Consider the following 115,343-nt stretch of genomic DNA (forward strand, 5'->3'; position numbering starts at 1 on the left):
TACAAACCTGAGAAGCCACTCTTTACGATAATAGTATTGTAATAATGGTCACGGTCTAACTGACAAAAAAGGGAATGTATTGGTGTTCTTTGGCAGGTGCAAACTACTCGGGAAGTCTAAAGGAGTTCAATCGGATGTACTGGAGAGTAACCTTGGTCAACTTGTTGATGAGTACTGGGAAGCCCCGGTAAGCGGGGAAGGAACACGTCAAAGTCGCAGAGAAACTCGAAATCCAGATGCTCGAACGATGCGAGCGTCTCGGAACCACCAGATCGAAGAATTCGTCGGTAGAAGCCTCTTGTTGCCGGGCGCTGGCGCCCGTAGATACAGCTCAATATCCGCGTTTTCGTGTGTGACGATTTTTATAAAATACCAGTTTACTTGAATAATTTTCTATTTATTTTATATCTATAAAACATTTATAATAAACACAATCAAAATTTCATTTTCACTGCGGTCATAAATTCACTAGAATCATCAGAACACTCGTTGAGCCACGGTTTGATCGACTTGTGCAGAACAGTGGTTTAATTACGGAACCAGTGAATAAGCACCTATGGAGTTAAATTTGGATGAGGTTCCATTTAGTAGATACGGAAGCTACATGGCAATGTCAACGCGAAACAAGTCTGACGATTACGCGTTATATCTGAAATCAGTTAGAGGGAACGGTCGAAGTAACGACGAGATGAATTCACAGAACGTAATCGGGATTACAACAGATCCTAACGGCAGCGGATCCGAGTTAGTAGATATTCGAGGGACGCCATCTAGAGTAACAGCAAAAGGCAATAACGGCAGAATAGAATTCGACTTTCCGGGCACAGAGAGTGCTCGTCTACAAGGTAATCAGCCAGTCACCCTCGTCTGTAATCCTGGTCAAGAGACAGCGTATGATTCAATCTTTCGACAGGGAGAGAATCGTTGGCAGTTCAACTCGTTTGCTCACGACCGACAGTATATGATCACTATCGAGCGAGGACAGTGTGAACTGCAGCAAGACTGGGACGGGGTGCGGACGGTAGAAGCAGCAATAAACATTACCCCACAATCAAACAGTGAATTTGAGTGTTACATTCAGGAATTCCGTGGTGAATGGATCCCACATAACAATAATTCAGAATATGCAGAATCTCCAAGCTTCGACTCATGGTGCCGTAACTATGGGCTCAACGATCTCAAAGAAGCAGACAGACTTGCGCTCTACGTCACTTGGAGTGCTGTCGTCAATCCGGATGGAAATCTAATGCGACCTGCGATGTTGATGTCGAAAAACTGGATGAACAGCTTTTGGAGTTGGGACAACTGTTTTAACGCGTTGGCTATCTCCGGTATCCATCCACAACTGGCCTGGGACCAATTGATGCTTCCCTTTGAGTACCAGACACCCCACGGATCTGTTCCAGACACGATAAATGACTCTGAAATAACGTGGAACTTCGTAAAACCGCCTGTAGAGGGGTGGACACTCTCATGGATCATGGAGCGAATGGATTGGATCGGTTGTGAGGAACTTGGAGAAATTTACGAACCGCTTCAGCGGTGGACGAACTGGTGGTTCAACTACCGCGATGACGATGATGACGGAATTCCGCAGTACAACCACGGAAACGAGTGTGCGGATAACGCATCATGCTTTGGTCACGGTCTTCCGATTGAGGCACCAGGCCTTCCAGCTCTTCTTGTAATCCAAATGGAGGTGCTCGCTGACATCGCCGGCAAACTCGGTCGAAACGACAGTGCTACACGGTGGATTGACCGTGCCGACGACTTGCTAGACCGATTACTTGACCACTCTTGGACGGGAGATCGATTCATCGCCCCTCAGTCGGGTACCCACGAAATCAAAGAGGGAACACAGAGTCTTGTGAACGTTCGGCCGCTCATCCTCGGAGATCGGTTACCAAACGATATATGGGATTGTCTTGTCAACCGTCTTCGAGACAAGCATCTGACCCAGTACGGCTTGGCAAGTGAATCACCAGAAAGCCAATATTACAAGTCCGATGGCTATTGGTTGGGACCCATCTGGGCACCGGTGACGATGTTGATTACGGACGGTCTTCTACGTGGGGGCGAGACGGAACTAGCTACTGAGATCGCACATCGATTCTGCAGGACGGCGGCCGAGCATGGGATGGCTGAAAATTTCGATGCGCTGTCGGGGAACGGCCTGCGGGATCCAGCCCATACTTGGACAGCGAGCGTCTATCTCGTTCTTCGTCAGGAATTCAACCATGACTGATCAATCCTACAATAGTATCTATACTGATAGATATGGATTAACATACTCAAGGACGATCTTCAAGCCACGATAAATTCTAAAGAGAGATGGCAATGGGGCACAGCGTAGATAGTAATTTCTCTGACATAATTTTTAGTTCACTACAGTTTATATTCCACTGATGAATCGGATCGAAGCTGTCGTTGAGTGGTGTTCGGCGATCGGCGTGGATACGGCCGTCTTGCCGTACCTGAACGCAGCGTACTTCGACGGCGCCAAGGCGATCACAGAGATGGCTGCGCTTGATCTCTTGGTGGCGGAACTGGAGACTGTCGACCTGAAACTCGATGTCGGGTGAGTACGAGCCGTGGGCCGCGATCCCGTAGCATTCATCGAGTGGCACGCGGACCGAATCGGTCTTATCAATGTAAGAGACATTATCACCGCGACTCGAGCGCCGGTCGAAGTCGGGATAGGGGACGTAGACCTCAAGGCAATAGAGTCAGCGGTAAGTGACGCCGAATGTCCGTGGGTAATCTACGAGTACGATTCAACGGACGACCCGCTTGAGTAGTTGTCGTACGGCGCTGAATTTCTGTCGACGTGGAAGAAGGATTGACGGCGTGCCGAGCGACCGAGGGACAATATTTATAGGGCAACTTGGAGAACGAATGAAGCATGTGTGCCAAGCACACGGATACTGCCGAGACCGAAGAGGTCGTCGCTCGACACCGCAACGCAGCCAGCGAAGTCCTTCCCAACCACACCGGCCTGTACATCGGCGGTGAGTGGGTCACTGGAAATGCATCACCCCTTGAAGCGGTCGATCCGACGACCGGGGAGTGTCTGACAGAGGTATCGGCTGCCGCCGCCGCCGACGTCGACAGAGCTGTAAAAGTGGCCTCGAAAGCGTACGACGGGGAGTGGGGATCGACAACGGCTGAGGACAGACAGAGCGTCCTGCTCGAGATCGCAGACTGCGTAGAGGCCAATCTGGAGGACCTCGCGACACTCGAGACGCTGGACAACGGGAAACCCCTCGTGGAGTCTAGAGCGGACATGCGGACGGTAATCGATCAGTTCCGCTATTTCGCGGGCATCGTACAGTCTGACTCCGGTGCCGTATTGTCGGATGATCTGCGGATGGGCCACACGGTCCGAGAGCCGTACGGTATCGTCGGCCAGATCATCCCGTGGAACTTCCCGCTGTCTATGGCGTCATGGAAACTGGCGCCTGCGCTTGCAGCAGGAAACTGTAGCGTCCTAAAGCCCGCAGAGCAGACGCCGCTTTCGATTCTGAGGCTTATGGAACTCGTCGACGCCGTCGTACCCGACGGCGTGATCAACGTCGTTCCAGGCGACGGCAGGGAGGCCGGGGCGGCGCTGACCCAACACTCCGACGTTCGCAAACTCGCCTTTACCGGTTCGACGGCGGTCGGCAAAGAGATCATGCGGAACGCAGCCGACAACGTCGTCGACATAACCCTCGAACTCGGAGGGAAGAGCCCAGTCGTCGTTTTCCCAGACGCGGACTTGGACAAGGCCATCGAGGTGTTGAAATTCGCGATTTTCGCGAACGCGGGCGAATGCTGTACCGCCGGCTCTCGGCTGTTCGTACACGAGGAAATGGCAGAAAAGTTCCTCAATAGATTTGTCGAAACCGTCGAAGACCTCACGGTCGGAGATCCCCTGTTGGAGGGAACGGATATCGGGCCACAAATCAGCGACAGCGAGGTCAAAAAGACACTCGAATTCGTCGAGACCGCGGTCAAAGGAGGAGGGAACCTTATGACGGGCGGATCGTGTCCCTCCGGCCAGGTAGTGTCTGCGGGGAGCTACGTCGAACCGACCGTGATCGGGGACGTGCCGCACGACAACCCGGCCGTACAGGAGGAGATCTTCGGTCCGGTGCTCGCAACGTTCACGTGGACCAAATACGATGAGATGATGACTCTGGTGAACGATGTCGACTACGGACTCTCCGCGAGTGTCGTCACTCAGGATATCGACGAAGCGTACCAGGCAGCGCGCGATATCGAGGCCGGGTACGTGTGGATCAATCAACACCACGACGTCCCGTCCGGGCTTCCCTTCGGGGGTCACAAGCAGTCGGGAATCGGGCGTGAGTTGGCCGAGACAACGCTGGAACATTACCAGCAGACGAAAACAATCAACGTGGGCCTTTAAGCGTGATACGGAGTTGAAGCATCGACTGCACGACGATTCGTTTGTTGCGATCGAGGATAGATCATTGTTACAGCAACCGAGGGGAGTAGGATTTTGCCATTCGAATCAGGCTCAAGAAGCCATTAAATCGAGATGCTAATGAGCACGGAAAAGCCAGACAATGTTGATTTGATAATGGAAAATATCAAACCCATTCCGTTACGATAGTACTGATGTAACGACATCCGCTGAAATGGGTCGATTTCCCCGATAGCACGGCTATAATTTGGTGACTGCAAATCACTTTGGCGGGCTGTCCGCGGCATTCGATCAGACCCACCGGATCGAACAAACGACTGGCGGCGTAGGCCGTCCACAACAGGCGTCTTGCGAGGGTGGGTGTCGTGGACGACGGCGCGCTAAGCGGATTCTCGGAGAATTCGATCCGGTCCACCGACTCCCGATGATGGAACGAAACACCCTCTGGAAACGACGTATCGAACGTCAAACGAATGCTGACCGTACCGTCTCGGACACGGATTCGTCATCGGTCACCCCGACGGCATCCGAACTCTCTGGTGCGGAAGGCCCGTGCGGTCCCTCGGGAACGAACATCGAAGTGGCCCTCCCACAGAAGTGTACCGGAACAAACCCGGTACGTGTTCCCACTCACGCCCGCAACGTGAGCTGTTTGAGACTCGTAAGAGAAAGTACCGCTATCAAAATCACTGTGACGAAGACCAAGAAGAACACGCTGATGACGTTCACCATCGGGCTAAAGCCATACCGGATGAGACCCCACAGGTAGACAGGAAGCGTCTGCATCGCCGTATCGCGGACGAAGTACGTGTAGACGAACTCGTTGAACGAGATGGTAAACGCCAGCAGTCCACCGGCGATGATCCCAGGGAGAACGTTCGGCAGGGTGACCCGACGGAACGTCCGAAGCTCGCTCGCACCGAGGTCCATGGACGCTTCTTCGAGCGTCTGATCAAAATTGACGACCGTCGGAATGATAATCAGCGCGGCGAAGGGCACGGTTCGGATGACGTGAGCGATTACCACCGTCCCGTATCCGGCATCAATGTTTACGTTCCCAAAAAACAGCGTCATGGCGATCCCTGTTACGACGAGTGGGACTACGATCGGGAACGTGAGGAACATCTGGAAGAGACCCTTCCCCGGGAAGTCATACCTCGAAATCCCATAGGCAGAGAGAACCGAGACGAAGACGGTGATCGGTGTCGCGACGAGGCTTACCTTCAGTGATGTTAAGATGGCGCTTATCGCTTTGGTGTTGCTGAAGAACTCGATGTACCACTTTACCGTGTATGATTCGGGTGGGAACGAGAGTACGCCACTGCCCGCAAAGGACATCAGTACGACGACTCCGATCGGGAGCCAAATGAGTGCCAAGATGAGAACCATCAATGAGCGTCCTATCGTCTCGCCGTGTCTGTGTGCAATCCGCTCGACGAAGCTCAGAATTGTCACTCCAGGTCACCTCCACTCCTCGTGATCTGCCCGCCAGCACCGTACCACGCTCCGAGCGCGATGAGCGTGACGACGACAACCGTGACGACCATGCCGAGGGCCGATCCGAACGGCCAGTTGAACGCCGAGGTGAACTGCTGTTCGATAACCATCCCAATCATAAGGACGTTCGTTCCGCCAAGCAGTGCCGGGGTGATGAACGAACCGAACGACGGGATGGCAACGAGCACGATACCCGCGATGACGCCGTTTTTCGTGATCGGAAGTGTTACTCTGAAGAATGTTTTGATAGGGCCAGCGCCGAGATCCTTCGAGGCGTTGATGAGGCTATCGTCCATGTTCGTCAACGATGCATAAAATGGGAGGGTAGCCAGTGGAAGCCATACGTATGCGAGCCCCGCAAGCACCGCCGGGTGCGTGTACATGATCCCGCTCGTTTTGCCGGTCAGACCTAGTGTGAGCATCATGGTATCGAGGACACCGCCCTTCTGGAAGATGTTGATCAGTGCGTACATCCGGACGACGTAGTTGGTCCAAAACGGCAGGATGATCAACATGAGGATGAGCGTTGTTCGCTTCGAGAACCGCGCGATGCTGTACGCGAGGATATATCCTAGAACCACCACGATAGCGGTTGATTCCGCGGTCAATACCGCCGTCCGCCAGAGAATACTTATGTACAGATCCCCGGTAAAGATACGGATGTAATGGTCCAGAGAGAAGGCTGACGGCGGCATTTCTTCTAAGAGCGACATCCACAGCATCGACAGGAGGGGAAGAGCGAAAAACGTCACCAACACACCCACCGGCACCCCGATGAATAGACTCAATCGGAGCCACCGGTTCTCCCGGAAACACTTGACTACCGACACGATGTCCTCGCGACCGGAGACGGCGTTTCTCATATGCGGGTGACCTCGTGCTGTTCCTCGTCATACTCAAAGAGGTAGACATCCTCGGGGGGCCACGCGACCGACACTGCGTCGCCTAGTTCGTAGCTGCTGTCTGCGATGTTGGCGGTGAACGAACCATACTCAGTTTCGATTGTGTAGATGGTCTCCTCACCAGAGTACCCGCGGTTACGGACCGTTCCTTCCACGATGAACTGATCTTCGTCGGCGGATTCGACCACCGAGAGTCGCTTCGGGCGGACGCCCAGATAGATATCTGTACCGGGATTCAGCGAGACGGATTCTATTCGCTGCTTGGACGCGTGTGGAACTTCGAGCGACACCTGATCGGTTTCGATGGTCGCGGCGGTTCCGTTGCTGTCGACGACGGTCCCCGGCTGGAGGTTGATGTCACCGATGAAACCCGCCACAAACTTTGAGGCGGGGACGTCGTAGATCTCTTCGACTGTTCCAAGTTGCTCCATCTCACCGTCGTTGAGCACGAGCATACGGTCCGAGACTGCCATTGCGACCTCCTGGTCGTGCGTCACGTAGAGGAACGTAATCCCGGTTTCCTCTTGGATTCGCTGTAGCTCAAACTGCATGTGCTGGCGCAGTTTGCGATCCAACGACGCGAGCGGTTCGTCGAAGAGCACTATCTGGGGCTCGTTGACGATCGCGCGAGCGAGTGCGACCCGCTGTTGCTCACCACCGCTGAGCTGATCGGTGCTTCGGTCCTCGTATCCGCTCAGTTCGACTACGTCGAGCATCTCCGAGATCCGTTCTTTCCGCTCAGACTTTGGAACACCGTCTTCCTTTAGGCCGTACCCGATGTTTTCTGCGACGGTAAGGTGCGGAAACAGCGCGAGGCTCTGAAACACCATATTCACGTCCCGGTTGAACGGTGGAACGTCGTTCACCGGGGTGTCCTGGATGGCGATTTCACCAGAGGTTGGGGTTTCGAACCCGGCGACCATCCGGAGGATCGTCGATTTCCCCGAGCCGGATGGACCGAGAATGGAGACAAACTCACCGTCTTCGACCTGGAAAGAAACATTGTTTACAGCGACGAGACTATCGAACTCTTTGCGTAGGTTAGAGACTGTCAATATCGACATCGTTGTGTAGTGTGTGTTTTTCAAGCTGCTTTGACCTTTGTCCAGATCTCGTCGAATTTCTTCCGGAAGTCGTCCGGAAGGGGCTGGATGAACGTCGCCGAGTCTGACATCTTTTGCGGCCAACTGAGGAAATCGATCTTTTCGTTGGAAAGGTCGAGATGGTCGCCGATATTCTTGATCGGTGGGAGATACCCCATCGTAGTCACCTTTTTCGTGGCGTTCTGTGGTTTGCTACCCATGTCGGTCCACGCGACGGCCGCATTGGGGTTCGGAGCCCCCTTCGGGATGACGAACGTATCGTACGTGTACATGAATCCCTCCTTCGTGTTGGACATGTCCATGGAAATCCCCTTCTGGAAGCGTCCGTTGTAGGTTCGACCGTCCGTGTACACGGTCGCGACGATCTGTTCGTTCTCGAACATCTGTTGAACGGTCGAATGGTCCTTCCAGTACGTGACGTTCAGGTCCTTCTGTTGGATCAGCGCCTCCTCGATTTCCTTGAAGTCGTCCGGGTCGTTCGGATCTTGGCCCGTGTAGAGTGCCGCGATGCGGCAGGCGACTTCGCCCCAGTCCTGCATGCTCACCTTCCCTTTGAGATCCGATTGCCAGAGGACGTCCCACGAGCCGGGGTCGTCGTCGAAGTAGTCGGTGCTGTAGGTGAGCGGATGTGCCACTTGAGCCTCCGGAATGGCGTAGACCGCCCCATTGCGTTGGTAGTATTCTTCGGCGTCCGACTTCGCTAACTCGTTCAGCGCCGACCATCCGTCCATTCGGTCGATTGGAAGCGCATGGAGGAAATCGTTGTCCATTGACCGAACGACCCACGCGCTCGTGGCCGAGATACTGTCGATCTCGTCGTTTTCGGCTTCGAGTTTCGTGTACCACTTGCTGGGGTTCGAGTAGGCGGCAGTCGTCACCGACGTGTCGTACTGTCCCTCGAACTCCTCGACTGCCCAGTTCACCCATCCATCGTACCAGTTCCACACGTTGAGGTTTTGTTCCAGATTCTCCGGCGGAACGGACCCCGCGTCCACCGGTTTCGCCGGCAAATTCCTGCCACCATCACCCCCGCCGAGACAGCCAGCGAGGGAAATAGCGCCACCGGCGAGACCGTACTTGACAAGATTCCGTCTACTTAGCTCCATGGTATCGAATCCCACGTCTTACGGAATTCTGTCAAGTATTAATAAAACTTTTGTTAACAATGCTGAGGGATCAGGCGACGTGACGGGCTCTCTCACGTCGAGTTAACGCCGAGGAGCCGACGACATCATGCAGCCGTCCGCTTCGAACAGTCTGAAAGGAAGTCTGCGGTTGCTCGTCAGTCGACCACACGAACGTCGAGCACGGAGGGTCCGTCAGCGTCGACCGCCTCGTCCAACGCCGTTTCGAGCTTATCGCAGTCGGTGATTCGGCTCCCGGTGACTCCGTAGCTGACCGCGTTGGTGGCGAAATCGACGCCCGGGTGAAGATCCATACCGATAAACTCGTGATCATCATCGTCTCCGCCGAGAATCTTCAGCGCGTTGTCTTTTAGAATGCGATAGTTTTGGTTGTTCGAGATGACGACAGTCAGGTCGAGGTCGTATCGCGCCGCAGTGTACATTGAGTGAGGATAGTACAGATACGAGCCGTCGCCGAGGAGTCCGATTACGGGACGGTCGTCTTCCGCGAGGGCGGCACCGACAGCCGCGGGAAGGCCGTACCCTAGGCCGCCGGATTTGTTCCCGAACAATTGGCCGGGCTGGAGGTTCCACTCCGACAATAGAGCGTAACGCGTGGTGACGCTCTCGTCGACGATGTACGCATCTGGCACCGCTTTCTCCATCGTTTCGATCAATTCTGTCTTCGAGATATCATTTGCTCCAGCCGAGGGCGGTAGCTGCATATTCTTATCGACCCAATCGCAGACTTCCTCAGCCCGCTCGCGACGTGCCACTAACTGCTTATTGCTTACACGTCCGGAGACCCGACGCGTGAGGTCTTCGATGATCGGGCGCAGTGCGCCCGAGATGGCGACGTCGGCGGGTTCGTTCTTCGCGAGTTCCCAACTGTCATGGCCGATGTGGACGGCCGTCGCGCTAGACGGTACAAGCGGTTCGTCGTGGGCCAGTGTCGGTGTGTGCGTCGAACAACCGATGAGAACGACTGCGTCCGTCTCGTGGAGTGCCCTCGCTTCCGCGAACGACTCAGGCATATGCGAGACCCACAGCTCATGGTCCATCGGGAAGTTCACTTCCGTGGATAGAATCTCGCTGTGGACGCGTGCGCCGGTCTCCTCAGCCAGTTCGGTCACCGCTTTGACCGTGCGCTGACCATCACGGGCGATCTGATCGCCGACAACGAGCATCGGTTCGTCAGCCTCGGTCAGAATGTCGGCCGCCTGCGCGATCGCATGAGAGTCGCCGCGGCCGCCGTTCGGAACTCCGCCGAGCGGTTCGATAGGTGCGTCTGTCTCCTCAATCATCACGTCCATGGGAAGCGCGAGGAAGACCGGTCCCATCGGGGGCGCCAGTGCCACCTTGCATGCGCGACGAAGCATCGTGGGTAGTGATTCGACCGCCTTGACTTCGGCGCTCCACTTGGTGAATTGTTGGGTCATCTCCACGAGATTGCCGTACAGTATCGGCTCCTCGTGCTGATGGCACATACTGTGGGTGCCAGCGGTGACCACGACCGGTGCGCCGGAAACACTCGCGGCGTATAGATTCCCTAGACCGTGTGCCATTCCCGGGGCAACGTGGAGATTGACGACTCCGAGCGGATGCTCGGCGCCTCGTTGCCGTCGGGTACATGCGTATCCGGCAGCCATTCCCACGGCGATATCCTCCTGTAGCCCGAGGATGTAGTCGACCGAACTTCCTTCGAGGGCACTCATCACGGGCACTTCGGTTGTTCCGGGGTTCCCGAAGAGATATGGGATCTCATACGTCTCCAACACTTTGACAAATAGGTCCGCTCCAGTTCGTATCATGCTCTGACGTATCGGGATCAGTGTGAGCCTTCATTTATGTTCCGCTTGGGCAATCTTCGAATTTCGCGTATCGTCTTTTGGTTATCACAAATATTTATCCAGTGGTACGGGTATGTGGCATACATGGCCAAAGGCGGCAATCGGCGGCGGGTCAAGTCGGTCGATACAGCCTGCAAACTGATCCGTGCGATGCAAGAGCGGGGTTCAACGACTATCTCGGAGTTGAGTGAGGCGATTGACCTATCGGAGGGTTCCGTACACACACACTTGGCGACGCTGAAATCCCACGGACTCGTCGTGAAAAACGGGACCATCTACGAACTGGGGCCCCAGTTCGTCCCGCTTGGAGAGCGAGTAAAACACAACTCGAAGCTCTATCAGGCGGCGAAAAAGGAGGTCGATGGTATCGCGGACGAAACCGGCGAGTGCGTGCACCTTTTAATCGAGAACAACGGACAAGGAATTATTCTCTACGAATCATTCGGAAAGAGGGCAGTTGGAACAAAGTTCCACTCTCGATCCCGAGAGATGCCAGCGGAGTATCTCCACTGCCGCGCGTCGGGAAAGGCCATCCTCGCGTACCTTTCAGCCAGCCGCGTACACGACATCATCGATAAATATGGGCTCAAGGAGATGACAGAGGAGACGATCACGGACTGCGAGGAACTCTTCGACGAACTGGCCGCCACACGCTCGTGCGGGTACGCGTTGAACGATGAGGAGGAACTGCGCGGTGTACGCGCGGTGGGAGTTCCAATACTGGACGACGAGGAGAAACCGCTTGGCGCAATCAGCCTCTCAGCACCTCGAAGCCGGCTGGACGGAGAGGCCTTCACCGACGAGATTCCCAAGCTTTTGATAAGCACGGCCAATGTTATCGAAATAAACTATCAGACGGACGATCTGGACATCAACTAATTCATGGCAAATGCTTAAGTGGGGTCCTTTTGAGTGTCTTTTCATGGCAAGTGAGCTGAGCGCACAGCTATACGTCGACGGTAATTGGTGCAGTTCGAGCGGCGACTCCGAGATCATCAGCCGGAATCCGGCGGCACCGAACGAAGAGGTAGCCACGTTTCCGGCCGCAACGGTCACTGACACCGAAGATGCGATCTCGGCGTCAGTCGCTGCGCAGGACGAGTGGGCCGCGGTGTCCAGTCACGAACGGGGATCGTATCTGCGGGACGCGGTTCGGATTATCGAGGACGAAAGGGAGTTTCTCAGCCGATTAATCGTCGATGAGGCAGGCAAGACGATTGGTGGAAGTCAGGGTGAGATCCAGCGAACGATCGATCTCCTGGAGTACTATGCACAGGTCGCACGCGACTACGGCGGTACCGCACCCCCGAGCGCGACCGACGGGACAGTCCTGTTCACGAAGCGTGAGCCGTTAGGGACCGCGGGAATCATCACGCCGTGGAATTTTCCGATTGCGATCCCGACATGGAAGATCGTTCCCGCTCTCGTGAGTGGGAACACGGTCGTCTTTAAGCCCGCCTCGCTCTCACCGACAATCGCGTCTCGGCTCGTCGACGTGTTTGACCGGGTCGGGCTCCCGGATGGTGTCTTGAACTTCGTTCCCGGATCCGGAAGCACAGTCGGCGACGCAATAGCGACGAGTCAGAATATCGATGTGCTTTCGTTCACCGGCAGCACCGCGGTGGGCGAGGCTGTGAAGAGGGCTGCAGGCGAGACAGGCGCACGGGTACAGTGTGAGATGGGCGGGAAAAACCCGATCATCGTCGACGAAAGCTGTGACCTCGATCTGGCTGTCGATTTGACGATAAGCGGCGCCTACAGTCTGGCGGGACAGGCCTGCACGGCCGCGAGTCGAGCGATCGTGTTGGAGGGAGCCTACGACGAGTACGTCGCCGCCCTCAAACAGCGCGTTGAGCATCTCATCGTCGGAGAACCGGGGGACGAAACAACGGATATGGGTCCGAAAGCATCCGCAGGCGGATTGCAGGAGGATCTCGACTACATCGAAGCGGGCGAAGGTGAGGGTGCGACGCTCCTGGCGGGAGGGTCGGCACTCGACCGCGAGGGGCACTTCATCGAGCCGACGGTCTTCGTCGACGTCGACTCGGAAATGAAGATCGCGCAAGAGGAGATCTTCGGTCCGATCCTATCGGTTCTCTCGGTCTCGAGCTTCGACGAGGCGGTTCGAGTCGCAAACGACGTGCAGTACGGACTGACTGCCGCCATCTGTACTGACCGACTTCACCACGCGATGTCTTTTATCGATGACATCGAGACAGGTGTCGTGAAGGTCAACCAGAAACCCGGCGGAGTCGAATACCAGATGCCGTTCGGTGGACGGAAGCGTTCGAGCACGGAGACGTTCAAAGAGCAGGGACGCGAGGCTCTGGAGTTTTTCACACATCAAAAGGCAATCTATCTCACCGATGGGCACGTCTGAGACGCCGCGAGGGGTCTTCAGGCGTCTCTCGTGAGTGGACGGACGAAACACCCGACCAGACGCAACGTTTTTGCACCTTGTCGACACACCACAATAGCATGGGTACAAACTCGCTTACGGCGGCGTACGATGAAGAGCTAAAGCGTTTCGTCGAGAGATTCCTCCGGTTTGAATCGAGCAGCGGTCGCGAAAAGCAGGCACAGGAATGGTTCGAAGAGCAACTCGAAGCGCTTGGGTTCAAGACGTACCGGTGGGAGGTCGGTGCGGAGCAGCTCGCTTCGCTTCCGTCGTTCCCATCGGCTGACGAAATAGATGCCACGGACCGACCCAGCGTGGCGGGCGTGCTTGAATTTGGTGACCCGGAAGCTGGTCCCACAATGGTTCTCAACGGACACGTCGACGTAGTGCCTGCCACCGACGCCTCTTGGGAGACGGATCCATTCGAACCGCACTGGGACGGCGAGAAACTGCACGCGCGGGGAGCGGCAGACATGAAGACGAACCTTGCGTTACTCGTTTTCGTCGCGAAGTATCTCCATGATGAGTACGCCGATGAAATCGACGGGCGAGTGGTCGTCGAAAGCGTCACGGGCGAGGAGGAAGGTGGGATCGGAGCACCCGCGGCGGCGCTGTCTAACCCCTACCCGTTCGACCGAGACGCGGCAATCATCACGGAGCCCACCGACCGACGAGTCGTGACGGCGACGGCGGGCGTGTTAATGAAAGAGCTGACCGTTTCTGGACGCTCGGCGCACGCTGCGACCCGGTGGCGCGGTGAGTCCGTGCTTCCACATTTCAATCGCATCCATCGAGCGTTCGAAGAACTCGAACGGGAGCGCCACGAGCGGATCGCGCACTCGCTGTACGACTACCCAGTGAACTGGCCGATGAACGTCGGTGTCGTCGACGCGGGCGACTGGGCCTCGAACGTACCGGCGCGTCTGACGGCGCAGATTCGGATTGGGTTCGCCCCGTCGGAGACGCTCGAAACCGTGGAGGCGAAGTACGAGGAGCGCCTTCAGAGTGTCGTCGCGGACAGTGAGTGGCTAACGGACCATCCGCCGACATTTGAACGGCGGGCCATTCACTTTGAACCCTCCGAACTCGAAGCGGACAGTCCGATCGTCCAGCGACTCCAGTCGGCCATGCTCGACCACGGCATCGAAGAGACGGAACCGATCGGGAAAACCTACAGCTCCGATTCTCGTTTCTACATCGCAGAGGGGATTCCAACGGTCATTTTCGGTCCGGGGACGATCGATCAAGCGCACTTCCCCAACGAGTTCATTCGCTGGTCGGATGTCCAGCAGGCGGGCGACGTGCTTGTCGACACCTGTAAGGCGTATCTACAGGACCCCGGCTCGACCCCCGAACGCTCGGAGTGAGCCCACGTCGGCCGCTCGGCTGCCAGTCCGTCCGCCCGGTTTCCCCCGCCCACGATCGAGTACGCTGACCGACGGATTTATTGTGACACTCGTAATCACACCAGTATATGGGCTCGCAACCAGCTCAGTTTATGCCAGCGGTATCGAGATTCATCGGAGAGGACACACCGTGTCTCATCGAGGGAGACGGTGCGATCCTCAAAGACGACGAAGGAAACGAGTACATCGACTTCTTCGCACAGCACGCCGCGATGTCTCACGGCTACTCGCATCCGAAGGTGGTCGACGCCGTGACAGAGCAGGTCGAGAAGCTGAACTTCAGTGCGTACGACTTCCCGACTGAGCCGAGCCGCCGACTCACGAACCGGTTTGCTGACGTCGCCCCTGGCGACCTCGAACGGTCGTACTTCGTCAACTCCGGATCGGAGGCCGTAGAGGTCGCGCTGACGCTCGCCCGGCGGGCGACGGGCAACCACGAGTTCGTCGCCCTGGGTGAGGCGTTTCACGGGCGCACCTATGGTGCTCGCTCGCTCGTTGGGTGGTCCGGCTATCGAGACGGCTTCGGGCCGTTTCTGCCGTCTGTAACTCACATCCCATCGTACAACTGCGATTCGTTCCCCGGCAGCGCGGAGCCGGAAACCGGAGCCGAGTACGCAGAACTGCTCGAATATGCGCTCGAATACGAGACGGGCGACGTCGCCGCATTCATCGCTGAACCGATGTTGGGAACAGCGGGAAACATCCCTGCTCCAGCAGGATATTTCCAGCGAATCCGAGAGATTTGCGACGAATACGATATCCTATTCATCGCCGACGAGGTCATCACCGGGTTCGGCCGCACCGGAAAGCCGTTCGGTATCCAACACTACGATGTCACACCGGACATTATGACGACAGCGAAGGCGATCGGCGGCGGAATGCCAATCGGGGCGACGATCGCAACCTCCGAGGTGGCCGACGCCTTCGAGAGCATGGATTACTTCTCGACATTCGGCGGAAACCCGGTCTCGACTACGGCAGCGGCCGCGAGCATCGACGTAATGGTGGAGGAGAAACTCGCGGAGCAGGCCGCCAAACTGGGCGACAGCTTCGTGGACCGCCTCCGAACGCTACAGAGCGACTATCCGTTCGTTGGCGAAATCAGAGGCAAGGGGCTGATGATCGGGGTCGAACTCGTCGATGAGGACGGAGCGCCGCTCAAAAAAGAGCACAGTCTCACCCTGCGGCGTGACGCCATCGAGCGAGGTCTCATCCTGCCCGCTGGACAGGGCTGGGAAGGCAACGTCATTCGTATCAACCCGCCGCTCGTCATCTCCGAAGACGAACTTGACCGAGGTATCGACATCATGGATGAGTGCTTTGAGGAACTCACTACCCGCCTCGACTGATCGAAAGACGGTGACCGACCCAGAGCCCGCCTCAGCCGATCGGAAATTCCCGGTAGCCGCATGTCGTGCTGCTAAGGGGGAAATGGACGCCGCCAGAGGATACTGGCGCTGTCAGTCATGGCGATACATCCCGAACCACGCGTCGGACTGAAGTGGGCCTCGTCGTGTCCAGAAGCGCCGCGTTCGCATTATTCGCCGAGCAGTTCAAGGACCGATTCGACGGCCGACGAATCCGATCCAGTGGCACGGAACTCACAGCCGATATAGCCGTCGTAGCCAGCGTCCGCGAGACTCCCGATGATTCGTTCGTAGTTCAGTTCGCCCGTCCCGGGCTCGTTGCGTCCGGGGACGTCTGCAACGTGGACATGTCCGATCCGGTCGAGATTTGTCCGCATCGTGTCGATGATGTTGCCCTCCGTGATTTGCTGGTGGTAGACATCATAAAGCAGTCTCACCCGCGGGCTATCTAACTCGTCGACCACGTCAAACCCCGTCTTCGACCGACTGAGAAACGCTTCTGGGTGATCGATGGCGGTGTTGAGTGGTTCGAGAAGGAGCGTAACGCCCGCTTCCTCGGCGGCGGGTGCGACCGTGTTGAGGGTGTCGACGACGTTGTCGTACTGCGTCTGCCACCCTCGGGACTCACACTCCGGCCCGGACGTTACGATGAGGTTCTCACAGCCAACTGCCGTTGCAGTCTCGATCGTCGACCGCAATTCATCGACCGTGTGGTCCCGAGCGTCGGGGTCCGTGAGACCGGTCGTACAGCCAACCATGCCAACGAACGCGAGATCGTTCGTCGCGGTTCGCTCGCGGACCTCCCGAAGGGGTCGGTCCGACGGTTCCCAGAACTCGACGCCGCCGACGCCGAGCTCGGCGCAGCGGTCGATCCGATCGACGAACGGGTCGTCGGTAAAGAGCGTGTCCAAACACACTGAAAGGGTAGGAAAGTTTGTCATAGCAGGTCGTCAGGGTTCTCTGCGGCGGCGAGGTATATAGAACTCACGTCTGAGAGAAGTACCCAAAACGTTATACCGAGATGAATAGTCGATTAGCCCGTATGTCAGTCCGGACTGCCTTTATCGGAGCAGGCGGTATAGCGTCGGTACACCTGTCAAACATCGAAGCGTCTGACCTCGGCGACGTCGTGGCGATCTGTGACATCGATCCGTCCGTGGCCGAAAGCACAGCAGAGACGCACGCTGCCGCCGCGTTTACCGACGCGAAAGCGCTGTTCGAGGAGGCGGAGTTTGACGCGGTGATCGTCTCGATTCCGCCGTTCGCCCACGGCGAGGCCGAGCGGCTTGCAGCGAAGCACGAAACCCACCTATTCGTCGAGAAGCCGCTTGGTCTCGACCGGACGCCCGCGGAGACCATCGACGCCGCGGTCACCGAGGCGGGCGTCATTACGCAGGTCGGTCACATGAATCGATACGCCGACATCGTCGAGAGAGCGGTCGAGCTAATTGACGGTCGACAGGTTTCCCTCGTCAACGGACACTGGTACGACGGCGTGGCAGACGCCGCATGGTGGCGGAAGAAAGCGCAGTCGGGCGGACAGGTGGTCGAGCAGTCGACGCATGTCTTTGACCTCGTGCGATATTTCGCGGGGGACGTAGACGAACTTCACGCGTACGGTGAAAAGCAAGTAGTCGGGGACCGAATCGACTTTGAGGACTCGGTCGTCGCGACGATGCATCATGAAACGGGCGCGGTGAGCCACGTCGCAACGAGCTGTGCGTCGCCTCGATACCGCACCGCGGTGGACGTCATCGGCGACGGCTTCGACTTGCAGCTAAACTTCAACGAGAACCGCTTGACGGGCGTCGTCAACCAGCAGGACGTAGCATACGAGGGGAACGGCGAGAAGTACCGAAACGAACTGGAAGCGTTTCTGACCGCCGTCTCGAACGACGAGCGGTCGCTAGTTCGATCGCCCTATTCGGACGCCATAAAGACGTTCGAGGCGACGCTCGACGTCTATGAGGCGATCGCCGATAAGACACCTGTCGAAGCCAAGCGCTGAACTGGACGCTGTCCGGAAGCGAAACGGACGCCAAAAATTTTAGATATCGTTGTCGTGTTAAAATAATGAATGACAAATTCAAACTGTCTTTCTTGTCCGAGTCCAGAGCGCCCGCGTGTGCGATGATAGAAGACCTGAGTACGCCCGCCTGGTTAGAACGACTTCGCGACGTTTCGGGAAACGGGAGTTTCCGATCACCACTTGGGCGACGGCGCGGTCCGTATCGAGGGACGAATGCTTCGTATCGATTCGATCCGTTTTTTCGCGAGTTCCGTAGCAACGTGTTGTGGCGGACGTCCCTGACGTTCCGCACATCTACCGACTTCGCACATCTGATTTTTGATACGCCGTAGGTATTCGAGCACGCGCTGATGGCTGTACCCCCCCTGGCGGAGGAGGTCTGTGTGCTCGATGATGGTCCCCGAACTCGCGAGGAAGTCGGGGGCATGGAGGACGCCCGCGTCGGCGAGCCGAACGGCATCCAGAGGGGAGTCGAACTGGTTGTTCGCCGGGCCACAGACGATCTCACAATCAAGTCGCGGGATGGTATCGGCGTTCAAGACGCCCCCAAGTGCCGCGGGGACGAACACGTCGCAGTCGACGGCGTGTACCGACTTTGGATCCACCGCACCGACGTGCAACTCGTCGGTGAGACGGTCAACCCGTTCTCGGTCAATATCGGCGATCGTCACCTGTGCACCCTGTCGAGAGAGATACCGGACGACGTGTTCCCCCATCTCACCGATGCCCTGAACCGCGACGTGGCGGTCGCCGAGGTCGTCGGAGCCGAAGACCAACTCACAACAACCTGCCATCGCATTGATTACACCAAGGCCGCCTGCGTGAAAGAAGTCGTCGGTCGGTCGGGGAAACTGTTCCGGCAACCCGGTCACGTACTCCGTCTCCTGACTCATCCACCGGAGACACTCTTTGTCGGTTCCGATGTCGCTGCCGGTGATGAACCGTCCGTCGAAGCTATCGACCACGCGCGCGTACGACCGATACAGCGCTTCGCTTCGCTGCTTTCCGGAATCTACCCAGATGACTCCCTTGGCCCCGCCCATGTCGATTCCGGCTAGAGCGTACTTGTAGGTCATTGCCTTGGCGAGACGTAGTACGTCCTCAAGTGCGTCCTCCTCGGACGCGTACGCGTACCGCCTCGTACCGCCGCCCGCGGGGCCGAGCCGAGTGTCGTGTAGCGCAATGATTCCATTCAGTCCGACCTTCTCGTCGCGGAAGAACCGGACTTCGCTGGCGTCATACTCCGAGAGTAAATCTGTCGTCGAAGTCATGTAGACATTAGCTCACAAGGGAGGAGGTTATATATTCTTATTCAACCGTTCAGAGGCCACAGCGAGACTTGATCGGGCGAGCTCGCATCGTAATGTATTAGTTTCAGTTTTGTGTTTCTATCATGTGATTCGAGCTTACACGCCCGAAACGGACAGCAATGCACTATGGGAATTGAAACGGCAGTTCGAGTTGGAACTCGGCGGCAACACGGGGGGAGAGGAAAAATCGACCAAGTACCGGGATAAGGTTGATGAGGTGTATCGAGACCGCTATCTGGACTGGGCGGAGAGGTGTGTCGAGTCTGATCCCGGATGTATCAGTATCGCCGAGGAAGGCGACAGCGTCGTTGGATACGCGTTCGTGCTCCCGGAGAATCTTGCGATGATCTGGGACGCTGCGGTCCTCAACGAAATTTTCATAGCAAAATCACACCGTGGGACCGGGATCGCCGATGATCTGATGCAGCGCGTCCTCGGAACGGCCAAAGAACAGGACCTCCCCTTGGATCGGTTGCTGTTGGACGTGGATAGTGATAACGGGCGTGCTCAGGCGTTTTACAACCGATACGGGTTCGAAAAGTGGGGTGACCTGGTCGCTCAGTCACTTTAGTCGTGGCCGGTTTCTTGCCCGATACGGTTCGGCGGCCGACTTTGGAGTCAGCGCGACGCATAGTTTTGCGAGGGCAAAATATTCACCGGGAATATCTCTTGTTTCGTGGTACCTAACACTCCAAATTACAGTACTGTGTATGTAATATCCTGTCTCGAATTTTTGCCATTAGCAAAAGTGTTGGTCGGTCCGGTGGTTCCTCGACCGAGTCCCAACACGACTTGGCTAGCAACTACCCACCGGTCCACTGTCAGATTCCGAAGTCGCTTTCGGACAGAACTGATTCGACGTGCCCGAACAGTCGCTCGTAACGCTAGATATGGCGCTCAACGCTGGTACAACGAGGAAATCTAGCACCGTCGATCACTCGTCGAGTGATTTCTCTTCGTGTTGAAGCATCGGTTTGGAGATACGTTACGGGCGAGGACGTGGTTTGGGCAGTTCAGAATCCTCGTCCTATAGTTCGACATCAGAAACATCGAGCAAGCCGTCAAGACCCAATATTAGTGTTCTCCTGCGTCTAAACAAGGCACCCCTCTCTACCTTGTTCTGTCGTCTGAATTCATTCGGATTGTCCTCTCAATGGCGCGTTCGATGTTTTGTACTGCCGATTCCATAACAAGTTCTCGGAATTATCCGAACCAAGTTCTTGACCACAACGCCTCGCTGTATTGACGGTGCAATCCGAAACTCACTGAATCAGCGTTCGAGTGCTGGTTATTTGCCTGATCAATGATGAGTAAATTTCCCGCTCAGTGCTGTAAACCTGGGTCGCGCTGTAAAATCGTCGGCGTGATACCTTCTGCACACAACTTCGTGCGAAGACTCTCCCGGTCGTATCCTTTCTTGGCCGCCACGGTTGTCGAATTGTCGACATTCCGCACCAACACATGTTTGTCGGCCTGTGTCGTGTTGTTCTATCATTATCTATAATATATATAATCAAATCGATTCGCAGTCGATGAGCAGTGTGGTTTTCACCGTCTCGAACGTGTAGCTTGTCCGTTTCGCGTAGTGCTGGCTAGCTTGGCTACGATCCACGCCCGTTTCGTTGATTGCCTGCACATCTCCGAGTTCGTACAGTTCGACTGATGTGTCGAGCATCGCTCGCTACCGCTTCATTGGAACTTTTGGCATTCTGGCACACACTGTCGGGAATCACCCAATCAGCACAACCGACTTTTCTGGACCAATTTACCGAAAATGGATCGCCAGAGACGGCTTTTTTAGGAGCAATACAAGCGTCTCTGTGAAACTGGAGGTCTTGGTTTGTACACCTCAATCCTCTCCTGTCCAGCTCTTATCAGATTTGATATGTATATGAAGATACTAGTATGGCCATACTAGTGACACGCTCCTCAGACTGAGCGAGTCTCTTCCTCTAATCAATGCCCAGAGGGAGTATCCGGCACAGTGATTGTGACTGTTAGAAGATTGACTTCGCGACCGCCCGTTGAGCGAACACGCGCGGATGTAACAGATAGCATATTAATTCCAATGTAGAACTATAGTATAAAATTGTATCGAATGGATTTTTGACTATGTCAAATTTAGGTAGAGCGGGTAGATACACTGGTTAGATCCTTTGTCTATTTCTACGCACTGACCTACTAGATGGAGTCACGACTGACTAAAGCACATATTCTGCTAGTTCAGCATGGTGGCTGTATCCGGGGTTAACAGCGTGTCATTATTGAATCGACGCGCACCTCCGGGGTTGGTGATAGAGGATAGTCTACAACTTTTTCATATCCATCATCAGTGATGACGACGAGATCTTCAAGTCGGACCCCACCGCGCGATGGATCGTATAAGCCTGGTTCAATTGTGACAATGTTACCCTTATTAAGATATCGATCGCCAGAAAAGAAAGGAGGTTCGTGGAGTCGTGTTCCGATACCGTGACCAGTTCCGTGGTAGAGCCCAACGTCGACATCGCCTGTTTCGTAGCCGTGCGATTCTATACTATCACAAATGCGTCGGTGGACGCTATTTGCCTTGATACCGGGGCCCTCAGCGATGCGTTCAAGACCTGCCTTGAGTGCCTCGGAGACTATTGCGTACACCTCACGTTCCCACTCCTGAAGGATTCCTGGAACAAAGGTCCGAGTCATGTCACCATAATATCCGCCTGAATCTTGGGGAGCAATATCGATGAGAACCGTCCTATCAGGCCGGATTAGATCGTCACCATTGTAATGTAGTTCAGCGCAGGATGGTCCCGATCCAACAACAGTGTTATTGGCATCGGTCACACCGAGCCTTGCGAGGTGAGCGTTTATTTCTCTCCGTAGCCGGTCGGTAGTTAATGGCTTGCACTTCCATATGAGTTCATTTTCTGAAATTGTCGCGGAGGCGAGGATGCTTTCCGCTCGTGCCATCGCAGACTCGGTGATGCGCTCAATAGCAGCGATCCGCTTGCGCTCGTTCGGGGTCTTGATTGACCGAGTGGGCCAGAGATTTGATCCAGTCTTAATTTTATATTGAGAGTCGGCGAGTTCGTGATAGACGGCGTAGGTCGTGCTGTCCGGAATCAGTATTTGTCGGACATTCCCAACCATGTCGAGAACTTCAAACGCTCTGTTTACGGCAGATGTTCTTTCTGATCTTTGGAGTTCAATGATCTTGTCTCCGACAAACTCTCGCTGTGCCTGCGCTTCAAAAGAGTCCGGGACACAGAGAATCGCTTCATTGTCGGCAAACACGAACGCATAGTCGCGGTCTGGTCCGTTGAACGCGGAGAGATACCTGAGCGTGTCGTCCCTATTGTCGCCGATATGGACATACGCTTCTGCCTTGTGTGTCATTAGTTCGTTCGCAAGGTGCTGATAGACATGGGACATTGACTCCGTCTCCACCATATTATGAGTATCGTTAATCTGCTTGAACAAGAACCTATTGATGAAATCTTGTGCTTTTGTACTATTTATAGCATATTATGTGGTATTTGGTGTTCTTTAGCTATCTCTAAGCTCTATTGGGAATAATAGACTTCTCACTACCGCAGTAAGAAGTCGATATTTAGCGTACGAGTATTTCCAATACTATAGATCAGTTGAAACTGTTCCTCAAAACGGAACACTCTCCTGATGAAATATTACGTGTGAGGTTGGATACTACATATGGAATTTTTATCACACCCACTCAATAGAATACATATAGATTTACTGTCCTACAAAGTGATTCTGCTGACTAATTAACCTGTGTGGGGGAATAACCGGTAGTGCGAGCTCGTTATTACAAGCGTACGTTTGTAAGGGCATACTATGATGTTCTCTAACAACATCCGACAGAGAGTTCTTTGTACATTTCCCGTTCCTGAGAACGGAACAAGTGAGCGTTCTTTTTAGACTCTTGACGCATCAGCTGATGATCCGAGACGATAAACCGGCACTCCATATTGTGAGTGTATACGCTGCCTTATTCTGGTATTGTTGTTCCGCTCTCAAGAACAGGTTAATGGATAGAGGCTAATAGCAACATTCCATACTTTCGTACCATCTATATTCCATTTCACGGACCTAACTCTCTAGTGAGTGAGATATTCAGATAACAACTGACTTAGCGTCCGAGGACCGCACGTGCGGCGAATAGTAAATTCTCTTTGCGTTCCGTCAAGCGACGATAGAAGTACGAGGGCCACTTCGAGCCGTAGGGGACATATTGCCATGTGTCGTAGGTCTTTGCGAGATTTCGCTGAGCATCTTCACGAACGCCCATGAGCATCTGGTACTCGAAGTCAGTATTATACTCCATATGAAGATCAGTTGCAAGTGAGATCATTTGAGGATCGTGACTACCAACAGCGATGCCGTTGTCGAACTCGCAGAACATCAATTCAAGGAGTTCTCGGTACTGCTCGTTCACGTATGCTTTGTCTGTGTATGCTATCGACGCTGGCTCGTTGTAGGCACCCTTAACGAGTCGAACTTTCACCGGGACATCAGCCAGACGCTGCAGATCATCCCTGGTTCGTTTCAGATTCGCCTGTACACAGACTCCAATACAGTTGTCCTGCATACCTGCAACCGACTCAACGGCATCAAGCGTTATATCCGTCGTTGTATGGTCTTCCATATCAACCCACAAAAATACATCTTGGGTAGTAGCCTTGTTCGTGATTCGATGAAGATTGTCGACAAAGACTGATGGTTCTACGTCGATACCGATCTGTGACGGTTTAACTGAGACACACGCATCAAGGTCAGTGTCGGCAATATCATGAATAAGTTCAACGTAAGCATCGACATCCTCATCGGCAGATGGACGTTCATCGTAGTGTTCTCCAAGAAGATTTAGAATAGCACCGAGTCCATCTCTATTTATATTACGGGTATATTCGAATGCGTCTGTTGTGGACGTTCCTGCAATAAATCTACTGGCTATTGGTGGTATCATCGCGTGTGTGTTGCTATTCAGGTTCGTTAAGATAAATATTCACAATCTAATCCATAGTTAGTCGTGAAGGTGACAGGCACACCTGTGATTCGGTTTGATCTTGTCAGATTCTGGAGTTTTCGTCTCACAGATGTCGCCGATATACTTCGGACAACGAGTGTGGAAGCGACATCCTGATGGTGGCGATTCGGGACTGGGAACATCTCCTTTTAGTATGATCCGATCCTCGCTCGACTGGGTAGCTGCTCGTGGGACAGCCGAAAGCAATGATTGTGTATAGGGATGTTGTGGATCGGAGAACAGACTTTCAGTCGGTGCTACCTCGACCAGCTCGCCAAGATACATCACTGCTACACGGTCGCAAATATGTTTGACGACGCTCAAGTCATGGCTCACGAATAGATAGGTCAAGTCGTAGGTTTCCTGCAAATCATCCATGAGGTTTAGAATCTTCGCCTGCACGCTCACATCGAGTGCACTCGTTGGTTCGTCTGCAACCACGAGCTTCGGGTTCACACTCAGTGCGCGGGCGATAGCAATACGCTGCTGTTGTCCACCGGAGAACTCGTGTGGTGTTCGACGAAGGTGACTTTTGTTCAGGCCAACCTCTTCTATGAGATCTAACGTTCTCGACTTACGTTTCTCTCGCGACCAGTCTGTCAGCGATTTCATTGGCTCCTGAATGAGTTCCGCGACGGTCATTCTCGGATTGAGACAGGAAGCAGGATCTTGAAATACGATCTGAATATTCTGTCGGACACTCCGAAGTTCGGACCGTGATACCGCTGTAATATCATCGCCGAGAAAGTTAATTCGACCGTCCGTTGGGTCATGTAATCGAAGGATAGTCTTTCCGAGCGTCGATTTTCCACAACCAGACTCACCGACAAGGCCGAGCGTCTCGCCGGATTTGAGGCTGAAATTCACTCCATCAACCGCTTTTACGTCTGATATTCTCCGCTTCAGGAGACCACCTGTGACGGGAAAATACTTCTTTAGATTCTCTACCTTGAGTATGATCTCATCCTCACGTTCGGTATTTTGACAGTCTTGTACGCTCATGCGTCATCTGGTGATTTGTCGATGTCATCGCTGACGGTCGGTGCGGGAGTTTGCCATGGAGGCGTCGCCTTACTCGTTTCGGTGTAAAGGTGACAGGCCACGTCGTGATCGACACCACAGGAGGTTAATTTGGGATCGTATTTGTTACACACATCGCCGATATACTGGGGACAGCGAGAAGCGAACCGACACCCCGTTGGTGGATCATGGAGATCTGGAACGATTCCATCTATGGTTGGCAGTCGATCTGCGTCCTTCTCTAATGTTGGAATACTCTCAGCGAGTGCCCGACTGTATGGATGAAGTGGGTTCTCGAACAATTGATTAATAGAGCAACTCTCGGCGACGGTTCCAGCATACATCACAGCAACTCGGTCCGCAATATCGCTGACGACGCCGAGGTCGTGACTGATAAACAGAACACTCATGTCGAACCTATCCTGAAGGTCTTGGAGCAGTTCCATTATCTGCGCCTGTATCGTTACATCAAGTGCAGTTGTCGGCTCGTCGGCAATCAGGAGCTTCGGTTCAGTGACGAGCGCCATCGCGATAACAACACGCTGGCGCATTCCTCCAGATAGTTCGTTCGGATACTGGTTCATTAACCGATCTGGATCGGCGAGTCCGCACGCGTCAAGCATCTCAACTGCGCGGCTTCGACCTTCGACCTTCGAGCAATCTGTATGTGCTAACAGCGGTTCCATCAGCTGATGACCAATGGTCAGGACCGGATTTAACGAGGTCATCGGGTCTTGGTATATCATAGAAAGATCGTTACCACGAATGTGGTCCATCTCTTTCCGCGGGAGGTTGAGCAAGTTCTGTCCATCGTATTCGATTTTTCCAGCAACTATTTCCGCGGGGGGCGACTGCAGAAGTCCCATTATCGAGAGTGCGGTTACACTTTTACCGCAACCGCTCTCGCCGATGACTCCGAGTACCTCGTTGTGCCCGATATCCATTGAAATGCCATCCAACGCCTCGACAGTTCCAATCTCTGTGTGAAAGTGCACCTGTAAATCTTGAATATCGAGTAGTGTGTCAGTCATATCAATTTCTCGCTTGCTTTGGATCGAGCGCGTCACGCAGCCCGTCTCCGAAGGCATTGAAGCCGATGACCGTAAACATAATTGCTAATCCTGGGAACGTGGCGATCCACCACGCACTGTCGATGTCTCCGCGTCCCGCGGAAATGAGTGCTCCCCACTCGGGTTTCGGGGGTTGGACACCCATCCCAAGAAATGAGAGCGCAGCACTCCAGAGAACGACTGTCGGGATCGTAAGCGTCGCGTAAACGATGATGCTCGACGCAGCGTTCGGTAAGAGATACCGAAGTATTACTCTGATATCACTCACGCCCGCAGCATGTGCCGCATCGATATATTCCTCTTCCATGATGCTCTTTACGTCTCCACGAACCAACCGCGCGAACCCGCGCCAGCCGACGAGGCTGACAGCAATAACAAGTGGGAGAAGCCCCCCACCGAGCGTTCCTGCGATGGCGAGCGCGAGAACTATCGCTGGTATTGAGAGACTGATATCAACAAGTCGCATAATGAACGACTCGACATATCCCCCGTAGTATCCTGCGATGAGTCCGAGTGAAATACCAATGAGCATCTGTATTCCGACGATGACAACGCCGAGGAAGACGGTGTACTGGGAACCGTAGACGACGCGTGAGAAGACATCTCGTCCATATGCGTCAGTCCCAAAGGGATGTTCAAGACTCGGTGGCTGTTTTAGCGCGTCGTAGTGCTGTGCACTCGGGGAATTTGGTGCGATAAAGGGAGCGAACAGAGCAACGATGATAAGAAGTACTACAATGCACATGCCGAAAATGGCGAATCGATTCTGTCCGAGACGTCGGAGAATGACTCTCCAACGGGCGTCAACGCCTAATTCCGTGGAACCTGACCCCGTACTGTCAGAGGAGTGGCTACGTCCAGTGGCCATCACGTCCTACATAGCAAGTATCTATTGTTAAGGTTTCGCACTCGAACGTGTATATTATACAACTTATTTCGTAGATGCTACCGGAGCCAAATAGGTTAAGAGTGAATGAAACTGATGGGTCATATGGACATAGGTGTAGAAACTCGTCTGAACCGTCTTGCGACAAATGGCCGAATGGTTAATATCCCAATGGATCACGGTATCACCCTCGGAGCCACAGCAGGACTCCGTGACATTGAATCTACGATAGACGCCGTGACACGCGGAGGGGCTGACAGCATCCTAACACAGAAAGGACTCGCAAGTCGAGTCCACCCAAATAAGAACGGAGCAGGGTACGTGATTCACCTGAACGCTTCTACTCTTCTCGGTCCCGACGCGAACGATAAGCGTCGGACAGGGATGGTCAAGGAAGCGATCCGCGCGGGTGCCGACGCGGTCTCCTACCACATGAATGTCGGGAGCAATCATGAACCGGAGCAACTCGCAGACTTGGCAGAAGTGACCCGTGTGGCTTCCGAGTTCGGTATTCCCGTGCTCGCGATGACGTATGCGCGAGGTCCTAATATCGACGAACATGATTCAGATAATCTCGCACACGCAGTCCGTTTAGCAGAGGAAATCGGCGCAGATATCGCAAAAACTGCCTACAGCGGTGACAGTGAGAGCTACCAGCGAGTCACCGAGGCTGTCCGTATTCCGGTCATTATGGCTGGCGGAAGCCCACAGACGGACCGGCAGATGCTCGAAAACGTCAGCGGAGCGATGGAGGCGGGCGCTGCTGGCGTTTCTATGGGTCGGTCTGTCTTCCAACATGACGATCCAAGACGGATGACTCGGGCTGTCTCTAGCATCGTCCACGATGCTCTCAGTGTCGAGGAAGCTCTCGAAATTTCCAAGCTGTAGATCGAGCAGTTTGGAACCGACGCTGTTCGATCGCTCAGTAAAATGGCTGTTGTTGTTTTTCAGTCGTAGGAAATTCGCGGATCAAAGTAACTATAAGTGATATCAACCATAAGATTTGAAACGATAACGATGATCGAATAGATAAGGACGGCGCCTTGAATTACGGGATAGTTCCGTGCCATAACTGCGTTAACGAGCAATCGACCCATTCCTGGCCACGAGAAGACCGTCTCAATAATAACGGTTCCCGAGAAGATGAGCGGGATCTGAAGGCCGATAAGTGTGATAATTGGTATCATTGCGTTTTTCATCGCATGCGTGTAGATCACTGCCGCCTCACCGATACCCTTTCCCCGAGCAGTGCGGATATAGTCTTCGTTGAGTATTTCAAGCATCGACGATCTCGTCATTCGGGTCAAAAGACCGGCTCGACGAGTACCCGTCGCAATCGCTGGAAGTGCAATATACGACAACCATGTTGCTGAAAATATTGCGCCATTTAGACCAGATGTCGGGAATACATTGAATCTCACTGAGAAAACGAGGATTAATACCAGACCAAGCCAGAACGATGGCATTGAGATCCAAAAAATTGCGAACAGCATTGAGAGGTTGTCTGCCCACGTATACTGTTTCACAGCGCTTATGACTCCGAGTGGGAGAGCAATAACGAGCGTAATGATCATTGCTACTACCGCCAACTCAATCGTTGGGACAATTCGTTCTGCAATTATCGCAGAGACTTCACGTCCGCCACGGATAGATTCTCCAAAATCTCCATGTAAAATATTACCCACCCACTCGATGTATCTGACGTGTGGTGGTTTATGCAGTCCCATCTGCTGTTCGAGGGCTTGTACTGCTTCAGGATTAGCATTCGCTCCAAGTGCGATCCGGGCCGGATTACCTGGAGCAATGTAGATGATAGACGAGATGACGATAGTCACCCCAATAAGAACAGGCACCATTACCAGCAACCGACGGATAACGTATTTATACATTATATTTTAATATATTGAATTTGTGTTCAAAGACTCAATTCAAGATGACGAAGATACTCCTTCACTGGCCACCACGGATGATCACTCACCATCGTTTTCGTACCTTTCACTGACTTCTTGTGTCCGAGAACTTTGTTGTAGGCCAAGATCGGCACTACAGGTGCCTGTTTCTGTACGATTAGTTGCGCATCAATGAGCGCTTGATGACGTTTGCTATCACTCGGAATGGTTCTGGCCTTGCTAATGAGGCTGTCGAATTCATCGTTGCGCCAGAGCGAGTAGTTCGACCCTCCTTTCTTCGCACTCCGTTCACTGGTGAGCGTTGCTGAAAGAGTTTGAAGTGAGTACTGTCCTCCATACCCCATGACAACGAGATCGTGGGAACCTGCCGAGAGTTGGTTGTACAGGGTACCAGCCTCTAAAACCCGAAGATTCACATCGAATCCAACGTCTTTGAGCATTGGCTGAATTGTTGTCCCAACTCGTTTTTCCCGCGGAATCGTGAATGTCAGAAAATCAATCGAGAGTTTCGTTCCACCTTTTGTCCGTACCTGTCCTTGTTTGGAATTCGTCCATCCTGCATTCTCAAGCAACTGTCGAGCTTTGTCTGGGTTGTATGTTTGGCCAGTTTTCTTCGCTTGCTTCGCACTGAGTGTATTCTTCGCCATGGGTGGCATGAGTGCCCAAATCTTGTATCCCTCGCCACCAATTGCTACTTGAATTACCGCCTTCTTGTTGATTGCGTGAACGACGGCCTTTCGAACTCGTACGTCGTCCATCGGTGGCTTCTGTGTATTTGGACAAAGGTACGCTTGCCGGGTGAATTTCTCACGTTTAAGTTCGGTATTTGGATTACCATCAACTTTATCAGTGTCAGCAAGTAGAATCGATTTCGATAAATGAACGCCACCATCCGTAAGTTCGTTCAGAAGTGTCGTTGGCTCAGGGTGGGATTCAAATCGAAATTCCTTGATTTTACCCGGGCCACGGTTCGTAACCCATCCTGGACCCCAGTCGTATGCATCGAACCGCTCAGTGGCGATGTAAGACCCATGAGACCACTCTTTGAATTTGTACGGACCGGTACCAACCACGACCTGTTGTCCATACTGATTCCCGGCGTTCTCAACGGCCTTTCGTGACACAAGTGAGGCGTTCCACGCAGTCAATCCGCGTGGAAGAAGTGGAAACGGTTTTTTGTATGTTACTTTGATTTCGTAGTCCCCTGTCACTGTTATCTCTTTGAGGAACTCATCACCGACAAGATATGATTCAGGTGAGTCAGACACGAAACGTTCGAGATTCCATCGTGCGATCTCTCCTGTGAGCTTTTCACCATTATGGAACGTAATCCCTTTCTGTATCTTAATCGTGTGTTCGGTGGCGTTTTCATTCACTGTATAATCCTTCGCGAGATGGGGGGCGGGTTGTAAATCTGGATCTACTCGGAAGAGAGGTTCATTGATAGCAAACAGAACTTCTTGCGTTCCGATTCGTACTGCTTTGTGGGGGTCAAGCGGCTCGTCCCCTGATAAATTCGTATTCTGTCCGACGACGAGTGTCGTCTCACTACTCCCTCCTGTCCGGTCAGTGTTCTCACTTCCTTGATCACCACCAGTGCAACCGGCGAGTGTCGTAAATGCACCCATTATCCCGAGGTATCTGAGGTAGTCCCGTCGATCCATAGTTGTATACCCACGTCTGTCGTCTCGTGGCATGGAACCAAATGACTCACTATCATTAATAAATGTGTCGGTAATACTATCGGATTGTTCGGATATGAGAATTCGAATCGTGTAGTAGCGTGGATCAATGGTAAATTAACAAATGATAATGCCATGAGACATTTTTTCAAGATACTATTATTTTATGATATGTGTTTGTTGATTGCCGGTCGCTGAACCTTTATTAGGTATCCCGAATATGAGTAAACCAATGGCATTAACCAGCGTGCCGACCGAAGAGTTTGAACGACGGATCGACATCGTCCGAGAAAACCTCTTGGAGACAAACAAAGACGCGCTTTGTTTGTTTACGCCGATGGACATCGAGTGGCTGAGTGGATTCCACCATCTCCAGACCGAGCGCCCGGTCTGTCTTGCAGTCACTCAGTCGGAGATCCATATCACCGTGCCTCGTCTCGAACTCGACCGCGCAACGAGCGACGAATTCCCGCTGCTGGATGAGGTTTATCATTACTACGATTACCCTGGTGGCGAACGCGAGGGATCAACCTACCATTATCACACCTCAGCAACACCCGAGGAGACAATTGCGGAGATGTTGACCGAACTTAACATCAAGACCATTGTGGCAGATATGGACGGTGCTCCGGGATACTGGGGTTATGCGGGACCGCAGCTCAGCGACATTGCCAATATGTCGGTCGAGACGGTTGACTGGATAAAAGAACTCCGGAAAACAAAATCCGAAGTCGAGTACGAACTGATGTGTGAGTCCGCTAAGTGGGGTAATCTCGCGCACAGGAAATTAGATGAATATGCCGAGCCAGGCAAACACGAGCTATGGGTCGCAAAGCGTGCAAGTCTCGATGCGTCGATGGCGATGCTCGATACGCTTGGCGAGCGGTATGATTCCCATCTTCGTGGGGGTTTCCCGGCGTCCTGTGGATTTCTCTCGGGACCGAACACGGCGCTCGCACATGGACTAACTGAGAATCGTCGACTTAAACACGGAGATATTCTCATTACGGGAGCAAGCGCTAATGCCGGTGGCTACATCACTGAACTCGAACGGACGATGTTTGTCGGTGAGGCAAACGACGATCACCGCTACTACTTCGAACAGATGCTACAGATGCAGAAGATTGCGATAGATACTATGGGGCCGGATGTTCCTGTCGCGGAGGTTGATCAGGCTGTCCACGACTACTGCGACGAGCAGGGACTCCTCGAATATACACAGCACCACACAGGCCACAACATCGGGATGGGTGTTCACGAGCGGGCATTCCTCGACCGTGGGAGCAATGAAGTCATGCAACCAGGCCGTGTCTACACGGTCGAACCAGCCCTTTTCATTCCCGACGTAGCTGGGTACCGTCACTCGGACACAGTATTTGTCACCGAAGACGGCGTTGAGGAAATAACCTATTACCCGAAGGATATCGAGAGCAACATCATCACGTACTGATTGATCTCAGATCAGAATGCAGCCGAGAGCGCTATCCACCAAAGATGCGGATTAATTGGTTGTGACGGTGAGTGACTCGATGTCACGTGGATACGATGTCAACGACGTACACCCATCTGAGGTAACGGCGATAGTGTCCGAATGTCTAAACCCTCCGAGTTCAGGGACGTACAGTCCCGGTTCGATGGTAAACAGCTCACCTTCTCGAATCCTCCCCTCGTAGCCGCGATCGAGATATGGTCGCTCGTGACTCTCTAACCCGATGTTGTGTCCGACGTGACACTGGGTGTATTTTCTGACACCATTCTCGTCATAGTAGTCCATTACCGCCTCTTCGACGGTGGCATACTCAACACCCGGTGCGACGGTATCAAACGCAATCTGCTGAGACTCTCTCATTATTTCGAAGTAGTGACGCTGATTGGCATCCGGTTCACCGACGAATAGCGTCCGTTCAAGTTCCGCGGTGTAGCCGCTAACAGTTGGGGTAATGATAGTGACAATAGTGTCTCCATCCTCGATCGGTGGTGCTCCGTTCACACTATGTGGCTCAGCGGTTGTCGGACCAGCGGTGAACATGCACCTAACAGGATGGGTGTTCTTCATTTCGTATTTCGTTCCGAGTGTATCGAGCATCGCTGCCGTTGTCTCGCCTTCTACCTCGTATGCGATCGTAATTGGTCGTCGTCCCTGTGTCAATTTCTCTTGTAGTCGTCGTTGCGCGAAGTCGCCCCAACGACTCGCTTCGGCCACCAACTCAATCTCTGTTCCAGATTTCACCTCACGCATACTCGTCACAATATCCTCGGTGTGAACGCATCCGGATATGATCTCCGAAAGTGGTGGTCCTTCGTATCCGTAGCGGGCCGGACTGCCGTCTGTGTCGGCAAGAACACTCGAAGACGCAATTTCGAGATCCTTGCACAGTTCTCGGACAGCCATCATTGGCTCACTCTGCGGATAATCGAAGTACGTCCGAACGGTGTCGTACTCAAATCTGTCAGCATCTGCGTGGTCACGTTCGAGTCGAGGGACAACGATCTGACGAGCCTCATCTGTTAATCCCAACGCACACGGACGCTCGGTCTGCTGATGGGACATGCCTGTGAGATACTGGATATTAAGCGCGCGAAAGAGGACAATTCCCGCGAATCCGCGGTCGTGGGCCTTATCGAGTAGTCGCTGCTGTCGATCCCGAAGCTCCTCGTTTGGGATAGTGTGCGAACGCATAACGAGACTGAGTAGGGCACGATCATAAGTGTACCCACGTCGTCTACTTTCTGCGTCCGCTGCTGAGGGTAGGTTTTCGAAAACGAGTGGTCGTGTGATGCGTGGTTGTCGGGAGCTTACTCACCAACTATCTGATTCAACGCTCCTCACGGTCCGTCCAGAAGTCGAATTCGCGGCCAGGTGCAAATACGTCGATAGCGATGGCGGTTTCATCGCCCGTATTCTCGACGCGGTGTTTTTCCCACGCCTCAAGCCAGACAGAATCGAATCGTTCGAGCGTCACAGATTCACTCTCAGTATGGATCGTAATCTCTCCCTGTAGCACGATACACACCTGTTCGTTTTCGTGGTCGTGCATGGGAGATGAGTGTCCAGGCGGTTTCTCGAACCACTCGAATGTGAACTGGTCGCTGCCAGCGAGGGAAACTCGTCGCCATCCCTCGTCGGGTTCGTATGTCTCCGCCTCGGAAAAGTTGATATGCTTCATCTGTTCCACTTGTGTAGTGGAGGACCTCTCTCATTAAGATTATGGACGCAACGAAAATCGTACGAATTGCTATACCGGTCTATTCGGGAGTGATCCCTGGTTCACACTACAAAACCAACCATGCCAATCAAAGATTTGCGGCACCTGCACCCCCATCGATTGGAATGGCGACCCCGTTCAGGTAGCTCGATCGAGGAGAAGAGAGAAAGGCGACTACTTCGCCTAATTCTTGCGGTTCGCCAATTCGTTCAAGCGGAATTCCGTTGCTCCGTGCGCTTAACCCTTCTTCGTACGAGTTATACTCACCACGGTTGACCGCCTGATCAATGAGATCTTGGATCCGACTTGTTTCGTGTGGACCGGGAAGCACGGCGTTCGCGCGGACCTTCGGTGCCAATTCTTTCGACAGGGTCTTTTCGAGCCCAACAACACTCATTCGCACCGAGTTTGAGAGCACTAGTGAGTCAATTGCCTCCTTAACGCTCCGAGAAGTAATTGTGACGATTGTCCCCCCGTCGCCGTCTTGGAGAGCAGGAGCAGATTCACGGACGAGACGAACAACACTCATCACGAGTAGGTCGAATGCACGATACCAGTCCTCATCGGATGTTTCGAGGAACGGTCCGCTCGGAGGACCGCCGGCACTCGTAACAAGGTGGTCGAGCTGTCCGAATTCGTCGAGCGTTGTCGCGACGAGATTTTTGATGTCTTCCTCCTTTGTCAGATCTCCAGTGATACCAAGCACATCACCGTCACCAAGATCATCAAGTGCAGTGACTGTCTCATCGAGTTTGGATTCGTCCCGCCCATTGAGTACGAGGTTTGCGCCTTCTCGTGCCAGTATTTCAGCGGACGCACGGCCTAGCCCGCGACTTGACGCTGTAACCAGTGCTACATTGTCTTCAATTTCAAAGCTCATAGCAATTCGATTGGCGAGTGGGTTTCACTTAGTCGTTCTGTTGTTGGGGAGATAGAATGAAGAAGATGATCTAGCATGAATTGATCCGATAGCTACTAATCTCTACATTGTATCGAGCCATACGAATTATTGAGAGATCGTAGATTCATTGACTTCAAATGGTGAGGCACAAGGATTCGCCAACAGCTTGTGTATCATAAATGCTCGCTTTCGAATGGTTGGGCTTTGTTCTGGAGACTCGTCCTCATTGATGAAGCGACTGCAGATGACTTCGTTATGTACTGGACTATAATAGGTTGTCTGATATTTTGACGCTATTGGTTATAGAATGTATTCTCATTATCGCTAATGCAATTGACCAGCGTTACGTCAATGAGACAAAGTTGATCTGCTAGTCAATAAAAAGATCCTAGCTGTGGGAGGGGGCTACTCCCGAACAGAAGCTAGGCAATCTGATTTGAGCCAGGCGTTAGGATCGTCCAAATCGTAGATGATGACACTATCCACACCGGTTTCGATGCTGGCGTACCGTCCAGAGTGGTTTCCGTCCCTGTCGGGTGTAACGTCGGTCATTGGGTGGTGTTTACTGATATGCGTCGAAGCGAGTGTTCCTACCTGGTAGCAAATCGTTCGGGATTCCATTGACGAGATCGCAACGAATGTCACCTACGGTTTCGTTTGCTTCGACAGATTCGCTTTTAGCACGGAAGCATATATATGTTTCGCTCGGGGAGACATCTTGATATATCTATGTTTTACGTTAGTGATCATCAATTTGTATCAAACCAAGCCCATTTTCAATAATAATTAGGTAAAAATATTCCTGTGGATTATGTTTGGTCCATCCAATGGCTACCGACAGCGGCAATGGTTTGCTAGAAAAGGATATAGTAAGTCCAGTGAAAGACGACTCAGAGTACCTTACACTGCTAATCCTGTGCTGTCGAGACATCGGTCGACCGGTCGGCCACTTTATCGTGCGGCCAGATGAGTGATGCAACGATTGCGGCCGCAAAACCGATCGGTGGGGCAATGAGTCGGACGGTTACAACTGATGTCATTCCAAATGCAATCCAAAGAATGGTGATGGCTGGTCCAACGAAAAACGCAGCGATGACTCCGGCTTTCGAGAGGTTGTCTTTCCAGAAAAATAAGAGCGTAAACGCCGGCCCAAACGCCGAAAACAAACCAGTCGCCGAATAGCTCACTAGGGTGTAAACGAGGTCCTCTCCGAAGAGTGCGATGGTCAGACCAACGAGACCAATGAGCAGTGTCGCTGCACGGGAAACTCGCATTCTTGCCTTTTCACTGAACGCTCTTCCCTTCATGAGGACATTGTTGTAGACGTCTTGTGAGGCAGCAGAACTGGCCACAATAAGTTGGGAATCCACGGTCGACATCATCGCAGCAAGAACACCAGCGAGCATTACCCCGCCGAGAATCCCCGGTGTGTGTTCAAGAACCATGTATGGAAGTACCATCTCTCGATCCGCTTGCATCGCTTGGGGTGCACCATGGAGAACGCGTGCCATTAGACCGAGGAGAACTGCACCGACTGCGGTTAGCACTCCCCAAACCGTTGCAACAATCACAGCTGTCTGTTGGTCATTCTCATTGCGTAATGCCATCATTCTAACAGACAGGTGAGGATATCCACCGAAGTACGCAAATAGCCAACTCAAGTTTGCTCCGAGAAGGACAAGTACCGCGGTCCCAGTCTTTCCACCGAACCATGAGGCTCTCCCACTACCAGTGGCTTCCAATCCACCTATGACGGAGAATGAGGGATCGGCGACAGCACCCACAAAAAGGATACCAGGCAGAACGATAAGGGTGAAGATCATGAGGAATGCTTGAAGGACATCAGTCCATACACTCGCAATAAATCCTCCTGCAAAGGAATACGCGATAATCAATACAGCAACGATGATTATTCCCATAACTGGATCAATCCCGAAGACTTCGAATATTTTACCGCCAGCCAGAAACTGCGAGCCAATATATCCCATATAAAACACGAACGTCACTAGCGCAGGGAGGAGACGCAAGGCTGGAGCGTCGCTCGGAAGTTTCTCAACGAGCAATCCAATCGGTGTTACTGCGCCTGTCTCCTTGCGTCCCTCTCTGAACGGTCTGGCGTATATGATCCACTGGACGATCGCGCCACCGGCTGTACCGACGAGGATCCAGACTGTAGAGAGGCCTGCGGACCACGCTAATCCCGGTATGCCCAACAGTAGCCAACCAGACATTCCCGAACTTCGTTCAGAAAGCGCCAGAGCCCAGCCCGGAAGTTGATCACCACCGAGGAAGAAATCATCTTCCGATTCGACCTTTTTTGTACCCCACAATCCAACAAGTGCAACCAATACCAAGTATCCAACTGAACCGATCGCTGTATTCATGCCTGCTTGTACCATACTTTCACACCTTCAAACAGCAGTATAGCAGGTACTACATATATAATTAATGAATGTTATATTATGGTTGTCGATACTTGCTACGGCACGGCTCGCGTATCAGAACCGCGGGTATTACTGATGAAAGTCGTTGTTGCCCATATTATAGCCAGTCTTCGAGTCGATCAAACGCCTCATCAATTCGGTTGAGACCGTTTGAGTAAGCGATCCGAATTCGACCCTGACCTGATGGACCAAAGACCGTTCCCGGAACGAACGCGACCCCTGCTTCCCGAAGAAGAGCCCAAACGAATTCCTCCTCGCTGGGCTGTCCATCTGGGATCGTTGGAAATGCGTAGAAAGCACCGACTGGTGACGGACACGACATCCCTGGGATTTTTTCGATACGCTCTAACACACGATTTCGTCGGCGTTCAAACGCCGTGACCATCGGTTCATGGAGGCCACTACTCAGAGCACGCACAGCGGCGTACTGTGAGAGCGAGGGTGCGCACGTTGTCGTGTACTGCCGAACACGGATGATTGAATCGATCAGCTCGGCTGGCGCGCCAAGATATCCGAGGCGCCACCCAGTCATCGAATAGGCTTTCGAGACGCCGTTGATCGTAATGGTCCGATCGTAAAGGTCGCCGTGCGCTGCGAGACTGCGGTGTGTCGCATCATCGTACAGTATTTTCTCGTAGATCTCATCCGAGATGACGATAAGTTCGTGTTCGACGACGAAATCTGCAAGTCTCTCGATGTGCTCTTCGTCAAGCACACCACCTGTAGGATTTCCTGGACTATTGACAATCAGCAGTTTCGTTCGGTCAGAGACGCACTGTTCGAGGTCGCCGAGGTCGGGTTGGAAACCAGAACTAGCATCGAGTGAGTAGCGGACAGGCGTTCCTCCTGCCATCCGGACGCTCGGCTCGTACGTCCAACTAGGATCTGGAACGAGAACTTCCTCACCATAATCGACGAACGCGAGAACGCTCACGAATACAGCCTCCGTTGCGCCGGTGGTTACAACAATCTCACTGGACTCGTATTGGAGGCTGTTCTCCTGCTCGAACTTCGTTGCAATTGCTGTTCGGAGTGGTGAGATTCCGTAGTTCGAGGTGTAGTGGACTCGACCGGCATCGAGCGCTTGGACAGCAGCGTCCTTAATTGGCTCTGGTGTGTCGAAATCTGGACGTCCAATTTCGAGGTGGATAACGTCTTTCCCGGCTGTTTCGAGCCGGTCGCACTCCTCAAGGATCTCCCTAATTCCCGAGAACGGTATGTACTCCATTCTATTAGCGGCTGGCTGGCGATCAAGCACGGTTTGTCACATCACACGAAAGATAATAAATCCACCACTCTCGGCAGAGTTGTCGTCGAACCATACTCATCAATTAATGACAGTCCCTTCTTCGAGATGAGCGTCACGGTCGAAGCGATCAGCTGTGAGGTCGGACACGTCTACGAGTGAGGGTGCTCCGTTGGCGATGATCTCGGCGACAATCTGTCCTGTTGCTGGGGCTTGCATGAATCCGTGTCCAGAGAATCCGACAGCATTGACGAATCCCGGTACTGTTTCTTCGATAATCGGGTGGTGATCGGGCGTAACGGCGTACAGCCCTGCCCAGCCACGCTTAATGCGTGATTCGGGACCGAAGTAGTTTGCACACTTTGATGCCTCTTCAATAGTTTTTGCTGCCCAATCAAGGTCCATCTTAGTTTTTGAATGATCTGGGTCTTTGTCGGGATCCTCGTTAGAGAAATGGCCGCCGACCACTGCGCTACCTTCGCGCTCGGGTCGGAAGTGGACACTCCGGTCGATGTCAATCGTGAACGGGATGTCCTCCTCGACGGGGATCTCTGGATCAACGACCATCAACTGTCGTCGCTTCGGTGAGACCGGTAATTCAAGTCCTGCCATCTCGCCGACGTGGGCTGCCCATGCACCCGCAGCGTTAACGACGTAATCGGCCTCGATAGTCCCGGCATCCGTCTCGACACCAACGACGCTTTCAGCGTTGCACAACACGTCTGTTACTGCAACTTTCGTCTGGATGTCTACACCGGCTTCGTTCGCAGCGATTGAAAAACCCTGAAGTCCGAGGTGGGGATCTGCGAAGCCATCAGTCGGACAGTACGTCGCACCAACGAATTGTTCGTCGTGTAGTTCTGGACAGTGTTCTTTCGCCTGTTGAGGTGTGAGAAATTCGCTGTCTACACCGAGTTCGTTCTGCTTTCGGACGTTCTCGTGAAACTGCTCGGCCGTAGATTCAGCTCGAGCAAGAAAGAGATACCCTGGACGACGGTACTCGATGTCCGTATCGAACTCAACCGCAAAGCGCTCCCACACCTTGATACTCTCCATCGAAAGCGCCGCACTAACCGGTGACGAGAACTGGGCCCGAATTCCGCCGTTCGCCCGGTCAGTACTTCCAGCCCCGATCGTTGATTTCTCCAAAACGGTCACGTCTACGTCGTATTGACTGAGGTAGTACGCGCTGGCGAGACCTATGATTCCACCGCCGATAATAACAGCTCGCATGAAACCGCGTACCATGTCGTAGATGAAATACGTTGTGGTGAGCGCTTCAATCCTAGTGTGGGGTTTTATGTGGGTCGGCCGAATGACTGACGTATGATTGAGGATTCGTTCAACGCCTTCGAACCAGCCAGCGACTGGCATCGGATTCAAACGCTCGATACACACACTGGCGGCGAACCGCTCCGAATTGTGACTGACGGCCTTCCTAAGCTAACGGGCGAGACGATACTGGAGAAAAGGCGCTACATGCGCAAGGAACTCGACGACTATCGGAAAATGCTCATGTGGGAACCCCGCGGCCATGCTGATATGTACGGTGCTGTTATCACCGAACCGACGGCTGATGAGGCTGATTTCGGCGTTTTATTCCTCCACAACGAAGGATACAGCACGATGTGCGGTCATGCAATTATCGCGCTCGGCACTATAGCTGTCGAGACGAATGCAATCTCTAAATCCCCTGGTGATGAGGTTGTCATCGAGACACCTGCAGGCCTTGTCCGTACATGGACACATATGACCGATAGTCGTGTTGAGTCCGTGTCGTTCTCGAATGTTCCATGTTTTGTCTACGAGCGCAACGTCACTGTTGACGTTCCCAAATACGGAACCGTCGAATGTGATATCGCGTTCGGTGGCGCATTCTACGCTTATTGTGAAGCATCGCAGTTCGGTGTCCGTCTTGAGCCAGACAACGTGCAGACACTCATCGATATCGGACAGAAAGTGAAGGCGGCGGTATCGAATACGGTTGATATCGAGCACCCAACCGAAGATGATCTTGGATTCCTCTACGGAACGATACTGACAGACACACCGGACGCGGATGAAGTTGATAGTAGAAATGTCTGTATCTTTGCCGACGGTGAAGTGGACCGCTGTCCGACCGGTACCGGTGTGAGTGGGCGTGTTGCTCTCAGAGCGGACGACGGTCGGTTGGCCCCCCAAGAAGAGTTCACCGTCGAGAGTATTATCGGATCGGTCTTTACCGGTCACTATGAAAACGAGACGACCTTCCGTGGTTACAGTGCTGTCTGTCCTATTATCCAAGGTACTGCCCACGTTACTGGCCGCCACGAGTTCCTTGTCGATCCTACTGATCCGTTCGGCGATGGGTTCATCCTTCGTTGAGGGACCGTATTGTTCGTCAGAACGGAACAATTTTTATAGTAACATCACAAATGGGAAGCCGTCATGTCTCATCCACCGAAGACCACTCTACAAACGACAGAAAACACAATCACCATCGTGAAGATGTTGAAACAGCTCGACACTGCAGGCGTAACAGAACTTGCCAGTCGTCTCGATATGTCTAAGAGCACAGTTCATGACCATCTCTCTACACTCAAAAAGTACGACTTTGTGACGAAACACGATGACGGTACGTACAGCCTTGGCTTAGGATTTTTTGAAATAGGTGAGTATGCTCGAAAACGCCGAAAAATATACGAGATTGCACGACCGGAAGTGAAGTCTCTCGCCGATGAAACGGGGGAGCTCGCCAACCTACTTGTTGAGGAACACGGCCGTGGTGTCTATCTATATCGTGCCCGTGGCAAGAAGGCGGTAACACTTGACACCCATACTGGCAAGCGCCGGTACTTGCACAATACAGCGCTCGGAAAATCTATTCTTGCACATCTCCCCGAAGAGCGTGTTAATGAGATACTCGACATGCATGGCCTCCCAGCGTCAACGAAAAGCACAATCACCGATCGCGACATGCTGTTTGAAGAACTCGAGGAGATCTACGAACGTGGTGTTGCATACTGCGGACAAGAGCGAGTTGAGGGCTTGCAATGCGTTGCTGCACCCATCCTCAGTAACGATAGCCGTGTTCTTGGTGCAATCAGTATAGCTGCTCCGACGACTCGGATGAAAGGCCACCGATTTGAAGAGGAGATTCCTGAACTCATTTTACAGGCAGCTAACGTCATCGAAATAAATGTGACATATTCTTAATGGCCATCGTTACATCGTATTTTGAGTGCTGGGATCGAGCCGTTGCTACCCACTATTAATGATGCTTAATAGAGGACAACTGCAGTAGTTGCGTTCCGGTTTCAGGAACGCACGTGCTGAGGTGACAGAGGGCCATCTCAGGGTAGCTCGTTACAGAAGTACGTTTGTAATTCCAATCGATAAAATTCGATCGGTGGACAATCTTGTCGATAATATTTGTTCGGTCCTCCGGAACAGCTGTTAGTCTCTATCAACACTCAGATTCACACATGATAAACAATTCGCTGGAACAACTACGTCTCATTATTCCAGATTCGCAGAATCTTTTTAACGATAAATATATATGCTTAGAATATAACAGCTGAATTGTGTCATCAAATAGCAAGTGTACTGGTCCCGAGGGACCAACAGTAATTCCATCTCCGAAGCGGCGTCGTATACTCAAGCTCATTGGCCTCGGGGGTGTGGCTAGCCTCGCTGGTTGTATGGGTGATAATGGTAGTGTAGACCAGACTGATGATTCTAAATATGGAGATAATCAACAGAGGGATGCAGGAACCCCATCCCGTGGTGGGGATTTCATCGTGGGACAACAGGCGGATGCGGCCGATTTGAATCCACTCCAGATAGACGAAGAAATAACGTCTGATGCCGTATCTCAGATGTTTGATGCTGGTTGGCTACGAACCGGGTCAAAGCCTGAAGATATCGCACCGCGCTGGTTCGAATCGTGGAACATTTCGGATTCGTATGACGTGGTCGAAGTAGAGCTCCGCGACAACCTCAGATATGGTGATGAGTGGGGACAGTTGACCGCAGAAGATTATATTTACAACATCGAAAATGTCTGGACAAGCGATTGGTACCCTTATTCATTCGGACCGCAATTCAACGTTGGTACTAACGACCAGCCAGTCAAATACGAGAAGACCGGTAAATACACAATCCGAGAAGAGCTCCCGACCCCCCGACCCTTCTGGCCATACAACGATCCGATTAGCTTCAGCATTCCGGTACCGCGAAAGATCCTCGAACCCTACGTGGAAAAGAAGGACGCAAAGGGACTGGATAAGGATCCTGCAGTGTTGAAATCGCAGTTCAGCGGTAACCTCGGCCCGTGGAGTCTTAGAGAGTGGAAGCGTCAATCAGTCATCGTCTATGAACGAAACGACGAGTACTATCTCCGGAAGTGGGCGAAAAAGGACGACCGTATCGAAAGCGTCTGGGCCGAAGCTCCGTATCTGGACACGCTCTCGATACAGCTGTTTGGCGAACCGTCTACGATGCGTTCGGCACTCAAGTCAGGGGAGATCCAGATGGCGGGGATCCCGCCGACGAAGCTTGACAATTTCAAAGGGCGTAACGATATTACGCTGTTCAAAGATCCGTTCGTGGCGTTTTCCTCGTACGCCCAGATGAACCTCCGAGCGAACGGGTGGCAGGGGCTCCGTAACAAGAAGGTTCGATGGGCGATGGCAAACCTCTACGACCGGAACTTCGTGGTTGAGAAGATCCTCAGCGGGAAAGGCGAAACACAGGGAACATTGTACCCGAGTTGGGGGCCGTATTACCCTAAAAACAAGGTCAAAACGTTCGAGTGGACAGTCGATAAGGCCAAACAGCTCCTGAAAGAGGGGACATCGAGCGATTACGGCTACAGCGGCGACAAGTTCGTGGGTCCGAACGGAAACCAGCTTGACCTGAAGTGTATTTACACATCAGATACAATCACCGACCTTCAGGCCCAGTATTTGAAAAAGCGTCTCGGCGAAGCGGGCATCAAAGTCACACTCGAAACCACGAATTGGTCAAATCTGCTGAGTAATTATTACGAGGCAAAATACCCAGCTAAAGGTGAAAGCAAACCGATCGGATACGGCCCTGACGGCAAACAACACCCTTCGTCGTACAACTACGGTCCGTGGGACAAGGCCGTGACCAAACAGTCGTGGGATCTCATGCTTGGACTTGGAACTACTAACGGACCTGTGGATCCGGCGGGCACAGTAGCGTCGGTCTACGCCGAACGGGGACAGTTCAACTCCAATGGGTTCGTGCCCGAAAAAGACTTCAAGAAACTGCGTAAGAAAGCTATGACCACCTCCTCTCGCGAAAAAGCCAAGGGGACGATTGAGGAGATGCTCGTATCGCTGTCGCGGGCACAACCTACAATTTTCCAGAGCAACTCCCACTCCTTCACTGGCTACCGAAAGAAAATCAAGGGCCTGCCGGCGAACCCGGCGGAGAGCTATTGGGTAAACCAGAACTGGGACCATTACTACTACGGATAGATCTTGATATGAACAAAGTTCGATTTATTCATCAGATACGATCAATGGATAAATAATAAATTGAAAATGGGAATGAAATGGTATGTAGCACGTCGAGTGGCGTGGGCGGTCGTCGTCACTTGGATCACATTGACACTCGTGTTCGGTGGGCTAATGTTCTCACCGAATCCCAATATCCAGCGTGCGACAATGAGCTGTGGCGTACAAACTGGCGACATAGAGGAATGTCGGGAAAATATCAGAGCACAGCACGGACTCGATAAACCGCTCACTGAGCGGTACGTCGATTACGTCCTCGGGATGTACACCGGCAACTGGGGCTTTTCGCGGACCCGGAACCAGCCGGTAACGACCGCGATCGCAAATGCGTGGCCGTACTCCGCGCAGTTCTTGATCCCGACGGTCGTTATCTCAGTACTGATCGGGTACGCGCTTGGACTGTACTCGGCGTTTAACCAGTATACGAAGACTGATTATGCCGGGTCATTCGTCGCGTACTTCGGGATTAGTATTCCGGAATTCTGGTTCGCCATCGTGTTGATTCTGGTATTCTCAGTTATCCTCGGCTGGCTACCAGTATACTACGAGACCACAGTACCCCAACAGTACGGTTGGCTCTCATGGCAAAATATCAAACAGCTTATACTGCCGGCCGCCACGGTGCTGACGACGTCGCTCGCTGGTCAGATGCGGTTCGCGCGGAATCAGACTCTCGAGTACATTAACGCCGAGTTCATGAAAGTTGCGAAGGCGAAGGGAGCAAGCGAATATCGACTGATGATACACCACGCGCTCCGAGTAGCGTTGGTGCCGCTCTCGACCTTCCTCGTCGGACAGTTCCTTGCGATCTTGTGGACTGGTGCGCTCGTTACCGAGGTGATCTTTCAGATCCCCGGCATCGGGCTGTTGGGATACAAAGCGTTGATCAACCAAGACACTTCACTCGTGATGGCGACGTTTCTGATACCGACGTTCCTCGCCATCGTCGGATACCTGCTTCAGGATCTCGCGTACGTGGTACTCGATCCACGCATCGACTACGGGGATAGATAACTATGCCAGCAGAAGATACGGAACAACCCTCGTTCACCGATATCGACTGGGAGGAACAGGCAGTTTCCACCGCTCGCCTCTCGCGGACAGCGATCGTCGAGATCATCGCATTCACCGTTCTGATCGGCGGGTTCGTGTACGACTACGCGTTCCTGAACAAGAGTGCAACAATCACGTGGCCGTTTGTGTGGGACATCAACAGCGCCGAGTGGATGTTTCTCGGGACACTCTTGATACTCGTGTTCCACGCTGTCGTTCCGCTGTATCAAAACCCGCGGATGACAGCGTATTATTGGAAAGAGTTCAAGAAGAATAAGGCCGCGGTAGCCTCACTTATACTCTTAATTGTGATCTTTGTGATTGGTATTGTTGGCCCGATAGTGCTCTCGCCGCCGGAGGTTCAGTTCACCGACCGGATCTCGCCACCGGTGTTCAACCCGCTTGGTTCGGATGGAACGTGGGAACACCCGTTCGGGACGACGGATCAGGGCATGGACGTCGCGAAGCTCGTGATTTTCGGGATGCGCGTGAGTATGGAGGTCGGGCTGACCGCTATGGTGATGGCGGTCGGCATTGGATCGATCGTCGGAACAGTAGCGGCGTACGCCACCTCGATTGAACGTGACTGGATAGATGAGTTGCTGATGCGGTACGTCGACATCCAAAGCGTGTTCCCCGTGTTCTTGATGTTGCTAATCATTATCTACCTGTTCAGCGCACAGCTCTGGTTCATCATCGCGCTGTACGGCATCTTCAGCTGGGAGGGGATCGCACGTGCCACACGGAGCGAGGGCCTCCAGCGGGCCGAGGAGGAGTACGTTCAAGCGGCGCGAGCCGCCGGGGCAAACACGGGATCGATCGTCCGTCGTCATATGATCCCGAACGTTTCGAATAGCATCATCACGCTTGCGACACTACTTATACCGGGATTCATCCTCGGAGAGGCGACGCTGGCGTTCCTCGGTTTCAGTGATCCAGGCGTCTTCTCGTGGGGGCGAACCATCTCACTGGGACGGGACAACCTCACAAGTGCATGGTGGATCTCGACGATCCCGGGTATCTTCCTCGCGTTCACCGCGCTGGCGTTCAGCTTCATCGGTGACGCGATGCGGGATGCGCTTGATCCACGGCAGCAGGCGGATTCAAACGCAAAGGAGGGAGACCGATAATGAATTCAGAACCACTTCTCTCGGTCGAGAACCTGACGACTCACTTCCTCACTAATGAGGGCTCGGTACGGGCCGTCGATAGTGTGAGCTTCGATGTCGCTCATGGCGAGACCGTCTGCGTTGTCGGCGAATCGGGTAGTGGGAAGACTGTGACCGGCGAATCGATTACCAAGATTCTCCAGATGCCACCTGGTGACATTGTTGCGGGGACCGTGACATTTGACGGGATGAACCTCACCGAGATGTCAGATACGGACCTCGAACGAATTCGTGGCAACCGCATCAGTCATATCTTTCAGAATCCCCAAGCAGGGCTGAATCCGGTCTATACGGTTGGTACTCAGATCGGCGAGGCTATCCGTCTCCACGAAGATGTCTCGGGGGACGAATGCCGCCGTCGCGTCATCAAGTTGCTCGATCAGGTCGGTATTCCGGACGCCGCAATGCGCGTTGACGACTACCCTCACGAGTTCTCTGGTGGGATGAAACAGCGTGTCCTGATCGCGATGGCGCTATCATGCAACCCAGATCTCCTGATTGCCGACGAGCCCACGACCGCGCTTGACGTGAGCGTTGAAGCCCAGATTCTTGAACTCCTCTCGAAGCTTCAGGACGAGTTCGATATGAGCGTCATTTTCATTACTCACGACCTCGGCGTGGTTGCGGAGATTGCGGACCGAGTCGTAGTGATGTATGCAGGCAAGGTAATGGAGACTGCCGATGTTTTTGAGCTGTTTGAGGATCCCGCCCACCCCTACACCCACGCACTTCTTTCGTGTCTGCCCGGACGGGGTGGCGAGATGCGGACCATCGGCGGATCACTGCCTGACCCGGTCGATCCACCGAATGGCTGTCGATTCCATCCGCGGTGTCCGCACGCAATTGAGGACTGCACAGTTGGCGACCAGCCAGATTTGCACGTCGTCACGGACAGTGACATCCATCTAACGTCGTGTGTTTATTACGGCCCGGAGCATGACGCCGATGAACTCGACCGTGCCCGCGAGAGTGTGGCCGTTCAAGGAACACGTGATGAGGGAGGCACGCAAGCCTCGCCGGACGATTCACTCGATGGAGGTGAGGCACAATGACCGGGCACGACACGCGTCGGTCCGGAAGCGACCCACTGCTCGAGGTGCATGGGCTAACTAAGCACTATCCAATAACCGAGGGAATACTGAATGAGGAAGTTGGCCGCGTGCGTGCGGTCGACGGCATTTCGTTCGACATCGCTCCCGGTGAAACCGTCGGACTGGTCGGCGAGTCAGGGTGCGGGAAATCAACGGCGGCCACATCACTACTGCGCATCGAGGAACCCACCGGCGGTGACGTACTGTTCAACGGCGAGGATATCACCGACTACGACAAGCAATCGCTGAAGGAATTCCGGCGGCAGGCACAGATGATCTTCCAGAACCCGGATTCGAGCTTTGATCCTCGCATGAGCATCGGTGAGTCGGTCGCCGAACCGTTGTGGATCCACGGTGTGGGTCCACGGGAGTACCGTCGGGAGATCGTTCAGGATCTCCTTGAACGAGTTGGCCTCGGGGCGAACGACGTGGATCGGTATCCACACGAATTCTCTGGCGGGCAGAAACAGCGTATCGCGCTTGCGCGCGCGATGGTAGTTAATCCTGAACTCATCGTCGCCGACGAGCCGGTGAGCGCGCTCGATGTGAGTATCCAAGCGGAAGTACTCACGCTGATCGACGAAATCCAAGCAGAGTTCGGGGTATCGATCCTCCTGATCAGCCATGACCTGAGCGTCGTCCGAGAAGTGTGTGATCGAGTGGCGGTGATGTACCTCGGTGAAATTGTCGAGCTCGCCGACACCGAGACCCTGTTCGCCGATCCTAAACACCCTTACACGCGCTCGCTACTCGCTTCGATCCCATCGCCAGATCCCAGCAACCGAGGGAATCGAATCCCACTCTCCGGTAATGTGCCTGACCCAGCGAATCCACCGAGCGGCTGTCGATTCCACACGCGGTGTCCGGCAGTGATTCAGCCCAAGGGGTACGACTTCGAGCAGGATCACTGGCGGTCGGTGATGGATCTACGGCTCGCTCTCACCGATCAGAGTATCGAACTCAACGCGCTCAAGAACATCGTGAGCGTTGACCGCGGCAAGGACATCTCGTCGGTGTCGGATGACGAGCTCGCGGCTGCACTCCGGACGGAGTACGGGATCCCCGACTCACTATCGGATCCGAGCGCGGAAGACGTGCTCAATGAGGCACTCGAAGCGATCGTGAACGAAAGCCTCGATGCGGCTGACGAGTTGCTCGCGACCGAGTTCGCGACTGTCTGCGAGAAAGATCACCCCAGACTTCACGAGACTGTCACAGGGCATTCATCCGCGTGTCATCTTTACAACCATCCTAGGTCGAAGAAAACGACCGAATCAGCGGCGTCGACTGAAAACTAAGAAACAGGGACGGAAATTCATCAGTGGAAGCTTGTGCAGTGGTTTTTGCATTCCCCTTCGTCTAATTCTCACGGGTAGCCTTCGGTCTTTATGTGAAACAATCACCTCTGCACCAGCTACCAAGAGTGGGTTCAGAGCCTTCCGGAGATTCCTGCGAATAGCTACGGCAAAGCAGAACAGGGACTACGACGCCGAGTAAATTCTAGCGAAGAAATCGGTTACGAGACAGTGGTATCGATGGTTGACGAGCAAGTGTGACGCGGTACGACGGGAAAGAAACGGTGCACGGTGGAATGATGAATGTTCCAAACGGAGTACTATCCCGACCGAAACTAACTCGATCCAATGCCAGAGTGTTTCAACAGCGTAAATTGATCAATTTCAACACCACCAGCGTGATCCACAGATGTCATCGATAACTATCGATATCGTACTCCTCAGGGGACGTTCCGTCCTGTAGATGATCGACGAAGTAGTCCCACCGCGTGCGGACGAAGTACGGGTCTCCGCTAAGATCGTGGTGTCGGTTCGGGATAGTGAGCATGTCGAAATCCTTATTCGCTGCAATGAGAGCATCGACAAGCCGACGAGTGGAGGCTGGATGGACGTTCTGATCCAGCTCGCCGTGAACTAACAACAGCTCTCCTTCCAGACGATCGGCAATCGTACAGTTCGACTGCTCAGAGTAGTGATCGTCGACAGGATACCCCATCCAAAGTTCGTTCCACGAGGCCTTGTCCAGTCGATGGTCGTGGTTTCCTCCCGACGAAACTGCAACGTGATAGAATTCTGGATGCTCAAAGAGCGCGTGCGTCGAATCGTATCCGCCAGCGGAGTGCCCATAGATTCCCACGCGGGAAAGATCTAAGTAGGAGTATTTCTCGGCTATCTGCTGAATAGCTGCCTTGTGATCCTCGATACCCTTCCGGCTCAGGTTCTCATAGGAGTAATCTCGGAAAGCCTTCGAACGGCGCCCAGTCCCTCGGCCGTCGACCATGACGACCACAAACCCGAGCTCGGCGATTGACTGTGCGGTAGAGCGGTACGCGGCGAAGGTCTTGGGCACGTGGAAATCGTGAGGCCCGGTGTAGATCTGCTCGATCACCGGATAATTCTCATCGGATTCGAAATCCGACGGTCGCCAAAGCAGTCCGTAAACATCGGTTTCTCCGTCCGCTGCGACCGCTTCGAACGGTTCCGGGTATTTCCATCCGGTGTCGAGCAGTTGCTTGACGTCGGCTTCCTCCAGTTCGATGCGCACGCAACCGTCGATTGCGCTTCGCAACACCGTGACCGGTGGTTTGTCCGGCCGGGAGTAGGTATCGACAACGAACTCGCCTGACGGCGACATCTCGACCTCATGGTCTGCTGGCTCGGGCGTGAGAAGTACGAGATCAGAACCGTCGAAATTCACGCGATAGAGGTGACGGAAGTAAGGATCACGGCCCGCTTCCCGACCGCTGGCTGTGAAGTAGATTTCCCGAGCGTTGGCGTCGATACGGACGACATTGCGGACGACCCACTCGCCATCTGTAATCTGGTTTGTAATCTCACCGGATGCTCCATCGACGAGATAGAGATGGTGATACCCGCTTCGCTCCGAAGTCCAGACAACTTCCGCACCACCGTCAACAACGTGTGCTCCAGACACGTGTGGATCAACCACGGTATCCGACTGCTCATCAATTACGGTTCGTGACTCTCCTGTCGTCGGGTTGATTTCGAGGAACGTCACAGAATCGTACCCACGCGGCCAGTGTAGGTAGTGCAGTCGATCTCCGTCGTCGTTCCACTCGAACAACGGCTCTCCACCGTAGTAGCGGACCGGTATCGGGTCGATGTCGAGATCAGTTCGGGTGCGTTGTTCGAGATCGAAGACGATAGGTTCCACCATGGGCAGCCCAACTTCCCCTGGTAGCGGATACGCGTAGGTGAAGTGTCGTGGACGGAGTCGATCCTCGGGCGTGGACTGGACGAGTGCGAATCGGTTGGCAGAACGCTGATCCAGTCGATAGGTCATAAGCCGCTTCGAATCGGACGACCATGTCACCTCTACCGGCTGATCGATGTCTTCAGTACCTTCCTCAACCATCTCAACCGGTGAAAGGAGCGGCGTAGCGTAGCTGTAGTGTTCCTTGCCGTCTGCCGTCAGTTGGATCACTTCCCTATTGGCCGTATCACGCACGTAGAGATCGTGATCGTCGGTATATGCGACCCATCGTCCGTCTGGCGACGTGCCTGGATCTGATTCCTCATCTGCCGTGATCTCCTCGCAGTCGTACGTGGAGAGATCGCACTTGTATCTAGCACCCACCGCCTCGAACTGTACGGCGGATTCGTCTTCGATGTACTCGAATGAATCGAATGGCAACGCTTCCGGATCGTAGGACTCTCCGGTTTCGGCAGCGAGCGCATCCGCCAGCTGTTTGTGGTCGAACGCAGGAGCTTGTTCATCCTGTTCGGGATCGACGCGGACGAATTCCGTCCCCGTTGGCTGTTCGCGCCGGTACCAGAATCGATCGTTCTCCCCAATCCAATGTACATCAAACTCTTCGTTCAAGACCAACGATTCGGCGTTCTCCGGGAGGAACACCTCGGCTCGCTCGTACCGTTCACGATTAACCATTTTACACTACCCCTGCCGTTGAATCGCAGACACTCAAATCGGCATGGACATCAAATGAAGGCGGGTTTAATCTGGTCATGTGACTGATCACACTGCTTGTGCGCTGTCGACTGTGCTTAATGAAAGACGACTCTTTGCCGCTGATATAGATGTGATCTACTCGCATGGCATACAATTTCTCGTTGTAATATATAATTCGTATGGTCGCAAAGCTTGTCGGAGAAATATCCGCCTGAGTCTGAGAGTCGCAAGCCAGGAAAATAGAGAATTAAGAATGATTCTCAAGATGATGCTCTCCTAATATGTGTATTTCGCCATATCCTCTCGTTCTTCCCACCAACTTAGATAGCTCTGTACGAAACCGAAGAGAAATTATAAGTGGGTTCAAGCAATTCCTCTATCTGTGCAACCTGTAGAATTCGATAATGAATTGACGTTGCTCACGCACCAACAAAACGGAATTGAAGACGAATTTCATCAGGCCTACGAAGAGGCTGTTGAGTCTGTCAAAGCTAAACTCGGAGAATACCATTCTTTGCGGATTAACGGTGATCAAGTTAACACCAACAATCGATTCAGTGTTACAAATCCTGGTGATTTCGAGCTTGAAATTGGCGAATTCGCTGCAGCTAACGAAACAGATGTCGAATCTGCAGTTAGTGCTGCAAAAGACGCACACCGAGAGTGGGAAGATTATGATGTAAGTGTACGCGTCGATATTTTCCGTAACGCCGCTGAGATCATGCAAGATCGCAAGTTTGAGCTTGCGGCGACACTGTCACTCGAAAATGGCAAAAATCGAACTGAGGCGATGGCTGATATCGATGAATCCATTGATTTTCTTCGGTTCTACAGCCGTGAACTGGAGCGATCGGACGGTTACCAATTCGACACTGGTGAGCCAACACCCGGACAGCACACAACGAATCTGCTGCGACCGTATGGCGTTTTCGCGGTTATTTCGCCGTTCAATTTCCCGATGGCTCTCCTCGTGGGGATGACCACTGGTGCGCTGATCACTGGCAATACTGTCGTCGCCAAGCCAGCAAGTACAACGCCGCTGACTGCCCAGAAGTACTTCGATATCCTCACTGAAGCTGGAATTCCAGATGGTGTAATTAACTTAGTCATGGGAAGTGGCCGGTCGGTTGGTAAACCTCTCATCGAGCATGATGACGTTGCAGGTGTCGTCTTTACAGGCTCCCGGGAAGTCGGTCTCGGCATCGAAAAAACGTTTCGAGAACAGGGAAAACGCGGTCCGGTCATAGCAGAACTCGGAGGAAAAAATCCAGTTATTGTCAGTAACGAGGCCGAACTCAACGATGCAGTCGAAGGCGTCATGAAAGGGGCATTTTCGTTTAGTGGACAAAAATGCTCAGCGACCTCTCGCGTCTACGTCTCTGAGGACGTTATCGACGATTTTGTCGATCAATTGGTAGAGGAGACCAAACAGCTAAATATTGGTCGTGCGGAAAATCGTGATACTGTTGTGTCTCCACTCATAAATGACAGTGCACTCGAACGTTATAAAACAATAACCAAGCAGGCACGAACTGATGGGACAGTTCGTACTGGAGGCGCTATCGTTAACGATGATACCCTTCCTGACGGTAGGTATGTTGAGCCAACCGTAGTTACGGGTATTCCTCACGAACACGAGCTTGCTCAAGATGAACATTTCCTTCCATTTGTGACCATTCATCCTATATCAGATCTTCAAGAAGGTATCAAAAAATCCAATGACAGCGAATATGGTCTCTGTGCAGGACTCTTCTCACAAAATGACGATGAAATCGACCGCTGGTTCACGGACATTGAATCTGGAATGTGCTACGTAAACCGGTATCAGAGTGCAACAACGGGTGCACTGGTACAAGCTCAACCCTTTGGTGGATGGAAGTTCTCCGGTACGTCTGGCAAATTCGCCGGTGGTTACTGGTACCTCCAGCAATTCATGCGCGAGCAAAGCCGAACCCTTGTTGAATAATTAGTAGGAATTCTACTTGCATGTCTGGATGAAACATTCATATTATATACAACCTAATGAAAGGACCCGTTAACTAGATTCGCCGCTGCTTTTCTCGATTACTCACTGACAGCAATATCGGTGGCCAAATTGTCGCAAAGACTCGGCCACATTGAATTCACACCAAGTGTGTTATCGTACCATCAATATTTCCGTTAAAAACGATCGAGGAGTGTTTTAGAACTTGAATTGGCACTAAAATGTTGAGGATCGCCACTACGAAGACGCAATTATTTATCCAATCCTAAATAACTTATTCCACTATATAATATCAAAAATAAATGATTAATAAATAACGGTAAGAAAGAATTTAATAGTATATGAGTCATGTCTATACAAGGTATGGGATTTCAACTCATACGTAGTGGAAGCAGACCGTCGAATAGTAGCACTGAAAATTTCCAAGTCTTCGTGTACCCGAACACACAAAACGAAGACTATACGGCAGAAAACTATGTCGCGGACGCGCTAGATTACACTGGGCAACAGTTACTGGATATTGACGCGTGCAAGGAGTATAATATCTACATCAGTTACGAACATCCGAACCTGAACGACGGAGCAAATTACGACTTCTACAGTTCGTGGCAATCATACAGTAAGACGAGCGATCAGGGATGTCACCTCTGTGTGGGTGGCGAAAATATCGGTGGGCGGGCCGAAAGTCCAAACGATCCCGGTGCGTGGAATAGAGCCCAAGACGCAGTTGTGGGCTGGGGAGGTGTCGAGTACTACAAAAGTCTGGCCATTCAAGAAGTATTCCATACATACATCAACGATTCGAACCCTACTGTTCAAAGTATGATCCCAGGAACCAACGAGCATGATCTGGGATCGACCTACTCAAACAACAACGCGACACCAATGGCAGCAGGATACCCTGAATCTCAGCAAAGCGGTAGTTGCTGGTCAAACAATACTGCCAACAACTGGACTCGACTCCTCAATCAGTGTGAGCGAGATGGCGTCAAAGCAACGTCCGATTCCGCATAACGAAGGTAATACGCATGAGCGACAAACAGCACGATAATACCATCAGCCGACGTAGCATTCTCAAAGCAACAGGAGCCGCCGCTAGTGTTGGCCTGCTAAGCACCGGCAACGTACTTGCGGAGCAGTCCGTAAACCGCACGAAGCTGGTCGAAATTGGTATTGAATATGACGTTGATAAGTTGTTGAGAGACAATGTCAAAACCATCGCGACGCATCGCCCACTTCAGTACCGGGTGAACACCGAAAAAGGTGCTATCATGTTAACTCCGGTCGCTTCGGACGCCACCCGCTCGGCGTTGACATCTAACAACGAAGTCGTCAGTAGTACGTCCTCTATCAGCACCCCAGGAACCATCGCGACCCATCGCTCAATTCCAGAGGCACCCATCGCATTGGCGAACGACTACCGTCCAGTCAAATCTATCTCGTTACAAAATGCCCCCCCGATTCCCAAAGCGAATGTCAGATTCAAATCCGATGTCGCAGAGGTGTCGGTCAATGGGTCGAATTTTCAGCTCGCGCCGGGAGAGGAACGATCAAGTTCCCTTGGAACACAGCAGATCCCCGCACATGTCGTCAAGCGGAGTGGCAGCACTCGCTCAACTCGTTCCGAGATGGTCTCCCTCAAAGTAACCATTCACGCGAGAAATCACGGTGATCTCGATGTCACAACGGGCAAATAGCGACTCACAAGGTGCGTCTCACGGATAGGAAAAGCAAATAGCTATTCTATTTGATGATATGGGTATACCTATGTCGAAGTATACATATCGGTCTGCGAATTTTTATTAAAAACAAATTGTAAACACAATGGAAGCGTAAAGATTGTAATTTAATCTATTGGTTGAATATAATATAACCAGATATAGTTTTAGTTACTGATCAAGGTATCCAACAAGATTGATCTCAGCAGGGCCGTGTTGGTCGAGAAGTTGGAAACCAATACAACGCTAACAAGGCCAAGTGTGAGTCCAACTATAACCGAGAAAGTTATTAAAATCGTCCAGCAGAGCCGTTGCAAATACCGTTGTCAGTATTGGACCGAGGCAAATGCCAACTGCTGCAATAACCCCAGAAAAGAATCGTTGCCCAATATACAGGAAGGCAAGATTGTCCCCAATGAGGAACGCACCAGCGATACCGATGACGATCCAATCACGAGATGAACGTGGCCAACAGTAGTCGACTGTCAAGAAAACGTACACAAGAATTGCTATTCCTGCAACGTAGTACCGTAAGGCAGCAAACAGTAGTGGAGGGAAATACGGCAATCCTGCTTCGGTTGCCACAAAAGAACTTCTCCATAAAATTCCAAGAAGTATGAATATACCTATCGAACAGATCTTGTTCACATACGATTATGACTGGGGAAGCAGATATTCATTCCTGTATAAGTTAGGATGGCTGTGACTCGACGAACATTGTGAGATCATCGTATTCTCGATTCCGACAGTTACACAATACTTTCTTTGACCACACCCTCTCTGTGCAGATTTAAGCCACTTATATAAATTATCTATATTGTTTGTCCATCTGGTTCCGTTAAGAGGAACAATGGACGCCAAACATGTTGATACCAGCACCCCTTATCAACGTGGGTATTGTAATAAACTAAGTTATTACATCAAAGCTTCTACTATTCTCAATCTCCCTATCCCTATGAACTGCCCACAAAAGTCATCTACAATTAATCAATGTTCACAGCTCTTTTTTGTTCCTGTTCCCGGAACGGCTACTCAGAGCAAGAAGATCTCGGCTCATGCTTGTACGTACTAAGATAACTATTCCGTCTCCTTTGGGCGGCACTGAGATCTATAAACAGTTAGCATCGTAGTTTTGTAACGATCATAGTTGTGTTACAAAAGGTAAGAGATGGGATCTGACTAACCTTTCCCATAGTAACAGACACAATCTACCATCTTATGGATCCACTCTATCATCTGATGTAGACTTCATAAATTACAATCTGTTCTATATTTGATTAAGCACCACACCTTTTGTGATGATTTAATGACCAGTTCCGATACGCTACTGTAAAGCTTCGTAATAGTCGGATAAATATTGCTATTCTTCGTCGCATCGACATCCATCGCTAATCATAGATTTGAAACTCTTTGTAGTTCTACAAGACATACACGTCACCGAGAGATTCACGATAACATCGTAGTCATCACCTGCTAAGTGATCCTGTTGACGAAGGTTAGATAGCGTTGCTTCAGCCACCGCTACAGTCCTTGATTGTAATTTCAGAACGTGTTCTCCCGGTTCTTTCTGAACATTTTTTGAGTTCTGCCCTGGCTCAATATCGTGCTTTTTCAGATATCGTCGGATTGTTTGATATGAGACGAAGTCAGCTTCCACCTGTTCGACATTGACCCCCAATTGAGTCAGCTTACTTTTCGCTTGCACCCGTGTTCCTTTAGTGATGCTTTCCTCAGTTAGGAGCTTATAATAATTGGCAACTTCCCCATCCAGCGGTGTTTCCCCTGCTTGCTTGATAGCAGCCTCGACAACACGATGGTTGAAGAAGTTTGCTAACTCGCGTAAGCTGTGGCTTTGCCCATCTTCACCTTGTCGCATCTGAGCTAATTCGCTCTTGATATCTGTGAGATGATATCTCTCAATTACCTTCCGAAGTTTCGGTGGTCTACCGCCATTACTATCCGCGTTCTTTGTCATACTGTTAGATTAAGATTGGAGGTCTCTAAATGTTCTGAGTTCCCGTTCCGCACTGCAGAACGAATTAGTCACATTTCTGTCTCTCGGAGCAACTCAAATCGTAGTATCAATACATCTCTCTGGCTAAGGGATCTGTAGTTTAGTGATACCCACAATTCGATGTTCCTTAGAGCAGAATTTAGAAATAAGCCACGCTGATCTCATCGTACGAACGGACATGAGTGGCCAAAGAATTCTTGTCTAAATCCTATCGTTGAATACAAACATGAGCTTTACCAATGATGAGACTCAATCAGAGCCATGGTTTGGGACACACCCACACGAATTACAAACCCATAATTTAGATTTCTGTTTAATTATGCATCTTCACATACCGAATATTGGTACCGCATCGGCGCATAATACAAGGTTCAGGTGATAATCCTATCTCAGAACTCCTCGATCTGTTTCTGTGTTATTGAGCACGAGAACAATTTGTGGCTATCGAAGCAGTGCAATCATCTAGATAAGATCTCATATCACGAATGAAGGTAGTTTGTACATGGTCAGATCTGATAGTTTTCACCGCTACCAACATATGATGGTTATATAACATTAATCGTCAAGAGGTTTCGCGGTGAGAATTCTCTTTCTCGCGTCTGAGAGACATACTCGTTCTTCAATCAGATTATTGTCTCGAAGACGTTGGACGGCGAATCGAGTCGTCTGATGTGGGAGAAGCGATTCGTTGGATATCTCTTTTAATGTACGCGCTTCCTTGTCCTCTAGCACTTTGTAAACTAGTTTTGTGCTCGGGGGTAATTTCTTGAGTCGGGCTTTCCTTGATATCTGTGCACTCTCCTCTGACTGTTCTTCTGATTCAGTCCCAGCCATCTATGTTAAAGATGGGAAATATTGTACTTAATATTTTCCTTGTCAAATAGAGATGCTCCATTCACGAGGTTAAACTAATTTTTAAACATCTATAATATATTTATCTACTCATAAGAAAAGTTATAGATAACAAACAGTATTCTGAGTGACTTATAGCTGACAAGGAAATCGTTTCGACCTCTGACATCGAACGTATTTGGAATCACTGCGACGACAGAACTGTTGTTAGAAATGGGTGTGTCGATTTCATCACGTAATGTCTATAGTAAGAGCACATACGGTGAATTGGGAAGACTGTTGAGACCTCCACATTGATTTCTCGCCTCAACTATTGTTGATGCAGTAGATCCCAGTCGTCATCAACTTTATCTGGAAATCTTTTTAATGGATGGTTGAAAAATATTGCCTGTGTCATCATTGAAGACACCTCTTTACGACAATCACCGAGAGGCAGGTGCAGGCTTCACGATGTTCAATGGATGGGAGATGCCCGTCAAGTTCGATTCCATCACAACTGAACACACCGCTGTCCGAGACTCTGTTGGACGGTTCGATGTGAGTCACATGGGTGAAATACTCGTTCGCGGACCAGACGCTGCCGCTTTCCTACATTGTCTGACGCCAAACGATGTAACCAGTCTCGCTCCTGGGGAAGGCCAGTACTCGTGTTTCCTTCGGAATGACGGTGTGATAATCGATGATACGGTTCTGTATCATCTGCCGACAGGAGCGTTTCTGTTTGTTCCAAATGCAGGAAACGATCGTCAAATAGAACAACACTGCCGCGACTATGCACGCGAATGGGGATACGATATCCAGATAGACAATCTTACTGAGTCGCGGGCAATGATCGCGGTGCAGGGACCTGACGCTATTCCAAGCGTGGAGGAGCTTGCAGATTGCAGTTTCGAGAATCTTTCTCGTTTCGGAATTGAGGCCATTACTCTTTCCGGTAATGATTGTCTCGTTGCAAAGTCGGGTTATACTGGAGAGGATGGGGTTGAAATCATCCTCCCTACTGACGCAGCTGATGCAGTGTGGTCGTCGCTGGCTCCGGTGCAATCATGCGGGTTAGGAGCACGTGATACCCTCCGATTGGAAGCAGGGTTATTACTCTCCGGCCAAGACTTCCATCCAGTAGAGAATCCACGAACTCCTCTCGAAGCAAATATTTCCTTCGTGATCGACTGGTCGAAGGAATACTTCATCGGAAAAGATGCGCTCAAGAAGCAGGCTGAAATTTCCGGTGGACAAACCCTTGTTGGACTTGCCGTTGAAGGCCGTGGTATTGCACGGAATGGATACAAGGTTCTTTCTGACGATGGCATAGTCGGTGAGGTAACAAGCGGTACACAGAGCCTCACGTTCGAAGATGCAATTGCCCTTGCGTACATCGATGTCGACTACTCAGCGGAAGGTACGGAACTTCAAGTCCGTATCCGTAATCGAGAAATCGACGTTCGCGTTGTCAATCACCGATTTTTAGCGACTAGGGAGTAACACAGAACGATGAAATTCGATATCAAAACGGATCGGTTATACACAGAATCGCACGAATGGATACATCAGGAAGACTCAAATGTCACAGTTGGTATCACAGATTTCGCACAAGATGAACTTGGTGACATCGTCTTTCTAGAACTACCAGAGCTGGGTGTTACGGTTGACGATGGGGAAGCGTTCGCCGTAATTGAAAGTATTAAAGCCGTATCCGATATCTACGCACCTGTAACTGGAACCGTCACTGCAGTGAACGACATGATCCAAGACACACCAGAGATAGTCAATTCAGATCCTTACGAACAAGGGTGGCTTATCTCACTCGACATCGATGGTGATGTTGATCAGGACGAATTCCTCTCTCCTGATGATCACAGAGAGAAGATCAAATGATATGAAAGATGAAAATCATATGACAAACGGTTGTTCTGGAACACCGTATGCCCCACACGACGAGTCAGATGTTAAGGCAATGCTCGATGCCATTGGAGCGAGATCTGTTGAAGAACTGTTTGACATCCCGGGATCGGTCACATTCGACGGTGAGTTCGGAATCGAATCTCATTCTGAGCAGGAAGTTCGAAAGGACGTACGACAACGATTGTCGAACAACGACAATCTCATCGAATTCCTCGGCCGGAATCATTACAACCACTACGTTCCCGCAATCGTTGATGATGTTTCCAGTCGATCCGAGTTCTTGACATCATATACTCAGTATCAGCCTGAAGTCACACAGGGTTTCCTTCAGGCACTTTTCGAGTACCAATCGATAATTGTGGAGCTAACGGGACTTGATGTGGCCAACTGCTCGATGTATGACGCTGCGACAGCGCTCGGCGAAGCTGCAACACTGGCCGCTCGTACCCGTCAGGTAGATGGGAACCGTGTCCTCGTTCCGGAGTCGCTTACGGAAAAGCGACATCGCGTACTTACGAGCTATATTCAGGGAACAGACCTGGTCGTCGAAACGTATCCATCTACCGATGGAAACGCTGACCTTGACGCACTCACAGACGCTCTCTCTGCTGATGTTACGATGGTGTATGCTGAAAGTCCAACAAGCCGTGGCACCATCGAAGAGCACCTCTCTACTATCGGTACTCATACACATGACGTTGACGCGCTGTTTGTATTCGGGTCTGACCTCATTGCACTTGCACTACTCGAAGAACCCGCAAATTTCGGTGCCGACGTCGTCGTCGGTGATGCAGGTGTACTCGGCCTTCCGGCCAGCTTTGGGACTGGTCTCGGGTTGTTTGCCGCTGATGAATTGCTTTTGCGTCAGATTCCGGGGAGGCTGGTCGGTGCTGCAACGGACTCTGATGGAGTTCGTTCGTATACTCTCACACTACAAACCCGAGAACAGCATATCCGTCGAGAGCGTGCAACATCGAATATCTGTACGAATCAGGCGTGGCTTGCACTGAGGACTGCAGTACATGTCGCAGCTCTTGGAACTCACGGAATGGCCGAGCTCGCACAATCATGTGTGACTGCTCCAAGGGCTGTGGCCGCTCGTCTCGATGCTATCGATGGTATTCGTGCACCAGTCCATGCCCGCCATCATTTCAGAGAGTTCGTAGCAGAAGTTGATCGTCCTGCTGATACCGTCGTTGCGGAGCTCATTGATCATGGCATTGTGGTTGAAGCAGTCGGTGAAAATGAAATTCAGATTGCCATCACGGAAACGAACATGGACAAGACAGACGAGTTAGTCGCGGCTGTCACAGAGGTGATGACGTGAGATACACTCAGGCTCGCTGGGAGGACAATGATGGGGACGTCCGGGAGCCACTCTTGATCGAAAAAGACCGTACTCAAGTAACGTACGACGCTTCCCCATTACCAGATGATTTGACGAGGGAGTCGTTAGTATTGCCAGATCTGTCAGAACCGGAGTTAGCACGACACTATACTCGTCTCTCACAGATGACGTACGGTATCGACACTGGACCATACCCGCTCGGTTCGTGTACGATGAAATATAACCCCAAGTTCACGGAATTACTTGTTCAAGTCGATGACTGTCTCGTCCATCCTAATCGTCCTGATCAAACTGTACAGGGCACCCTCGAGATAATGCACCAACTGCAAGATTATCTAGGTCGAATCGGGGGAATGGACTCTGTCACCTTACAGCCACCGGCAGGGGCATCTGGAGAGTTTGCGGGAATTCTGATTGCAAAAGCATACCATGAGCACCGGGGAGAGACACGCTCGGAGATAGTGGTACCAGACACAGCACATGGGACGAACTTCGCTTCAGCAGCTCTGGCAGGATATGACGTGGTTGAACTGCCTTCTGGTGAGGATGGGAGAGTCAACCTTGACGCACTAGAAACAGCTGTTAGCGATGAGACAGCGGCATTGATGTTGACGAATCCGAATACACTCGGACTCTTCGAACAGGATATCGAAAAGATTGCAGATATTGTCCACAACGTTGACGGACTATTATACTACGATGGAGCGAATCTGAACGCGCTTCTCGGACGTGCACGGCCGGGTGATATGGGCTTTGATATCATGCATTATAATGTTCATAAGACGTTCGCCACCCCTCATGGAGGTGGTGGGCCCGGCGCTGGTCCGGTTGGAGTAAAAGATAACCTCTCAAACTTCCTTCCGACACCGCACATCAGAATGGAAAACGGCCAATACGAACGGTACGAACCAACACACTCAGTTGGAAAAATTCACGAGTTCGCTGGGAATTGGTTAGTGTTGCTGAAAGCGTATTCTTATATTGTTCGACTCGGCGACAATGGTTTGACTGACGCTAGTACCAAGGCAGTACTCAATGCCAATTACCTGGCAAGCCAGCTTAACATTGATATTCCGTACAGCCCGTTCTATCACGAATTCGTGGCCAGTGCTGGGACTAAAGATGCTGCGGACGTTGCAAAACGGATGCTTGATTACGGTGTTCACCCACCAACAACGAAGTGGCCCGAAATCGTCCCTGAGGCTTTGATGACCGAACCAACCGAAATTGAGACAAAAGCGTCTCTTGATCAGCTTGCACTTGCGTTCAATACCGTCTGTGCCGAGAGTGCTGAGACCATTAAAGATGCTCCATCTGTCACGGCAGTCAGGAAAATAGATCAGGCCTCTGCCGCCCGTTCTCCCCGTCTGACGTGGCAGATGTTAGAGTGATAGATGCTCTAGATACTTTGATATCAATATATCTGGAATCACCGGTCGCCATTGCTTCTTCGATATTTAGTCATGAGCTCACTCACCGTCACGATCTCAACAGTCGTTGCTGATGTAGGTCTATTAAACAGGCAGTAATGCAATGAGTGGTTGCCGATTTTCGAACGACAGATACAAGCATTATCTTTCTCTTATGTTATCGTGTCGACCGATGCTTAATAATTCGATTTTCTGGACTGCGAATGCTGTCGGATTGGTTGCCTTTGCACTTGTTGGGGCTAGTAAGGCGATCCGAGAAGGTTTCGATCCGTTCGGCGTCTCTGTTGTTGGCCTTGTGACGGCATTTGGTGGTGGGACGACGCGAGATATTCTACTAGTACAGATACCGCTATCACTCCAAACACTCTCGAATATTGGATTCGGTATGACTGGAATTCTTATGGCTGTGTTACTGTCATTAACTCTCGAAATTCCAGACCAGCATCCGTCTTCAATAGTTGCTGATGCGATTGGGCTTGGTGCATTTGCGACGGCAGGGGCGATCGTTGCCACCGACGTTGGTGTCTCACCCTTTGGAGTGGTTGCTATTGCAACAATAAATGCAGCTGGTGGGGGTGCATTTGCTGATATTCTCCTTGATCGATCTCCCTTCATCCTCTTGCAAGATTTTTATGCGAGCTGCGCAGTTCTTGGGGGGTTTAGCTATTGGTTGGTTTCAATGACTATTGGTGACGGGAACTTCGCAGCCAGTAGCTGCGCTGTGGTCACATTTGGAACGAGACTTGCAGCGATACGGTATGAATGGGAGCTTCCAAACCTCCGAGAACACTCATATAGTAAATACAATTAGAATCCGGCGGGAAATTACTGCTAATAGCCAGATGTTGATCACGTCACTCAGAGGTTTCAGCTACTCGAGTATCGGTTTAGATAGTGTCCATCAACGTCGATCCACACGATAGATGGAAAACATGCGTGATCACATATCTATATTACTACCAAGATCCTGATCGAGGGCTGAGGTGTAAATGTGAGCAGCGGTAGCTGCATCGAACACTGCGCTTCCGACACTTTCGACAACTATTATGTCACTATCTGATGTTCTGCTTATTTCGCCTTCGAAAGCTCTACTCAGTGGGATGAGTAGATCCTTCGATAGTGAAGTTGCGGTGAGGTCGCCGATCTTTATCACCTCTCTAGGAACATCGGCAAAAACTAGATCGGCTTGGTTGAATAAATCCGATTCAAGTTCCTGCATATCCGATCGAAACGCACCGATTCCAATAATCAATGTACCGGCTTGGATTGCATCAGTAGAGAATACTGGATCCGTGCTCGTTGTCGTCGTTATAACCACATTCGATTTTTGGACAGCCAACTCAGCCGATTCCGCTGCACTGGCTGGTATTCCAATAGATGAAAGTTTATCTACAATATCATATTTTGAATCGCTCGGAGAATAGATGGAAACACTCTGTAGCTCACAGAGAGCATTCACTGCACGGGTTTGCCATCTAGCTTGAACCCCCGCTCCAATAACAGCTAGGTTCACAGGTTTGGTAGCCAGTTCACGAGCAGCCAGCCCACCTATACATCCCGTTCGTGCGTTTGTAATATTGTTTGCGTCCATAACCGAAACTGGCTTTCCTGTGTGCGCGTTGGCTAAGATAAGTTGTGCGTGAAGAGTTGGCAACTTCTTTTCAGAATTTTCCTCGTGGATACTTACTAGCTTAGTTGCAAAGTAGTCTGATCCATGAATATAGGCAGGCATCACTAATCCTGTTCCAAGCGGATCATCATCTTGAAGTCCAACTCCAACAGGATAGTGGGGACGGGCCGGACGCTCTACAGCACCTGCATCTTGTTTGATTTGTGCATCTTCAACCTTATCTGCGATATTAGAAAGGTCGATGAGAGATTCAACGTCCTTGCCAGATAGCACAAGAACCATGACTACCATGTTGTCTCTACTTCTCTTATGCTTTACTCCACCTATAGTAACAAAAGTTATATAGTTATAACAAATTACATTTCCAAAGTCATATAATCTTGGAAGATGGGATTGACGTGCGCCTTCTATCCCCTATATTTATCTGTGAAAAACTATGCCTAGTGGTTTTGTTTTCTTGTCGCTCAGAAACCTTTGCTACGTCCCACTTCTTATTCTGAGTCTTAAACTACGAGACGTGAGCCTAACCAGGACCCGCTAGTGTAAAAATAAGACACCAACAGAAGCCGAACTCCGAAATCATGAACTTCCCACAGGCAGATTTGATATAGTGATATATGATTTATAGTCTTGATTCCAGTCGCCACAGCACCCAGTCTCTTCAAAATCGGTCGAATTTGCGGAATCTCCATTCACTTCGTTTTAGCGCAGTAAACAACAGTGGATTTACGGGCTCCCCCGCTGTTGGTGAATCATAGAGCATGGTTCCAGACGAGACCGACGCTACCGGACGGACAAACGGCTACGATCCGTTCCCCGAACCCACGAGCGCAGAGACTGAGTCTGAGCACTGCATCTTTCCTGATACAACCGATCTAGTGGCGTGGTTCAGCGAAACAATAGAGACAGAGTAATGTCCGCGTTGACACCGCAGTCTCTCGACGACGCGATTAAACGGTATTTACGCTCGAAAAGCAAGGGCGGGCCGGACTCTGGAACCTACCAGCAAGCTGCACGAACGGCCCTTACGCGCTGGCGTGAGTGGCTGTCTGCCGAGGCTGTCGACCGACTTGAGGATCCCGACGACGGCGCACGAGTCATGCGCCGCTACGCTCAGCACCTCACCGAACGAGTTGGTGAGGATGAATTGGCCGCCTCAAGCGCACAGACCTACTACAACATTGTCTCTGGCTTTTGCTCGTATTGCGTGCGTGATGGCGTACTCCCGTCGAATCCTGCTTTGCGCGATCGTGCGCGCGAAGAGCTCCCGACCGACGATAGCGATGGCCGTCAGCAGTTCTGGGATCCCGAAACCCGTGACCGGTTCCTCCGCTGGATCGATGATCGCGCGTACGAAGCGATCGACGCCGATGGTCGGGCAGCCCGACTCGAAGCCCGTGATCGGGCGTTCGTTTATTTGCTCGCCTATTCCGGCGTGCGCGGGGCGGAGATCCTCCGGACGAGTGCAGATGAACGCGAGGGCCGTCAAGGCCTCCGCTGGCGAAATGTCACGCTCCCCGACCCCGACGCTGATGCAGACAGCGGAACGCTGCGCGTCTTCGGCAAAGCCCAAGAGTGGGAGACCACCCCGCTGCCCCGCCAAGCCGTGTTCGCCGTCCGTCAGTATTACGCGCTCCTCGATGAACCGTCGGGAGAGTGGCCCGTCTTTCCAACTGAGCACGCGCCCTCGAAATATCGAGTGGCACGCAATGCACTCAAAACCACGCATGAATTGGCTGAGGACACTATCGAGACACTCCTTGAGGGAACCCCAATCGATCGCGTGCTTCGGGAGTACGAGATCACGCCACCAGCGGTCACCGTCAACGGAATGCGCAGCCACATGCAGACGCTCTGTGAGCAGGCCGACATCGATATCGATGGCGAATATCTGAAACTGCACGGCGCACGACGTGGACTAGGTGATACGGTGTTTCGCGTCGATCGGGGCGAGGCCCAAGATCTGCTGCGCCATCGCTCACTCCAGACGACCAAAGACGCCTACTCGCACATTGCTGCCGAAGAACGGGCCGAACGCGTTTCAGACATTCTTGACAATAGTGAGTGAGACCCTCTCGAGTCGACAATGACAAATTGTTTCACCACTCCTCAGAGTGAGATTGTTCATGGGGTTCTGTACTAATGATGTGACGACATCAACGCGGTCGTCGAGATGGGTGTCGTCCCCAGCGCTGTAGTGGTTGATAAACACGCTGTCACGGCTACCGAGCAGTTCACCCGGGTGCACGATGAATACCGTACGCTTTTCGGTGGACGGTTGTCGAGATACGCATACAATGGTTAGCTATGGAGGACGAATCTGATGAACGGAGACCGGGAATTGCTCCCGTTTTCCCGGTGGTGGTTGGTCGGCGGCGGCGCCATCGCAATGGGAATGGCCGGTACCTACCAGTTCGTCTGGTCTTCGATTCGTAGCCCTCTTGGGGTGCAGATCGGTGCTTCGGAAGCGACACTCGGAACGCTATTCACTCTACTTATCATATCACAAACACTCTCACAGTTCCCTACTGGTTGGTTTCGTGACCGGTACGGGCCTCGTCTTCCGTTGTTTGCTGGAGCGATTCTGCTTGCAAGTGGATACGCGGGATTAGCCGTTGCTCCTACTCCGATGATTGCAGCTATTGCCGTGATAGTTGGCGGGACTGGCGCAGGGGCAACGTATACCGTCGCGGTGAACACGCCGGTGAAATGGTTTGAGACGCACCGCGGGCTCGCTACCGGTGTTGTGACGATGATGTACAGTGGTCTTAGCGTCGTCCTGATTCCAGTAATTCGAGGCGATGTCGTACTGGTGTTTGAGACGACCATGCTCGTCTTTGCGGTGCTCGGAGCAGCAGCCTGTCTCGTCGGAGCGTTCGTTCTCCGAGATCCACCTGGTACTGCATTTGATCCCGAGAGTGGGGACTCAACGAGTGACGACGGTGCTGATATCGTGGATTCGCCAACCTACACGTGGCGCGAATCGATACGAACATGGCAGTTTTGGGTACTGTACGTGGTGTTCGCTGTTGTCAATGGTGTTGGACTGATGCTCATTGGGAAGGTCATCGCCTTCGCCGACAGCCTTGGTCTATCTGCAGCAGCAGCGACGGGGGCAGCATCCATCATCGCCTTCGCCGACGGCGCCGGTGTTCTCATCGGAGGAGGTATTTCTGATCGTCTCGGGCCGATTCGGACCGTTGGTTGGGCGCTAATCGTCAGTGCAGCCGGTATCGCTAGTGCGGTGGAGGGGGTCACGGCTTTGCAGGTGTATTCGTTGTTCTCGTCGGCGTTGCTGCCTTCTTTCGGAGTCCAGTCTTCGCCGTCTTTCCCAGCCTTATTGGAGAATACTACGGAACAGCCCACTCCTCGGAAAATTACGCTCTGCTCTATACGGGCAAAGTGTGGGGGAGTATCTTCGCTGGTACGGTGACGAGTATTCTTATCGCATCACTTGGCTGGACGCAGTCGTTCTTCCTCGGTGCTGGACTGCTGGCTTTGGCTGGCATCGCGACGCTTTCCGTGCGGCCGGTCGATCACAGCCAAACTGATCGGTGATAATGGTACTGTAAAACCTGCCCATGAGAAATCAGTGATATGTGGAATCCTTAATCAACTCGGACTGATCTGTGATAATTCGGCTATCTATTGCTGTAGATAGTGAATAATGATATTACTACTAGCTCATGTATCGTTACCAGTCGTTGGCCTATAAACTGAATGTGGCTATAGAGAATTAGTTGGATCAGTAGTTGGGAGGTGCTCTCTCAATGCATGCGGGCCTCGAACCCATTGTTGCTCAGTGTTCTCTCACTCATCACTGACATCGTCATTATCGTCGCTTGCACTCCGAAAACTCGTCACGGTGAGCGACGAGCCTCCCTTCAAGGATGTCCATCAGTCGAGATCCCCTTGAGAACGCCAGCGAGGATAATTCCGAGACCGTAGCGGGTACTGTTGCTCTCACAATGCAAATAACGCTGTTTGCAGCGGGGTTTCGACGCGAAACATGGAATAGCCCAGAATTAGACGAATCTAATTCCCAAATTTGATATAAACTATTATATCGTTTGACTAATCAATAACTAGCCGACGATGGACGATACGAAGCAGTCGCAATCGCAGTACAGTATCTCGCGCAGAAGAGTCATTACTGCCGGTGCAGGACTTCTCGCAACTGGCCTCGCCGGATGCACGAGCAATGGCGGTAACAATGATACCGCACCTACGAGCGGCTCTGGCAACGAGGGCGCATCTGGAGACGGTCCTGCTGTTACAGTCGCGTCGTTCTTCAGTTTCTATGACTTTGCACGGAAGGTCGTCGACGGGACGCCCATCCAAGTGAACAATCTCGTTCCAACTGGATTGCACGGTCACGGGTGGGAGCCGAATGCGAGCGTCACGAAGGACATCATCGAAGCAGACGCATTTCTCCACGTCGGTCCAGGATTTCAACCGTGGGCTGATCGTGCGATTCAGACGCTCAAAGACGACAACGTCGATACGCAGTTGATCGACGTCCGCAAGGGCGTCGAACTGGTCGATCTCGCAGCAACCCTCGATCCCGAAGAGGAAGGCGTCGGAAAGCAGCAAGGCAAGGATCCACACTTCTGGCTCGATCCCGATCGGGCGAAGATATCGGTCGACAACATCGCCGACGGGTTCGCCAAGCTCGTTCCTGATCAGGAAAGTGCGCTCCGAGACAACGCAGAGACGTACAAGGCCGATGTCCTCGAGCGGATCGATCAGGACTACCAGGCGATCTTCGATGCGGCCGACCGAAACGTGGTGCAACTGGCGGCGCACAACGCCTTCCAGTACATCGGAGTCAAATACGACGCGAAGATGGTTCCGCTCGTTACGAACCTCGCAGCCAGTGGTGACGTCAAGCCCTCTGATATTGCCGATGCGAAAGAAGTCATCAGGAAAAACAACATCAAGTACATCGCCAACGGTGTCTTCGAGTCGCGCAAGCCCGCAAAGCAACTGCTCAATGAAACACAAGTCGAGGGGTACCTCCCTGTAACCCCGTATGCAGGCGTCCGAAAAGATTGGGTTCAGAACAACTGGGGATACGAAGAGATCGCCTACAATATCAACATGCCCACGTTCGAGGTCGTGCTCGGCAACAAACAGCCCGAAGCGGCCGGACCCGGCAGCTGGGCCAACGAGTGGATGAACTTCCAATGAGAACACAAAACACTGCAAATCCGACGAGTGCGGGGACGGCAAGCAGCGACGAGCCGATCATCGGATTATCCGGTGTTGATTTCGGGTATACGTCGACTCCGGTCGTCGAGGACGTCTCGCTTCGGATCAACCATGGCGAGTACGCTGCGGTCGTAGGTCCGAATGGATCGGGAAAATCGACGTTGATGAAGTTGATGTTGGGGTTACTCCGACCGGACGATGGGATCGCCAGACTGTTCGGCGAACCTTCGCATCAATTCGACGACGGCTCCCGCATCGGCTACGTCGCCCAGCATGCCAGCGCTTCGAAAGAGATGCCGATCACTGTCCGGGAAGTCGTGAAGATGGGCCGATTCCCACACGTCGGTTTCGGACGCCTCTCTAGCGAGGACTGGAGCATCGTCGATCAGGCGCTCAACACGGTCGGCATGACGGCGTTCGCCGATCGCCGTGTCACACAGTTGTCTGGTGGTCAGCGCCAGCGAGCGTTCATCGCACGAGCACTCGCCAGCGAGGCCGACCTGCTCGTGCTCGATGAACCGACCGTTGGCGTCGACATGGAATCGGTCGGAGCGTTCTACGATCTCTTGGATTCGCTGAACAGCAACGGTATCACGGTCCTGCTCATCGAACACGATCTAGGTGCGGTCACCGAACACGCCGAACGCGTCATCTGTCTTAACCGCGAGATATACTTCGACGGACCTGCCAGTGAGTTCATCGAGAGTGACGCCTTGGCCCGTGCCTTTGGCACCACCGCGAACTTGTTGGGTGGCTCCCAATGATTCATCTACCCATTACTCGGCTTCAAGCAGGACCGCTGGACCCCGTGTTTGGGCCGCTGTACTGGTTCTTGGAGCTCTGGTCGGGATTCATGTCGTGGGTCGCTGGCGTGACCGGGTTGGAGCTACTTCAGTACGGCTTCATGCACCGGGCGATCCTGGTGGGTATCTGTATCGGGGTGATGGCTCCCTTGATCGGAACGTTCCTCGTTCACCGCCAGCTGGCACTGATCGGTGACGCACTCGCACACACTGGCTTCGCTGGCGTCGCTGTGGGACTGTTCCTCAACGCCGTTATCGACCTCGGGGTCTCGCCGTATCTGACGGCAGTCGTCGTTGCAATGATCGCGGCACTGTTCATCGAACTCATTTCGGAGGCGACCGACGCCTACAACGATGTCTCGATGGCCATCGTGCTCTCGACGGGCTTCGCGCTAGGAACAACGCTGATTAGTATCAACGCAGGTGGACTTGCTGTCGGCGTGAATCAGTTCCTCTTCGGTAACCTATCGACAGTCTCGAACGAGAGTGCGGCAATACTGCTAGCGTTGTTCGTGATCATCATCGGCGTCGTTGGGCTCACACGCAACCAGTTACTGTACGTTACCTTCGACGAAACTGCTGCGGCAGTTTCGGGCCTCTCAGTGAGCTGGTACAATCGCATCATGGTGATGTTGACAGCGATGGTCGTAGTCGGCGCGATGCAGATTATGGGTGTCATCCTCGTCGCCGCCATGCTTGTTGTTCCCGTGGCGGGCGCGAGTCAGGTCGCCCGGAGTTTCAACGAGTCTCTACTCGTGTCGGTCCTGCTTGCCGAACTCGCCGTCATTCTTGGAATTGGCGTGTCGTACTACGGCGAGGCGACTGCTGGGGGCGTTATCGTCCTCGTCGCAGTTGCGATCTACGCTATTGCTGTCGTATGTGGAAAACTCCAGACCGCCTTCGGCGAGGACGCAATCCCTGAGATGGGGAGCATCGATATTAGCGAAACCGAATCGAGTGGGGACTGACGACTGCTCTCTGACCAGAAAGTGAGACAGTGCGAAAACTAACTATCTGACGATAACGAGACTAAATGAAATCCTCTGATTCTGACTCTCCAGACGCGCCCGAGTCGTCGCCAGCAGCCACGCCAAAGATGGAGGATTATCTCCGTCGTATCTATCGGCTTGAAAAGGAAGCTGACGGCCCAGTCTCCAACTCAGAGATTGCCGAGCAGCTTGACGTCACTCAACCATCAGTGACGAGTATGCTGAGTACGCTTTCGAATCGAGGACTGATCGATCGAGAACGGTACCGCCCGATTCGTCTCACGAACAAGGGCGAAGAACTCGCACTCCGAGTAGTTCGTAAACACCGGCTCGCCGAGACGATGCTCTCGGAGGTGTTCGAGTACGCAATCAGCGAAGTCGATTCCGAGGCCGAGATCTTGGAGCATCATCTTAGTGATCGGCTCTGTCGAGCAATCGAACGGAAACTCGGCATGCCAGAAACCGACCCGCACGGCGATCCGATCCCCGACAGCAACCTTGATCTTCCCCGATCAAAGGATGTTACCTCGCTGATCGAGATCGAAGAGTCGGCGAGCGTAGCGGTCACGCGTATCTTGACACAGGACAACGAGGTGCTGGAGTATCTCGTCTCGATCGGGGTGGAACCAGCTAAACGCCTTTACCTCAACGAAATCACGCCAATTGGAATGGTGGTTGTTACTATCGAAGACACCAGTGAACAGACGAGTCTCCCACAACGACTGGCCTCCCAGATACTGGTTACACCGCTGGATGATTCATAATTCACGGGGAAGCTTGCGGATTGGGTATCCTATGTTTCGAGCTGGGACCAAGGCCTCGGAGCTACAGTAATCGTCCAGATACCACGGGCATTTCTCCTGAACCTCCGGTTCGGTGCCTGCTATCAGTTTCTGTAATGCCTGAATTGACTTCGATGTGGAACGTGGTCAAAATGGATTAGACTAGTCTAAATAATAGTATAGAAGCGTAAAAATTATACAACCTCGGCGACTACTATCAATTGCGTTCCGACGACCCCGGAGCGTACCGCTGTACCGTTCGCCAAACAAGTTCCTGCAACACAGGGTGTTCAGTTTTGGTGTGGGTGCCTCCCCACACATTTTATACCACAGCTAAGCCTACCAGTGCTCTTGTCGTGTCCAACAAGTGATTTAGTTGACCATTCTCGGAGAGCTGTTGATCGTCGATGAATTTGGCCACCTGTCTCCACGAATCATAGAAAATCGTCGCCATCATTCGGTGTTCAGCAGTGAATTGTATCTCTTTGTTTAACATTGCTGGCGGGGATCGGTTACACAAGAGTCCTGTCGTTCCTCACTCCCGGCAAATGCGGATGCAGACCCCAACCCAGCGATACCAGAGTGTTTCTTCAGTGAAGTCAGCGTCGTATATCGTCACTCACGACTCATCCGTAAACGACTCAGTGAAAGATAGTTGCACGAGATGAGTGATCCGTCGCCATAACGAGTCGCGCAGATAGGCAAACTCAAATAGAATAACCGCAGCACATGACGGTGGAGGTAATTTTCGCAGACGGCGATGATCGGGTCGACGACCAAACAATTCTCCCTGAGATCTGCCGCCTTCTTGCGGTTCTGGACGAAATTATAGCTCACACGCGTGAATTTGGGGTTACATGTGAACCTCGACTTATTCCCTGCTTTACGGCTGATGTAGTAACGGGATGTCACAGTCAACAGACAGCCACTCGGGACAGTTGGAAGCACCCGAACTGACAGCAGCGGACGTACTACAGGTACCGGACCCGCATTTCACCGAGGAGAACGTCGCAATCGTCACCGGTGCGGCGTCGGGTATTGGCCGGGCGACGTCACTCGTCCTGGCCGCAAACGGCCTGACGGTGATCGCTACTGACGTAGACGAAGCGGGCCTGAACGATACGGTCGAGAAGAGCGAGAATCTCGGTGTCGACGGGTCGGTCGTGCAGGTGACGGCTGACCTGACCGACGACGCCTCACTCAAAGCAGTCGTCGACGTAGCGGCCGATCAGGGACAGCTCCGATTTCTCGCCAACATCGCCGGACTCCAGCATATCTCCGCCATCGAGGAGTTCCCAATGGACATGTGGGATACGATGTACGAGGTGATGCTCCGTGCGCCGATGTATCTGAGCAAGCTGACGCTCCCGCACATCAAGGACACCGACGACGGTAGAGGTGTCATCGGCAACATGGCCTCGGTCCACGGCCACTATGTCACGCAGGACAAAGCCGCCTACAATACGATGAAATTCGGCCTCCGTGGCCTGACGCGGTCCACCGCCGCCGAGAGTGACGGGAACCTACGCGCGTTCTCGGTGAGCACAGGCTACGTCAAAACACGGCTTGTGCTCGATCAGATCGCCGACACCGCCGAATCGCGCGGCATTTCGGAACAGGAGGTCGTCGAGGACGTCATGCTCGGGCAGGCACGACTGAAGGAGATGATGGAACCGGTCGAAGTGGGCAATCTCTTCGCGCTCGGATTCTCGAATCACGCTCGCCACCTCAACGGAGGTGACCTACTGTGGGACGGTGGCTATGTGCACACGTACGAATGATGCAGCAGTCGTCCATCGACAGCCAGTCGAACTACGGGTCGGAGGTGCCCAGCTAATGTTGGACCGAACGATCGATATCTCGGATAAGACGACGCCGCTGATGGTCGCCAGTGGTATCCTCTGGCTGGCCGTTCTCATCCTCGGACTGGCCGGCTACTGGTTCGCTGGCCTGATCGTCTCGGTATTCCTCTTTCACCCATGGTTCATCATCGGTGCGAGTTCCCGCCAGAAGATCCCTGTGAAACTGCTCGTCTATCCTCTGGGGATCTGGACGGTCCTCCAGCTCGCTGCGTTTGGCCTCGCAGAGTATTTCTCTGGACCGTACGCTGAGGGATCGGCTGGCCTCATCACGGGCATGCACCCCTCGTTTGCGGCGGTGTACTGGCTCTACTGGATCGGTGGGTTCATGACAGTTGCGTTGACGTTTGGCCTGTACTACCGTCGGTACTACCTCCCAGAAGGTCGTTGGGACGAGTTTCTTGAGGAAGTCGAGGAAGCGAAAGCCGCTCAGGAAAGTGAAGGGATGGTTGAGGACACGCCAACACCCGAGACACCAGACAGTGAGGTGACGAGCTAATGGTCGACGTGCTCGTCGTTGGCTTCGTCGTAGCGTTCATTATCTCGGTGATGGGCGTCGGTCTCTACAGCCAGCGCCTGATCGAATCCTCGGACCAGTACTACGGAGCGACCAAGCTCTTCGGAGCTGCGGTCATCACGCTTGCGAGTATGTCGGGCATCATGAGTGCGTTCGGGTTCGTCGGTGGCCCCGGCCTCGTCTACAGCATGGGAACGTCGTCGCTCTGGATGACGTTCGCGGCTGGTATCGGATTCGCGATGGCCTACTGGGTCATCGGAAAACGCGTTCGCGGTATGGCTGACGTAGCCGATATCGGTACACTCGGTGACGTCGTCGACGTACGATTCAACAGCGGAGCAATCCGCGGGCTGCTCGCGCTGACGATCTTCATGGCCTGCTGGGCGTATCTCGCCTCGCAGGTCGCAGGCGGTGGCTACGTCCTCGCCGAACTGCTCGGCGTGAGCGTGGAGGTCGCCGTTTGGCTCGTCTTCGGCTTGATGATTCTCTACATCACGGTCGGCGGAATGGCGTCTGCGCAACTCGCTGGCGCGTACACCGGTGCGGTGATGATGATCGGTGTGGCCGGCGTCGTCTTCGGATTCTTCCAGGTCGCTACCGGCATGGAGAACCTAACGGTTACCGTCGCCTCCGCTGGTGAGGTCACTGCTGGAGACGTGACCAAGGCATTCACCCCCCAGCTGCTCGACGGCTGGGGACTCGCCAAGGATTCCTCACCCGGCCTGTTGCTCATCTGGCCCATTGCGTTCTCGATCGGAGTCATGGGTCAGCCTCAGGTCCTCCAACGGATGTTCTCGATCGACGACCCCGAAGGTCTGCGGACGGTCGGCCTTATCAGCGGCGCGACCTACGCTGTCGGGAGTCTGCTGTGGATGCTCATCGGCTTCGTCGCGCTGTTCATGGTCGCCAACGGCGACGTCGCGGCGTTTGCGAACCCCGACCTCGCAGTCTTCCAGTTTGTCAACCGACTCCATATCGTACTGCAGATGATCATCTACGCGGGACTGGTCGCGGCTATCATGTCTACGGCCGGATTCTTCATGTCGCTAGCATCGGGCGCCATCGCTCGAGATCTGACCCGTGCACTCGGCATTGACCTCTCGGACAGCTCCGAGACTTGGGTCGGCCGGGCGACAGTCATCGTCATCGGCGTCGGGTCCGTGCTCTTTGGCCTCTACGGCGGAGAACTCGTGGCCATCCTCGGAAGCTTCGGCTGGGGGACGTTCATGAGCGGGACGCTCCCGGCAGTTATCATCGGCCTGCTCTGGCAAGGTGCCAGCCGCGAGGGCGTCACTGCCGGCCTCGTGGTCTCGATCGTCTTGAACGTCGCTCTGCTGGCGTACACCCAGATCGGCAACACACTCCCGCTTGGTATGGACTTTTACTTCGTGACCACGTCTTCGGCCATCGTGACCACCATCTTTGTCTCACTGGTGACAAACGGCGCGAGCGGCGAGAACGTCCCCGAACACGTCAAACCGGTGTTCGACCTATGATGGAGGTAGTGAGATGATCTGGCTCATCGGCTTCGTCGCCATGATCGTGGTGACGCTGATCGTCCTGTTCAGCAAAATCTGAGTCATCCTCGCCGTCTGCGATCTCGTTTTTACGATATGAGTTCTCGTAGCTACGGCCATTGATTAGCGTCATTTCTTGATGATTGTTCATATATCAACATCGCGTTTCTGGATGGTTCAGTCCCTTCTAGAACGTGTATGAACAGAGTGATGGTTGCCGGTAGTGGTGCCACCGAATTCGGTAAGCACCCGGAACGAACCGGCCGAGAGCTGTTCGCTGAGGCTGCCACGTCGGCCCTCCGTGATGCCAGCGTCGACCCAGACGCCGTCGACGTGTGTTACTACGGCAATTTCATGGGCGAGGTCACCGATGAGCAGGGCCATCAGGGGCCCCTGATGGCAGAACAATTGGGGATCAAGAACGCACGAACGACCCGCGTCGAGAACGCCTGCGCGTCCGGTGGCTACGCGGTCGCCGAGGGCGTCAGCGCAATCCGCGGGGGTCAAGCAGACGTCGCACTCGTCGGTGGGATGGAACGAATGACGCACATGGGAACGACCGAGGCGACCGACGGGCTGGCGATGGCTGCCGATGCGCTCCACGAAGGCCCGGTCGGCATGACGTTCCCAGCGGCCTACGCGCTGCTGGCGAACGCGTATATGGATCAGTACGGCGGTTCACGAGAGGACCTTGCCGCGATCGCGGTCAAGAATCACGACCACGCGACCGCCAATTCCAGAGCGCAGTACCAGACTGCGATTTCCCGGTCGGACGTGTTAGGGGCACCGATGGTGGCCTCGCCGCTCGGGCTGCTCGACGCCTGTCCGGTGACCGACGGTGCGGCTGCTACCGTGCTCGTCTCTGCCGAGTTCGCTGGCGACCATGACATCCACACGCCAGTCGAGATCACAGGGTCGGCCTGTGCTGGTGATTCGATCGCGTTGCAGGACCGACCGACACTCAACCGGACGCTCGCGGCCGAACGTGCTGCTTTAGACGCCTACGACGCGGCGGCAATCGGCCCAGACGACATCGACGTGGCGGAAGTACACGACTGTTTCACCATCGCCGAGGTGCTCGCGCTCGAAGCCCTGCAACTCTACGATCCCGGCACCGCCATCGGGGCCGCACGTCGTGAGGAAACCACGAAGGAAGGCGATCTTCCCGTCAACCTCTCGGGTGGGCTGAAGGCAAAGGGCCATCCCGTCGGGGCGACCGGGGTGAGCCAGTTAGTGGAACTGACCGGACTCCTCACTGGCTATCACCCTAACAGCGAGCACGTTTCCGACGCGACCGTCGGCGTCACACACAACGCGGGCGGGACGGTGGCGAGCGTCGCTGTCCACGTTCTAGAGGTGACAGAATGAGCGACCGTGAGGGCCACACCAGAAGCCGTCACGAACGATTCCTCGACGCCATCGCTGACGGGGAGGGGTACTATCTGGCCGACGACGACGGAAACGGCTACGTGCCGCCCAGAGCCGTCGATCCGATCGGTGGAACTCGGAACCTGACGCAGGAGCCGCTCCCGGAAACCGGGGAGATCGAATCCTACACCGTCGTTCACGTCCCGCCGTCGGAGTTCGAGGCCGACGCTCCCCACGCGCTGGCGATCGTCGACATGGGTCGGGTTCGGCTCACGGGCCAGGTTTGTGACTGCGATCTCGATGATGTGGATATTGGGTTGACTGTCAGCCCAGCGGTCGTGACGACAAACAACGAGGAGCGAGTGCTCACATTCACATCTCAGGAGAACGCATGATCGTAATAGACGAAGGCGACGGTGAACTAGTCGGGTGGGAACACCCGGATGAGGTACGTGCCTGGAAACGTGAACACAAGTCGCGTGCGCTTGAAGACAAGCGAACGTCGGCCGCCGAGGCGGTCTCGAAGTTCGTCGACGACGGTGACCTTTTCGCTAGCGGCGGGTTTGGGCACGTCCGCATTTCGACGCCTATTCTCCACGAGATTATTCGCCAGGACGTCAACGACCTCACGCTGTCAGGGAAGACAGCTGTGTTCGACGCCGACCTGCTGATTGGCGCCGGTGTTGTTACAGAAGTCGAGACAGCGTACACCTTTGCTCACGAGACGCGCGGACTCGCGCCCGCCGGCCGCCGTAAGGTCGAATCCGGCGAATGCGAGGTCGTCGCAGAGGCAAGTAACGCCGCGCTCCAGTGGCGGTTCCTCGCCGCGAAGATGGGTGTCCCGTTCGTTCCAGCGCGCGTTCTTGCTGGCACCGACACTTTTGAGTACAGTTCCGCGAAGCAGGTTGAAGACCCGTGGTCGGGTGATCCAGTTACGCTCCTTCCGGCATGCTACCCCGATGTAGTCGCCATCCACGTCTCGAAAGCTGACAAATACGGGAACGCGGTTATCGACGGTATCGGCGTCGAAGACCCACAACTCGCCAGCGCGGCCAAACGGCTCATCGTCACCGCCGAAGAGATCGTCGACACTGATGAGATCCGTGACGATCCATCGGCCACCGATATCCCGTACTTCCTGACCGACGCTGTCGTCGAGGCGCCCTACGGGAGTTATCCTGGCGAGATGCCCGGTCAGTACTACTTCGATGAAGACCATCTCGTGGAATGGCTCGACCGATCGGCGTCCGAGGAAGGCGTCGAGGCGTATCTCAATGAGTACGTCCACGGGACTGACGACTTCGAGGAGTATCTGACGAGTGTCGGTGGCCTTGATCTGTTCGCCGAACTAGAAGCAATCGAACGGTACGAACGAGACGCAGAGTATCCGTGGCTCTGACTCATGACTGACGAGTACAGCTCGACGGAACTCCTGACAACAGTCGCCTCGAAACTGATCGACGACGGCTCCAGCGTGATGGTGGGCACCGGTATGCCCATGCTGACCGCACTGCTCGCCCAGCAGACCCATGCGCCGGACGCTACCCTCATCTACGAGGCTGGTGGCATCGGCGCTCAGGCACCCGCCCTCCCTGTCTCGGTGGGCGATGAACGAACCTTCCACCGTGGGATCGCCGCCACAGGCATGCACGATGTCATGTCCTACGGTCAGGCAGGCCACATCGACTGTGGGTTCCTCGGCGGCGCCCAGATCGACAGGTACGGAAACCTGAACTCGACCGTCATCGGGCCCCAGGAGTCGCCGGCCGTCCGGTTCCCTGGTAGCGGCGGTGCCAACGATATCGGGTCGTGGGCCGCCGATACGATCATCGTGATCCGCCAAAGGGAGGAATCGTTCGTCGAGGAATTGGACTTCCGGACGACGCCTGGCTATCTCGATGGTCCCGGCGCACGCGAGGAGGCAGGTCTCCCACGCGATACCGGACCGAGTCGGGTCATTACCCAGTACGGGGTGTACCGATTCGACGAGGAGACGAAAGAGATGACCCTCCAGAGTCTACACCCAGGAGTCGACGTCGAAGTTATCAACGAGCAAAGTGGCTTCGAGATACAGATTCCAGACGAGTATGGCCACAACCCCCAGCCGACCGACGAGGAACTCCGCATCCTCCGTGAAGAGATCGACCCGCGCGGTATTATTCGCTGATTTCCTGTTTCTTTCCTGCTGGTGTCATCGATTCAGATCAGAAACCAGATCGTCGAACGGTGAGATCCCTTTCGAGTCTGGGCCGTCGTCTGTTTCGTTCATGAGTGCGATCAGCTGTTCGAGGACCTTCCGTTGACTACGGCGGAGATTCTTCGAGGTGGCGCTCTTTGAGATATCGAACTCTTCGGCAAGTTCACCGAGGTTCGTCGCCCGCGGCGTCTCGAAGTAACCGGCTTCGACGGCCGCCAGCAGCGTCTCTTGCTCCCTGTCGGTGAGATTCCACAGGTCTGTAAGTAGATCGCGGACCGACTCCAGATTCTGCATGATCTCGTGGTAATCCACGATGTCGATGCTCGTTCGCCCGTCTATTTTGAATTCGTTGTCTCGGTCCAGCCCGGAGAGTGCATCATCGGCGTCTTCCGGCCAGTCGAAACCGATGTTCCACAACTCGCTCCCGTCCTCAATGACGAAAGGCCCGGTGACGTAGCCGTTGTTATCGAGAATCGTGCTCATCGCGTCCGTCTCGTCGATCCGCGAGTAGATTTGGGCTGCTCCAGCTTTCTTTCCTAGGACGGTCAGATCTTTCAGCTTCTTTTCGTCTTCGAGTCGTTTGAGGGCCTGTGTCAAGTCTTCGTTCGATTTCCCGGTGACCAACATCCGTGACTCCAGCGCCCGACGGTCGTGCCTGAACTCCCAGTGTTGGGTGTAGAAAGTAACGTCGTGATCGTACGTGGTCCGTATGTACGGACAATCGTACTGGATCATGTCGAGCTGGAGAGATTGCATACTAATCGATTACCGATTTATATATAAAAAATACACTCTCTTCCATGAGGGATTGTTGATGTCGCTGCGTGGTCGTCGTGGCGTCAAAGAAGAGAGGGGCACGCGTCAGCAGTACCCACCACGAATAATTCCGCTCGATGTGTTTGGTTCGGATCAGTCGCAGCGGACCTGTTGCAGTTTCACGTGGAATGGTCTCTCCGAATTTCTCGCCGGATTTCGTTCGAAATGATCAACAATTTACTATTGGTGGCTCACGGTGTGCGACTGCTTACTTCTCAATGAGAAACGTGAGTCGAATCTTGTCGCCGAATGAATTCCAGCACGTGAGAAGCGGACCTGTGACGACTTGTACGAACAATTATTGTACCAACGATAATTTCACGTTTATATGTTAACCATATATTATATTGTTCTATGTCTTCTATATCATATGTGTATCAATGGTTGGCATACAACATGGTGGTAATCCACAGGTACACAGACGGACGATGCTACGATTGATCGGCGCTGGAGTTGGTGGCGTCGTCGGACTCTCGGGAGCAGAATCGGTGCGCGGTGCAGAGGGATCATACACCAGTCACTCACACGGTGGCCTTACATACACAAAGTTCGTTCCGGACAGCGTCGGTGACACTGAATCTGTTCCGCTGCTGGTGATGTTACACGGATGTACCCAGACTGCCGATGATTTCAAAAATGGTACTCAAATGAATGAGGTGGCCGCCGAACACGAGTTTATCGTCATCTATCCCGAACAGTCGACGAGCCGCAATTACAACCGCTGCTGGCAGTGGTTCAACGATGCAAACACCCTCCGTGGTCAGGGTGAAGTGGCGATCATCGCTGGAATGGTTGATGCGGTCAAATCTGACCACACAATCGACGAGAGCCAGATATTCGTAGCAGGCCTGTCGGCTGGTGGAGCAATGGCACCGAATCTGGCGGTCGAATACGGAGATGTATTCTCGGGAGTCGGTATCCACTCAGGCTTAGAGTACGACGTGGTTGAAAATTCGACAGATGGAACGATTGCTATGACGCAGTGCAACGGCAAAGATCCACAACTGGCCGGGACGGAAGCCTACGAACATCTTGAAGGGATCGGCAGTACCGAACCCTTACCTACGATTGTGTTCCACGGCGCTGATGACACCACGGTCTATCCGTGTAACGGCGAACAGGCGGTTGAGCAGGCGATTCAGACCAACGATCTGCTCGACAACGGATCCGATGATGGGTCTGTGGACATTACTCCCGAGAACGAATCGACCGACTGCTCAAATCCACATTGTGCCGATATTTTGAGCTATGGTGATGGAGATGGTAACACGATGGTCGAACACTGGATTGTTTCCGGAATGGACCATGCATGGTCGGGAGGAGATACGTCCGGATCGTACACCGATCCGGATGGTCCCGACGCCTCTCGAGTGATGTGGGAGTTCCTTTCGAACGGAAGCGGAAACACGCCTGGTAACGATGCCCCAATAGCAGTGGCAACAGCTGATCAAACGACAGTGAGCCCGGGAAATTCCGTATCGTTCGACGCCTCGGAGTCATCCGATTCGGACGGCACGGTCGAGCAGTTTTCTTGGGATTTCGATGACGGCGAATCGGCCACTGGTAAAACCGTTTCTCACAGTTTCGACACGACTGGTGAGAAAGCGGTCGTCTTGACAGTTACCGACGATGCTGGTGCCACGGATACCGACACGGTCTCCGTGACTGTCTCCTCGAACGGTTACGAGGGCTACTGCGGTGTGGATTCGAACTACGACCACGTGCAAGCCGGCCGTGCGTACTCACAACAGGGCTATGTGTACGCCACGGGCTCCGATGAGTATATGGGACTGAACAATACCTACGAAACAACCCGACTGAAAGAAACATCTGCTGATTACTTCGAGATCGTCTCGTCCTGCTGACTACGCTGTTGATGTAGACGATCAAGCTACCGACATGGGATCCATCGGATTCTTGGTCTGGATGCCAATATTTAACGACATAACTAGTTCTGTGGACGACCGTTAGACAGATAATTTCGACATTTGTCAACAATTGATTCGGTCAGTCAGGAGAGACAGAAGCTGATCACATAAATGACAATTATGCCAAATTTCAAATTGGATTTTAGTTTGAAGGGAGAATATGAGCTCTATAGTAATATCTATAGTGGATGCTATAGATCCTGTGTAACGTGTTTTTGGACACTTTCCTTGAGTGTCTCGAATTTGTCAGGGGCAGCTTGTCGGAAGCCGAGTCGAAGTGCAAAACGGACTAATTCGCTCCGGTCGACGGGCTCGTCACCGTCAATATCGAGCTGGCGCCGGAGCGCATCTCCAACTTCTGCACGCTGATCGGGGTGCTCATCCAGCGCGCGAATGTACGCCGCTGTCGGGCCATCCCAAATGCTCACCGTCTTCTGCTCTTCGCCTGCATCGATCCGTTCTAGTTCGGTCAAAATCGCATCAGCGAGGGCTTGTTGCTGATCGTTATCCGCGTCCGAATCGAGCCGGTCGCCGTGACTCGTCTGTCGTTTTAGCTCCTCTAAGTCTATCTCTTCACTCATTTTTATCACTCAGTCGATCGAGGAGTGCTGCGCTTGCACTTAGATACGATGCCTGTGCTTGATCGGCGGTTGTGGAGGGGTCTTCAAGCGAAAATGCTGTCTGTCCGCTTTCTGTCGCGTTCCGTATATCTTGTGAGTATGGAACGTGCTCAGGCGCGATCGCGTCTGGGAATTTGGTTTCGAACGTCTCTAAGTATTCCCGATCAAGTGTCCGACGTGTGTCGATTTTGTTTGGCAGGACTAGTGCCAAGTCAATTCCAATGTTGAAATTTTCACCGATACGCTTTAAGTCAATTTGGAGCGCATCGGCCTGCTCGTCTTCGAATGACCCTGGCTCGACTGGCACGATGACATTTCTTGCAGCCCAAAGTCCGTTATACGTCACGTTGTTTGACAGCCCGGGAAGATCGATTAAAACCGCATCGTATCCGAGTGGATCAACATGTTCGTCAAGGAAGTTTCGTAGTCGATTGTAGCGCTCTTGGGCATCGTCGATATTCCCCAACTCTGCATCGAGCGTATCGAGACCGGGATGAGCTGGGATTAGGTCTGGTCCTTCACCAGTTTCAATGACTAGCCCTGTTGTCGCTGCTTCGCCAAGTTTCTTTGTGATTGTTGACCAACTGTCATCGAACACCGTCGAGATATTTGGCCACGCATCATCATCCTCAATCTCATCTTGGTAGCCACTCCAGATGCCGAGATGTTTTGATAAGTCACCTTGTTTTCCAGCGAGGTCAATCAATAACACCTCTAGCCCCTGTTCTTGAAGTGCCACACCGAGATGCGCCACTGTCGTCGTCTTGCCAACGCCTCCCTTGTCCAAAAAGGCCGCTGCACGGAGTGTATCTCCCATCATCTATCACCTATAGCGATAGCTATAGTGCAGGCTATAGTCATAAAACCATCGACTAACTGACGAACAAGTGATGGTGAACAGTAACCTATTGATTAGTCAGATTGGCCCTATGTAATAGTCGATTTGGTTGATATCTACTTGTTACAAGGATTTGATATGAATTGGCTATAGGAATAGCTATAGTTACTGCAATAGATTGATTATCACAACGCCGAACAAGCAGATCCTCGAACAGAACAGGTCTTTGCATATTAAGCACGAATGAATCTCCATGTCCTCGGCCTGAATAGCGTGAGTTCCAACGCTCACTTACTGTTTGATCGACCTTCTCCGTAGAAACTGTCACCGTCCGTAGGTATGGACTTTTGTTCGGCCCACACTCATATATCGGAAAGTTCCCGTTGTTCGGTTATTTCATATCACTTATCAGATTACATCGTCTCAATATCATTGTAGCTTGAGGAACACCATCTACCCACTATAGTTTATCCTATAGTGATCGCCATAGCCAGTGTACTGTTCTTCTCATCTTTGAGAACTCGTCTATAGATAATTCTATAGTGATCGCTATATGGGCAGTCTCACAGCCGTCGTCTGACCATCCCGAGGAGTGGTACCGCAGCGAGCGTCGCGACACCGAGGAGTGTCCAACCCAGCGAGTAACCCGACCGTTCGACCAGCCCGCCAAAGATGGTGGGCGCGACTAGCCCGCCGACGTTGATGGCGATCTGCCCGCCAGCAGTCGCTGCACCGATGTCGCCGTCATCGACCAGCGAGCCGAGACACGAATAAAATACTCCCGTCGAGCCGTAGATCGTGAGCCCGAGCCCTGCAAAGATAACGACCACTAGTGGGAACGACGCAAGATCCGTCGCAAGCACCGCGAACAGCACCACCGCGCCTGCCATTTGGACCAGCGCGACCGTGGCAGCGCCGCGCGCCCCACCGATGCGATCGGCGGCGCTCCCCGCACCGATCCGGGCAATGCTCCCCATGACTTGGGTGAGCGCGAGGACAACCCCGCCGACCAAGGTGGTCCGGTGGAAGCCATCTTCGACGTAAAGTTCGATGTAGCTGAGCATGGCGAAGATCGACGCTCCCATAAAAAACCCAACGAGTACGAGCATGAGGTACGCCCCATTCGAGCGCAGTGCTGAGAAATCTGGGAACGAGAGCGATCCTTCTCCGGGGTCGCCGTCGTAGAGCGCGACGAATCCCGCGACGTAGCCGACCGCCAGCGCCGCGATTATCCAAAAGCCAAACTGCCATGCTGCGACCGCCGCGAGGCCGGTGATCACCAGCGACGCCACTGCGCTGCCGGCGGTAACACCCACCTGTTTCAGTCCCATGGCAAAGTTGCTGTTGCCCGCCGGCGCACTCCTGAGAATTCCACGGTTTGAGGCCGGCATCGCCGAGGAGTATGCCGCACCCAACATCATCCCGGCGATGAGTAAGAAGCCGTACGAGGGTGCGACAGACACCCCGGCGGTGGCGGCCGCGAGTGCGAGTAGGCCGATCACCATTACACGTTTTTCACCGTAGCCATCAACCGCCGCGCCGCTCGGCAGCAACGCGATAGTGTAACCGAACAATCCCGCGGTAGTAAAGAGACCGACGCTCGATATCGACAGCGAGAACGCATCGCGGACGACGCCCGTAGCGGCAAAGATACTATAATAACATAGGCTTGCCGCAACCTGCCATCCCGTAACTGTCGCGACCGATCGCCAACTCCCCGATTCGATGTCACTCGACACTTGTTTAGGCCATCCTCACCGGAAATCCGGTATAAACGCACTTAATCGTGACGAGTTCAAGAAGCTATCTCAGGACAGCGAAGTTACTGTGGCTGTTGAGATACACTCTTTGTCGTTCTGGAAGGATTGGGATGAGTAGTGACGTCCGAGAATCTTTGTCTGATAACAGGTGAAGTCTCCTATTTGATTAACGTGGATGATGAAACACTGTCGGTGACTGACGAGGGAGTCACGAGCGACAATACCATCACCTGTCGCGATCAGCAAAGAATGAATGCTGAAAGCTTGAACGAGAAGCCTCATATTCCTCCTTTTGGCCCCTATAGGATTCACTATGGTGATTGCTATAGATCTTACTGCAGAATTCACTACGATATCCACTATAGGATTTGGTATAGTGTATTCTATAGAGTTCACTATGACAATTGCTATAGGGCTTAAATACAGAGATTCACCACGAATACGGACCTTTCGTGTTGGCTGAGGTTGACCTTTTAACTCTATACTCGAACGGTGAAATTAACGAAGTAAATTAGACGAGAATGAGAGTGTCCCTCGGTAGGACACGCGCAAGTTACTCGAAAACGCTGCCGATACGTCCGGGTCGCCGATTCAATCGCCACGTCCGACTCGTTTCACAACGTGTTTTCACAGCTGCCGAAGCTAAGTGTCCTTTAACGGTGGATTTCAGATTGTCGCGATTGATCACCTATTGAAGGTGATCACGACATTATCGATAGCTGCTTAGCCGGCTCTCTTCAGACGCCTCACTATCTATAGTAGATACTATAGTAATCGCTATAGCACCTATTGAATGTGATGAGTGGGTTTTCGAATAATATGTCACCAGTAGGCGTACAAACGAGACGACCCACTTGATCAAACAGCCGAATCGAAGGACGGGATTGACTAATTAGCAGGACTATCGATTACTGACGCTAAATTGCGGACACGTGAGCGAACAACGTATCGAAGCTATGATATTGACTAGCTCATTCAGAGATCGAGGCACAGCTGTTTATCGTCGCAATCGGTCTGTGATTGCTTTCCACAAGTGAGTACATTTCCATTTCGAGAAACCACCCATAGCTATAGCTATAGTTATAGGTTTAACTATAGAGACAGTGATATACTGATAGAATGGGTTTCCTCTGCTCACATTCGTTTTTGAGTTAATTCATTCCTATTTCTGTGGCTATAGCATACCCTATAGAAAAAGCTATTGTAGGATATTCGTGACAGAGACGATTCGTGTGGCGGAGCTGGGGTTTTGATGTCCCACAGACGATATCGGACGAGTGAATACTACTACTCTATACCCGGACTATAGGTTTCGGTATAGATATCTCTATAGCCATTAGATCCGTCGATCTATATCATACATTTGATAAATTACTATAATTAAATTGATCATAAGCGCATGGTGTTGAGAGCAGGAGAGTCATGTTCGTACAAGCTTCACAGATAGAGTGACGACCATCTTCGAGTGTACTGCTGCGTCTCAGTACTTATTCTGCTATTGTGATTTGTCTCGTTGCATCTAAGGCTACTATAGTAAAGACTATAGATAATACTATAGATCAAAGATAGTGGGTTCAGGCCGTTAGAACGCCTTAGTATTGCAGTCAGACGGACAGTGGTGGATAACCCTATTGTGAGGAATGCTACAATACAATAGCTGTACAGAACATTGATAATTAGTTTGTGGGTTGTGAGACTGGTCTATAGATACTGAATCATTCGCAAAATAAACAAAAATATCCAGCCCCAAGATGGCCATAGGAAATCCTATAGTCGAATCTATAGAGTGTGTTAAATTCATACGACCGAGAACACATGATAAATGGTTGCAGATGATAGATTCGTCATCTTATTTTTCTTCGATTGTTGGAGGGTTAGATCGCCTCAACTGATAACTATCGATAGAATGTGGAATTTACAATCAGGATGAGTCAACAATAGTAATCACTATAGCTAACGCTATAGGTAAGATGAAACATGTGGAACATTCCGTTACGGACGAAACTACCTCCTCCTCAACCGACTTGGGATAGCTGATACCTATTTGAATAGAAGAGAGCCGCATGCCAAACAATGATTCCATTTCCCAGCAGTGTGAGCTTCATGCGGCTGCTGATCGCTTTGCCGCCCCCGACTAACGCAGCGCTAAATGACGTGGCATTAAAAACCGTAGACAATCCAACTCTCCCGTGGATGTGTGCCCACTTGGGTGACAAACGACACACTCACGAGAACCGTGTGTATATCGTCGAATAGGACGGTATTTCATAAGTTGGGGATCTCGGTCTAGTGACTGTCATTGGCGATTTGTATCACGTGTTGGTAACAGTGACTGATATCGATCTCTGTTAATTCAATTAGCTCCATTACCACTAAGTCCGCTTACTGCCATTATTCACTATAGTATTTTCTATAGGTATAGCTATAGGCTGCTAATCCGGTAGTAATTAATCCTCAAGACTAAGAGCTCGCTGCCCGCTTATGAAATTCTCAAATTGTCGTCCACTTCACACACACATCAGATAAAGAATCACTCACTGCGTACCGACACGCAACTTTCAGCATGACAATCGCAGTCGAAGCTATGAGCCACGAAACAGACATGTTCACCACGGGACGAACAGGATTCGAAATCGCATCTGCGACCATGATGCCATTCTAGCAACGAACGTTCCCTGCCAGTAGCGGTTGGTTCCTGAAAGGAGTCTCCTCGATAGCTGAATCCGATCAACTAGCAGATTTTTCATACGTAAGTAGAGATGGTCTGTCGAATTCATAATGGGATTACTGTCGCTCAATATAGCAGTCCAGTATTCGCTATCTCCGATAGGTCAGTATTCAATTAATATGAATACGACTAGGACAACTATCATTGCGAGCGCACCGGCACCCAAGAATGCTTCATCAAAGTAGCCCTGGTCGGCGATTGCCCCGAATAGAATTGGACTCAGCCCTCCGACCCCAACGTACACTGTTCGAAGCGCCCCCAAGCCCGTTCCCTGTGTTCCATCTGGCAAGCGTCGGGTAAGGTCGGAGATAACAATCGTCTCGAACCCTAAGAGACCACTAGCGAGTACTGTGATGAGAACAAGCAACCACACGTTCCTTACGAAAGGCAATAGACTGAGAGCTATCCCGGCTGCACCCATAAACACCAATAGCGGAATGCGAACACCGATCCGGTCGAACGCACGTCCAGCAGCCGGTTTCATTAAAATCCCGAGTGCGAAAAAGAATCCAAAGAGGATGGTTGCAGCCTGTACCGAGAGCCCTTTTTCACCAGTTAGATATGTCGGGTAAAAGCCAATCACTGCTTGCATGACTACGCTCCAGAGAACAAGTAGTACTAACCCGAGTAGTATACGAGACCGGGTAAGAGTCGAAATAATGCTGTCGTCCCCGAGAGATCCGCTCAGCGATACTGTTGAATGCTGCTTCGGGAGTGTTGTCCAGAGACTGATGGCGGCAAGCAAAAAAAGCGGGATAGCGAATCCAAAACCGAACTGCCAAGCCGCAACGACTGCGATAAACCCCGCAGCAGGTGGCATTACCGAGTTCCCAAGGTCACCGGCAGCCATCGTTATTCCCGTTGCTGTACCGAGCCGATCTGGGTAGATTTTCTCCAAAATCGTAAATCGTGAAACGCCGTACAGCGCCGTTCCTATACCGAATAGAGCTGTTGCTACGAACAGGATGCTGGTAGACCTCGAAACAACGACGAGTGTCAGCATCGTCGCTGCTAGCACGGAACTGATGGTCAATAGCCGACGTTCACCAGCCCAGTCAGCGAGGATTCCTCCAGGGAGCTGGCCGCATGCATATGCGACCCAAAGTACCGACAGCAAGAAACCTGCAGTGGTCAGTGTGAGATTGTAGTCAGTGCGGAGATAGGGCAATAATGCTGGATAAACCATCCGAAGGCTGATCGAAAGGAACCATCCAAAGGCAACTGAGAAAAGCATTTTCTCCCGGTTGTCACCCCAAAGGTCAGCGACCATCTGTCTCGGAATCGAGAGAAGGCGCATTGATTTAGCAGTTCCACCTACCTCGATATTTTCAGCTGGAGCTATTTACGCTTTCTACATCACTAATGATAATCACCATCAATTCCGTGCTGAGAAGGGATTTCCATTCTGGTACCCTGCCGGGAGCCTAATGATTTCTGGAGGAGCGTTAGAATCCTGAATTTGTTGGATATCTCTCGTGATCAGGAGGTCCTCGATTCATCCTATCTGTGGAAAATAGCTACTGACAGGCCATCCATGAGTCATCTTCTTTTTGTCTTTGAGTACTGTCCCAACCATCTTTTCTACTAATAGGTGATAGTGGGATACAGTCAGACATACATGGGTTATAGTGAGCATTAGAACTTCAGAACGGTGTTGGCAATCGTAACTCACACACGACAATCGTCGCCCCCGCGACAACGACTCATCGCTGCTCTTCCTTCGAAGTACTGGTGACCGCTGGGAGAGCGATTTCACCGAAGATTCATCAATTCGGTTCAATCAGATTCCGACGATCGATATTCTTGAACGCGTCCAGTTCGTTGCCGGTCGGCTACCGGCGTCCATTATGCGATGGGTCGACAGCACGCTCAAACTCGAACTTGAACTCGATTGAGGGCGCTTTCGTTTCTTGGAGCAAGTCGGGTGTGACGTCAGCGCCGAGCAACCAGTGTCTTCACGCTGTCTGTGTATCGTGCGAACTGTGGTTTGTCCGGGATCGCGTTCAAATCAAGTTCGATCTGTAGGAGCAAGAATGCCCGTTGAGCAGAATGCTTTTGCTTTACTACTGTCGGTATCAGGTATGAATCGATTTCATTAAGAAAAGGCTACCCGTACACAGAACCTCAGTGAGAGTAATTGGGTGAGTAAAAATGTCAAACACAAAAGGTGTTGATTCATACATTGCCAATGCAGACAAAGAATCCCGTCCGACGCTCGAAGAACTACGGGAATTAATTAAATCCACGATTCCAGCGGCAGAAGAAGGGATAAAATACAACGTTCCATTCTATGAATTCGACAATAGTCATGTTGGGCTGTCCGCACACAAAAATCATGCAACCATTGGCATTGGCGCAGACGCACTCCAACATGAAGATCGCAAAATGCTCGAAGAAGAAGGCTACAAAACCGGAAAAGAAACCATCCAAATCAAATATGAACAAGAAGTGCCGAGCGCTGTGCTGAAGCAACTTCTAACGGAAAAGGTCAATGAAGCTAAAGAGTCGAGGGAATAAATCTACAGACAATATATCTACAATCAATAGCAGAATCGATAGAACTCCGGAAACGATCGAATCGGTACATAATCAGACCTAATTTTGGTTGGTGTTGACGAGCTATGTGGAAGAGCAACGGAAAATACACTGACAGAGCTCTCGCTCAGGTCTGCGATTCTTAATCCCACGACTGGGGTTACTACCCACCACCTGTCAGCTTCTGCAATAGGGTGAGAACACCCTGTCCCGGCACCATCAACCATCACTCGTTTCCGCCAGTCAGAATTCCTCTAACTGGTAGATCGTCTACTCATTCCGACCGAAGAAGATCTCTCACGCCTCGAGGTAGCATGGGAGTGACTTGAGTCCGAAGGGAATCGGTTGTGCCGACAGGTCAGAGAGATCCGGTTCGATGACGCTGAACCGATCAAGCAATCGTTCGAGCGCGATATCCGTCTCGATACGCGCCAAGGGTGCCCCAAGGCATACGTGAATCCCGGTGCCGAAGCCGATGTGGCGGTTCGGTGTGCGTTCTGGGCGGAACTCGTGTGGTGCTTCGAATACCTCCGGGTCGTAGTTCGCCGATCCGTTCCACGCGACCACCACCTCGCCTTCGTCGATCTCTTGACCGCCGATCTCGGCGGGTTGTGTGGTTACGCGTCTGACTGACTGCGCGGGCGAGCGATAGCGCAGGACCTCCTCGATCGCCCGCTTACGGCCGATCTCGCCCGAACGAATCGGCTCGAAAAGGTCAAACTCCGCGAAACACCAGAGTGCGTTCGTGATCAGGTTGATCGTCGTGACGTTCCCCGCGATGAGGATTCCTCGACAGAACGCAATCTTTTCGCCGTGTGTGAGGTCGTCGTTGTTGGCAGCGATGGTGATCAGATCGTTTCCGTCATCGCCAGCGCGTTCTTCGATGAGGTCGGAAAAATATTCGGCCATCGCTCGTTTTGCCTCCGCCTGCTCTTCGGGCGTCACCTCCTCTTCGTCCTCCGTTCGGACCGGGACACGCAGCGACGCGTCAGACCACTCCATGAACTGTTCGTAGTCCTCGACGGGAAGCCCAAGCGACTCCGCGATGACCATGACGGGATACGGGTGAGTGAACGCCGGAACGATGTCGACGCTACCAGGTTCGATGTCGTCGATGAGATCATCGGCGATCGCCGCGAATCGATCACGGTACCCTTCGAGGACTCGCGGCGTGAACCAACTGCTGGCAAAGTTACGGAGGCGGCCGTGTTCTGGCGGTTCCTGTGAGATCATCGATTTCGCTTCGTCGTCGGATCCGAACATCGTCGCAAAGCGCTCGTGATCCCGGAGAATCTCGTTAACATCGGCGTAACGAAACACGTCCCACCGTTCGCGCTCGTCGTCGTAATGAACGGGATGATTCTTGCGCATCTCGGCATACCAATCCGAACGATGAAGCTGTGCGTCGTTCGTCGAGATGGCCGTCGGGAGCGGCCGATGAAGTAGATCCTCTGTCAAAACGTTGTCGTCGGAAGATGCCATATGTATTAGAATGAATGTTCAGTCAATATCAACTTGTCGGCTTTATAGATAAATACACTACCAATCCGGTTGCGGGTCGAACCCACCCGCGTTGAAATCACGCTCAATCCGCCGACTCCGAGCCAAGGGTTCTCGTGTTCTGATTCGAATCATCATCCCTCGAATTCGTTCCCAAACCGAAGACGCGTTAGTTCGCTTCATTGAGCATGAGGATAGCATCACACACCATTCGATTCTCACATGGTTCACTCGCTGATCGGCCAGTAAACAGATAGATGGTGGTCAAGTAGAGCGTAGACCGATATTACTTGTTCTACGGAACACTATTTGGGCGATAAATCGTCATCAGCTTGGACGTGCTGGTAGCAGCAAGCTCAGAGAATGTATGGGTTCTAATCAAACGATCGAGAAACGGAAGGTATTGACTATCCGTTGAATAGCTCGGCGGAACAACGAACTGTTCTCCAGCGTACTCAAACAGTTACACACATTCTCGACGAATCGGCGCGTGTTCTCGGGACGAACGATCGGATCGGGATCGATCCGATCGTAGGTGTTCTTCCTCTTTCGGGGGACATCGCTGCAGCACTCCTCTCACTCTATATCGTGCTCAAAGCAGCCCGATATAGGGTTCCTCTTCGAACGCTGGCTCTGATGGAGTTCAATATCGCTGTTGATATTGTCTCTGGTTCGATTCCAGTGTTGGAACGGCGTTTGACGCCGTCTGGAAAGCCAATATTCGAAACGTTGAGCTTCTCGAAACACAGATCAATAATGATAATTGATATTTTGTGTGCTAACATTTGGGACAGCTGATTGTCGTTGGTTTTCCTACAGTAGCCCACTCTCAAGTTGCTGAGTGCTATGCTGACATTCGCTGGTAACATAGCAAACCGACCACAAGCTATCAGTAGCGTTTACTTTGATTAGCCACCTGACCGTCCCAGATCACTGTATTCTCACCGCTGTATTAGCACCAGCAACCTTCATTTATTTTATCAGGTATATGATAATCCCCCAACTGCCGCCGATTTCGCAGTTCAACGCTACGGCACAATCGAGACGGTGGTTTCGACGATAATCAGCGCGGTCATTACCTCACTACACTCGTCGAGCCTCTGAATCCTGGGAACCCGTCTACTTCTCAGTAGTCTCGTTGCGCACTCACGGATTGTGCTGAGACGGCGTCCGAGATCAGGCACTGGGCCAGCGCTCAATATATATGGTCTTATCGGTGTAAAAGTGTACCATATCTTCACCTTGAGCGTGTAGATCGCCGAAGAACGAATCGTTACGCCCGCCGAAGTGGAAGAAAGCCATTGGAGCAGCCGTCCCGGCATTTACACCGAGGTTACCGACATCGGCTTGGTGACGGACCTTGCGCGCATCGGCACCACTTTCCGTGAATAGGCTAGCCGCATTGCCAAAATCACTGCGATTTAGTACCTCAATCGCTTCATCGACATTATCGACCGGTAGTAGGCCGAGAACTGGTCCGAATATTTCTTCTTGAGCAATAGTCATTTCAGGATCAATGTCGCCAAACACGGTTGGAGCGAGGAAGTTGCCGTTCTCGTAGCCTGTAACTTCAACGTCACGTCCATCAAGCAACATCTCGGCCCCCTCGTCAATTCCAGTAGCAATCATATCGCGAACTCGCGATTCATGTTCGGATGTGATGAGCGCGCCGATGTCCGTTTTGCTGTCGAGACCGTATCCAACTGTCTGAGCCTTTGCTTCTTCGATAACACGGTTGGCGAACTCGTCGTAAATAGCTTCTTCGACGACAATTACATCATTGGCAAGGCAACGTTCACCGCCACAGGCACAGGCCGATGATACCGTTTTCTTCACCGCGAAGTCGAGATCTGCAGACTCTGTAACGATGATGTGGTTTTTTGCTCCACCCTGTGCTTGAACACGCTTCCCGTTGGCCGCTGCTCGCTCGTAGACGGTTTTAGCGACCGGTGTAGAGCCAACGAACGATACCCCTTGGATTTCATCGTGATCGATGAGCGCATTTACAGTATCAACGCTACCGTTGACGAGCTGGACGATACCATCTGGAAAACCAGCCTCATCGATCACTTCGAAGAGACGCTGTGCGACGATTGGGTCCTGCTCGCTCGGCTTTAAGATGAACGCGTTCCCGGTCGCAACTGCGTATGGCAGGAACCATAGTGGAATCATCCCGGGGAAATTAAATGGTGTGACCGCAGTAAACACGCCCAGTGGCTTGCGGACTGCCGTTTCATCAATTTCCGGGGCGGCATTTGGGAGATGCCCCGCCTGCATCATCGAAGGGATGCCACAAGCAACTTCAACGTTCTCGATACCGCGCCGAAGTTCGCCTTTTGCCTCTGCGAATGTTTTCCCATGTTCCCGAACGAGAATCTCTGCGAGGTCGTTCTGGTGGTCCTCAAGTAGTTGCTTGAGTTTGAACAGTGGTTGAATACGTCTTTCGACAGAGGTCTCCTTCCACTCGTTGAACGCCTCCTGACCAGCTTTGACTGCAGTGTTTATGTCGTCATCGCTGCTAAATCCCACGTACGAGATAGCCTCGCCAGTTGCCGGGTTAACAACATCTTGACCGCTACCTGATGGCGTGGACCAGTCACCATTAATGTAATTTTGCACGTCGTCCCATGGTGGAGATGTATCGAGTAACATCGAACATCAGAAACTGTTCTCCCCGTGCAATAAGTCTTCCTCACACTTTCCTACTAAAAGATGGAATACAGGGATAGAATAATAATACTACCGTGGAAAGCAGAACGATGTTCTATGAAATCGGATTTGAGCCAAAGATTAATCAACAGTAGGTCAATAGATGACACATACGGATGCCAGAACGAGAGTCTCAGATAGAATCCAATCCGAATGAGATCGAGCGAACTGACAAGGAGTACGTGTTTGGGACGTGGTCGTACCAAAAGGAAGTCAGTCCTACCCAAATCGTCGACGCTGATGGCAGTCGATTCACTACCGCAGATGGTAACGAATACATCGATTGTTCGAGTCAGCTGATGTGCTCGAACCTTGGCCACTCCGCAGAGCGGGTCGTCGACGCAATTGAAGAACAGGTACAGAAAACAGCATACGTCGCACCGAACTACACAACGGAATCTCGGGCAAAGTTGGGAAAAAAGCTCGCAGAAGTGACACCTGGTGATCTTTCGAAGACGTTCTTCTCGACCAGTGGAACCGAAGCCGTAGAAGCAGCGATCAAAATCGCACGCTTCTACACAGGCAAACAGAAGATCATCTCTCGGTACCGATCGTATCACGGCGCGACCTATGGGTCGATCAGTGTTACTGGTGATCCTCGCCGCCTTGCGTCAGAACCGGGCATTCCTGGAACGATCAAGGCGCCCGATCCGTACGCGTACGGATCAACACTTGATCCGATGGAGAGCGTCGAGTACATCGATGAGATGTTAGAACTCGAAGGAGACACAGTTGCAGCAATCCTCGTTGAACCGATTGTCGGTTCGAATGGGATCTTGGTACCACCGAATGAGTACCTCCCTCGGCTTACAGAGATCGCCCACGACCACGGTGCGTTGCTGATCTGTGATGAAGTAATGACCGGGTTCGGACGGACCGGCGAGTGGTTCGGATGTGACGTTTTCGATGTCGAGCCCGATATCATGACGATGGCTAAAGGATTGACCGGTGCGTACCAGCCGCTCGGTGCAACAATCGTCAATTCCGAACTTGCCGAACACTTCGAAGAGAACATGTTCTGTCACGGACACACCTATGCAGGACATCCCACCGCCGTCGCAGCAAGCCTCGCAGCGATCGAGACCTATCAAGAGGAGAACCTCATTGAACGTGCGAGTGAGGTCGGTGAGTACCTCGGTGATCGGATCGACGAACTCGCAGAAAAGCACCCCAGCGTCGGCGACACACGCGGAGTCGGATTATTCCGAGGAATAGAACTCACAAAACATCCAGAAATGCGTGTGCCATTCGGAGAACGCGATGACAAGATCAGTGCCGGAACCACCATCGTCGATGAGGTGTCTGCGACAGCTTCCGATAATGGAGTATATGTCGCAAACATGATCAATACATTGATCATCGCACCACCACTCACGATCACCGAGAATGAGATCGATACTGCGATGGAGGCAATCGATGTCGCGCTCGACGTTTCTGACGATGCCATGAGTACTGATTAGGAAACAGAAATTTGCACTGTATCGATTAAGCATCTCATAGTTGATAGAACGTTTCTCAAACCGAGGGTTCTTGATTTCTACTGATTTAGAAAGCAGTATGAATGGTACGCGCCGTATTGCCTCGAGCCTTGACGAGATGGATCTCGCTATTCTTGAGCGAGTAGAGGATGATTTCGATGTCAGTCTCGAAACCCTAGCCGAAGAACTCGATCTCTCGAAGTCTGCAGTCCATTACCGTCTGAACAAACTCAAAGACAACGGTGTGATTCGGAGTGTCACTGCAGATGTAGATCCACTCGCATTCGGCTTAGAGATGGTTGCAATCACGGACGTTTCCGTCACTCACGAGACTGGGTACTCTGAAGACATCGGCGAGGAACTGATCGCGCGACAGGGTGTCGAGCAGGTCTATTATACAATGGGTGACGTCGATTTCGTCGTCATCAGCCGTGTTCAGACACGAGATCAGTTGAATGATCTCATCGATCGAATCGTCGCAATCGATGGCGTTAACGAAACATCATCGAAGTTCGTAATGCAGGAGTTTGAGAACAATCGCACGATAGCAGCGAATATCACGGACGCAGCGCGTGAATCCATCCTCGGTATGTCGACCGATTAGACACTATGTGTCTGCTCTGTAAGCTATCACAGTCTTAGTAAAACAGATAGTATGACATATGCGATATGGCATGTGGACAATATTCAGATAATAATTAAAATGATGGACTAAATTCTAGCCAAACGGTTATCAGACGGTACAAAATACAATTACGTATGTCTGTCTCAAACGAGATGGTTCGAGACACGTATGACCTCTACATAGGAGGGACATGGATGTCAACAGTGGATAGCAAGCGTTTCATTACCAGTAATCCTGCGACCGAAGAGCCACTCGCGAAAGTAGCAGCGGCACAAGCCACTGACATTAATCACGCAGTGGAGACAGCCCGCGAGGCATACCCCGGATGGCGTGATACACCACCGAATGAGCGTGGACGTATCGTGTATCGAGTTGGACAGCGCATTCGAGAGTATCAGGACGAACTGGCAACCTTGGAGAGCTTAGATCAGGGAAAGCCCCGCTCTCAAGCAAAGAGTGACATAGAAGGTGCAGCTCGATATTTCGAATACTACGCAGGCGCAGCCGACAAGCTTGAAGGGACAAGTGTGCCAATCGGACCGAATCAGGTCGATTTCACCGTGCGGGAACCCTATGGTGTCAGTGCACAGATCACGCCATGGAACTTTCCCGCCAACCTCTTCGCCCGCGGAGTGGCACCAGCGCTCGTTGCCGGTAATACGACGGTCATCAAGCCTGCCGAACAGACTCCTCTCTCGACCCTTCGACTCGCAGAAATCTGCTCAGAAGCGGGCATTCCGGATGGCGTCGTCAACGTCGTCACGGGATTCGGAGAACCCGCAGGCTCAGCACTCACCACACATCCTGACGTGGACACCATCACGTTCACAGGAAGCGTCCCAACCGGCCAAACGATTATGAAGCAGGCCGCAGAAAACATTACTCCCATAACGCTGGAGCTTGGTGGCAAGAATCCTGCGATAGTGTTTCCCGATGCGGACCTTGACGAGACCGCAATCTGGATCACCAGAGCGATTTTTACGAACGCTGGGCAAGTGTGTTCGGCAGCCGACCGAGTTGTGATTCACGAGGATATCCACGACAAGTTTGTCAGTCGACTTATCGACTGCGCTGAACAGTATGAGATCGGACCAGGGAAACAGGATCTCGATATGGGGCCGCTTGCCTCCAAAGACCATCTCGGGAAAGTGATGCGATATATCGATCTTGGTCGCAGAGAGGGTGCAACACTTGCTACCGGAGGGAAAGCCCTCGATCAAGATGGACACTTCGTCGAGCCAACGGTATTTACGGGGGTCAAAAACGATATGCGCATCGCTCAAGAGGAAATTTTTGGCCCTGTACTCACCGTCATTCCGTTCAGTACCGAGGCGGAGGCACTCGAAATAGCAAACGATGTGGAGTACGGACTGGTCGGTGGTATCTTCACGGCTTCTGTCAAACGAGCCCATCGGCTTGCTCAGCGTCTCGAAGCCGGTAATGTGTACATCAACAAGTGGTTCGGGGATACGTATCAGACCCCATTTGGTGGCTACAAGAAGAGTGGTATTGGTCGTGAAAAGGGTCTAGACGCCCTCGAATCATATCTACAGACGAAAAACATTGCAGTGAATCTCTCAGATAGTGGCGAGGGGGACCTCCCCGGAGCCTGATGCCTTAGTGCGTAGATTTTAACAGCTACGCATTGGGAATTCACCGACAATAGTTGAACGGATATAGTCGTGGATCGGAAGAGATTGAATAGATTTATCCAAACAACACATTGAGTGGTCACTGTACTATTATTCGCTTATACATTCGAATTCTGTCCGATACTTTGATGGATGGATATGACTGTTATGGATCATGGTGTTAGACGACAAAGCAGCGGTCATCACTGGCGCGGGATCTGGAATGGGCCGGGCAACAGCTCGTCTGTTCGCAGAGCGTGGCGCTCGGGTCGTCGTTGTTGATCTTGATAGCGAAGCAGCTGACGAGACAGTTTCGAATATAGATGACATAGCTAGTGACAGCACAGCTATCGGGATGACGGCTGACGTCTCGGATCCCACAGCTGTAGCGACATGTATCGAGCGGACCGTTGATGAGTTTGGGAGTATCGATATTCTCCATAACAACGCTGGAATTCCTCAAGAATCGACACCAGTCGAAGACGTGAGCGAACAAACGTGGGATCGTATTCAGGATGTCAACTTAAAGAGTGCGTTCCTTGGTGCTAAGAACGCTGTCCCATATATGCGTGAACAGGGGGGAGGCGTTATTCTCAATACAGCGTCTACGGCAGGTATTCGACCTCGAACGGGCCTTTCAGCATACGCAGCCTCCAAAGGCGGAATGATAACTCTCACAAAGCAGCTGGCACATGAACTTGCCGAAGATGGGATCCGAGTCAATGCAATCTGTCCAGTCGCGACTGACACCGAGATGCTTCCAGAATTTGCGGGCGCCAACCTGAGTGTCAGTGAGATGGCCGAAACTATCCCGCTGGGTCGACTGGCCGAACCGGCGGATATCGCCAGCGCAGCCGCCTTTCTTGCTAGCGAGGAGGCGTCGATGGTGACTGGGTCTGTGCTTGAGGTAGACGGGGGACGGGATATTTGAGATGGTTACCAAACAAGACATTTACAACGCGGTCGAGGACTGTGAAGATGACATCGTCGAATTCGTACGGGAGTTCCTCGCTATCGAAACCGAGAACCCACCTGGGCGAAACTACCGGGACGGCGCAGTATTTCTCGCCAACGAATTGTCCGACCGCGGATACGATGTTGAGACGGTCTCCGTTCCAGACGAAGTCGTCGCGAAGCACTATCCCACGCGGACCGATCACGAGCGCGTAAACGTGCTAGGACGGAAGGTGGGCGAGCGATCGGGACCAGACATCCACTTCACGGGCCACTTTGACGTTGTTCCCGCGGGCGAAGATTGGAGCCACGATCCTTACGACCCAATTGTTAAGGACGGCAACATCTACGGACGAGGTGCCAGTGACATGAAATCTGGCATCGCAGCTAGTCTGTTTGCGATCGATGCGCTCGCAGCTGCCGGCATCGATCTCCACGGGTCGGTTACCCAGAGTATGACTGTCGACGAGGAAACGGGTGGATTCACTGGACTTGGATACCTTGTAGACGAGGGATACATCTCCCCAGAGAATACTGATTACTGCGTCTATACGGAGTGCTTCGATTCCTCCCGAATCTGTCTCGGTCATCGGGGCGTCCTGAAATTCCATATCACTGCCCACGGTTCGAAGTCTCACGGCTGCATGGCCCACGATGGCGAAAATGCCGTCATGGCGATGAACGACTTCCTCAGACGAGTCGATTCGTATGAGGACGAGCTCCACGTTCGAACGACTGATCTTCCAGTTACGCCTCCAGAATCGCGCCACGCGGATATCTCTGTGACGATGATGGACGCTGGTTACTCCGAAAACATCGTTCCTGATCGGTGTCAAGCGACGTTTTACCGCGTGCTCGTCCCTGGTGAAACTGTCGAGAAGGCCCGTGAGGAGATACGCGATTTAATGAACACCGCCGAATCCGCAACAGGCCGGACGTTTGAGTACGACGAAATCATGTTCGCCGAACCGGCAAGTGTCCCAGAAAACTGCACGGTCAGTCAGACGTATACTGAGAACATCCTCAAGTTCTACGATGAGACAGATCACGTGGTCTCGCCTGGCTCTGATGATCAGCGGTTCGTCGTCAACAACGCGGGTATCGAAGAGTGCATAGTCTACGGTCCTGGGCTGCTCGAACAAGCCCATGTCGTTGACGAATTCATCCCCGTCGATGAGATCGTGACCGCAGCGAAGGTAATGGCTGCATCAACAGCCGATCTGATGGGTGTCACTAGCTGAATTGTAGGCCCGGCTCACTCTGTCGCTTCAGTCGCAAGCGCTAGCGCCGCATTCGCGAGAACGTTTGACGCCTCGTAGCAGTCGTCGCTGCTGGTGAATTCCGACGGTGAATGGCTCTTTCCACCCTCACTAACTGCGAATACCATGCCAGTATCACATACTGATGTGAGGTGAGTCGCATCGTGCCCTGCCCCGCTGACCAATTCAAGGGATCGAGTGTCGAGGGTTTCGGCAGCCTGACGAACGGCGTCAACGGGACGGTCTGGGAAGGAAACAGCCGGCGCGCGCATGCGCTCTTCGGTTTCGTAGTCGACCCCCTCCCTCTGGGCCGCGTGTTCAGCTTCAGTGAGTACCTGTTGGTACGCCTGTTCGACGATTCTATCATCGGGGTCGCGAAAACCCCACGTCACCGTTACTTCTCCAGGGATAACATTGATAGAGTTCGGTTCGGCATGGACGTAGCCAACGGTCCCGACCGTTTGGTCACCGAGTGTTCCAGGAATGCGGCGAATTGCAGTAATCAGATCGGCAGCAGCCACGAAGGCATCGCTGCGGCGGTGCATCGGCGTTGGTCCGGAGTGATCAGCCTCGCCATAGAACGTGACTCTACCCCATGTGAATCCGACGATGCCAGTGACAACTCCAACGTCCGCACTAGCCTCGGCGAGCTTCGGCCCCTGTTCGACGTGGAGTTCGAGATAGGCATCGTACTCGGTGTTCGGTGCTGCCGGTGCAGTTCCGTGATAACCAATGCTATCGAGCGCTTCGCAGAGCATACTGCCATCGTCGTCTGTCTTCGCGCGTTCGGCCGTGATGTCATGCACTCCGGCCCAAACACCGCTACCCTGCATTGCTGGCTGGAAGCGTGATCCCTCCTCATTTGTCCAGTTCACAACTTCAACTGGATGGGTCGTCTCGATATCTTCGTCGTTCAGTGTGCGGACAAACTCTAAAGCTGCGACTACGCCGAGTGCTCCATCGTAGATACCACCGTTTGGCTGGGAGTCTAGATGCGAGCCGAGCAGCACTGGTGGGGCATCGGGGTCGCTTCCCTCGCGTCGGCCGAAGATATTACCAAACTCGTCGATGCGGACCGAGAGGTCAGCTGCCCGGAGTTGATCGACAAACCAATCTCGGATTTCGCGATCGGCTTCGGTAAGCGCGAGTCGATGCAAGCCACCGTCTTCGGTGGCACCGTATGTCGCCTGCTCCTCCATCGTCGCGACGAGGCGGTCACGGTCGAGGTAGAGTGTCATGTTATGTCACACCTCCTACTCGATACGTACTGTAGGTGTTCTCGCAGGGAGGCCCGCACGTGACGCGCAGTGTTTGATCTGTGAGGTCAATGATTATGCTGGCATTGGTTTGGGTACGCTCCTGTGGGTGTGCATCCTCGTTGACGTGTCGACAAATACTGGACGGGCGACCGAAGTGATCGCTGAGTCCCGATTCAATGCTCTCTGCATCGAGATCGCCGGAGTGCTGATCAAGTGTCCGTTGGAGTCGACGTGCCCGGTATAGTGTATCCGGTAGTTGGCGCTCCATGCGACTCTCGAAACCATCGGTGATGAAGTGGTTCGCGTGGGTGAGGACACCGTTGCGTGGATAAACATATCCGGTTCGATCGGGTGACGCCTCGACATCTATCACCTCACCGTCAGCATGACCGATGACGAAATTCGACGAACAGGCATGTGGTGATGCGACAACTGGTTCGAGTGCATTGTCGAATCGCTCTGCCTCAAGCACCTCCCAACAGCGGACATGGAACGGCTTTCTGAAGGGATCGTCACCATCATTAGGCGAGACGAGACCGTTCACGACTAACCCAACTCCATGTTCGTTGACGCCCATCTTTCCACCGACGATACCGGCTTCTGTCACCGCGAGATGGTCTGGTCCCTGCTCTCGACAATGTTCTGTGACAATAAGTGTATCTGCGATGGGTTCAGCCCAGTCCCAGTTCTGACCAACATACGTGTGGGTATCAGCTGTCGCCTCCGGCAGGAGTCCGAAGCTAGTACAGCCGTCTACGCCGGTATTCTCGTCCGCGTAGGCGGCATAAAGTACTTCGTAGCGAACGTTCAGGAGTGTTATCTCCACTTCTGAAACACCACTTCCCACAGCAATGCCACGTAGTTCCTGAGCGTAGTCGGGATTCCATTCGTCGATGCGCGGAAGAAACCTAGCAGCCTGCTCACGCACCGTCTGTTCGTCTACGCCGTGGTGGGCAAATCGATCGAGATACACTGAGACGTTCTGGCGAATCTCGTTGGCGAACGTTTCTCCGTGGATTACGCCACACTCGTGCGCTGTTCCCGAAAGTGAAACGTGTGGAAGTTCGTCCATCTGATTAAATCAAGTCGTTATGCGATCAGTCATTGACTGTTGCTCCGCCTTTCGGTTCGGTACCTGGGAGGATGATATGGCTAATGAGAAGTACGAGTGTTGCCGTACCAACCCCGATGAAAGTCGACGGGATGCCAAACAGACCGCCAGTCAATTCGGTTCCGACGCCGAGTATCGCGCCAGCGGTGACAGATATGAGGATTGCCCGTCCGCTCAATCCGACCCAGTAGAGTCCAAAGTAGACTGGAATGAGGAACGCACTAGTCAGTAAAACTGCCCGAAAGTTGTAGAGTTCGATGATAGTTCCTGGTGGATTGACTGCTGCCGCAGTCGCCGCGAGACCGAAGACGATGGTTGCAGCTCGTGATACACGAAGCTGAGAGTCATCACTGGCATCTGGACGGAAATAGCTATAGATATCTCGCGCAGTGGTGATGCCAGTCGAGTGTAGACGTGTGTCCGTTGTTGAAAGAATAGCACTCATAACTGCGAGAATAATAACAATTCCAACGCTAGAAGGGACGTATTCAGTGATGAGCGTGGGGAACGCTGCATCTTGCGTTTGGACAGCGAGTCCGTTTGAGTCGAGCGCAACTGTCGTAGCGCCGCCGAGGAGGACAAGCGCTGAATAGAATACAGACAGAATCACACCGCCTGCAGCAAGATGGAGCTTCGCTGTCTTGACGTCCCTCGTTGCAGCGATGCGAACGATATTGTTCTGTTCTGTGAAAATTGTTCCAAAGAAGGCGACGATCGTTGCGACGATACCAATAGCAGTGTACGCACCCTCGCTTGTGGGATGTACGTATGAGGAGTCGAGCATGGCGAACTGCTGGTTGATGGTGGTAAACCCCCCGAGATCGAATACCATGTATCCAAGCGAAAGTAACACCGCACCGACCATGAGTGTCCCTTGTAGAAAATCGGTCCATGCAACGCTAACGAGCCCACCGAGTACAGTGTAGGCAATGAAAACAATACCGATGACCCACACCATGTACTCGTAGGGAACACCAGTGATTGTAGTGACCAAAAGGCTCGCACCGACTAGTTGCATAATCAGGTAGAGCCACCCATTACCGAGCAATACCACACCCGCGATAGGACGGGCAATCTCATAGCCTGTCACACTGGCGATTATATCAGGAAAAGTCAACAAATCAAGATTACGTACCCGGTCAACTGCGAAGTAGAGCGCACTCGTCCCGAGCATCAACCCAAAGATGGTGTGGGTCATCAGCGAGTAACCCCCGCCATAGACCGCACCAATGAATCCAATAACACTAACTGCACTTACGAAATTTGCGACAAATGACCATGTGGCTAGCCACGGTCCCATGTCCTTGCCGAACGCCCAGAAGTCCATGACGTCTGAAGTCTTGGTGTATCCCCAAACGCCGATGGCAAGCACAATGAGAAGATATACGATGAATGTCCCGAGGTAGAATGAATTAACTTCTGCCATCGGTACGACCTCCATCTGTCGTGCGGTCTCTTCTGGAGCCGTTTCCTTCCATGGTATGATCCTTTTTGACTTCGTTTATTGGTTTCCCAAGTATTATGTGGACAATTGCATAATGTAACGCTCCTAGACTCCCTGCGAGAAGAGTCGCAAGGAATACTAAGAACATTGATTCTGGCATGCCAAATACTGTCATGAGTGATTCTAACTATCGCATCGTCGTAATGCCTTATAAATGTAATGGTGTTGTCGAAACCAATTCCGATAGAATATTTGTTTAGGAGGAAAATTTCCTACCATCCCGTCTAACTTGATACAATATTAGGTCAGGGGAGATCTCTGATGAGCTGTGTCCTATCCAGGCTACGACTCTACATCGCCATTGAGTACTTCCCGTGCCGCACCGAGGAGCGCAGTGAGACCGTCGCTGGCAGCTGCCAAATCGACATGTTCGTCATACGTGTGGGCCTGTGAGATGTCGCCCGGTCCCCAGGTAATGGCCTCGGTGTCAGCGTCATTAATGAAGTTACGGACATCAGTCGATGCGTTGACTCCCCATGGATCAGTTGATACGTCTGCAACTTTGGCAGAATGGCGCCGAAATACCTCTGCGAAAGAGCTGTCTGTGTCAATAGCAGCCGATTTGTACGTCCGGGTACGCTCCCACGATATCTCGATATCGTGATTGGCGGCGACCTGGCTGAGAAGATCGTCTATCTCTGTGTCGATATCCAGTATACGCTCCTCAGAGAGGAAGCGCCGGTCGATTGTGATTATTGCACGTTCAGGGACGACGTTTTCTTTCGTTCCTGCCTCGAACATCGTTACTGTCGCGTACGCCTGACCGAGGAGATCATCCTCGCGGGTCCGCACTTTCTCGTCGTAGTCAGTAAGTGCATCGAGAACGGGCTGTGCGTGCTGGATAGCGTTCGCACCTTGATCTGGGCGGCTCGCGTGTGAGGGATCACCTGAGACCGTGATCTCATACCAAGCCAACCCTTTCTCGCTTGTCGCTGTTCGCATCTTGGTCGGTTCGAGTACGACGCCGTAGTCGCCGTCATAGCCCTGCTCCAGTAGGGTCTTCGTTCCAGGTTCGGCGGTCTCCTCGCCAATAGCGGCGTGGAACACAATTGATCCTGGAAGCTCATTCGCCTCAATTTCGTCTGCGAGTTCCGCGGTTGCCAGCATTGCGATCGCGACCCCCGTCTTCATATCGACGCTCCCTCGACCGTATAGAGAACTATCTTCAACTTTGGCCCCATACGGGTCGTGGGTCCACTCGTCGGTATCTCCTGCAGGAACGACGTCAATGTGGCCGTTCAAGACGAGCGTTGGAGTACCCTCTCCAACGCGGGCACCGACTTGCGGCCGATCTGTGTAAGGTTTTCTCACTAACTCCGCATCAATTCCATGTTCATCGAACCACTCGACGATATACTCCGCGCATTTCGTCTCATTGCCCGGTGGGTTCTCCGTCTCGATTTGTACTAAGTCACCAATAAGTGATGAAATTTTTCCAGTTTGCCCAGTGTGTGACATACACGAACATATGCAAGCACTTGTGAAAAATCATTTTAATTATTTTTCTATAATATGTTGGTAATTATAAATAGGTAGGACAAAATACGAGATATATACAATAGTATAGAACAGCATACAAAGAAATATGGTATACAAAGAAATTTGTATATGGATTGATGCACCGTATCGACTGAGATGAGGGTAAACGCTCGGAAAACTTTCTGTCATCTATACACTCACAGGCAAAGAGAGGTAGTAGTAACTGTGATATATGGCTTAATCATCGTACAAGTCCTCAACCATCCAGATGACTTTCGCATCAGTTGATGATGCAAAATCAACCTCGCTCGACGAATTTGTGTTGTGCGTTGTGATTGCATAGGAGAGAAATCCTAATCCCGACGCAGTCAGGGTATTTTCACTAGCCTGAAGGTAGAGAGATTCAGTTTAGGTTAGAACGAAGTCAGGCACGAGCCATTATATGACTAGTAGCTCTGTGGCATCCCCCGGAAGGATACATCCGAACCCGACGGTAGCGATTACATATGATTGCCGATCGCTGCTCATATGATAGCGAGAAAGTTCAATTCAGTCAACTAGCAACTAACCATCACAAATACTATGTTTGTGACGATGGATGACCAAAATCTTGGAGGATTATCCATAGTTGGAATCCCTCCAAAAGGGTCATTCAGTCAAGGAACGGTGATCGTGCCCTGTTTGCTGATAAAATTCCTGAAGCCCACACAAGAACCTCTCATACCTGTCGACGATGCTTTGGTCCAGATCGTAGATGATTCTGAACAATCCAATTGTCATTGACACAGGGTCGTACCAACCAAGTTGAGGCCACGACGTTTTGTGAATATTCTATCATATTTTGCTTAAAAGACATCTCCGTCGGAGTGAGGAGTTCCCTGTGACAGTGATAGACCTACTTCACCGAAACAGCGACAATTAGGCACCAAGGACGAGGATGATACCATTCTTCTGTATCTCGATTATTGGCACAGCTCAAGGCGGGCGCGAAACCACGTTCTCGCTCGCTGACGCCCTCGATAAACATCCCCAGACGATTCGTGACCGCCTCCGATACTTGCTGCCTTCGTTTGTGGAAGCTATCCTTGCCCCTCGACAGGTTCCACAGTCATCCTAAAGGTTCCGTCAGGAATACGCTTGTCATCTTCAATGATAGTATAGATGAAGAGAAGGCCGTCTCCCTGCTGAGGATTTTGGCTTTCTTTTTTAGCCTTCCGCTTGTTCCCCCGAACAGAATGAGTGTGTGGAGTCGCGCGCTTGCTAGCCCTAAGTAAGTGTCATGTTGCCGTTGTATATCATCCAAACAATCACTTGGAGAAACGTATAGCGACAAATAGTACATCCCATCATTATTCAATAGGATCGGGTTCAGGAATCAAGATTCAGGTTCCAGAAAAATGGACGTGAATTACCCGTCCACAGTCCTCCTCACCGCAGACGGGACACTCCTTGTCGTCTGTGGTTGCCTGTTCGGCAAGCGCCTTTACACCATCTGGGTCAAGACCAGCGGCCGCGAGTACCACTCGTTCGCCGGCGTGACCCAGTTCGTATCCACTGTCGGTCGTGCGGACGAACCGTCCGCAGAGTTTCATGAGATGATAGTTAAATCGACCAGTATCGTCCATCCCGATAGATTTCCGAAGATCGGAGAACGCAAGTGGTTCGTCAGCGTCAGCAAGCACTCGGAGTATCTCAATACGATGTTCATTGGCAAGTACAGACAATGCATCTGCGCCCCTCGGTGTGCGATTATCATTGCTCATGATGGTAGCTCCGTTGAGTTATGTGACATACTTTCTGGAGTTGTGTAGAATGTAGAACAGAAATAAAATTCGCGAAAATGCTATAATTTCACCTATCGATGTTGAATCTATGTCAGGCCGGCTTATCTGGTTCCAGTTCGAATCGATCGATGCCGAAACCCGATTTGTGCGAGAGTACCTGCCCAATGCCTGGGAACGCTTCGAGGCCAGCGACTTCTTCGAGACCGGCTGGTTCTGGCGGTACGGCCAGTACATTGAATATGACGCAGGACCGGATGGCGGAATCTATATCAACGTCGAGGGAGATCTCGACCGGCTCGTCGAGGCTGAAGCCCCTCGCTGGAATGCTTTCGAAGGTCTCACAGACTGGACGGTGAACCAGCCTCAGGCAGACGGCGACAGCCTTCTTGCTCAGCAACGGGATAGTAAGGGTGAGGTGGCTGGTGAGTGGGACTATCGGCTGAAGCCGCTTGTCACGCGGTTTGTGCTTGAGTATAGCCAGAAGTTCACCGAGCCCCTGCCACTCCTCACTGACGACGCTCCTACTAGCAAAGACAAAGTGATCGATGGATACGGATACTGGGTTGTTATTCATTATCTGATGGCTCAGGCCGGATATGATTGGTATGATGAAACTGACGCGTGTCTGACTGCGATGCAAAATCGTGTGAAATCCATTGCTGCGTATCGCGGTGCTGAGGCCGCTCGTGCGGAATATGAGCGCCTCCTCAGCGAGTGGAAATCGCACCGCGAGGACCTAGAGCAATGGCTTGAAGAAGCCCCAACTGGCGAAGCGACCGTGGAGTAGTGTTCTCCGCTACCGACGCGCTCCTGCACTCGCTGCCGCTCTGCGACCGCACAATCGCGCTGGAGCACAAAACAGCCGAACTGTTGGCTTCTACAAATTTAGGGAAATCAATCGTTCCCCAAACAGACCCAACGAGACAGTGCCAAGAGTCGGGATTATCCCATACCCAATACAATCAACTTATTACATTTTCTACCTATTGTGAACTGAGAGTATGGCTATCAGACATAATTAATTTTCAACTCCCGCCAAAATATTCTGGAAGGGAGCGCACTGATAGAAATGGTAAGTGAAATAAGAGATGTTCACGGCCAAATGAACCAGGTGATGGTTTCGACGCTTCGATTGGAGATGAAATGCTATGTGCCATTTGATAACTCCATCCCGCATTAATCCTGAAGAAATCCTTGATAAGTGTCTCTGGACATCCGTCACAGAGGACATCATAAATGGATATCCCGTGCTTCCGTGCCTGAGTACAGTCCGGTTCTGGGTAGAACTCACGCGCAAAAAACGCATAAATATCCGGAAGCTGAAATATGCCCTCAAAAAATTCTTCGATTGACGCAGATGAGTTGGAAGCATCCTGTAGTACATTATCGTTGATAGCGTCTGAGAGCGGTTCGACCGCCTCTACTTCGGGAGCTGCATCCCGTTGACGGTTATACGACGAAAAATAATCAATACAGCAGTCTGGATAGCCATGCAAACGGCCTTGATACTGGGCAAAATCACCCTGCTTGTCATCCACGATTGCCTCAATATTTCGTTGTATAATCTCATCCGGATCCGGAGCCGAATCCTCACGAAAGAAGTAGACACGTGCGCCATATTTGACTCTGCCTTGCGCACGCAGCCACTCAGGAACGACAAAACAAGTCTTTGGAAAGCTGTGTTTTAGATACTGGGCTTCTGGCATCTGTTGTAGAATCTGTCGAAACCTCGACGAGGCTATCTGGATATTTTCTTTGTTGAATGAATCAATATCGATTTGGATATTATCGTATAAGTCGTATGATTGAGTTATTATTTCACGCCGTTTCGTTAACTCAACGCTGTCAATGGCGTCGATCGCTTTCAGCTGGCTACGAAAGTAGCTCTCATCGACTTGTATACTTGCACCCCGCCGTTCTTTCTCAAGAACCGCGTAGGAATCAAGGGCAGCGAACGTTGGAAGGCCATTCACACGATTCCTTACTGAAGAAGGCATAATTGCGTTATACTCTTATTATAGATTAGTAAAAAACCGTCGGTTTGCTGTAATATAGTGGAAGCAGTCCATAAGCACTAGCGTTTCCCATCGAAGGAAGAACAAACATTGGACGAGAAATGCCCCGTCTTCAGCGATAGACGAGAGAATGTTAATTGATAGGGTACACTAGCGTTTCAGCCTGAGCCGTTCAACGCTATCTCGTTGTGCCGACTCTATGATGATGGAGAACTCAGACGGTGCAAAGGATTGGTCAGGGCTGACTTTCACGATTCTGTAAAATATGAAATAGAGAATATGATAAAGTAGGTCAGTGGTATGGAGTATCTGTGCAATCCGGTGGCATCTAATACAGTTGGACGCTCGTCAACAGTGCTCAAATTATCATCGAAGTGATTGTTGAATCGTATGAACCTTCCCCCCGCCTCTTTAGTTGGTAGCCGTAATTCATGTCGAGCCGATGCTGTCTGGGTATCGAATACAGGCGGTTTAGCGGATACTTAGCGGCGAATTTCACGTTTATGTAGAAACACGAAATCCGCCACTCCCTTCCTACGCTTAGACAATAGGATTTGAGGACTCATACGTATCCAGTTGACCCTTTAGTCTCCGTAGGCCATAGAGGCTCGTAGATCACACGACGACATCCGAGTGAGTGGTCGATCGGGGACGGTGCGGAAATGCTTTGAATGAGTCGTGTGGGATATCCTCTTACGGAGATGTTGTCTCTTGCTGTCAAAACCACGCACTGACCAGTGGTTCGAGGGTTTACGCTTATACTGTCACCCCACATGACAGTAATAAGAAAGTCCTACTACGAATGATAAATGCAGACGAAACCAAATTCACATCCCCAACGGTTTCCCGACGGAGAGTCCTTCAAGCGCTTGGCGCGGCCACCCTCCCCGCGACCGGCGCTCTCGCACAACCCATCCGGGATACAGACGCTCCAGCGATAACATGGTCCCGTACCTATGCACCCTCCGCTGGTAGAGACAGTAACAGCCACGTGTTGACCAGAACCATCGTGGCTCTCGACAATGGATTCATGCTCGCTGGAGTCGCGGGGGGTATCGGATCTCGCGGGTGGATCACCAGTGTCGATACTGCAGGCCGCGAGCGGTGGCAGCAAACTCTCGGCGTTAAAACGAGCTACTTCGTAGACGGGGCTCCGGCACCGGATGGTGGAGCCGTCCTCGCCGGAGTGACCAATGAGCCCCCCACGTCGACCAGCGAGGGCTATAGCGACCCGTGGCTCGTCCGCATGACCACCGACGGAGACGTAGACTGGATGCGAACCTACCAAGCCGAGAAGGCTGGGGGCACGGCGAATGCTATTGTACGGCTATCGGATGGGTACGCAGTCGCAGGCTCTGTCGTAGACAGCAGTCACGAGCAGCCGTGGGTCGCGGCGGTCAGCAAACGCGGCACTGTCAAGTGGCACTGGCATCCCGCACCGACCAACCGCAAGGGGCAGGCCACCGGCATCGCGGCGATCGGAAACGAGATAGTTGTCGCGGGATCGGATAGCCCGGCCACTGCCGACGACTACGGCCGCACGGAAGACGCATGGATCGCCCGCTTCACCCGCAATGGCGAGGTCGTATGGCGGCGGCAGTTTGCGGGTGAACATGGCGACCGATTTGGGGCTCTCGCGCCACATACTGGAGACGGCGTTGTCGGCCTCGGGAGGCGATCGTTTTCTCGGACCGACGACGGCGTCGGCTGGCTCGTTGCGCTCGACGCAACAGGTGAAACGCGGTGGCAGCGAACCTACCCACAGGAGACCTACAACTGGCTGCGGAGTATTGTCCCCGTGGGTGACGGCTACATCCTTATCGGCACACGCGAACTCGTGGACTCAACGACTCGCGGGGCATGGGGAGTGCGAGTTGGGTCCAACGGCCGTCCATTGTGGAAGGCAACGTATACCGACGGCGCTTACACCCGCGGGTTCGACGCGCTACCGACATCTGACGGCGGGTTACTCATTGGCGGCGACCACAGTGATGATACCAGATCGATGCCTCGGGCCTGGCTTGCGAAAATCGGTGGGAACGTGTCCGAGTCCACCGGACAGCAGTCTGGTGATATTTCTCTTCCCACGGCTCCGCAGTGGACAGAGCCATTCCTTGCGGGAGTGGGCCTTGGAGCAATACTTGGTGGCGCAGCAATGCACCTTCGCGATCACTCCTGACTCTCTTACCTCCTGTGAGACTAGATACGTCAAGGGGCTACTCACTGTGACAGCTTTCACTCCGTAGACGGGGAGATGTGCCGATTACGCCAGCACACAACCTTGTCAGTAGTCGTTCCCTTATTGACAAAGTAAAACGGTCGTGAGTAGCCCAGAGTTGCAGACATGTGGAGAAACACGCAATCAGCACTGGTCTCAGTGAGTTTCACGGTTATAGAGAATCGTGAAACCGGAGTAGGAAGCAGAGCTGTGGAGTGCTGAGACAGGTAGCCCAACATCGGTGACCAACCCATAAAACCGCTCGCACGACAATTACGACCGATATACCCGGCCACAAAACCTATTACGTACTTGTCGAGTTATCGATATGCTTCTAAGAGTCTCCCGTCATCTCATGGTCTGCGGGAGCTATTTCGATGAACGTATACTACTATGATAGGAAAACGACTGATTGTCGGACTGTTGGCCGCCCTGCTCGTCGTGTCCGTTATCGGGGCGAGTGGCGTTCCCGCCAGCGTGCTGGCTACCGGCAGCTCGGACGGCAATGACAGCCGAACGACCGCCACGACCATCGATGTCGGACAGACTGCGACTGGAACGATCGAACCGGATGATGTCGATTGGTACGCCGTCGAGATCGAGGCGGGACAGAGTATCTTTGCCAATCTCACCATCACGACGGAGACTGAGAAAAGCTTCAGATTCGACCTCTTTGATCCGGATGGTGAGAAGATCGGCGAGCATCCCCTCGATATGATGTTCCCCGGCTATCAAACCATGCAACTCGCCACGGGAAATACGGCGTACGGCGGTGATGTTGCCGAACAGTCTGGGGTATACTACGTCCGGGTACAACCCGTCGAAGATAATTCCAGTGAACCAACTAATTATGAGTTAACTATCGAGGCGGACGAACTCGATATGGACGACCCGAACGAGCAACCGAACACGGCGACCCAGATCGACCCGGACGCGACGATCTCCGGCATGCTGAGCGGCTCTGATCGAGATACGTACGCGCTCGACCTCGAAAAAGGAGAAACCATCACCGTCACCGCCGACTACGAGAACAGCGGATTCAGGCCGTACACGTACCTCGTCGGGCCGAACGCGAGCAACGTGATGCTCGATCCGTACCTCGATCGGGACTACGCCGTTGCACGCGAAACGATCGGGAGAGAGCACGAGTTCATCTACACGGCGAATACAACCGGGACGCACTTCCTCCGCGTCAATCCGTACGAAGAAATATCGACGATCAATACGTTCGACGAGAAAACGTCGTACGAGGTCTCCGTTGACGTCTCCGGGTCCACCGTGGACGACGATTCGGATGCTACTGACGAAGCGACCGAAACACCGACACAAACGCCCACGAGCACGCCGTCCGAGACAACACTTCACACCCGAACGGACACGGCAACGCACACAACACCGACTGCAACCCGCACGAACCCGCGCTCACAGACGAACACAGCATCCCAGACGACGCCTCCGTTGACCCAATCGAACCCGACCGAAGCGGCGACTACAACCGCGTCCGCAGAGCGCACATCACCCGAGGACTCGACCGCAACTGATGGCCCCGGCTTTGGGGTGTTGTCAGCGCTTGCAGCCGTCGGTGTCGGACTATGGGGCTCTCGCCGCCGCGCGTAACGTTACTCGACGGAATTCTGTTCGAGATCAGTGCTGCCTGTCTTGCGACACGGGCGACTCGTGGGATAACATACACTCGGTGTCAGTGAGTGCCGATTTCTCTGATAAGTATACACCAAATATCTAGCGAACGAGAGAAACTCGGGTGCGAGTCAGCCTGTGAGCGGGCCGATTTTGGAATGATGGTGACGTTTGTTACCGACTTATCACACAAGTCGGCAGGCTTCGAGCGTGTCTCGAACTCACCCAACGACGCCAGCTGTATCGCTGTCATCGATCGTTGTAAACCAGTTTTCGTCGCCCTCCAGATCGGAGTAGGCAAAGAGCTTCTCGATCGCCTCGTTGAGCCGCTGTCGTAGGAGGGCTTCTCGTCGCAGGGCGTCATCGCGTGAGTCACAACGCTTGAGCTGGCGAACTGCATGTGGTGGAAACAGGCGCGTGAACAGCGCCGCGTCGTCGGTACCCTGAGCGTGGGTTGTGATTCGCCCGATTGGGTTCTCAGTTTGCCCCACGTACACGAGGTGGTGTGCTCTGAGGGCGATCTCCATCCACGACGGCGCTGTATTGTAATATGAGTGGCTCTCAGCCCGCTGTATCATTGTCTGGACGGTTTCATTCGGTCGTTCACATTCGAGGAGATACAGATACGTCTCCTCTGCCTCAACAGACTCCGTCAGGAGGCGCGCCGTCTCTCGATACGTCGGATTTGAAGGGAGTTTGGTTTCCATACATATTGTCTGTGATGTTATGTAATAATAGTAAGGGGTAAGTGAGAAACTCCATGATCGATACTGCGGCGATGAACATCACAGAGAGGCTGGCCTCTATAGAGCATGCTGTGGCTCCTCGCACAGCTTTCACTTCACCATGTATGACAGGAGATTTAAATAATGCGAGCAGAAGATCCTTCTCCACCGTTTCCGACGAGGATGTACGCCTCAACCGAACCGAGCGCTGATGGATCTGACCTTATGTAATTCTCGGATGGCATCGGTTCACTATCTATTATACAAGTCCCGAAGAAAATCACACTCCGCCGAGGAGTCGTCCAGGTCGCGAACACTGCTCCCACTGCAAAGATTCACGGGGTCATCACCGATCCGAAAGCGATCTACAGTATGGTGAACACGCTCGATACACCATCGTGCCCAGTCCTTTCGTCCTAACCGATCTTAGGGGCGCTAATCGGTGAACACCGCCCACGGAGCTGTCGACACCAAGAGAGACCGATCAGCCTCGGATCCGCGCTTTGATGATGAAAA

At 52.6% G+C, this 115,343-nt stretch carries 92 protein-coding genes and 2 pseudogenes; 54 read left to right on the forward strand and 40 right to left on the reverse strand.

Translation table 11 applies throughout. From position 1 onward, the window contains the following. Positions 1 to 688 precede the first annotated feature (688 nt). The 4 genes from MW898_RS23970 to MW898_RS23985 all read left to right on the forward strand — a co-directional run bounded on the left by MW898_RS23970 (position 689) and on the right by MW898_RS23985 (position 4,411). Positions 689 to 2,245, forward strand: coding sequence for an amylo-alpha-1,6-glucosidase (locus tag MW898_RS23970; protein WP_248910820.1), 1,557 nt, complete (start codon positions 689 to 691; stop codon positions 2,243 to 2,245). 160 nt (positions 2,246 to 2,405) lie between these two features. Next, a complete protein-coding gene (locus MW898_RS23975; protein ID WP_248910821.1) occupies positions 2,406 to 2,582 on the forward strand; it encodes a hypothetical protein in 177 nt (58 codons plus the stop codon). Between the two features lie 9 nt (positions 2,583 to 2,591). Continuing rightward, complete coding sequence (locus tag MW898_RS23980; RefSeq protein WP_248910822.1) at positions 2,592 to 2,798, forward strand: IolE/MocC family protein; 207 nt, start codon at positions 2,592 to 2,594, stop codon at positions 2,796 to 2,798. Positions 2,799 to 2,902: 104 nt separating this feature from the next. Next, positions 2,903 to 4,411 (forward strand): aldehyde dehydrogenase family protein, encoded by a 1,509-nt coding sequence (locus MW898_RS23985; protein WP_248910823.1) that lies wholly within the window; start codon positions 2,903 to 2,905, stop codon positions 4,409 to 4,411. Between the two features lie 648 nt (positions 4,412 to 5,059). Here the strand turns inward: MW898_RS23985 and MW898_RS23990 are convergent. The 5 genes from MW898_RS23990 to MW898_RS24010 all read right to left on the reverse strand — a co-directional run bounded on the left by MW898_RS23990 (position 5,060) and on the right by MW898_RS24010 (position 10,866). After that, positions 5,060 to 5,884 (reverse strand): ABC transporter permease, encoded by an 825-nt coding sequence (locus MW898_RS23990; protein ID WP_248910824.1) that lies wholly within the window; start codon positions 5,882 to 5,884, stop codon positions 5,060 to 5,062. After that, positions 5,881 to 6,789 carry an ABC transporter permease gene (locus tag MW898_RS23995; RefSeq protein ID WP_248910825.1) on the reverse strand — a complete coding sequence of 303 codons (909 nt, stop codon included), beginning with the start codon at positions 6,787 to 6,789 and terminating at the stop codon, positions 5,881 to 5,883. The genes MW898_RS23990 and MW898_RS23995 overlap by 4 nt, the downstream gene beginning before the upstream one ends. Beyond that, on the reverse strand, positions 6,786 to 7,892 hold the full coding sequence (locus tag MW898_RS24000; RefSeq protein WP_248910826.1) for an ABC transporter ATP-binding protein: 1,107 nt from the start codon (positions 7,890 to 7,892) through the stop codon (positions 6,786 to 6,788). Before MW898_RS24000 ends, MW898_RS23995 begins: the two co-directional genes overlap by 4 nt. A gap of 20 nt (positions 7,893 to 7,912) precedes the next feature. Then, entirely contained in the window at positions 7,913 to 9,052 is a 1,140-nt protein-coding gene (locus tag MW898_RS24005) for an ABC transporter substrate-binding protein (protein ID WP_248910827.1), read from the reverse strand. Positions 9,053 to 9,213: 161 nt separating this feature from the next. Next, positions 9,214 to 10,866, reverse strand: a complete 1,653-nt coding sequence (locus MW898_RS24010; RefSeq protein WP_248910828.1) for a thiamine pyrophosphate-binding protein — start codon at positions 10,864 to 10,866, stop codon at positions 9,214 to 9,216. 123 nt (positions 10,867 to 10,989) lie between these two features. Between MW898_RS24010 and MW898_RS24015 the strand changes: the two genes are divergently transcribed. From MW898_RS24015 to MW898_RS24030, 4 genes are all read left to right on the forward strand, one after another. After that, on the forward strand, positions 10,990 to 11,784 hold the full coding sequence (locus MW898_RS24015) for an IclR family transcriptional regulator (protein ID WP_248910829.1): 795 nt from the start codon (positions 10,990 to 10,992) through the stop codon (positions 11,782 to 11,784). Positions 11,785 to 11,827: 43 nt separating this feature from the next. Beyond that, entirely contained in the window at positions 11,828 to 13,285 is a 1,458-nt protein-coding gene (locus MW898_RS24020) for an aldehyde dehydrogenase family protein (protein WP_248910830.1), read from the forward strand. Between the two features lie 98 nt (positions 13,286 to 13,383). Then, positions 13,384 to 14,670 carry a M20 family metallopeptidase gene (locus tag MW898_RS24025; RefSeq protein WP_248910831.1) on the forward strand — a complete coding sequence of 429 codons (1,287 nt, stop codon included), beginning with the start codon at positions 13,384 to 13,386 and terminating at the stop codon, positions 14,668 to 14,670. 107 nt (positions 14,671 to 14,777) lie between these two features. Further along, positions 14,778 to 16,058, forward strand: a complete 1,281-nt coding sequence (locus MW898_RS24030; RefSeq protein WP_248910832.1) for an aspartate aminotransferase family protein — start codon at positions 14,778 to 14,780, stop codon at positions 16,056 to 16,058. 188 nt (positions 16,059 to 16,246) lie between these two features. Here MW898_RS24030 and MW898_RS24035 read toward each other — a convergent pair whose 3' ends face one another. Further along, positions 16,247 to 17,017 carry a hydroxypyruvate isomerase family protein gene (locus tag MW898_RS24035; protein WP_248910833.1) on the reverse strand — a complete coding sequence of 257 codons (771 nt, stop codon included), beginning with the start codon at positions 17,015 to 17,017 and terminating at the stop codon, positions 16,247 to 16,249. A gap of 101 nt (positions 17,018 to 17,118) precedes the next feature. On the opposite strand from MW898_RS24035, the gene MW898_RS24040 reads away from it, so the two are divergent. After that, on the forward strand, positions 17,119 to 18,084 hold the full coding sequence (locus MW898_RS24040) for a Gfo/Idh/MocA family protein (RefSeq protein WP_248910834.1): 966 nt from the start codon (positions 17,119 to 17,121) through the stop codon (positions 18,082 to 18,084). Positions 18,085 to 18,278: 194 nt separating this feature from the next. Here the strand turns inward: MW898_RS24040 and MW898_RS24045 are convergent, their stop codons facing one another. Continuing rightward, positions 18,279 to 19,376 carry a Leu/Phe/Val dehydrogenase gene (locus tag MW898_RS24045; RefSeq protein ID WP_248910835.1) on the reverse strand — a complete coding sequence of 366 codons (1,098 nt, stop codon included), beginning with the start codon at positions 19,374 to 19,376 and terminating at the stop codon, positions 18,279 to 18,281. Positions 19,377 to 19,500: 124 nt separating this feature from the next. On the opposite strand from MW898_RS24045, the gene MW898_RS24050 reads away from it, so the two are divergent. Together MW898_RS24050 and MW898_RS24055 are read left to right on the forward strand one after the other, a co-directional pair. Further along, a complete protein-coding gene (locus MW898_RS24050; protein ID WP_248910836.1) occupies positions 19,501 to 19,986 on the forward strand; it encodes a GNAT family N-acetyltransferase in 486 nt (161 codons plus the stop codon). A gap of 354 nt (positions 19,987 to 20,340) precedes the next feature. Beyond that, positions 20,341 to 20,448 (forward strand): annotated as a pseudogene (locus MW898_RS24055) (IS5/IS1182 family transposase); the annotation flags it as partial. A gap of 480 nt (positions 20,449 to 20,928) precedes the next feature. Here MW898_RS24055 and MW898_RS24060 read toward each other — a convergent pair. From MW898_RS24060 to MW898_RS24085, 6 genes are all read right to left on the reverse strand, one after another. Then, positions 20,929 to 21,090, reverse strand: coding sequence for a hypothetical protein (locus tag MW898_RS24060; protein WP_248910837.1), 162 nt, complete (start codon positions 21,088 to 21,090; stop codon positions 20,929 to 20,931). A 572-nt stretch (positions 21,091 to 21,662) separates the two neighbouring features. Further along, positions 21,663 to 22,847, reverse strand: a complete 1,185-nt coding sequence (locus MW898_RS24065) for a M24 family metallopeptidase (RefSeq protein WP_248910838.1) — start codon at positions 22,845 to 22,847, stop codon at positions 21,663 to 21,665. 700 nt (positions 22,848 to 23,547) lie between these two features. Continuing rightward, positions 23,548 to 24,384 carry a proline dehydrogenase family protein gene (locus tag MW898_RS24070; RefSeq protein ID WP_248910839.1) on the reverse strand — a complete coding sequence of 279 codons (837 nt, stop codon included), beginning with the start codon at positions 24,382 to 24,384 and terminating at the stop codon, positions 23,548 to 23,550. A gap of 57 nt (positions 24,385 to 24,441) precedes the next feature. Next, a complete protein-coding gene (locus tag MW898_RS24075; RefSeq protein WP_248910840.1) occupies positions 24,442 to 25,446 on the reverse strand; it encodes an ABC transporter ATP-binding protein in 1,005 nt (334 codons plus the stop codon). Then, positions 25,443 to 26,495 (reverse strand): ABC transporter ATP-binding protein, encoded by a 1,053-nt coding sequence (locus tag MW898_RS24080; RefSeq protein ID WP_248910841.1) that lies wholly within the window; start codon positions 26,493 to 26,495, stop codon positions 25,443 to 25,445. Before MW898_RS24080 ends, MW898_RS24075 begins: the two co-directional genes overlap by 4 nt. Position 26,496: 1 nt before the next feature. Next, on the reverse strand, positions 26,497 to 27,402 hold the full coding sequence (locus MW898_RS24085; protein ID WP_278000006.1) for an ABC transporter permease: 906 nt from the start codon (positions 27,400 to 27,402) through the stop codon (positions 26,497 to 26,499). Positions 27,403 to 27,525: 123 nt separating this feature from the next. Here MW898_RS24085 and MW898_RS24090 point away from each other — a divergent pair, with 123 nt between their 5' ends. Further along, positions 27,526 to 28,308 carry a 2-amino-3,7-dideoxy-D-threo-hept-6-ulosonate synthase gene (locus MW898_RS24090; RefSeq protein ID WP_248910843.1) on the forward strand — a complete coding sequence of 261 codons (783 nt, stop codon included), beginning with the start codon at positions 27,526 to 27,528 and terminating at the stop codon, positions 28,306 to 28,308. A 59-nt stretch (positions 28,309 to 28,367) separates the two neighbouring features. Here the strand turns inward: MW898_RS24090 and MW898_RS24095 are convergent, their stop codons facing one another. Then, the gene (locus MW898_RS24095) at positions 28,368 to 29,309 is read right to left on the reverse strand and encodes an ABC transporter permease (protein ID WP_278000007.1); all 942 of its coding nucleotides are present in this window, start codon (positions 29,307 to 29,309) and stop codon (positions 28,368 to 28,370) included. A 26-nt stretch (positions 29,310 to 29,335) separates the two neighbouring features. Beyond that, a complete protein-coding gene (locus tag MW898_RS24100) occupies positions 29,336 to 31,027 on the reverse strand; it encodes an ABC transporter substrate-binding protein (RefSeq protein ID WP_248910845.1) in 1,692 nt (563 codons plus the stop codon). A 217-nt stretch (positions 31,028 to 31,244) separates the two neighbouring features. On the opposite strand from MW898_RS24100, the gene MW898_RS24105 reads away from it, so the two are divergent. Next, the gene (locus tag MW898_RS24105; RefSeq protein ID WP_248910846.1) at positions 31,245 to 32,462 is read left to right on the forward strand and encodes a M24 family metallopeptidase; all 1,218 of its coding nucleotides are present in this window, start codon (positions 31,245 to 31,247) and stop codon (positions 32,460 to 32,462) included. Between the two features lie 51 nt (positions 32,463 to 32,513). On the opposite strand, the gene MW898_RS24110 is transcribed toward MW898_RS24105, so the two are convergent. The 6 genes from MW898_RS24110 to MW898_RS24135 all read right to left on the reverse strand — a co-directional run bounded on the left by MW898_RS24110 (position 32,514) and on the right by MW898_RS24135 (position 40,042). Then, positions 32,514 to 33,692 carry a M24 family metallopeptidase gene (locus MW898_RS24110; protein ID WP_248910847.1) on the reverse strand — a complete coding sequence of 393 codons (1,179 nt, stop codon included), beginning with the start codon at positions 33,690 to 33,692 and terminating at the stop codon, positions 32,514 to 32,516. Positions 33,693 to 33,828: 136 nt separating this feature from the next. Beyond that, on the reverse strand, positions 33,829 to 34,179 hold the full coding sequence (locus MW898_RS24115; RefSeq protein ID WP_248910848.1) for a cupin domain-containing protein: 351 nt from the start codon (positions 34,177 to 34,179) through the stop codon (positions 33,829 to 33,831). Between the two features lie 127 nt (positions 34,180 to 34,306). Continuing rightward, entirely contained in the window at positions 34,307 to 35,098 is a 792-nt protein-coding gene (locus MW898_RS24120) for an SDR family oxidoreductase (RefSeq protein ID WP_248910849.1), read from the reverse strand. 929 nt (positions 35,099 to 36,027) lie between these two features. Further along, a complete protein-coding gene (locus MW898_RS24125) occupies positions 36,028 to 37,518 on the reverse strand; it encodes a sodium/proline symporter (protein ID WP_248910850.1) in 1,491 nt (496 codons plus the stop codon). A 142-nt stretch (positions 37,519 to 37,660) separates the two neighbouring features. Next, positions 37,661 to 38,821, reverse strand: a complete 1,161-nt coding sequence (locus MW898_RS24130; RefSeq protein ID WP_248910851.1) for a pyridoxal phosphate-dependent aminotransferase — start codon at positions 38,819 to 38,821, stop codon at positions 37,661 to 37,663. 69 nt (positions 38,822 to 38,890) lie between these two features. After that, positions 38,891 to 40,042 carry an NAD(P)/FAD-dependent oxidoreductase gene (locus MW898_RS24135; RefSeq protein WP_248910852.1) on the reverse strand — a complete coding sequence of 384 codons (1,152 nt, stop codon included), beginning with the start codon at positions 40,040 to 40,042 and terminating at the stop codon, positions 38,891 to 38,893. A 93-nt stretch (positions 40,043 to 40,135) separates the two neighbouring features. Here MW898_RS24135 and MW898_RS24140 point away from each other — a divergent pair, with 93 nt between their 5' ends. From MW898_RS24140 to MW898_RS24170, 7 genes are all read left to right on the forward strand, one after another. Continuing rightward, a complete protein-coding gene (locus MW898_RS24140; RefSeq protein ID WP_248910853.1) occupies positions 40,136 to 41,173 on the forward strand; it encodes a proline racemase family protein in 1,038 nt (345 codons plus the stop codon). Positions 41,174 to 41,236: 63 nt separating this feature from the next. Continuing rightward, on the forward strand, positions 41,237 to 42,004 hold the full coding sequence (locus MW898_RS24145) for an IclR family transcriptional regulator (protein WP_248910854.1): 768 nt from the start codon (positions 41,237 to 41,239) through the stop codon (positions 42,002 to 42,004). Between the two features lie 368 nt (positions 42,005 to 42,372). Further along, complete coding sequence (locus tag MW898_RS24150) at positions 42,373 to 44,295, forward strand: ABC transporter substrate-binding protein (RefSeq protein WP_248910855.1); 1,923 nt, start codon at positions 42,373 to 42,375, stop codon at positions 44,293 to 44,295. 72 nt (positions 44,296 to 44,367) lie between these two features. Further along, on the forward strand, positions 44,368 to 45,348 hold the full coding sequence (locus tag MW898_RS24155) for an ABC transporter permease (protein WP_248910856.1): 981 nt from the start codon (positions 44,368 to 44,370) through the stop codon (positions 45,346 to 45,348). A 2-nt stretch (positions 45,349 to 45,350) separates the two neighbouring features. Beyond that, positions 45,351 to 46,517 (forward strand): ABC transporter permease, encoded by a 1,167-nt coding sequence (locus MW898_RS24160; RefSeq protein WP_248910857.1) that lies wholly within the window; start codon positions 45,351 to 45,353, stop codon positions 46,515 to 46,517. Next, a complete protein-coding gene (locus tag MW898_RS24165; RefSeq protein ID WP_248910858.1) occupies positions 46,517 to 47,608 on the forward strand; it encodes an ABC transporter ATP-binding protein in 1,092 nt (363 codons plus the stop codon). Before MW898_RS24160 ends, MW898_RS24165 begins: the two co-directional genes overlap by 1 nt. Next, positions 47,605 to 48,945, forward strand: a complete 1,341-nt coding sequence (locus MW898_RS24170) for an ABC transporter ATP-binding protein (RefSeq protein ID WP_248910859.1) — start codon at positions 47,605 to 47,607, stop codon at positions 48,943 to 48,945. The genes MW898_RS24165 and MW898_RS24170 overlap by 4 nt, the downstream gene beginning before the upstream one ends. Before the next feature lie 409 nt (positions 48,946 to 49,354). Here MW898_RS24170 and MW898_RS24175 read toward each other — a convergent pair whose 3' ends face one another. After that, a complete protein-coding gene (locus MW898_RS24175; protein ID WP_248910860.1) occupies positions 49,355 to 51,571 on the reverse strand; it encodes a S9 family peptidase in 2,217 nt (738 codons plus the stop codon). Positions 51,572 to 51,974: 403 nt separating this feature from the next. Between MW898_RS24175 and MW898_RS24180 the strand changes: the two genes are divergently transcribed. The 3 genes from MW898_RS24180 to MW898_RS24190 all read left to right on the forward strand — a co-directional run bounded on the left by MW898_RS24180 (position 51,975) and on the right by MW898_RS24190 (position 55,273). Next, a complete protein-coding gene (locus MW898_RS24180) occupies positions 51,975 to 53,558 on the forward strand; it encodes an aldehyde dehydrogenase family protein (protein WP_248910861.1) in 1,584 nt (527 codons plus the stop codon). Between the two features lie 450 nt (positions 53,559 to 54,008). Further along, entirely contained in the window at positions 54,009 to 54,590 is a 582-nt protein-coding gene (locus MW898_RS24185) for a hypothetical protein (RefSeq protein ID WP_248910862.1), read from the forward strand. Positions 54,591 to 54,604: 14 nt separating this feature from the next. Next, a complete protein-coding gene (locus MW898_RS24190; RefSeq protein ID WP_248910863.1) occupies positions 54,605 to 55,273 on the forward strand; it encodes a hypothetical protein in 669 nt (222 codons plus the stop codon). Positions 55,274 to 55,540: 267 nt separating this feature from the next. Here MW898_RS24190 and MW898_RS26460 read toward each other — a convergent pair whose 3' ends face one another. After that, positions 55,541 to 55,942 carry an EamA family transporter gene (locus MW898_RS26460; protein ID WP_373689910.1) on the reverse strand — a complete coding sequence of 134 codons (402 nt, stop codon included), beginning with the start codon at positions 55,940 to 55,942 and terminating at the stop codon, positions 55,541 to 55,543. A gap of 712 nt (positions 55,943 to 56,654) precedes the next feature. Continuing rightward, the gene (gene rdfA, locus MW898_RS24195; RefSeq protein ID WP_248910864.1) at positions 56,655 to 57,269 is read right to left on the reverse strand and encodes a rod-determining factor RdfA; all 615 of its coding nucleotides are present in this window, start codon (positions 57,267 to 57,269) and stop codon (positions 56,655 to 56,657) included. A 1,281-nt stretch (positions 57,270 to 58,550) separates the two neighbouring features. Between rdfA and gcvT the strand changes: the two genes are divergently transcribed. The 5 genes from gcvT to MW898_RS24220 all read left to right on the forward strand — a co-directional run bounded on the left by gcvT (position 58,551) and on the right by MW898_RS24220 (position 63,651). Further along, positions 58,551 to 59,642: a glycine cleavage system aminomethyltransferase GcvT gene (gene gcvT / locus MW898_RS24200; protein WP_309242265.1), complete on the forward strand. Its 1,092-nt coding sequence runs from the start codon at positions 58,551 to 58,553 to the stop codon at positions 59,640 to 59,642. A 9-nt stretch (positions 59,643 to 59,651) separates the two neighbouring features. Further along, the gene (gene gcvH / locus MW898_RS24205; protein WP_248910865.1) at positions 59,652 to 60,035 is read left to right on the forward strand and encodes a glycine cleavage system protein GcvH; all 384 of its coding nucleotides are present in this window, start codon (positions 59,652 to 59,654) and stop codon (positions 60,033 to 60,035) included. Positions 60,036 to 60,054: 19 nt separating this feature from the next. Next, positions 60,055 to 61,389, forward strand: coding sequence for an aminomethyl-transferring glycine dehydrogenase subunit GcvPA (gene gcvPA / locus MW898_RS24210; RefSeq protein WP_248910866.1), 1,335 nt, complete (start codon positions 60,055 to 60,057; stop codon positions 61,387 to 61,389). Next, on the forward strand, positions 61,386 to 62,801 hold the full coding sequence (gene gcvPB, locus MW898_RS24215) for an aminomethyl-transferring glycine dehydrogenase subunit GcvPB (RefSeq protein WP_248910867.1): 1,416 nt from the start codon (positions 61,386 to 61,388) through the stop codon (positions 62,799 to 62,801). The genes gcvPA and gcvPB overlap by 4 nt, the downstream gene beginning before the upstream one ends. A 211-nt stretch (positions 62,802 to 63,012) precedes the next feature. Beyond that, entirely contained in the window at positions 63,013 to 63,651 is a 639-nt protein-coding gene (locus MW898_RS24220) for a trimeric intracellular cation channel family protein (protein WP_248910868.1), read from the forward strand. 129 nt (positions 63,652 to 63,780) lie between these two features. On the opposite strand, the gene MW898_RS24225 is transcribed toward MW898_RS24220, so the two are convergent. Continuing rightward, positions 63,781 to 64,752 carry an ornithine cyclodeaminase family protein gene (locus MW898_RS24225; RefSeq protein ID WP_248910869.1) on the reverse strand — a complete coding sequence of 324 codons (972 nt, stop codon included), beginning with the start codon at positions 64,750 to 64,752 and terminating at the stop codon, positions 63,781 to 63,783. Positions 64,753 to 65,231: 479 nt separating this feature from the next. Here MW898_RS24225 and MW898_RS24230 point away from each other — a divergent pair, with 479 nt between their 5' ends. The 11 genes and pseudogenes from MW898_RS24230 (at position 65,232) to MW898_RS24280 (ending at position 76,127) form a co-directional block, all read left to right on the forward strand. Further along, on the forward strand, positions 65,232 to 65,384 hold the full coding sequence (locus tag MW898_RS24230; protein ID WP_248910870.1) for a hypothetical protein: 153 nt from the start codon (positions 65,232 to 65,234) through the stop codon (positions 65,382 to 65,384). Next, complete coding sequence (locus tag MW898_RS24235; protein ID WP_248910871.1) at positions 65,384 to 66,538, forward strand: tyrosine-type recombinase/integrase; 1,155 nt, start codon at positions 65,384 to 65,386, stop codon at positions 66,536 to 66,538. The genes MW898_RS24230 and MW898_RS24235 overlap by 1 nt, the downstream gene beginning before the upstream one ends. 327 nt (positions 66,539 to 66,865) lie before the next feature. Beyond that, positions 66,866 to 67,903, forward strand: a complete 1,038-nt coding sequence (locus MW898_RS24240; RefSeq protein WP_248910957.1) for an MFS transporter — start codon at positions 66,866 to 66,868, stop codon at positions 67,901 to 67,903. Then, positions 67,786 to 68,028, forward strand: a pseudogene (locus MW898_RS24245) (MFS transporter); the annotation flags it as partial. The gene MW898_RS24240 and the pseudogene MW898_RS24245, both read left to right, overlap by 118 nt. A 537-nt stretch (positions 68,029 to 68,565) precedes the next feature. After that, a complete protein-coding gene (locus tag MW898_RS24250; protein ID WP_248910872.1) occupies positions 68,566 to 69,660 on the forward strand; it encodes a metal ABC transporter substrate-binding protein in 1,095 nt (364 codons plus the stop codon). Further along, positions 69,657 to 70,445: a metal ABC transporter ATP-binding protein gene (locus MW898_RS24255; RefSeq protein ID WP_248910873.1), complete on the forward strand. Its 789-nt coding sequence runs from the start codon at positions 69,657 to 69,659 to the stop codon at positions 70,443 to 70,445. The genes MW898_RS24250 and MW898_RS24255 overlap by 4 nt, the downstream gene beginning before the upstream one ends. Continuing rightward, positions 70,442 to 71,452, forward strand: a complete 1,011-nt coding sequence (locus MW898_RS24260) for a metal ABC transporter permease (RefSeq protein WP_248910874.1) — start codon at positions 70,442 to 70,444, stop codon at positions 71,450 to 71,452. The genes MW898_RS24255 and MW898_RS24260 overlap by 4 nt, the downstream gene beginning before the upstream one ends. 65 nt (positions 71,453 to 71,517) lie before the next feature. Further along, on the forward strand, positions 71,518 to 72,237 hold the full coding sequence (locus tag MW898_RS24265) for a metal-dependent transcriptional regulator (protein ID WP_248910875.1): 720 nt from the start codon (positions 71,518 to 71,520) through the stop codon (positions 72,235 to 72,237). 923 nt (positions 72,238 to 73,160) lie between these two features. Beyond that, a complete protein-coding gene (locus MW898_RS24270) occupies positions 73,161 to 74,036 on the forward strand; it encodes an SDR family oxidoreductase (RefSeq protein WP_248910876.1) in 876 nt (291 codons plus the stop codon). Further along, positions 74,017 to 74,613, forward strand: a complete 597-nt coding sequence (locus MW898_RS24275) for a hypothetical protein (RefSeq protein WP_248910877.1) — start codon at positions 74,017 to 74,019, stop codon at positions 74,611 to 74,613. Before MW898_RS24270 ends, MW898_RS24275 begins: the two co-directional genes overlap by 20 nt. Continuing rightward, positions 74,613 to 76,127 (forward strand): sodium:solute symporter family transporter, encoded by a 1,515-nt coding sequence (locus MW898_RS24280; RefSeq protein WP_248910878.1) that lies wholly within the window; start codon positions 74,613 to 74,615, stop codon positions 76,125 to 76,127. The genes MW898_RS24275 and MW898_RS24280 overlap by 1 nt, the downstream gene beginning before the upstream one ends. On the opposite strand, the gene MW898_RS24285 is transcribed toward MW898_RS24280, so the two are convergent. Further along, positions 76,105 to 76,299, reverse strand: coding sequence for a hypothetical protein (locus MW898_RS24285; protein WP_248910879.1), 195 nt, complete (start codon positions 76,297 to 76,299; stop codon positions 76,105 to 76,107). The genes MW898_RS24280 and MW898_RS24285 overlap by 23 nt on opposite strands. Positions 76,300 to 76,346: 47 nt before the next feature. Between MW898_RS24285 and MW898_RS24290 the strand changes: the two genes are divergently transcribed. The 4 genes from MW898_RS24290 to MW898_RS24305 are packed head-to-tail and all read left to right on the forward strand — an operon-like array spanning position 76,347 to position 79,683. Then, positions 76,347 to 77,516 carry a thiolase C-terminal domain-containing protein gene (locus MW898_RS24290; RefSeq protein WP_248910880.1) on the forward strand — a complete coding sequence of 390 codons (1,170 nt, stop codon included), beginning with the start codon at positions 76,347 to 76,349 and terminating at the stop codon, positions 77,514 to 77,516. Continuing rightward, complete coding sequence (locus tag MW898_RS24295; protein WP_248910881.1) at positions 77,513 to 77,911, forward strand: Zn-ribbon domain-containing OB-fold protein; 399 nt, start codon at positions 77,513 to 77,515, stop codon at positions 77,909 to 77,911. The genes MW898_RS24290 and MW898_RS24295 overlap by 4 nt, the downstream gene beginning before the upstream one ends. After that, entirely contained in the window at positions 77,908 to 78,915 is a 1,008-nt protein-coding gene (locus MW898_RS24300) for a CoA transferase subunit A (RefSeq protein ID WP_248910882.1), read from the forward strand. Before MW898_RS24295 ends, MW898_RS24300 begins: the two co-directional genes overlap by 4 nt. A gap of 3 nt (positions 78,916 to 78,918) precedes the next feature. Then, positions 78,919 to 79,683, forward strand: coding sequence for a CoA-transferase subunit beta (locus tag MW898_RS24305; protein WP_248910883.1), 765 nt, complete (start codon positions 78,919 to 78,921; stop codon positions 79,681 to 79,683). A 24-nt stretch (positions 79,684 to 79,707) separates the two neighbouring features. On the opposite strand, the gene MW898_RS24310 is transcribed toward MW898_RS24305, so the two are convergent. After that, positions 79,708 to 80,469 carry a helix-turn-helix domain-containing protein gene (locus MW898_RS24310; protein WP_248910884.1) on the reverse strand — a complete coding sequence of 254 codons (762 nt, stop codon included), beginning with the start codon at positions 80,467 to 80,469 and terminating at the stop codon, positions 79,708 to 79,710. A 440-nt stretch (positions 80,470 to 80,909) separates the two neighbouring features. Here MW898_RS24310 and MW898_RS24315 point away from each other — a divergent pair, with 440 nt between their 5' ends. Then, positions 80,910 to 82,394 carry an extracellular catalytic domain type 1 short-chain-length polyhydroxyalkanoate depolymerase gene (locus MW898_RS24315; protein WP_248910885.1) on the forward strand — a complete coding sequence of 495 codons (1,485 nt, stop codon included), beginning with the start codon at positions 80,910 to 80,912 and terminating at the stop codon, positions 82,392 to 82,394. A gap of 254 nt (positions 82,395 to 82,648) precedes the next feature. On the opposite strand, the gene MW898_RS24320 is transcribed toward MW898_RS24315, so the two are convergent. The 4 genes from MW898_RS24320 to MW898_RS24335 all read right to left on the reverse strand — a co-directional run bounded on the left by MW898_RS24320 (position 82,649) and on the right by MW898_RS24335 (position 89,700). After that, positions 82,649 to 83,038, reverse strand: a complete 390-nt coding sequence (locus MW898_RS24320; protein ID WP_248910886.1) for a DUF8115 family protein — start codon at positions 83,036 to 83,038, stop codon at positions 82,649 to 82,651. Further along, positions 83,031 to 83,897 carry a ParA family protein gene (locus MW898_RS24325; RefSeq protein ID WP_264556641.1) on the reverse strand — a complete coding sequence of 289 codons (867 nt, stop codon included), beginning with the start codon at positions 83,895 to 83,897 and terminating at the stop codon, positions 83,031 to 83,033. Before MW898_RS24325 ends, MW898_RS24320 begins: the two co-directional genes overlap by 8 nt. Before the next feature lie 581 nt (positions 83,898 to 84,478). After that, complete coding sequence (locus tag MW898_RS24330; RefSeq protein ID WP_248910888.1) at positions 84,479 to 85,654, reverse strand: MFS transporter; 1,176 nt, start codon at positions 85,652 to 85,654, stop codon at positions 84,479 to 84,481. 2,852 nt (positions 85,655 to 88,506) lie between these two features. Continuing rightward, on the reverse strand, positions 88,507 to 89,700 hold the full coding sequence (locus MW898_RS24335; protein WP_248910889.1) for an MFS transporter: 1,194 nt from the start codon (positions 89,698 to 89,700) through the stop codon (positions 88,507 to 88,509). 854 nt (positions 89,701 to 90,554) lie between these two features. Between MW898_RS24335 and MW898_RS24340 the strand changes: the two genes are divergently transcribed. Beyond that, positions 90,555 to 90,920, forward strand: coding sequence for an iron chaperone (locus MW898_RS24340; RefSeq protein WP_248910890.1), 366 nt, complete (start codon positions 90,555 to 90,557; stop codon positions 90,918 to 90,920). Between the two features lie 315 nt (positions 90,921 to 91,235). Here MW898_RS24340 and MW898_RS24345 read toward each other — a convergent pair whose 3' ends face one another. After that, on the reverse strand, positions 91,236 to 92,420 hold the full coding sequence (locus MW898_RS24345; RefSeq protein ID WP_248910891.1) for a cytochrome P450: 1,185 nt from the start codon (positions 92,418 to 92,420) through the stop codon (positions 91,236 to 91,238). A 432-nt stretch (positions 92,421 to 92,852) separates the two neighbouring features. On the opposite strand from MW898_RS24345, the gene MW898_RS24350 reads away from it, so the two are divergent. Then, positions 92,853 to 93,236: a DUF4112 domain-containing protein gene (locus MW898_RS24350; protein ID WP_248910892.1), complete on the forward strand. Its 384-nt coding sequence runs from the start codon at positions 92,853 to 92,855 to the stop codon at positions 93,234 to 93,236. 378 nt (positions 93,237 to 93,614) lie between these two features. Here the strand turns inward: MW898_RS24350 and MW898_RS24355 are convergent, their stop codons facing one another. Beyond that, positions 93,615 to 95,090 carry a CoA-acylating methylmalonate-semialdehyde dehydrogenase gene (locus MW898_RS24355; RefSeq protein WP_248910893.1) on the reverse strand — a complete coding sequence of 492 codons (1,476 nt, stop codon included), beginning with the start codon at positions 95,088 to 95,090 and terminating at the stop codon, positions 93,615 to 93,617. Between the two features lie 173 nt (positions 95,091 to 95,263). Here MW898_RS24355 and MW898_RS24360 point away from each other — a divergent pair, with 173 nt between their 5' ends. The 5 genes from MW898_RS24360 (at position 95,264) to MW898_RS24380 (ending at position 101,076) form a co-directional block, all read left to right on the forward strand. Continuing rightward, the gene (locus tag MW898_RS24360; RefSeq protein ID WP_248910894.1) at positions 95,264 to 96,607 is read left to right on the forward strand and encodes an aminotransferase family protein; all 1,344 of its coding nucleotides are present in this window, start codon (positions 95,264 to 95,266) and stop codon (positions 96,605 to 96,607) included. 97 nt (positions 96,608 to 96,704) lie between these two features. Next, positions 96,705 to 97,229 carry an Lrp/AsnC family transcriptional regulator gene (locus MW898_RS24365; RefSeq protein ID WP_248910895.1) on the forward strand — a complete coding sequence of 175 codons (525 nt, stop codon included), beginning with the start codon at positions 96,705 to 96,707 and terminating at the stop codon, positions 97,227 to 97,229. Positions 97,230 to 97,384: 155 nt separating this feature from the next. Beyond that, positions 97,385 to 98,863 carry an aldehyde dehydrogenase family protein gene (locus MW898_RS24370; RefSeq protein ID WP_248910896.1) on the forward strand — a complete coding sequence of 493 codons (1,479 nt, stop codon included), beginning with the start codon at positions 97,385 to 97,387 and terminating at the stop codon, positions 98,861 to 98,863. Positions 98,864 to 99,056: 193 nt separating this feature from the next. Beyond that, positions 99,057 to 99,812 carry an SDR family oxidoreductase gene (locus tag MW898_RS24375; protein WP_248910897.1) on the forward strand — a complete coding sequence of 252 codons (756 nt, stop codon included), beginning with the start codon at positions 99,057 to 99,059 and terminating at the stop codon, positions 99,810 to 99,812. Position 99,813: 1 nt separating this feature from the next. Beyond that, the gene (locus tag MW898_RS24380) at positions 99,814 to 101,076 is read left to right on the forward strand and encodes an ArgE/DapE family deacylase (RefSeq protein ID WP_248910898.1); all 1,263 of its coding nucleotides are present in this window, start codon (positions 99,814 to 99,816) and stop codon (positions 101,074 to 101,076) included. Between the two features lie 14 nt (positions 101,077 to 101,090). Here the strand turns inward: MW898_RS24380 and MW898_RS24385 are convergent, their stop codons facing one another. The 5 genes from MW898_RS24385 to MW898_RS24405 form a co-directional block, all read right to left on the reverse strand. After that, positions 101,091 to 102,332 carry a Zn-dependent hydrolase gene (locus MW898_RS24385; protein ID WP_248910899.1) on the reverse strand — a complete coding sequence of 414 codons (1,242 nt, stop codon included), beginning with the start codon at positions 102,330 to 102,332 and terminating at the stop codon, positions 101,091 to 101,093. A gap of 1 nt (position 102,333) precedes the next feature. Continuing rightward, positions 102,334 to 103,425 carry a C45 family autoproteolytic acyltransferase/hydrolase gene (locus MW898_RS24390; protein ID WP_248910900.1) on the reverse strand — a complete coding sequence of 364 codons (1,092 nt, stop codon included), beginning with the start codon at positions 103,423 to 103,425 and terminating at the stop codon, positions 102,334 to 102,336. A gap of 25 nt (positions 103,426 to 103,450) precedes the next feature. Then, a complete protein-coding gene (locus MW898_RS24395; protein WP_248910901.1) occupies positions 103,451 to 104,890 on the reverse strand; it encodes a sodium:solute symporter family protein in 1,440 nt (479 codons plus the stop codon). 360 nt (positions 104,891 to 105,250) lie between these two features. Beyond that, complete coding sequence (locus MW898_RS24400) at positions 105,251 to 106,426, reverse strand: M20 family metallopeptidase (protein WP_248910902.1); 1,176 nt, start codon at positions 106,424 to 106,426, stop codon at positions 105,251 to 105,253. Between the two features lie 1,403 nt (positions 106,427 to 107,829). Further along, positions 107,830 to 108,210, reverse strand: coding sequence for a DUF7347 domain-containing protein (locus MW898_RS24405; protein ID WP_248910903.1), 381 nt, complete (start codon positions 108,208 to 108,210; stop codon positions 107,830 to 107,832). Positions 108,211 to 108,319: 109 nt separating this feature from the next. On the opposite strand from MW898_RS24405, the gene MW898_RS24410 reads away from it, so the two are divergent. Further along, entirely contained in the window at positions 108,320 to 109,018 is a 699-nt protein-coding gene (locus tag MW898_RS24410; RefSeq protein ID WP_248910904.1) for a hypothetical protein, read from the forward strand. A gap of 238 nt (positions 109,019 to 109,256) precedes the next feature. Here MW898_RS24410 and MW898_RS24415 read toward each other — a convergent pair whose 3' ends face one another. Next, the gene (locus MW898_RS24415; protein ID WP_248910905.1) at positions 109,257 to 110,204 is read right to left on the reverse strand and encodes a hypothetical protein; all 948 of its coding nucleotides are present in this window, start codon (positions 110,202 to 110,204) and stop codon (positions 109,257 to 109,259) included. An 844-nt stretch (positions 110,205 to 111,048) separates the two neighbouring features. Here MW898_RS24415 and MW898_RS24420 point away from each other — a divergent pair. After that, positions 111,049 to 112,425 carry a hypothetical protein gene (locus MW898_RS24420; RefSeq protein ID WP_248910906.1) on the forward strand — a complete coding sequence of 459 codons (1,377 nt, stop codon included), beginning with the start codon at positions 111,049 to 111,051 and terminating at the stop codon, positions 112,423 to 112,425. 432 nt (positions 112,426 to 112,857) lie between these two features. After that, a complete protein-coding gene (locus MW898_RS24425; protein ID WP_248910907.1) occupies positions 112,858 to 114,081 on the forward strand; it encodes a hypothetical protein in 1,224 nt (407 codons plus the stop codon). 242 nt (positions 114,082 to 114,323) lie between these two features. On the opposite strand, the gene MW898_RS24430 is transcribed toward MW898_RS24425, so the two are convergent. Then, positions 114,324 to 114,809 (reverse strand): GIY-YIG nuclease family protein, encoded by a 486-nt coding sequence (locus MW898_RS24430; protein WP_248910908.1) that lies wholly within the window; start codon positions 114,807 to 114,809, stop codon positions 114,324 to 114,326. Positions 114,810 to 115,343: the final 534 nt, after the last annotated feature.

This window comes from Halocatena marina, assembly GCF_023276375.1.
Taxonomy (GTDB): domain Archaea; phylum Halobacteriota; class Halobacteria; order Halobacteriales; family Haloarculaceae; genus Halocatena; species Halocatena marina.

Coding starts and splice junctions, on each gene's coding strand:
- MW898_RS23970 (WP_248910820.1), top strand. CDS start 689: ATGAATTCACAGAACGTAATCGGGATTACAACAGATCCTAACGGCAGC.
- MW898_RS23975 (WP_248910821.1), top strand. CDS start 2,406: ATGAATCGGATCGAAGCTGTCGTTGAGTGGTGTTCGGCGATCGGCGTG.
- MW898_RS23985 (WP_248910823.1), top strand. CDS start 2,903: ATGTGTGCCAAGCACACGGATACTGCCGAGACCGAAGAGGTCGTCGCT.
- MW898_RS23995 (WP_248910825.1), bottom strand. CDS start 6,789: ATGAGAAACGCCGTCTCCGGTCGCGAGGACATCGTGTCGGTAGTCAAG.
- MW898_RS24000 (WP_248910826.1), bottom strand. CDS start 7,892: ATGTCGATATTGACAGTCTCTAACCTACGCAAAGAGTTCGATAGTCTC.
- MW898_RS24010 (WP_248910828.1), bottom strand. CDS start 10,866: ATGATACGAACTGGAGCGGACCTATTTGTCAAAGTGTTGGAGACGTAT.
- MW898_RS24015 (WP_248910829.1), top strand. CDS start 10,990: ATGGCCAAAGGCGGCAATCGGCGGCGGGTCAAGTCGGTCGATACAGCC.
- MW898_RS24020 (WP_248910830.1), top strand. CDS start 11,828: ATGGCAAGTGAGCTGAGCGCACAGCTATACGTCGACGGTAATTGGTGC.
- MW898_RS24025 (WP_248910831.1), top strand. CDS start 13,384: ATGGGTACAAACTCGCTTACGGCGGCGTACGATGAAGAGCTAAAGCGT.
- MW898_RS24030 (WP_248910832.1), top strand. CDS start 14,778: ATGGGCTCGCAACCAGCTCAGTTTATGCCAGCGGTATCGAGATTCATC.
- MW898_RS24035 (WP_248910833.1), bottom strand. CDS start 17,017: ATGACAAACTTTCCTACCCTTTCAGTGTGTTTGGACACGCTCTTTACC.
- MW898_RS24040 (WP_248910834.1), top strand. CDS start 17,119: ATGTCAGTCCGGACTGCCTTTATCGGAGCAGGCGGTATAGCGTCGGTA.
- MW898_RS24045 (WP_248910835.1), bottom strand. CDS start 19,376: ATGACTTCGACGACAGATTTACTCTCGGAGTATGACGCCAGCGAAGTC.
- MW898_RS24060 (WP_248910837.1), bottom strand. CDS start 21,090: ATGCTCGACACATCAGTCGAACTGTACGAACTCGGAGATGTGCAGGCA.
- MW898_RS24065 (WP_248910838.1), bottom strand. CDS start 22,847: ATGGTGGAGACGGAGTCAATGTCCCATGTCTATCAGCACCTTGCGAAC.
- MW898_RS24070 (WP_248910839.1), bottom strand. CDS start 24,384: ATGATACCACCAATAGCCAGTAGATTTATTGCAGGAACGTCCACAACA.
- MW898_RS24075 (WP_248910840.1), bottom strand. CDS start 25,446: ATGAGCGTACAAGACTGTCAAAATACCGAACGTGAGGATGAGATCATA.
- MW898_RS24080 (WP_248910841.1), bottom strand. CDS start 26,495: ATGACTGACACACTACTCGATATTCAAGATTTACAGGTGCACTTTCAC.
- MW898_RS24085 (WP_278000006.1), bottom strand. CDS start 27,402: ATGGCCACTGGACGTAGCCACTCCTCTGACAGTACGGGGTCAGGTTCC.
- MW898_RS24090 (WP_248910843.1), top strand. CDS start 27,526: ATGGACATAGGTGTAGAAACTCGTCTGAACCGTCTTGCGACAAATGGC.
- MW898_RS24095 (WP_278000007.1), bottom strand. CDS start 29,309: ATGTATAAATACGTTATCCGTCGGTTGCTGGTAATGGTGCCTGTTCTT.
- MW898_RS24100 (WP_248910845.1), bottom strand. CDS start 31,027: ATGCCACGAGACGACAGACGTGGGTATACAACTATGGATCGACGGGAC.
- MW898_RS24105 (WP_248910846.1), top strand. CDS start 31,245: ATGGCATTAACCAGCGTGCCGACCGAAGAGTTTGAACGACGGATCGAC.
- MW898_RS24110 (WP_248910847.1), bottom strand. CDS start 33,692: ATGCGTTCGCACACTATCCCAAACGAGGAGCTTCGGGATCGACAGCAG.
- MW898_RS24115 (WP_248910848.1), bottom strand. CDS start 34,179: ATGAAGCATATCAACTTTTCCGAGGCGGAGACATACGAACCCGACGAG.
- MW898_RS24120 (WP_248910849.1), bottom strand. CDS start 35,098: ATGAGCTTTGAAATTGAAGACAATGTAGCACTGGTTACAGCGTCAAGT.
- MW898_RS24125 (WP_248910850.1), bottom strand. CDS start 37,518: ATGGTACAAGCAGGCATGAATACAGCGATCGGTTCAGTTGGATACTTG.
- MW898_RS24135 (WP_248910852.1), bottom strand. CDS start 40,042: ATGCGAGCTGTTATTATCGGCGGTGGAATCATAGGTCTCGCCAGCGCG.
- MW898_RS24140 (WP_248910853.1), top strand. CDS start 40,136: ATGATTGAGGATTCGTTCAACGCCTTCGAACCAGCCAGCGACTGGCAT.
- MW898_RS24145 (WP_248910854.1), top strand. CDS start 41,237: ATGTCTCATCCACCGAAGACCACTCTACAAACGACAGAAAACACAATC.
- MW898_RS24155 (WP_248910856.1), top strand. CDS start 44,368: ATGAAATGGTATGTAGCACGTCGAGTGGCGTGGGCGGTCGTCGTCACT.
- MW898_RS24160 (WP_248910857.1), top strand. CDS start 45,351: ATGCCAGCAGAAGATACGGAACAACCCTCGTTCACCGATATCGACTGG.
- MW898_RS24165 (WP_248910858.1), top strand. CDS start 46,517: ATGAATTCAGAACCACTTCTCTCGGTCGAGAACCTGACGACTCACTTC.
- MW898_RS24170 (WP_248910859.1), top strand. CDS start 47,605: ATGACCGGGCACGACACGCGTCGGTCCGGAAGCGACCCACTGCTCGAG.
- MW898_RS24175 (WP_248910860.1), bottom strand. CDS start 51,571: ATGGTTAATCGTGAACGGTACGAGCGAGCCGAGGTGTTCCTCCCGGAG.
- MW898_RS24190 (WP_248910863.1), top strand. CDS start 54,605: ATGAGCGACAAACAGCACGATAATACCATCAGCCGACGTAGCATTCTC.
- rdfA (WP_248910864.1), bottom strand. CDS start 57,269: ATGACAAAGAACGCGGATAGTAATGGCGGTAGACCACCGAAACTTCGG.
- gcvH (WP_248910865.1), top strand. CDS start 59,652: ATGAAATTCGATATCAAAACGGATCGGTTATACACAGAATCGCACGAA.
- gcvPA (WP_248910866.1), top strand. CDS start 60,055: ATGACAAACGGTTGTTCTGGAACACCGTATGCCCCACACGACGAGTCA.
- MW898_RS24220 (WP_248910868.1), top strand. CDS start 63,013: ATGCTTAATAATTCGATTTTCTGGACTGCGAATGCTGTCGGATTGGTT.
- MW898_RS24225 (WP_248910869.1), bottom strand. CDS start 64,752: ATGGTTCTTGTGCTATCTGGCAAGGACGTTGAATCTCTCATCGACCTT.
- MW898_RS24230 (WP_248910870.1), top strand. CDS start 65,232: ATGGTTCCAGACGAGACCGACGCTACCGGACGGACAAACGGCTACGAT.
- MW898_RS24235 (WP_248910871.1), top strand. CDS start 65,384: ATGTCCGCGTTGACACCGCAGTCTCTCGACGACGCGATTAAACGGTAT.
- MW898_RS24240 (WP_248910957.1), top strand. CDS start 66,866: ATGGCCGGTACCTACCAGTTCGTCTGGTCTTCGATTCGTAGCCCTCTT.
- MW898_RS24250 (WP_248910872.1), top strand. CDS start 68,566: ATGGACGATACGAAGCAGTCGCAATCGCAGTACAGTATCTCGCGCAGA.
- MW898_RS24255 (WP_248910873.1), top strand. CDS start 69,657: ATGAGAACACAAAACACTGCAAATCCGACGAGTGCGGGGACGGCAAGC.
- MW898_RS24260 (WP_248910874.1), top strand. CDS start 70,442: ATGATTCATCTACCCATTACTCGGCTTCAAGCAGGACCGCTGGACCCC.
- MW898_RS24265 (WP_248910875.1), top strand. CDS start 71,518: ATGAAATCCTCTGATTCTGACTCTCCAGACGCGCCCGAGTCGTCGCCA.
- MW898_RS24270 (WP_248910876.1), top strand. CDS start 73,161: ATGTCACAGTCAACAGACAGCCACTCGGGACAGTTGGAAGCACCCGAA.
- MW898_RS24275 (WP_248910877.1), top strand. CDS start 74,017: ATGTGCACACGTACGAATGATGCAGCAGTCGTCCATCGACAGCCAGTC.
- MW898_RS24280 (WP_248910878.1), top strand. CDS start 74,613: ATGGTCGACGTGCTCGTCGTTGGCTTCGTCGTAGCGTTCATTATCTCG.
- MW898_RS24285 (WP_248910879.1), bottom strand. CDS start 76,299: ATGAACAATCATCAAGAAATGACGCTAATCAATGGCCGTAGCTACGAG.
- MW898_RS24290 (WP_248910880.1), top strand. CDS start 76,347: ATGAACAGAGTGATGGTTGCCGGTAGTGGTGCCACCGAATTCGGTAAG.
- MW898_RS24295 (WP_248910881.1), top strand. CDS start 77,513: ATGAGCGACCGTGAGGGCCACACCAGAAGCCGTCACGAACGATTCCTC.
- MW898_RS24300 (WP_248910882.1), top strand. CDS start 77,908: ATGATCGTAATAGACGAAGGCGACGGTGAACTAGTCGGGTGGGAACAC.
- MW898_RS24305 (WP_248910883.1), top strand. CDS start 78,919: ATGACTGACGAGTACAGCTCGACGGAACTCCTGACAACAGTCGCCTCG.
- MW898_RS24310 (WP_248910884.1), bottom strand. CDS start 80,469: ATGCAATCTCTCCAGCTCGACATGATCCAGTACGATTGTCCGTACATA.
- MW898_RS24315 (WP_248910885.1), top strand. CDS start 80,910: ATGGTTGGCATACAACATGGTGGTAATCCACAGGTACACAGACGGACG.
- MW898_RS24320 (WP_248910886.1), bottom strand. CDS start 83,038: ATGAGTGAAGAGATAGACTTAGAGGAGCTAAAACGACAGACGAGTCAC.
- MW898_RS24325 (WP_264556641.1), bottom strand. CDS start 83,897: ATGATGGGAGATACACTCCGTGCAGCGGCCTTTTTGGACAAGGGAGGC.
- MW898_RS24335 (WP_248910889.1), bottom strand. CDS start 89,700: ATGCGCCTTCTCTCGATTCCGAGACAGATGGTCGCTGACCTTTGGGGT.
- MW898_RS24340 (WP_248910890.1), top strand. CDS start 90,555: ATGTCAAACACAAAAGGTGTTGATTCATACATTGCCAATGCAGACAAA.
- MW898_RS24345 (WP_248910891.1), bottom strand. CDS start 92,420: ATGGCATCTTCCGACGACAACGTTTTGACAGAGGATCTACTTCATCGG.
- MW898_RS24355 (WP_248910893.1), bottom strand. CDS start 95,090: ATGTTACTCGATACATCTCCACCATGGGACGACGTGCAAAATTACATT.
- MW898_RS24360 (WP_248910894.1), top strand. CDS start 95,264: ATGCCAGAACGAGAGTCTCAGATAGAATCCAATCCGAATGAGATCGAG.
- MW898_RS24365 (WP_248910895.1), top strand. CDS start 96,705: ATGAATGGTACGCGCCGTATTGCCTCGAGCCTTGACGAGATGGATCTC.
- MW898_RS24370 (WP_248910896.1), top strand. CDS start 97,385: ATGTCTGTCTCAAACGAGATGGTTCGAGACACGTATGACCTCTACATA.
- MW898_RS24375 (WP_248910897.1), top strand. CDS start 99,057: ATGGTGTTAGACGACAAAGCAGCGGTCATCACTGGCGCGGGATCTGGA.
- MW898_RS24380 (WP_248910898.1), top strand. CDS start 99,814: ATGGTTACCAAACAAGACATTTACAACGCGGTCGAGGACTGTGAAGAT.
- MW898_RS24385 (WP_248910899.1), bottom strand. CDS start 102,332: ATGACACTCTACCTCGACCGTGACCGCCTCGTCGCGACGATGGAGGAG.
- MW898_RS24390 (WP_248910900.1), bottom strand. CDS start 103,425: ATGGACGAACTTCCACACGTTTCACTTTCGGGAACAGCGCACGAGTGT.
- MW898_RS24395 (WP_248910901.1), bottom strand. CDS start 104,890: ATGGCAGAAGTTAATTCATTCTACCTCGGGACATTCATCGTATATCTT.
- MW898_RS24400 (WP_248910902.1), bottom strand. CDS start 106,426: ATGTCACACACTGGGCAAACTGGAAAAATTTCATCACTTATTGGTGAC.
- MW898_RS24405 (WP_248910903.1), bottom strand. CDS start 108,210: ATGAGCAATGATAATCGCACACCGAGGGGCGCAGATGCATTGTCTGTA.
- MW898_RS24410 (WP_248910904.1), top strand. CDS start 108,320: ATGTCAGGCCGGCTTATCTGGTTCCAGTTCGAATCGATCGATGCCGAA.
- MW898_RS24420 (WP_248910906.1), top strand. CDS start 111,049: ATGATAAATGCAGACGAAACCAAATTCACATCCCCAACGGTTTCCCGA.
- MW898_RS24425 (WP_248910907.1), top strand. CDS start 112,858: ATGATAGGAAAACGACTGATTGTCGGACTGTTGGCCGCCCTGCTCGTC.
- MW898_RS24430 (WP_248910908.1), bottom strand. CDS start 114,809: ATGGAAACCAAACTCCCTTCAAATCCGACGTATCGAGAGACGGCGCGC.